At 35.3% G+C, this 115,343-nt stretch carries 101 protein-coding genes and 2 tRNA genes (2 of these 103 cut by a window edge); 55 read left to right on the top strand and 48 right to left on the bottom strand.

Features of this window, described 5'->3' with window-relative positions:
* Positions 1-39, top strand: partial view of a response regulator transcription factor gene (locus AC23L6_RS00760; RefSeq protein WP_487560380.1) — the final stretch only. 648 nt of this gene lie to the left of the window's left edge; only the last 39 of its 687 coding nucleotides appear in the window; its start codon lies off the left edge, out of view; it ends in the stop codon at positions 37-39.
* Positions 40-1,083, top strand: a complete 1,044-nt coding sequence (locus tag AC23L6_RS00755; RefSeq protein ID WP_487560379.1) for a sensor histidine kinase — start codon at positions 40-42, stop codon at positions 1,081-1,083.
* Here AC23L6_RS00755 and AC23L6_RS00750 read toward each other — a convergent pair.
* Complete coding sequence (locus AC23L6_RS00750) at positions 1,048-2,121, bottom strand: glycosyltransferase (RefSeq protein ID WP_487560378.1); 1,074 nt, start codon at positions 2,119-2,121, stop codon at positions 1,048-1,050. The two genes, AC23L6_RS00755 and AC23L6_RS00750, sit on opposite strands and share 36 nt — an antisense overlap.
* Positions 2,122-2,210: 89 nt before the next feature.
* On the opposite strand from AC23L6_RS00750, the gene trmB reads away from it, so the two are divergent.
* From trmB to AC23L6_RS00720, 6 genes are all read left to right on the top strand, one after another.
* A complete protein-coding gene (gene trmB / locus AC23L6_RS00745; protein WP_487560377.1) occupies positions 2,211-2,885 on the top strand; it encodes a tRNA (guanosine(46)-N7)-methyltransferase TrmB in 675 nt (224 codons plus the stop codon).
* Between the two features lie 3 nt (positions 2,886-2,888).
* Entirely contained in the window at positions 2,889-3,521 is a 633-nt protein-coding gene (locus tag AC23L6_RS00740; RefSeq protein WP_487560376.1) for a LysE family transporter, read from the top strand.
* A gap of 1 nt (position 3,522) precedes the next feature.
* Positions 3,523-3,858 (top strand): MGMT family protein, encoded by a 336-nt coding sequence (locus tag AC23L6_RS00735; protein WP_487560375.1) that lies wholly within the window; start codon positions 3,523-3,525, stop codon positions 3,856-3,858.
* An 88-nt stretch (positions 3,859-3,946) separates the two neighbouring features.
* Entirely contained in the window at positions 3,947-5,083 is a 1,137-nt protein-coding gene (locus tag AC23L6_RS00730) for an Mrp/NBP35 family ATP-binding protein (RefSeq protein WP_487560374.1), read from the top strand.
* A gap of 73 nt (positions 5,084-5,156) precedes the next feature.
* On the top strand, positions 5,157-5,396 hold the full coding sequence (locus AC23L6_RS00725; protein WP_487560373.1) for a NifU family protein: 240 nt from the start codon (positions 5,157-5,159) through the stop codon (positions 5,394-5,396).
* 116 nt (positions 5,397-5,512) lie between these two features.
* Complete coding sequence (locus AC23L6_RS00720; RefSeq protein ID WP_487560372.1) at positions 5,513-5,836, top strand: 2Fe-2S iron-sulfur cluster-binding family protein; 324 nt, start codon at positions 5,513-5,515, stop codon at positions 5,834-5,836.
* Positions 5,837-5,941: 105 nt separating this feature from the next.
* Here the strand turns inward: AC23L6_RS00720 and AC23L6_RS00715 are convergent, their stop codons facing one another.
* From AC23L6_RS00715 to serS, 8 genes are all read right to left on the bottom strand, one after another.
* A complete protein-coding gene (locus AC23L6_RS00715; RefSeq protein ID WP_487560371.1) occupies positions 5,942-12,697 on the bottom strand; it encodes a starch-binding protein in 6,756 nt (2,251 codons plus the stop codon).
* Between the two features lie 533 nt (positions 12,698-13,230).
* A complete protein-coding gene (locus tag AC23L6_RS00710) occupies positions 13,231-14,184 on the bottom strand; it encodes a 2-hydroxyacid dehydrogenase (protein WP_487560370.1) in 954 nt (317 codons plus the stop codon).
* 3 nt (positions 14,185-14,187) lie between these two features.
* Complete coding sequence (gene proC, locus AC23L6_RS00705; protein WP_487560369.1) at positions 14,188-14,964, bottom strand: pyrroline-5-carboxylate reductase; 777 nt, start codon at positions 14,962-14,964, stop codon at positions 14,188-14,190.
* 11 nt (positions 14,965-14,975) lie between these two features.
* Positions 14,976-16,325, bottom strand: coding sequence for a magnesium transporter (gene mgtE, locus AC23L6_RS00700; RefSeq protein WP_487560368.1), 1,350 nt, complete (start codon positions 16,323-16,325; stop codon positions 14,976-14,978).
* Entirely contained in the window at positions 16,315-17,094 is a 780-nt protein-coding gene (gene rsmA / locus AC23L6_RS00695; RefSeq protein ID WP_487560367.1) for a 16S rRNA (adenine(1518)-N(6)/adenine(1519)-N(6))-dimethyltransferase RsmA, read from the bottom strand. The genes mgtE and rsmA overlap by 11 nt, the downstream gene beginning before the upstream one ends.
* 64 nt (positions 17,095-17,158) lie before the next feature.
* A complete protein-coding gene (locus AC23L6_RS00690; RefSeq protein ID WP_487560366.1) occupies positions 17,159-17,491 on the bottom strand; it encodes a DUF4286 family protein in 333 nt (110 codons plus the stop codon).
* Between the two features lie 42 nt (positions 17,492-17,533).
* Positions 17,534-19,342, bottom strand: a complete 1,809-nt coding sequence (locus AC23L6_RS00685; RefSeq protein WP_487560365.1) for a tetratricopeptide repeat protein — start codon at positions 19,340-19,342, stop codon at positions 17,534-17,536.
* Between the two features lie 80 nt (positions 19,343-19,422).
* Entirely contained in the window at positions 19,423-20,694 is a 1,272-nt protein-coding gene (gene serS / locus AC23L6_RS00680; protein WP_487560364.1) for a serine--tRNA ligase, read from the bottom strand.
* Positions 20,695-20,867: 173 nt separating this feature from the next.
* Here serS and AC23L6_RS00675 point away from each other — a divergent pair, with 173 nt between their 5' ends.
* On the top strand, positions 20,868-22,787 hold the full coding sequence (locus AC23L6_RS00675) for a M1 family aminopeptidase (RefSeq protein ID WP_487560363.1): 1,920 nt from the start codon (positions 20,868-20,870) through the stop codon (positions 22,785-22,787).
* 19 nt (positions 22,788-22,806) lie between these two features.
* Here the strand turns inward: AC23L6_RS00675 and AC23L6_RS00670 are convergent, their stop codons facing one another.
* The 3 genes from AC23L6_RS00670 to AC23L6_RS00660 all read right to left on the bottom strand — a co-directional run bounded on the left by AC23L6_RS00670 (position 22,807) and on the right by AC23L6_RS00660 (position 26,221).
* Positions 22,807-24,018, bottom strand: a complete 1,212-nt coding sequence (locus AC23L6_RS00670; RefSeq protein WP_487560362.1) for an MFS transporter — start codon at positions 24,016-24,018, stop codon at positions 22,807-22,809.
* A gap of 91 nt (positions 24,019-24,109) precedes the next feature.
* Positions 24,110-25,150 carry a Gfo/Idh/MocA family oxidoreductase gene (locus AC23L6_RS00665; protein ID WP_487560361.1) on the bottom strand — a complete coding sequence of 347 codons (1,041 nt, stop codon included), beginning with the start codon at positions 25,148-25,150 and terminating at the stop codon, positions 24,110-24,112.
* 6 nt (positions 25,151-25,156) lie between these two features.
* Positions 25,157-26,221, bottom strand: coding sequence for an NADH:flavin oxidoreductase/NADH oxidase (locus AC23L6_RS00660; RefSeq protein WP_487560360.1), 1,065 nt, complete (start codon positions 26,219-26,221; stop codon positions 25,157-25,159).
* A gap of 174 nt (positions 26,222-26,395) precedes the next feature.
* On the opposite strand from AC23L6_RS00660, the gene rseP reads away from it, so the two are divergent.
* From rseP to AC23L6_RS00580, 16 genes are all read left to right on the top strand, one after another.
* Complete coding sequence (rseP, locus tag AC23L6_RS00655) at positions 26,396-27,742, top strand: RIP metalloprotease RseP (protein ID WP_487560359.1); 1,347 nt, start codon at positions 26,396-26,398, stop codon at positions 27,740-27,742.
* 82 nt (positions 27,743-27,824) lie between these two features.
* A tRNA-Asn gene (locus tag AC23L6_RS00650) sits at positions 27,825-27,898 on the top strand.
* A gap of 46 nt (positions 27,899-27,944) precedes the next feature.
* Positions 27,945-28,016: transfer RNA gene (locus AC23L6_RS00645), tRNA-Arg, on the top strand.
* A gap of 108 nt (positions 28,017-28,124) precedes the next feature.
* Positions 28,125-28,367, top strand: coding sequence for a hypothetical protein (locus AC23L6_RS00640; protein ID WP_487560358.1), 243 nt, complete (start codon positions 28,125-28,127; stop codon positions 28,365-28,367).
* A 660-nt stretch (positions 28,368-29,027) separates the two neighbouring features.
* Entirely contained in the window at positions 29,028-29,621 is a 594-nt protein-coding gene (locus tag AC23L6_RS00635; protein WP_487560357.1) for a heavy metal-binding domain-containing protein, read from the top strand.
* A gap of 484 nt (positions 29,622-30,105) precedes the next feature.
* The gene (gene ureA, locus AC23L6_RS00630) at positions 30,106-30,408 is read left to right on the top strand and encodes an urease subunit gamma (protein ID WP_487560356.1); all 303 of its coding nucleotides are present in this window, start codon (positions 30,106-30,108) and stop codon (positions 30,406-30,408) included.
* Entirely contained in the window at positions 30,405-30,764 is a 360-nt protein-coding gene (ureB, locus tag AC23L6_RS00625; RefSeq protein ID WP_487560355.1) for an urease subunit beta, read from the top strand. The genes ureA and ureB overlap by 4 nt, the downstream gene beginning before the upstream one ends.
* A 3-nt stretch (positions 30,765-30,767) precedes the next feature.
* On the top strand, positions 30,768-32,489 hold the full coding sequence (gene ureC / locus AC23L6_RS00620; RefSeq protein WP_487560354.1) for an urease subunit alpha: 1,722 nt from the start codon (positions 30,768-30,770) through the stop codon (positions 32,487-32,489).
* Positions 32,489-32,977, top strand: coding sequence for an urease accessory protein UreE (locus tag AC23L6_RS00615; RefSeq protein WP_487560353.1), 489 nt, complete (start codon positions 32,489-32,491; stop codon positions 32,975-32,977). The genes ureC and AC23L6_RS00615 overlap by 1 nt, the downstream gene beginning before the upstream one ends.
* A complete protein-coding gene (locus AC23L6_RS00610) occupies positions 32,974-33,657 on the top strand; it encodes an urease accessory protein UreF (protein ID WP_487560352.1) in 684 nt (227 codons plus the stop codon). The genes AC23L6_RS00615 and AC23L6_RS00610 overlap by 4 nt, the downstream gene beginning before the upstream one ends.
* 109 nt (positions 33,658-33,766) lie before the next feature.
* Positions 33,767-34,402: an urease accessory protein UreG gene (gene ureG, locus AC23L6_RS00605; RefSeq protein WP_487560351.1), complete on the top strand. Its 636-nt coding sequence runs from the start codon at positions 33,767-33,769 to the stop codon at positions 34,400-34,402.
* A complete protein-coding gene (locus AC23L6_RS00600; RefSeq protein ID WP_487560350.1) occupies positions 34,399-35,193 on the top strand; it encodes an urease accessory protein UreD in 795 nt (264 codons plus the stop codon). Before ureG ends, AC23L6_RS00600 begins: the two co-directional genes overlap by 4 nt.
* A gap of 29 nt (positions 35,194-35,222) precedes the next feature.
* Positions 35,223-35,921, top strand: coding sequence for a hypothetical protein (locus tag AC23L6_RS00595; RefSeq protein WP_487560348.1), 699 nt, complete (start codon positions 35,223-35,225; stop codon positions 35,919-35,921).
* A gap of 389 nt (positions 35,922-36,310) precedes the next feature.
* A complete protein-coding gene (locus tag AC23L6_RS00590; protein WP_487560347.1) occupies positions 36,311-37,735 on the top strand; it encodes a circularly permuted type 2 ATP-grasp protein in 1,425 nt (474 codons plus the stop codon).
* Between the two features lie 30 nt (positions 37,736-37,765).
* On the top strand, positions 37,766-38,719 hold the full coding sequence (locus AC23L6_RS00585) for an alpha-E domain-containing protein (RefSeq protein WP_487560346.1): 954 nt from the start codon (positions 37,766-37,768) through the stop codon (positions 38,717-38,719).
* A gap of 3 nt (positions 38,720-38,722) precedes the next feature.
* Complete coding sequence (locus AC23L6_RS00580; RefSeq protein ID WP_487560345.1) at positions 38,723-39,670, top strand: transglutaminase family protein; 948 nt, start codon at positions 38,723-38,725, stop codon at positions 39,668-39,670.
* 416 nt (positions 39,671-40,086) lie between these two features.
* On the opposite strand, the gene AC23L6_RS00575 is transcribed toward AC23L6_RS00580, so the two are convergent.
* The 7 genes from AC23L6_RS00575 to AC23L6_RS00545 all read right to left on the bottom strand — a co-directional run bounded on the left by AC23L6_RS00575 (position 40,087) and on the right by AC23L6_RS00545 (position 48,424).
* Positions 40,087-41,322 carry a M20 family metallo-hydrolase gene (locus AC23L6_RS00575; RefSeq protein WP_487560344.1) on the bottom strand — a complete coding sequence of 412 codons (1,236 nt, stop codon included), beginning with the start codon at positions 41,320-41,322 and terminating at the stop codon, positions 40,087-40,089.
* Positions 41,323-41,414: 92 nt separating this feature from the next.
* Positions 41,415-42,683, bottom strand: coding sequence for an NAD-dependent dihydropyrimidine dehydrogenase subunit PreA (gene preA / locus AC23L6_RS00570; RefSeq protein WP_487560343.1), 1,269 nt, complete (start codon positions 42,681-42,683; stop codon positions 41,415-41,417).
* Positions 42,684-42,695: 12 nt separating this feature from the next.
* On the bottom strand, positions 42,696-44,081 hold the full coding sequence (locus tag AC23L6_RS00565; RefSeq protein ID WP_487560342.1) for an NAD(P)-dependent oxidoreductase: 1,386 nt from the start codon (positions 44,079-44,081) through the stop codon (positions 42,696-42,698).
* A 47-nt stretch (positions 44,082-44,128) separates the two neighbouring features.
* Positions 44,129-44,995 carry a nitrilase-related carbon-nitrogen hydrolase gene (locus AC23L6_RS00560; protein ID WP_487560341.1) on the bottom strand — a complete coding sequence of 289 codons (867 nt, stop codon included), beginning with the start codon at positions 44,993-44,995 and terminating at the stop codon, positions 44,129-44,131.
* A 77-nt stretch (positions 44,996-45,072) separates the two neighbouring features.
* A complete protein-coding gene (gene hydA / locus AC23L6_RS00555) occupies positions 45,073-46,455 on the bottom strand; it encodes a dihydropyrimidinase (protein WP_487560340.1) in 1,383 nt (460 codons plus the stop codon).
* Between the two features lie 320 nt (positions 46,456-46,775).
* On the bottom strand, positions 46,776-48,230 hold the full coding sequence (locus AC23L6_RS00550; RefSeq protein ID WP_487560339.1) for an NCS1 family nucleobase:cation symporter-1: 1,455 nt from the start codon (positions 48,228-48,230) through the stop codon (positions 46,776-46,778).
* 14 nt (positions 48,231-48,244) lie between these two features.
* Positions 48,245-48,424 carry a hypothetical protein gene (locus AC23L6_RS00545; protein ID WP_487565515.1) on the bottom strand — a complete coding sequence of 60 codons (180 nt, stop codon included), beginning with the start codon at positions 48,422-48,424 and terminating at the stop codon, positions 48,245-48,247.
* Positions 48,425-49,106: 682 nt separating this feature from the next.
* Here AC23L6_RS00545 and AC23L6_RS00540 point away from each other — a divergent pair.
* Complete coding sequence (locus AC23L6_RS00540) at positions 49,107-50,501, top strand: CotH kinase family protein (protein WP_487560338.1); 1,395 nt, start codon at positions 49,107-49,109, stop codon at positions 50,499-50,501.
* Between the two features lie 29 nt (positions 50,502-50,530).
* Positions 50,531-51,301 (top strand): HNH endonuclease, encoded by a 771-nt coding sequence (locus AC23L6_RS00535; protein ID WP_487560337.1) that lies wholly within the window; start codon positions 50,531-50,533, stop codon positions 51,299-51,301.
* Positions 51,302-51,619: 318 nt separating this feature from the next.
* Here AC23L6_RS00535 and AC23L6_RS00530 read toward each other — a convergent pair whose 3' ends face one another.
* Positions 51,620-53,218 (bottom strand): L,D-transpeptidase family protein, encoded by a 1,599-nt coding sequence (locus AC23L6_RS00530; RefSeq protein ID WP_487560336.1) that lies wholly within the window; start codon positions 53,216-53,218, stop codon positions 51,620-51,622.
* A 164-nt stretch (positions 53,219-53,382) separates the two neighbouring features.
* Between AC23L6_RS00530 and AC23L6_RS00525 the strand changes: the two genes are divergently transcribed.
* Positions 53,383-53,892, top strand: a complete 510-nt coding sequence (locus AC23L6_RS00525; protein WP_487560335.1) for a nuclear transport factor 2 family protein — start codon at positions 53,383-53,385, stop codon at positions 53,890-53,892.
* Here AC23L6_RS00525 and AC23L6_RS00520 read toward each other — a convergent pair.
* Positions 53,885-54,841 (bottom strand): L-threonine 3-dehydrogenase, encoded by a 957-nt coding sequence (locus AC23L6_RS00520; RefSeq protein ID WP_487560334.1) that lies wholly within the window; start codon positions 54,839-54,841, stop codon positions 53,885-53,887. The two genes, AC23L6_RS00525 and AC23L6_RS00520, sit on opposite strands and share 8 nt — an antisense overlap.
* 160 nt (positions 54,842-55,001) lie before the next feature.
* Between AC23L6_RS00520 and AC23L6_RS00515 the strand changes: the two genes are divergently transcribed.
* Together AC23L6_RS00515 and mfd are read left to right on the top strand one after the other, a co-directional pair.
* Positions 55,002-55,598, top strand: coding sequence for a hypothetical protein (locus AC23L6_RS00515; RefSeq protein WP_487560333.1), 597 nt, complete (start codon positions 55,002-55,004; stop codon positions 55,596-55,598).
* Between the two features lie 41 nt (positions 55,599-55,639).
* Complete coding sequence (gene mfd / locus AC23L6_RS00510; RefSeq protein ID WP_487560877.1) at positions 55,640-58,954, top strand: transcription-repair coupling factor; 3,315 nt, start codon at positions 55,640-55,642, stop codon at positions 58,952-58,954.
* Between the two features lie 60 nt (positions 58,955-59,014).
* Here the strand turns inward: mfd and AC23L6_RS00505 are convergent, their stop codons facing one another.
* The 5 genes from AC23L6_RS00505 to AC23L6_RS00485 all read right to left on the bottom strand — a co-directional run bounded on the left by AC23L6_RS00505 (position 59,015) and on the right by AC23L6_RS00485 (position 64,076).
* Complete coding sequence (locus AC23L6_RS00505; RefSeq protein ID WP_487560332.1) at positions 59,015-59,623, bottom strand: transposase; 609 nt, start codon at positions 59,621-59,623, stop codon at positions 59,015-59,017.
* 79 nt (positions 59,624-59,702) lie between these two features.
* Positions 59,703-61,883 carry a M12 family metallo-peptidase gene (locus AC23L6_RS00500; RefSeq protein WP_487560331.1) on the bottom strand — a complete coding sequence of 727 codons (2,181 nt, stop codon included), beginning with the start codon at positions 61,881-61,883 and terminating at the stop codon, positions 59,703-59,705.
* A 99-nt stretch (positions 61,884-61,982) separates the two neighbouring features.
* Entirely contained in the window at positions 61,983-62,642 is a 660-nt protein-coding gene (locus tag AC23L6_RS00495) for an aspartate kinase (protein WP_487560330.1), read from the bottom strand.
* A 64-nt stretch (positions 62,643-62,706) separates the two neighbouring features.
* Entirely contained in the window at positions 62,707-63,096 is a 390-nt protein-coding gene (locus AC23L6_RS00490; RefSeq protein ID WP_487560329.1) for a YraN family protein, read from the bottom strand.
* 8 nt (positions 63,097-63,104) lie between these two features.
* Positions 63,105-64,076, bottom strand: a complete 972-nt coding sequence (locus AC23L6_RS00485; protein WP_487560328.1) for a S66 peptidase family protein — start codon at positions 64,074-64,076, stop codon at positions 63,105-63,107.
* A gap of 120 nt (positions 64,077-64,196) precedes the next feature.
* Here AC23L6_RS00485 and metG point away from each other — a divergent pair, with 120 nt between their 5' ends.
* Positions 64,197-66,269, top strand: coding sequence for a methionine--tRNA ligase (gene metG, locus AC23L6_RS00480; protein WP_487560327.1), 2,073 nt, complete (start codon positions 64,197-64,199; stop codon positions 66,267-66,269).
* Between the two features lie 9 nt (positions 66,270-66,278).
* A complete protein-coding gene (locus AC23L6_RS00475; protein ID WP_487560326.1) occupies positions 66,279-66,965 on the top strand; it encodes an HAD family hydrolase in 687 nt (228 codons plus the stop codon).
* Between the two features lie 3 nt (positions 66,966-66,968).
* Here the strand turns inward: AC23L6_RS00475 and AC23L6_RS00470 are convergent, their stop codons facing one another.
* Positions 66,969-67,355 carry a hypothetical protein gene (locus tag AC23L6_RS00470; protein WP_487560325.1) on the bottom strand — a complete coding sequence of 129 codons (387 nt, stop codon included), beginning with the start codon at positions 67,353-67,355 and terminating at the stop codon, positions 66,969-66,971.
* Positions 67,356-67,746: 391 nt separating this feature from the next.
* Positions 67,747-68,079 (bottom strand): single-stranded DNA-binding protein, encoded by a 333-nt coding sequence (locus AC23L6_RS00465; protein ID WP_487560324.1) that lies wholly within the window; start codon positions 68,077-68,079, stop codon positions 67,747-67,749.
* A gap of 205 nt (positions 68,080-68,284) precedes the next feature.
* On the opposite strand from AC23L6_RS00465, the gene AC23L6_RS00460 reads away from it, so the two are divergent.
* The 9 genes from AC23L6_RS00460 to AC23L6_RS00420 all read left to right on the top strand — a co-directional run bounded on the left by AC23L6_RS00460 (position 68,285) and on the right by AC23L6_RS00420 (position 78,467).
* Entirely contained in the window at positions 68,285-68,635 is a 351-nt protein-coding gene (locus AC23L6_RS00460) for a hypothetical protein (protein WP_487560323.1), read from the top strand.
* 16 nt (positions 68,636-68,651) lie between these two features.
* Entirely contained in the window at positions 68,652-71,057 is a 2,406-nt protein-coding gene (locus AC23L6_RS00455; RefSeq protein ID WP_487560322.1) for a M28 family peptidase, read from the top strand.
* Positions 71,044-71,847, top strand: coding sequence for an NAD(P)H-binding protein (locus tag AC23L6_RS00450; RefSeq protein WP_487560321.1), 804 nt, complete (start codon positions 71,044-71,046; stop codon positions 71,845-71,847). Before AC23L6_RS00455 ends, AC23L6_RS00450 begins: the two co-directional genes overlap by 14 nt.
* On the top strand, positions 71,847-72,770 hold the full coding sequence (locus AC23L6_RS00445) for a DMT family transporter (RefSeq protein ID WP_487560320.1): 924 nt from the start codon (positions 71,847-71,849) through the stop codon (positions 72,768-72,770). The genes AC23L6_RS00450 and AC23L6_RS00445 overlap by 1 nt, the downstream gene beginning before the upstream one ends.
* A gap of 92 nt (positions 72,771-72,862) precedes the next feature.
* Positions 72,863-73,537 (top strand): SCO family protein, encoded by a 675-nt coding sequence (locus AC23L6_RS00440; RefSeq protein ID WP_487560319.1) that lies wholly within the window; start codon positions 72,863-72,865, stop codon positions 73,535-73,537.
* A gap of 75 nt (positions 73,538-73,612) precedes the next feature.
* Positions 73,613-73,846 (top strand): FeoA family protein, encoded by a 234-nt coding sequence (locus AC23L6_RS00435; protein WP_487560318.1) that lies wholly within the window; start codon positions 73,613-73,615, stop codon positions 73,844-73,846.
* An 11-nt stretch (positions 73,847-73,857) separates the two neighbouring features.
* Positions 73,858-75,954, top strand: coding sequence for a ferrous iron transport protein B (gene feoB, locus AC23L6_RS00430; protein WP_487560317.1), 2,097 nt, complete (start codon positions 73,858-73,860; stop codon positions 75,952-75,954).
* A 107-nt stretch (positions 75,955-76,061) separates the two neighbouring features.
* Positions 76,062-78,293, top strand: coding sequence for a TonB-dependent receptor family protein (locus tag AC23L6_RS00425; protein WP_487560316.1), 2,232 nt, complete (start codon positions 76,062-76,064; stop codon positions 78,291-78,293).
* A gap of 45 nt (positions 78,294-78,338) precedes the next feature.
* On the top strand, positions 78,339-78,467 hold the full coding sequence (locus AC23L6_RS00420; RefSeq protein ID WP_487560315.1) for a FeoB-associated Cys-rich membrane protein: 129 nt from the start codon (positions 78,339-78,341) through the stop codon (positions 78,465-78,467).
* On the opposite strand, the gene AC23L6_RS00415 is transcribed toward AC23L6_RS00420, so the two are convergent.
* Positions 78,464-79,117, bottom strand: coding sequence for a metal-dependent transcriptional regulator (locus tag AC23L6_RS00415; RefSeq protein WP_487560313.1), 654 nt, complete (start codon positions 79,115-79,117; stop codon positions 78,464-78,466). The two genes, AC23L6_RS00420 and AC23L6_RS00415, sit on opposite strands and share 4 nt — an antisense overlap.
* Positions 79,118-79,141: 24 nt before the next feature.
* A complete protein-coding gene (locus AC23L6_RS00410) occupies positions 79,142-81,013 on the bottom strand; it encodes an Nramp family divalent metal transporter (RefSeq protein ID WP_487560312.1) in 1,872 nt (623 codons plus the stop codon).
* A gap of 85 nt (positions 81,014-81,098) precedes the next feature.
* On the opposite strand from AC23L6_RS00410, the gene AC23L6_RS00405 reads away from it, so the two are divergent.
* Together AC23L6_RS00405 and AC23L6_RS00400 are read left to right on the top strand one after the other, a co-directional pair.
* Complete coding sequence (locus tag AC23L6_RS00405) at positions 81,099-81,842, top strand: transporter (protein WP_487560311.1); 744 nt, start codon at positions 81,099-81,101, stop codon at positions 81,840-81,842.
* A gap of 1 nt (position 81,843) precedes the next feature.
* The gene (locus AC23L6_RS00400) at positions 81,844-83,013 is read left to right on the top strand and encodes a lycopene cyclase family protein (protein WP_487560310.1); all 1,170 of its coding nucleotides are present in this window, start codon (positions 81,844-81,846) and stop codon (positions 83,011-83,013) included.
* Here the strand turns inward: AC23L6_RS00400 and AC23L6_RS00395 are convergent.
* Entirely contained in the window at positions 82,960-83,328 is a 369-nt protein-coding gene (locus tag AC23L6_RS00395; protein ID WP_487560309.1) for a hypothetical protein, read from the bottom strand. The two genes, AC23L6_RS00400 and AC23L6_RS00395, sit on opposite strands and share 54 nt — an antisense overlap.
* A gap of 131 nt (positions 83,329-83,459) precedes the next feature.
* Between AC23L6_RS00395 and AC23L6_RS00390 the strand changes: the two genes are divergently transcribed.
* From AC23L6_RS00390 to AC23L6_RS00360, 7 genes are all read left to right on the top strand, one after another.
* Positions 83,460-83,870 (top strand): BrxA/BrxB family bacilliredoxin, encoded by a 411-nt coding sequence (locus AC23L6_RS00390; RefSeq protein ID WP_487560308.1) that lies wholly within the window; start codon positions 83,460-83,462, stop codon positions 83,868-83,870.
* Between the two features lie 163 nt (positions 83,871-84,033).
* Entirely contained in the window at positions 84,034-85,392 is a 1,359-nt protein-coding gene (trhO, locus tag AC23L6_RS00385; protein WP_487560307.1) for an oxygen-dependent tRNA uridine(34) hydroxylase TrhO, read from the top strand.
* Positions 85,393-85,552: 160 nt separating this feature from the next.
* Positions 85,553-86,806: a PSP1 domain-containing protein gene (locus AC23L6_RS00380; protein ID WP_487560306.1), complete on the top strand. Its 1,254-nt coding sequence runs from the start codon at positions 85,553-85,555 to the stop codon at positions 86,804-86,806.
* Complete coding sequence (locus tag AC23L6_RS00375; RefSeq protein ID WP_487560305.1) at positions 86,790-87,299, top strand: gliding motility lipoprotein GldH; 510 nt, start codon at positions 86,790-86,792, stop codon at positions 87,297-87,299. The genes AC23L6_RS00380 and AC23L6_RS00375 overlap by 17 nt, the downstream gene beginning before the upstream one ends.
* A 7-nt stretch (positions 87,300-87,306) precedes the next feature.
* The gene (locus tag AC23L6_RS00370; protein WP_487560304.1) at positions 87,307-89,601 is read left to right on the top strand and encodes a penicillin-binding protein 1A; all 2,295 of its coding nucleotides are present in this window, start codon (positions 87,307-87,309) and stop codon (positions 89,599-89,601) included.
* A gap of 24 nt (positions 89,602-89,625) precedes the next feature.
* Entirely contained in the window at positions 89,626-90,327 is a 702-nt protein-coding gene (locus AC23L6_RS00365; RefSeq protein WP_487560303.1) for a CoA transferase subunit A, read from the top strand.
* A gap of 2 nt (positions 90,328-90,329) precedes the next feature.
* Positions 90,330-90,989, top strand: a complete 660-nt coding sequence (locus AC23L6_RS00360; protein WP_487560302.1) for a CoA transferase subunit B — start codon at positions 90,330-90,332, stop codon at positions 90,987-90,989.
* A gap of 99 nt (positions 90,990-91,088) precedes the next feature.
* On the opposite strand, the gene AC23L6_RS00355 is transcribed toward AC23L6_RS00360, so the two are convergent.
* From AC23L6_RS00355 to hemA, 14 genes are all read right to left on the bottom strand, one after another.
* Entirely contained in the window at positions 91,089-91,484 is a 396-nt protein-coding gene (locus AC23L6_RS00355; protein WP_487560301.1) for a hypothetical protein, read from the bottom strand.
* A gap of 95 nt (positions 91,485-91,579) precedes the next feature.
* Positions 91,580-93,181 (bottom strand): fumarate hydratase, encoded by a 1,602-nt coding sequence (locus tag AC23L6_RS00350; protein ID WP_487560299.1) that lies wholly within the window; start codon positions 93,179-93,181, stop codon positions 91,580-91,582.
* Between the two features lie 87 nt (positions 93,182-93,268).
* Positions 93,269-94,708: a nucleoside recognition domain-containing protein gene (locus tag AC23L6_RS00345; protein ID WP_487560298.1), complete on the bottom strand. Its 1,440-nt coding sequence runs from the start codon at positions 94,706-94,708 to the stop codon at positions 93,269-93,271.
* A 54-nt stretch (positions 94,709-94,762) separates the two neighbouring features.
* The gene (locus AC23L6_RS00340) at positions 94,763-95,137 is read right to left on the bottom strand and encodes a four helix bundle protein (RefSeq protein WP_487560297.1); all 375 of its coding nucleotides are present in this window, start codon (positions 95,135-95,137) and stop codon (positions 94,763-94,765) included.
* Between the two features lie 57 nt (positions 95,138-95,194).
* On the bottom strand, positions 95,195-95,908 hold the full coding sequence (locus tag AC23L6_RS00335; RefSeq protein ID WP_487560296.1) for a 3'-5' exonuclease: 714 nt from the start codon (positions 95,906-95,908) through the stop codon (positions 95,195-95,197).
* A 12-nt stretch (positions 95,909-95,920) separates the two neighbouring features.
* Positions 95,921-96,391, bottom strand: a complete 471-nt coding sequence (locus AC23L6_RS00330; RefSeq protein ID WP_487560295.1) for a methylated-DNA--[protein]-cysteine S-methyltransferase — start codon at positions 96,389-96,391, stop codon at positions 95,921-95,923.
* 97 nt (positions 96,392-96,488) lie between these two features.
* Positions 96,489-96,899: a c-type cytochrome gene (locus tag AC23L6_RS00325; RefSeq protein ID WP_487560294.1), complete on the bottom strand. Its 411-nt coding sequence runs from the start codon at positions 96,897-96,899 to the stop codon at positions 96,489-96,491.
* Positions 96,900-96,901: 2 nt separating this feature from the next.
* Positions 96,902-97,918 (bottom strand): porphobilinogen synthase, encoded by a 1,017-nt coding sequence (gene hemB, locus AC23L6_RS00320; RefSeq protein ID WP_487560293.1) that lies wholly within the window; start codon positions 97,916-97,918, stop codon positions 96,902-96,904.
* Between the two features lie 56 nt (positions 97,919-97,974).
* Entirely contained in the window at positions 97,975-98,877 is a 903-nt protein-coding gene (gene hemF, locus AC23L6_RS00315; protein WP_487560292.1) for an oxygen-dependent coproporphyrinogen oxidase, read from the bottom strand.
* Positions 98,867-99,289, bottom strand: coding sequence for a hypothetical protein (locus AC23L6_RS00310; protein WP_487560291.1), 423 nt, complete (start codon positions 99,287-99,289; stop codon positions 98,867-98,869). Before AC23L6_RS00310 ends, hemF begins: the two co-directional genes overlap by 11 nt.
* Entirely contained in the window at positions 99,289-100,314 is a 1,026-nt protein-coding gene (gene hemE, locus AC23L6_RS00305) for a uroporphyrinogen decarboxylase (protein WP_487560290.1), read from the bottom strand. Before hemE ends, AC23L6_RS00310 begins: the two co-directional genes overlap by 1 nt.
* A 72-nt stretch (positions 100,315-100,386) precedes the next feature.
* On the bottom strand, positions 100,387-101,070 hold the full coding sequence (locus AC23L6_RS00300) for a uroporphyrinogen-III synthase (RefSeq protein ID WP_487560288.1): 684 nt from the start codon (positions 101,068-101,070) through the stop codon (positions 100,387-100,389).
* Between the two features lie 58 nt (positions 101,071-101,128).
* Positions 101,129-102,094, bottom strand: coding sequence for a hydroxymethylbilane synthase (hemC, locus tag AC23L6_RS00295; RefSeq protein WP_487560287.1), 966 nt, complete (start codon positions 102,092-102,094; stop codon positions 101,129-101,131).
* Between the two features lies 1 nt (position 102,095).
* A complete protein-coding gene (hemA, locus tag AC23L6_RS00290; RefSeq protein WP_487560286.1) occupies positions 102,096-103,352 on the bottom strand; it encodes a glutamyl-tRNA reductase in 1,257 nt (418 codons plus the stop codon).
* 224 nt (positions 103,353-103,576) lie between these two features.
* Between hemA and AC23L6_RS00285 the strand changes: the two genes are divergently transcribed.
* The 5 genes from AC23L6_RS00285 to AC23L6_RS00265 all read left to right on the top strand — a co-directional run bounded on the left by AC23L6_RS00285 (position 103,577) and on the right by AC23L6_RS00265 (position 108,424).
* Complete coding sequence (locus AC23L6_RS00285; protein WP_487560285.1) at positions 103,577-104,449, top strand: helix-turn-helix domain-containing protein; 873 nt, start codon at positions 103,577-103,579, stop codon at positions 104,447-104,449.
* 109 nt (positions 104,450-104,558) lie between these two features.
* On the top strand, positions 104,559-105,578 hold the full coding sequence (gene hemH / locus AC23L6_RS00280) for a ferrochelatase (RefSeq protein WP_487560284.1): 1,020 nt from the start codon (positions 104,559-104,561) through the stop codon (positions 105,576-105,578).
* Between the two features lie 29 nt (positions 105,579-105,607).
* Positions 105,608-106,156: a CopD family protein gene (locus tag AC23L6_RS00275; RefSeq protein ID WP_487560283.1), complete on the top strand. Its 549-nt coding sequence runs from the start codon at positions 105,608-105,610 to the stop codon at positions 106,154-106,156.
* A 59-nt stretch (positions 106,157-106,215) separates the two neighbouring features.
* Entirely contained in the window at positions 106,216-107,631 is a 1,416-nt protein-coding gene (locus AC23L6_RS00270; RefSeq protein ID WP_487560876.1) for an ATP-binding protein, read from the top strand.
* Positions 107,632-107,641: 10 nt separating this feature from the next.
* Positions 107,642-108,424 (top strand): enoyl-CoA hydratase/isomerase family protein, encoded by a 783-nt coding sequence (locus AC23L6_RS00265; RefSeq protein ID WP_487560282.1) that lies wholly within the window; start codon positions 107,642-107,644, stop codon positions 108,422-108,424.
* Between the two features lie 32 nt (positions 108,425-108,456).
* On the opposite strand, the gene AC23L6_RS00260 is transcribed toward AC23L6_RS00265, so the two are convergent.
* The 3 genes from AC23L6_RS00260 to AC23L6_RS00250 all read right to left on the bottom strand — a co-directional run.
* Complete coding sequence (locus tag AC23L6_RS00260) at positions 108,457-109,110, bottom strand: HD domain-containing protein (protein WP_487560875.1); 654 nt, start codon at positions 109,108-109,110, stop codon at positions 108,457-108,459.
* An 87-nt stretch (positions 109,111-109,197) separates the two neighbouring features.
* Positions 109,198-114,411 (bottom strand): T9SS type A sorting domain-containing protein, encoded by a 5,214-nt coding sequence (locus tag AC23L6_RS00255; RefSeq protein ID WP_487560280.1) that lies wholly within the window; start codon positions 114,409-114,411, stop codon positions 109,198-109,200.
* A 483-nt stretch (positions 114,412-114,894) separates the two neighbouring features.
* Positions 114,895-115,343, bottom strand: the 3' portion of a protein-coding gene (locus AC23L6_RS00250) for an acyl-ACP desaturase (RefSeq protein WP_487560279.1). 541 nt of this gene lie beyond the right edge of the window; only the last 449 of its 990 coding nucleotides appear in the window; its start codon lies beyond the right edge, outside the window; its stop codon occupies positions 114,895-114,897.

The raw sequence follows: 115,343 nt of genomic DNA, 5'->3' as shown, positions 1-115,343 counted from the left end.
AAAACAATTAAAGGCGTTGGTTACAAGTTTGAAGTATAAATGACATTACGTTTTAAAAAAACATACAAATTTGCTGTAATATCAGCTCTTTATATTGCTTTTTTTTCTACTGGAATAGTGGGGATTTTGACGTATGTCTTTTTTGAGTTTTCACTAAAATTTTGCCTTCTTTTTTCAATTAGCATCGCTGCATTTTCCTTTTTCATGTTACAATACAGAGTAGAGCGCTTTATTTACAGAAGAGTAAAAAAAATATATGATGATGTTTCCCTTCTTGAATCTACAAGTTTTAGAAATCAACCCATAACTACCGATATGGCTACTCTTACTAGAGAAGTGAAAAAGTTTGCTACTGACAAAAAACTAGAAATCGAAATGCTAAAAGTTCGCGAAGAATACCGAAAAGAATTTTTAGGAAATGTTTCTCACGAGCTTAAAACTCCTCTTTTTACAGTTCAAGGCTATATTTCTACACTACTTGATGGAGCCATGAATGATAAAAAAATTCGTAAAAAATATCTTGAACGTGCCGAAAAAGGAGTGGAACGGTTAATTTATATTGTCCAGGATTTAGACATGATTGCTAAACTAGAAATGGGAGATTTGAATATCGAAATTGTCTCTTTTGATATTGTAAACCTTGTTCAAAATGTTTTCGACTTACTCGAAATGGAGGCTTCAAAAAAAGATATTTTGTTACTTTTCGATATGAAATACAACAAACCTATCATGGTTCTTGGTGATAGAGAGAAAATCGAACAAGTTGTTATAAACTTAATTGTAAACTCTATAAAATACGGAAAAGAGAAAGGGTCAACAGAGGTAAGTATCGAAAACCTAACAGATGACAAAATTATCGTTCGTATCAATGATAACGGAGAAGGAATTGAGAAAAAAAACATTCCGAGACTGTTTGAAAGATTTTTTAGAGTAGACAAAAGTGGCGCAAGAAGTGAGGGTGGTTCTGGTCTTGGACTCGCTATTGTAAAACACATTATTGAAGTACACGAAGAAAAAATTTATGTTGAAAGCGAATTTGGTGTAGGGTCAGAATTCTCTTTTACTCTCAAAAAGGCAAAATAAGTTCTTCCAGTGCACCATTTGATGATGCATGTGCAGCCCTTTGTAGTTCTTTACTTCTTCTAAGTCTTCCAACTGAAAATCTTCTTGTTTAGCAAACGAAACCAAACCTAATTTTTTTAATCTTTTAGCTAAATACTCTTGCTCGTATTGTCCGGGAGTAGGAATAAAAAAAGCTTTTTTCTCCAATTTTGCTATATCCATGACGGTGGTATATCCTGATCGACATAGAATGACTCTACTTTCATTAAAAGCCTGTTCTAGTTCTTGAGTAGTCATAAAATTATAATAGGTAATATGTTGAATTTGCTCCTTCTTCTGTTTTGCTTCTACCTTTCCTTTTACGAAAATAATTTTTCCTTCAAATTTCAATAATTTCTCTGATAACACTATCTCTAGCATTCCTCTTTGAGGCTCTGGACCTGAAAGAATAACCATTAAATCATATTTTATAGTTAAATTCTCTTTCTCCAATCGGCTCAATGGCCCAATGTATTTTAAATTAAAATGTGATTTTTTCAAATGACCTAATTTACCTGTCAAATTAGGCTTTTCCTCAAAATCAGGTATCCAACATTCATCAAATTTTTTTATAATTTGTTGATGCAATTTGCTACTAATCCATGAGGTATTTCCTGACAATACATTCAATTGATGTGTAATAAATATGGATTGCACTTTCTTGCTGTAAACCCCCAATCGATTATCGGAAATGATTCCTTGAAGATGAAATTCCTTGACCCATTTTTTTACAACTTTTTTTTCTTCTAAAATGGCTTCAATCATTTTTGGAGTGTTTTTCAACATTTTCCATTTAAAATCTGCACCATTCTTTGCATATTCAATTTTGTAAGACGGTAATTTTAACGTTAAAAGATGAGGAAATTCTTTTTGTAACAATTGCAATGCATCACCATCTGAGGCAATTATTGGCGTATACTGATTTTTTTCTAAGGCTTTTATAATAGGAATACACCTTGTAGCATGTCCTAAACCCCAATTTAATGGCGCCACCAATATATTTTTGTTATCTGTATGCATCAAATGGTTTCTGTTTTAAATAACTGCAAGATAAAAACAATTCTGTTCTTATATATTTCCTTAATTTTGCCAAAACATTAAATTAAATCGTGGGAAGTAAAAATAAGTTAAAAAGATTCAAAGAAAACGAAACATTTGAAAACGTTTTTCAACCAACACGAGAAGAAGTAGTCTCGGGTGCTTTTGCTCTTAAGGGAAAATGGAATTCCGATTTTTTTAAAAATAACAATCCTATAGTTCTAGAATTAGGATGTGGAAAAGGAGAATACTCTGTGGGATTAGCAGCATTATATCCTGATAAGAATTTCATTGGAATTGATATTAAAGGAGCTCGTTTTTGGAGAGGTGCTAAAACTGCTGTTGAAAATGGTCTAAACAATGTAGCCTTTATCCGAACTCAAATAGAGTTGATTGATAATCTTTTTGCCGAAAATGAAGTAGATGAAATTTGGATTACCTTTCCTGATCCTCAAATCAAATACAAGAGAACGAAACACCGAATGACTAATTCAGAGTTTCTTCAATTGTATAAAAAAATCCTCAAACCAGACGGAATTATGAATCTCAAAACAGATAGTGAGTTCATGCACGGCTACACCTTGGGATTGCTTCACGGTGAAGGTCATGAGGTATTGTATGCTAATCATAATGTCTATTTGAACGAAGGTGCTCCAAAAGAAGTTACCACCATACAAACTTTTTACGAGAATCAATATTTACAAATCAATAAGGCAATTACCTATATTCGATTTAAAATTAAATAAAAAATGAGAAGCATTTTGCCACTTTTCTTTGGTTTTTTTTCGGCAACTATTGGGATTGCACTGCCGGGATTAATCAATATGACTGCGGCAAAAATTAGCATTCGTGAAGGTCGTGAGCGAGCATTGCTCTTTACAACTGGTGCGCTAATAATTATATTTTTTCAAACATTATCTGCCATAATTTTTGCCCGTTTTTTAGACTCGCATCCAAATGTAGTTGTTGTTCTTAGAGAAGTAGGTTTGGTAATATTCATTTTGCTGACAGTCTATTTTTTGTTTTTAGCTAAAAAGTCAAAATCAAAAAAAGAAGATATGAAGATTCGCAGTAAAACCAATCGCTTTTTTCTCGGAATGTTGCTTTCTGCCTTAAATTTTTTTCCTGTTCCTTACTACGTTTTTGTTACTATTCTTTTGGCATCCAATCGTCTCTTCACATTTGAAATGATGCCTGAATTTCTATTTTTAACGGGTGTTGTTTTAGGTTCTTTTGCGGTGTTTTACTACTACATTTGCTTTTTTAAACGTATTGAATCAAAAACCGATTTTTTCTTTAAAAACATGAATACAATCATTGGTTCAATCACTGGAATTATCGCCTTAATTACCCTGATAAACATTATAAGATACTACTGCTAAAGTGGAAACAAATTTTTTTGAAAGAGTATATAGTATAGTCCGACAAATTCCTTACGGTAAAGTCACTTCATATGGAGCCATTGCTAAAGCACTCGGAACAGCACGTTCTGCCAGAATGGTAGGCTGGGCAATGAACGCTAGCCACAATCTAGAAGATGTTCCCGCACATCGCGTGGTAAACAGAAAAGGATTATTGACTGGCAAGCACCATTTTGAAGGCACCACTTTGATGCAACAACTGTTGGAAAACGAAGGAATAAAAGTAGTTGACAATCAGATTGTGGATTTTGAAAACCATTTTTGGCAACCCAAGATACATCGCTTGAGTGATAATTAAATATTGTCACGCATTAACTTTGCCACATTGTAACTTCTTCACTATCTTTGCAATCTAAAATAAGTCTTAATTAAGATAAGAATTCGATATGAAATTAGACAGAAAAGAAATTTTAAAAGCCTTAGAAACAATTACTATTGCTGGCGAAGGGAAAAACATGGTGGAAAGTGGTGCTGTTACAAATGTAGTTACTTTTGGTGATGAAGCAATTGTTGATTTGGTTCTCACTACCCCAGCGATGCACATTAAAAAACGAGCAGAAGACGATATTAGAAAAACCATCCATGATTTAGTTTCAAAAGAAGCTAAAGTAAAAGTAAATATAAAAGTAGACGTTCCGTCTAAAGAAAATCCTAATCAAATTAAAGGAAAAGCAATTCCTGGTATTAAAAATATTATTGCTGTTGCCTCAGGAAAGGGCGGAGTAGGAAAATCAACTGTTACCGCTAATTTGGCAGTAACCTTAGCTAAAATGGGATTTTCGGTAGGGATTTTAGACGCTGATATTTATGGTCCTTCTATGCCAATTATGTTTGACGTTGAAAATGAAAAACCACTTTCTATAACTGTTGACGGAAAGTCCAAAATGAAACCGATTGAAAGCTATGGTATTAAAATTCTTTCTATAGGCTTTTTTACCTCACCAAGTCAAGCTGTTATTTGGCGTGGACCTATGGCTTCAAAAGCGTTAAACCAAATGATATTTGACGCAGATTGGGGCGAATTGGATTTTATGTTATTGGATTTACCACCAGGAACAGGTGATATTCACTTATCGATAGTACAGTCTTTACCTATAACTGGTGTAGTTGTCGTAAGTACGCCACAAGCAGTGGCTTTAGCCGATGCCAAAAAAGGAGTATCAATGTTTATGTCAGAATCAATAAATGTTCCTGTATTAGGAATTATAGAAAACATGGCCTACTTCACACCCGAAGAGTTGCCAAATAACAAATACTACATTTTTGGAAAAGAAGGAGCAAAAAACTTATCAGAAGATTTACAAGTCCCTTTCTTAGGCGAAGTCCCTATTGTTCAATCAATAAGAGAAGCAGGAGATTATGGCCGACCAGCAGCAATGCAAACAGGTTCAATAATTGAAACTGTTTTTGAAGATATCACTAAAGAAGTGGTGAGCCAAGTGGTGAGTAGAAATGAAAACTTACCGCCTACCGAAGCTGTAAAAATTACAACAATGGCAGGATGTTCAGCCGTAAAAAAATAGAGTATTGATATATTGTTTAGGAGATCGTATCATCTTCAATTAATTATCAAATAGTCTCAAATAATTTAAAAAAATGACAACAGAAGAAATTACAAACAACGTTTTAAAAGCACTTGAGGAAATTAGACCTTTTTTAAATTCTGATGGAGGTGATATCAAACTAATTTCAATCGAAGACAATAAACATGTAAAAGTTCGTCTTGAAGGTGCATGTACAAGTTGTAGCGTAAACCAAATGACGCTTAGAGCTGGAGTGGAAACAACAATTAAAAAGTTTGCTCCAGAAATCGAAACTGTAGTCAATATCCAATAATTATATTCTTTAAAATTATATATTTTGTCTCCAAAGATTAGAAATCTCTTTTGCAGACACTATGTAGTTTTAGAAGCAAATCCAAATTAAAACAAACAACTAATTTCCAAATTACAATGGATGTATCAATAAAAATAAAAGACAGAGAAGGTGTTGTTCACGAAGTTCAAGCTCCAACGGATATGAACATGAATATTATGGAACTCGTTCGTGTCTACGAATTAGCTCCAGAAGGAACTATTGGAGTTTGTGGAGGAATGGCCATGTGTGCATCTTGCCAATGTTACATATTGAATGATTTTGAATTACCAGAAAAAAGTGATGATGAAGAAGCCATGTTATCTGAAGCCTTTAACGTTAAAAACAACAGTAGATTAGGCTGTCAAATCCACATCACTGAAGCCTTAGAAGGATTAGAGCTAGAACTAGCTCCTGAATGAAGCATAAAATAATTACTTATTTAGATTATTTTTTATAATCTCCTTAAACCTCATAAATAAAAAACGCCTCAATTGAGGCGTTTTTTGTTAAAATATAAATGATTATTATCGTTTAATCATTCGAACCGATCTCACTTTATCTCCTTGGCTTACAATCACGTTGTATACACCAGAAGGATAGTTCGTTCCAATCTCTTTAGTACTCAACTCAGATACAGTAGCTTTTTGAACCTCAAGTTCTCTTCCTAACATATCGTATACTTGTACTTGAACCAAATCATCACTTGAACTTTGAATGTCTAAGCTAAAGTGTCTTGCAAATGGATTCGGGAACGCTTTCACCTCAAATACATTACTGTTAATATCCTGAGCGGCCATTCTTGTGATTGGTGCTGGTGTGCTTACATTACATGCAGGACCATAAGATTGCCAAGTACCATTATTTATTGCTACTCGTATTGAATAAGTAGTACTTGATTCTCCTCCCCCAGGACTTAATTGTGACAAGGTGAAGTATCGGTATGGAGAATCAAAAGTTCGAACTCCAAACGACCCACCAGTAACTTCAAAACGATATTGGGTAGCCCCTACAACTGAATTAGCATATATAGTGGTATTTAGAGTAGGTAAAGTTGTACCACATCGATTCAACATAATTTGAGTAGTGTTAACAACAACCAATGCTGGGGTGTTAATTGTACATGGAGTGCCATAAGCCAACCACTGTCCTCCATAGAAAAGTGACACACTAACAGAATATGATTTACTATACTCAGCTACTCCTGGGATTTGTGTTAGTTTAAATGCTCTAATATTTAATATATCATTGTCATAGAAATAGTCAACTCCATTTTTAGTAACTTTAAAACGATAATCTGTAGCTCCTGTAATACCATTACAATAGATCGGCGTATCTAAAGTAGCTATTGTTGAACCACATTGATTTGGCATTACAGTTGTACATAACCCAATGGTTACACTTGCTGTTCCTGATTGAGCCTGAGAACAACCTGTATTGAAATCTTCCACTCGAACTAAAGTATAAACAGCTGTTCGAACCGTATTTGTCGGCACAGAAACCGTAGCTGTACTACTGCCTGTCGCAGAGATTACTGACAATTCCGTTGGATTACTATCAATAGTATAATAAAATTTATACTTTACGATCCCTGTTCCACTAGCTCCCGTAAAAGTGATAAGTGGTGATGATGTACTTAAACATGTTGTTGTAGTGCCTGATACGGAACCAGTTGGCAATGGATTAACTAATAAAGTTCCATCTACATAAGTAATGTCATAATTAGCTATACCTGTACCCACCGCATTTGACCCTACAATTGCATAGCTATTAGCAGCTGCTCCAGAACTAGATCCTGCACTTGTTAAAGTAATAGAATCAACACTATCACCTGCTACAATAGAACCACGTGTGTATTCTGATCCATCAAAACTAAACACACTTCCTTGGCATTTTACTTGATCATTAACTGTAATGGTTAAAGCCCTCTTATCGATTGTGAATAGATATGGACTAGAGCTATTTGCACTATAATTATTACTTTCAGTAACACTTGCTACAACCTGATAGTTTCCTGCATTTGTAGGAGCAGTGCTTGATGAATATGCTGTTCCTCCAACATTAGTATATAATAATGACCTGTCTCCATCTGAAGCTGTTGTTATAGATGCAGGTCCCTGAGGGAAACTATTATAAGTAAAATTCTGAGTTCCTGAAACAGATATTGTTGGAGTTATTGGCGAAGCAAAAACCAAAGTACTTGTTAGTGATGGAGAAATTCCGTCAGGAGCTATTACTTGATTTGTTCCTGTTGTAACTGTACCTGGATAAGACCACGAAGAACCATTATAAACGGCTGTTCGCAAAGTTGAAACGGTTGGCGTACCTAATAAATCGCCTGCAACATAAGTAAATGTCCCTGTATAAGTTGAGGCAAATGTACTTCCTGATGGTTTAGTAACCGACCAAGCTCTTGCTATAGCTTTTGTTGTATCTAAATTTAAAGTAGAATATGGTGAGTTACTAAAATCACTAATAGCCGAAGTAGAAACTAACACATCTCCCGCCGCAAAATCTGTAGCTGAAACATTTAATGAAGCTGGAGCATAATTAGTATCATCTCCTACTTCAAAAACTTTTGTTCCGCTTGTTGTTATATTTTTTTGCAAGTTTCCGTTTATCCACCCATTGGTTCTTGTAACTGAGCCTGTTGATGGTATGATTGCTTTATTAGTTCCTGTAACTAACAATCCTTTTGTTAAAGAAAGGGTATTGTTAAAAGTGGCATTATTAGACAAAACAACATTTCCACTTGTTGCCTTATCCACAATCATGTAATCAAACGTCTCTCCTCCTGATTTAACAATTGTTTGATCTCCTGTCTCAGCATTAAAAAATACTGCTCTCCCATTAGGTGTAAACAATCCTGTTGTGTGAGTCCAATTACCTTTGATGTGTATGTCTCCACCTGTACCATCTCCTAAGGAAAGGTCTCCAGCTATACTAATATCTCTACCAACTGTCACCGCACCACTAGACATACCAAGCCCAAAATCCATATAAAATTTAGATCCAGCACCAATAGTTAAATCACGAGCTAATGACAAGTTAGTTGTATTATCCCCAGCATTATTAGGATAATCCAGCGTTGTGCTATTGCTTAAAGTTATGTCATTAGGATAACCCGCACCAGAATTAGCACTCCATTCTATCGATCTATTATAAGTAGCTCCAGAATTATATAAAAGCAATGAAGAACTACCATAAGTAGGAGCAACCGCATTTGTAGCTGCACTTACAAAACCTCCTGCATTTAACTTTAATGTTCCATTTACTGTAAATGTTCCAAACATAACTTCTAAACCTCGCGTTAAGGTTAAAGTAGCTCCTGTATTTGGTAATGAAACATTTAAAAATCGGCATACACTTCCTGCTCCTGATACAGTTAATGTTCCTGTTGTATTGCTATAAGTCAAATTAATATCATTCCCAGCACCAACATTAGTTCCTGTAATAGATTCCCCAACAGAAAGCGTAGGAGTAGCTCCTGTCATAGTAATTGTTTTAGCAACTCCAGAAGCATTTTGAACATTCCCCGAAGTAACTGTAAAATTACCTGCAATATTAATATCATTTGCAGGTTGTAATAATGATGATGCTGTTTTTGCTACTGTTAAATCTCCAAAGGATTCTCCTCCAGATTTTGTTATGGTTTGTGTTCCAGAACCATTAAAAGTTACTGTACGATTATTGTGTGTAAAGGTTCCTGAATTAGTCCAGTTTCCTCCTACAGTAATATTTCCGCCAGTGCTTGCGCCTAATGTAAGTGTTCCGCTATTCAAAACATTACCACTAACTGTTAAGGTATTTGCCGAAGGCGTATTAACCGTTGAACCACTATCTATAGTAAGATCCCCTTTTACCGTATAATTGGAACTATTAGGTATCGTTAAGGTTGTATTATTACTAATCTGAACACTAGCAGGTAAACCCAAACCAGGCCCTCCAGTTCCAGTTACCCATGGTCCTGACATACTCGTAACAGTAGTTCCCGTGTTAAATAATAGTTTAGAACCTGGTCCGTAAGTCACAACGTTATTACCAAATACTCCGTTAGTATTTAGCTGAACTGTTCCATTAACAGTATATCCTCCACTTCCATTTCTATAGAGGTTATTAGTATTTTGAATCAATAATGTTCCGTTAATAGTTCGTGCTAAGTTATCATTTAATTGTAATCCTCCATTATTGGTAGTGGCAGCTATTAGAGAAACATTGAATGGACTATTAGTTGCTGGCCAACATAACTCTCCATTACCTGAATTAAAATTATAAGTGCCTGTCGATCTAAATTCTAATGTAGAGGCAGCTCCATACGTCCAAGTACCACTACCTGTTACTGTAGCATTTCCTCCTCCTCCGTTAAGACTTCCTCCAATGGTAAATGTACCATTTATAGCTACTGCCGCATTGGTAACAAATTTTGAAGTCGCTATTAATTGTCCTCCTGCATCTACGGTTATAGCACCTGTTTGTGTAAAGTTTGAGCTTATAGTAATTACTGCTCCACTTACAATCTGAACAATATCTGATGTTGTTGGAGCAACATTTCCTACCCAACTATTCCCATCAGTCCAAGGCCCTGTTACAGCCTTAGATACTTTTAGAGTACTCGTTGTACCAGTTACTGTTATGTTTTGAGTGGTAGCCCCTGTTGAAGCTAATGATACTGATTTTGCAACAGCCGTTTCTGACCCTGTAGGCACATAGCGCACATATAAATTAGCACTTACACTACCGCTTGAAGGAGTATAAGATACTGAACCTCCTGTTGTACTCCATGAAGAGTTATCTTTACTTACCTGATAGTAAGCAGGTGCTGTAACAACAATATCTGCTGTTAAATTTGTTCCTGTAACTGCAAATGTTTGCGATGCAGAAGTTCCACCCACGGTCGTGCTGAAAGCCGCCGTTGCTGGAGTTACTCCTATAGCAGGCCCTACTGACGGACAAGTTGCTAAAGTAACTCCATAATTAGTTCCTGTTCCTGTAAGAGTATAGCATCTATCACTATTAACTCCTGTTATGTTAACTGTCTGTTTGCCATTACCATTACCGTTATTAAATACTATAGTTACATCTGAATTAGTATAGGTAAATGTATAAGTCCACCAACCACCTCCTGCATTGGTCATTATAAGACCTGGCCAACCAGACCCTATACCAGATGGCGTAAGCGTACCTCCATTGAAAGCATATAAATACCCAGAACCTGACCAATCTGCTGGTTGTTGAAATTGAACCGTAATTGAATTTGCAGCTGTTCCAGTAGCAGTGTAATTTACAGTTGTAGCACCAGAAGAAGCTAAACTTATAGTTTTACCAACCGCATTTTCTCCTGCAGTTGGCTTGTATCTAATTGACAAGGTGCCACTAACACTACCACCAGACTGTACAAATGTAGCTGTCGATCCCCAAGTTGTTCCGTCTGAGCTTACTTCATAATAAGCAGGAGCAGTAGCTGTGATGTTTCCATTCAGGTTTGAACCTGTTACTGTAGCGGTTTGCACGCCAGAGGTAGCGCCTACATTAGCACTATAAGTACCTGATGAAGTACCTAATGTTATCAATGGCTGAACCGCAGTTCCCGTTACCGTAATATTTTGAGTATTAGAATTTGTCGAAGTTAACGCTACCGTTTTATTCGCACTTGTCTCAGCCCCAGTAGGTACGTAGCGCACATATAGCGTTGCGTTTACGCTACCACTTGAAGGAGTGAAGGTAACATTTCCTCCTGTTGCGCTCCAAGATGAATTGTCTGTACTTACCTGATAATAAGCAGGAGCCGTAGCTGTAATATTGGCAGTTAAATAACTACCTGTTACAGTAAACGACTGAGATGCAGATGTTCCTCCTACAGTAGTACTGTATGTTGCAGTTGTAGGAGTTGCCGAAATTACAGCAGGAGCTGTTCCTGTTGCGACATAATTTACAGTTGTTGCTCCTGTAGAAGCTAAAGTTATATTTTTAGCAACAGCATTCTCGCTTGCAGTAGGTTTGTATCTAATAGACAAAGTACCACTAACATTACCTCCTGATTGTACAAATGTTGCTGTGCTACCCCAAGTTGAACCATCTGAACTTACTTCATAATAGGTTGGAGCTGTAGCAACAATATTAGCCGTTAAATTAGACCCCGTAACTGAAGAGGTTTGCACTCCAGAAGTTCCGTTAACTGCAACATTATAAGTCCCTGAAGAAGTTCCAAGTGTTATTATAGGAGAACTACCTGTGACTGTAATTGTAAAGGAAGTACCTTTCAAAAACACCAATCTGTCCGTCATAACAGGAATAATAGTATGAACTCCCTCAGATAAAGCAGAGGTATTATATGCCGTAACTGTAGAAGTTGTTGCCTTTGCAGAAGTAAGTGTTGGAGTTGTTGCTCCATCTACATAATACTGTATATACATATTTCTTCCGTAAGAAGTAGTAGCACTACTAGTAACCGCAGTAAGATTTACCGAAGCTGTTCCAAAAGGAATAGAACTACTACTTGGAGTTACTGATGTGAACGTTGTAGCATTTGTTTTAGAATTTGACCCTCCCGTAACATACCTAGCTCCCGCAGCGTTTGTTGCCGTTTGACTGGTAAATCCGCCTGTTCCTGCCCAACCTCCACAATTATTACTAACAGAAAGGGTTCCTGGCACATTTGTTCCTAACATACTTAAATAAACATCCGTAGTACTCATAGCTGTCTTGGCCGTTGTTGCAATACACGTAGTAGAAGAATTATTAGTCACACCCAATGTTCCAGCATAAGACTGATTAATATAAAACATTATATCTGTTCCGCTAAGAACTGCAGACGGAACATTTAAATTAGCCTTCCATTCGCCAGCTATTGAAGTACCCGAAGAACTATACGGTATAAAATAAAAATTACTAGGTAATGAAGTAACATTATTCGTTTTCCCTGTTATAGGTGTAGGTAATGATCCTGCTGCCGTGGACACATTGTAACTACTAGAGCCCGCCAAAACTGTTGCGCCACCACTACCATTTCCAAAATAAAAAGCAGTAGCCCCAGTCCACTGAGGAGTAACAGTAAAAGACCATATGTCATTCCCAACCGAAGTCATTACATAAGAACGCAAATAACTAGCTGTCCCTATAAATATGTGGGGGGTTGACCACGACGTCTGACTGTTGTCGAAATAGTAGGTTGTATTATTTGGAATATCAAATGCAAAGGCATCTGAAGCAAATCCAAAAACTCCTACACAAACAAACATTAAAACCCGTAAGCGGTTTTTAAAATGAAGTAAAGTGTTCATCATAATTTTGGTTTAAAAAATTTATAAAATTGGTTTGGTATTTTTGTATTCTTCTTTTAAAATTTAGGTTCAGTTTTTTATCCAAAAACAAACCCAAATATGATATAAAATGCCTTTTAGCGCTATCGATTTTTCTCCATGAAATGCAAATAAAATCGCCCAAATACACTATTGTTCCTAAGAACACCTACAAACAACATAAGTATTTTCTGACACCTAAAGTTATCAACATTCTAAGTTAACAAAAAATACAATTCATACAACAGCGTAAAAACAAACAGCTAACACTACAACGTTTTCGTGTTGATAAATTGTTATTTTTTTGTAAATAAATTACTTAGAACGAAAAAAAATCAGAGAAAAATTATTGATTTCAAAATGGAAAATGAAGAAAAATAAGAGGCTTTTTACTTTCCTTATACACAAGAATTACGTAGTACTAATTTTGAGAATAGAAAATCATGATTTGAATGCAAATCATTGTAAATAATCTCACTCTGGTTTTATTTAAAGTAGCTTGAAATCGGGAAGGGATTTTAAATAGAATAGATCTTTTTTATCTTATCGACAATAACCTGAGCCAATTGTTCGTGGCTTTCAAAAGTCCAACCTGCTATATGAGGTGTAAGTAAGACATTATCAGCATCTAATAAATATTGAAAAGCTTCAGGAATCGTCGTGTCTTGGAAAAGACTTTCAAAAGACAACTTCTCATATTCCAAAACATCGAGACCAGCCCCGAGTATTTTACCAGATTGCAAAGCAGCTACTAAATCGGAAGTGACGATATTTTTCCCTCTGGAAGTATTAATAAACCATAATGGTTTAGCAAACCGATTGATAAAAGTAGCATTGACCATCTTATCCGTTTCTGCTGTCCATGGAAGATGCAAACTTACAACATCTGCTCTCTGTTGTAATTCTACCAAAGAAACTTGTTGCGCATTTTCATCTGCTTGATTTGGTAAAATGTCATGAAACAGAACTTTTACATCAAACCCTCGTAGTTTTTTGGCAAAGGCTTTTCCCATATTTCCATAACCAATTATACCAACAGTCTTTCCATCCAACTCATGTCCACGATTACTTTCTCTATTCCATTGACCTGATTTAATTTCGGAATTGGCTTTATTGAGATTGTTCATTAGTGATAATAACATAGCCAATGTATGTTCGCCCACAGCATTTCGATTTCCTTCTGGAGCGGCAATAAGATGAATTCCTTTACTCAAGGCATAATCACAATCGATACTTTCCAAACCAGCTCCAACTCGTGCTATAAATTGCAATTGAGTGGCTTTATCTAAAAAATGACGGTCAATTTTAAATCTGCTACGAATGACAATGCCCTGATAATCCTGAATTTTAGCTTCAATTTCTTCCTTAGAAGAACTAAAATCATTGTGATTAACAAAGCCTGATTCTTGCAATTGCTCCCAAAGCAAAGGGTGATTGCTATCAATATGTAGAATTTTGACAGGAGTTTTCAAGAGTTATCCCTTAATCTGTTTCAAAGACGTTTTAATACCTACTATTAATGATGAGCTGAATCCGAGATGCTCCATTTCGTTCAATCCTGCAATGGTACATCCTTGTGGTGTGGTCACTCGATCTATCAATTGCTCAGGATGCACTTTTTCTTCAAGCAACATTCGAGCAGCTCCTTTTACAGTTTGCGCCGATATAGCTAATGCCGTTTGTGAATCAAAACCAATTTCTATACCTGCTTGCATTGAAGCTCTAATGTATCGCAATGCAAATGCAGTTCCACTAGCTCCAAGAACAGTAGCTGCATCCATTAATTTTTCATCAATTATAGGAGCAGTACCTAAATCCTGAAATAGAGTAATGACTTTTTGAGCGGCTTCTTTATCTTTTTCTTGAAACGATATGCAAGTGGCTGACTCCGCAAATTGAGCAGCAATGTTGGGCATAATTTTTACTATAGAATGCAATTGATTGGTTTTCTTTTCTAGACTTTCAATAGTTACACCGCTCACAGCAGAAGCAATAGTTTTATTGGAAATTACTGGAAGAATTTCTTTCAACACCGTATCCACCTGATAGGGTTTTATGGTCAAAATGATACAATCTGATTCTTGAATTTGATGCGTATTATCACTTGAAACTGTAACTCCTAATTTTTCAAGATGTAAAATTGGGGCAGTATTTCTTCTGGTTATGGTTACTTCATTTCCTTTAGTATACTTTGCTATTCCAACCGCAATAGCTACTCCTAAATTTCCACCTCCTATAATATGTATTTTCATCCGTTTACAATTTAAAATCCTAATATTAATCTCGCTATTCCAAAATATAATATAATCCCAAAAACATCATTTGTAGTCGTAATAAAAGGACCTGTAGCAATTGCTGGATCAATCTTGTTTTTGTGTAAAAACAAAGGTACTAGGGTTCCCAAAGTCGCTGCAAAAAGAATCACAACAATAATAGAAATAGAAATCGCTAATCCTACTTGATACTGTTGGTACATAATGGAATGATAGAGCAATAAAAACAAAGAAATTATGGTTCCCGAAATCATAGCAACGGTCAACTCTTTACTAAAATATTGCTTACTGAATTCTTTTAAGGTTCCATTCGCCAAACCTTGAACTACAATTGCAGAAGCTTGTACCCCAATATTTCCAGCGGTAGCCGAAAGTAATGGCACAAATATGATTAAAGTGGAATATCTTTGAAATGCTAGTTCGTTACTTTTCAATGCAAAGGAAGCTATGATTTCTATTACCATTCCTATTAACAACCAAGGTAAACGTGCTTTGGTTAACTCTAAAACACTGTCATTAGCCTCAACATCCTGAGTAATACCCGCTGCTAATTGGTAATCTTTATCGGCTTCATCTTTAATTACATCGACAATATCATCAATAGTGATACGACCTACTAATCGTCCCAATTCATCAATCACTGGAATAGCCTCTAAATCGTACTTCTGCATGATACGTGCTACCTCAACATCTTCAGTATCTACCTGAACCCAATTTAATTTTCGAATATAGACTTCGCTAATAGGTGTTTTTGTAGAAGTGGTCAATAAATCTTTCAATGACAACCGCCCTTTCAATCGGTTTTCATCATCGACTACATATATAGAATGAACTCTTGATATATTTTCGGCCTGAATACGCATTTCTTTGACGCAGGTAAGCACGTTCCAATTTTCGTTGACTTTCACCAACTCCTTGTGCATAATTCCTCCCGCAGTATGCTCATTATAGCGAAGTAAATCAACAATATCCTTGGCATGCTCTACGTCCTGAAGCTCAGAAATTACTTCTTCTTTTCTGCCTTTAGAAAGTTCGGCAATAATATCAGCAGCGTCGTTGGTTTCGAGTTCATCCAACTCTTCAGCTATCTCTTTTGGTGAAAGGCGATTAAGAATGTTTTCTCTTAAATCATCTTCCAATTCCAGAAGAATCTCAGCTGTTTTCTCGCTATCTAAAACTTTGAAAATATAGGTTGCTTCGTCAAAATCAAGCTCATCCAAAATTTCGGCTATATCAGCATGGTGCAAATCATTCAATAGGACTTCCAATTGGTTGTCGTCTTTGTTTTGAATCAATTGCTCTAATTGTTGAATTAGTTCTTTGCTGATTTTAAACTCCATCGGCGGCTATTTTTTGCGTTAATGCTACAAATTGTTCAACAGATAATTGCTCTGGTCTGAGGTCAAAGATAGTATCTTCTCTTAAATTATCCGACAAATTTAAAGTTTTTAAACTGTTTCTCAATGTTTTTCTTCGCTGTTGAAAAGCAGTTTTTACAATGCTAAAAAATAATTTTTCATTACATGGTAAACTGTAATTTTCTTTTCTTCGCAATCGCAAAACCCCCGATTTTACTTTTGGTGGCGGTATAAAAACAGTTTCATCAACTGTAAATAGATATTCGGCATCATAGAATGCTTGAGCTAAAACCGATAAAATCCCATAGGCTTTACTTCCTTTTTTCTCACATATCCTCTCAGCTACTTCCTTTTGAAACATTCCAGCAAATTCAGGAATTTGATTTCGATATTCCAAGGCTTTAAAAACAATTTGTGTAGAAATATTGTATGGGAAATTTCCAATTATAGCAAACTGCTTTCCATCAAAAACTTCATTGATGTTGTATTTTAAAAAATCCTTAGCAATGATTTTCCCTTTAAGTTTTGGAAAATTCTCTTCGAGATACACCACCGACTCAGAGTCGATTTCTATAACGTATGTATTTATAGGTTTGTCTAATAAATATTTGGTGAGTACTCCCATCCCGGGACCTATTTCTAGAACCTCATTGTATCCCCCAAAATTCAAAGTATCTGCAATTCTTTGTGCTATACTTTCGTCTTTCAAGAAGTGTTGTCCAAGATGTTTTTTAGCTTTTACTTTTTCCATAGTTTCGTTTCGAGAAGTTGAAAAGTAGGAAGCCAATCAATCTCTTTTTAATTATGATTTAAAATTACTGAGCACTTGCCATAGAGTAATGCTCGCTAATATGTTCTAACTCTGTTCTGAATGAAAATAGTTTATCTGCAAACAATCGAATAGCCTCGTTTCTCAATCTCGGTGCGTCTTCCTTGTAATATTTTTCCAACTTTTCCTTGCTATCTGTAGTGTACTGAACAGCATAGGTAATCTCATCATTTTCGTTCTCCACAAGAACTCTAACCAATCGTGCCGAAGTAAATTTTCCTGTAGCTAAAACATCTGGAATATGTTGTTCTTGTATCCAAGTCAACCATTGTTCATGGATGCTTTCACTAACTGTTGTGGTTACGTTATAAATTATCATGAGAATAGCGTTGTTATGTGGTTCAAATTACAAATTTCCGAATTATAAATTAGTATCTCCTCGCAATTGCCGGTATTTTTTTCTGGCATCGGTAAAATAAATGCTGTCTTCATGATGAAAAATAATTTGTTCGTAGAGCGATTTTGCTTTTTGTTTGGCTTGTTCTCCTCCTGAACTTTGATTTACATCTAGAGACAATTTGTTATAAATTTCAGCCGAAAAATAATAGGCTTCGTCAATATAAATACTCTCCTTGTGGTGATCGATAATTTCCTGATAATAACTTATTGCAGCTAAATAATCTCCCGTTTTTTCATATAATTTACCCAATCTCAAAAAAGTAACAGCTTCAATCTCCTGACCTTTAAAGCTTTTTAAAATAGCTTGATAGAGTGCTGCCGCTTCTTTATTTTTATTTTGGTACAATAAATAATCTGCATGAGCAAATTGTTTCAACGCCGTCTGGGTAGAATCAGCAACAGTATTGTCGTTAATTAAAAGAAAATATTCTAAGGCATCGTTAGCAATTAATTGCGTGGAAGCCGACTTGAGCTCTTTGAACTGCTTTTGTGCCCATTCAAAATCTCCTTTGAAATAGCTGGTTTTGGCAGCTTTTAAACTGGCCTCATGCCCTATAACATCATTTTTTAAATCTTCCTCAATTTGAGAATAATAAATCAATGCCTGATTGAATTTTTCTTCAAACAACAAAATATCGGCCAATTCCATTTTGACATCTGCTTTTTGATACTCGTTCAATGGTAATTCTAATGCTGCATTTAAAATCTTTTTGCCTTGTTCAGGGTTTTTTAAATAAAAAGTCGAAAAATGCGCTTGCATAATTTGTAACGAAAGCGAATACGGACTGATGCCAAACTCTTTCAACAACACATCTAAATCGGATTCTATAGATTTAAAATCTTTTTCTTGAGCAGTATCTATTCGCATTTGAAGCAAAAAACTATGCGCTTGAATGAGTAATTCTAAATCTTTGGTGTTATCCAAAACAAAAGTCAGAATTTCTTTAGCGGTTTCCTGTTCTTGTTCTTCGACAGCTAATTGTGCTAAGTTAACTATATTAGAAAAGGTTTCTGGATTGCGTTTGTAAATGGCTTTTTCCTGAATAAAGGCCTTACCGTATTCTTTTTGTTGTACATAAAACCAACTCAAATATTCATTCCAAAATACGTCTTGATTTTTTTGAGCTCTAACTAATAAGGCTTTTCGCAACGTTTCGTTAAACATTTCATTAGCATCTTCTGTCATGAATCGCGACAACTGATTTTGAATCATGATGGAGCTTTGCGGATTGGTATAGGCTTCATTCAGAAATTTTTCAATCATCATGTTGGTATTTCCCAACTGACCGTATAGAATTGCCATTTGATAATTGAAATTGAAAAGTGGTTCTTGAGCTACCGCTATTTCATAAGATTGTAAAGCATAATCAATCAACACCTTTCTCTCAAAAGTTCCCGCAATACCGTAGACTTCATTTGGATTTTTTTTGATTTTATCAATGGCTTGGTCGTAATATTCTTTGGCTTTTGCTGTATTTTTTTGCAATTGATAATTGTATCCCAATTCAACCAATAGACTTGATTGCTTGTACCTATCCAATCGCTCTCGAATGACTTTCTCTGCAATATCGTATTGTTGTAACTGTTGGTAACAATCGATTACTTTTTGAAAATAATAGCCATTGCCAGGTTGATATTTTAGCAACTCTTCAAAACTGATTTTTGCCTTTTCAAAATCGCCTTTATCAAAATAATTCTGTGCTAATTGTTCGTTTTGAGAAAAAGCAATTAGTGTAAAAAAGAAAGTTAAGCAAAGCAGGAATTTTTTCATTTAGTTCCAATAAAAACGACAATGTACTAAAGTAACACATTTGTCCTAAAGTACTACATTGTTTTAAAAAGATTAACTTTTTAATCAATGATATCAAATCCGCAATACGGACGCAAAACCTCAGGAATTACAATACCTTCAGCTGTTTGATAATTCTCTAAAATTCCAGCTAAAACTCTCGGTAAAGCTAGCGAACTTCCATTTAAAGTATGTGCTAGTTGATTTTTTCCGTCTTTGTCCTTGAAGCGCAATTTCAAACGATTCGCTTGAAAGGTTTCAAAATTAGAAACTGAGCTGATTTCCAACCAACGCTCCTGAGCCGTTGAATACACCTCAAAATCATAGGTTAATGCCGATGTGAAACCCATATCTCCACCACACAAACGCAAAATGCGATAGGGCAATTTTAATTCTTGAAGAATTCCTTTTACGTGCTCTACCATTCCTTCTAAAGCTTCATAGGATTTTTCTGGATGCTCTATTCGAACAATTTCTACTTTATCAAATTGATGCAAACGATTCAATCCGCGAACATGTGCTCCGTATGAACCCGCTTCTCTTCTAAAACAGGGCGTATAGGCTGTACACAAAACAGGCAATTCATTTTCGTTTAAAATAACATCGCGAAATAAATTAGTTACAGGCACTTCAGCCGTTGGAATCAAATACAAATCATCTACTGTTGCATGATACATTTGCCCTTCTTTATCCGGTAACTGTCCAGTTCCATATCCTGATACTTCATTAACTAAATGAGGTACTTGAACTTCTTTATATCCAGCAGCCGTGTTTTTGTCTAAGAAATAATTAATCAAAGCGCGTTGTAATTTGGCCCCCTTTCCCTTATACACTGGAAATCCTGCACCCGTGATTTTTACACCCAACTCAAAATCGATAATATCATATTTTTTTACCAATTCCCAATGCGGTTGTGCTCCTTCGTGCAGAACTGGAATAACTCCTTCTTGAAGAACCGTAACATTATCCTCAGCCGCTTTCCCATTAGGGACAATATCAGCGGGAAGGTTCGGTATGGTGTATAATTTTTGAGCCAAATCTTGAGCTAAAACATCTAGTTTTTCAGCTAATTCTTTGGTTTTTTCTTTTAGCTGAACCGTTTTTTCTTTTAGAGCAGTTGCTTTTTCTTTTTTACCGCTTTTCATCAGTTCGCCAATGGATGCCGACAATTTATTAGATTCTGATAAAGTGTTGTCCAATTCCACCTGAGTAGCACGACGTTTTTCGTCCAATTGTACCACTTCTTCCACAAGACCCTTAGCATCTAAATTTCTTTTCGCTAAAGCTTTAATTACTTTTTCTTGGTTGTCTCTAATAAATGCGATCTGTAACATGTTTGGATTTTTAATGTCCGCAAATTTAAGGAATTACTTTTTATTTGAACTGACAAAAGAAAAAAGTTGAAGACTCAATCTTTACTATGAATTAGTAATTCAATACCCTTTCTATTTATATTAACATTTACCTATTTATTATTTCGCTAAATTCGCAAAAACATCAATAAATAATGAAAAAATTAGGAGTGCTTTTCTTTCTATTTTCTATTGCAGTAATAGGTCAAAATTCTGAAAAGGAACTGGAAGCCATTGTAAAAGCAGAAAAAAAATCAGCTTCTAAAAAGATGGCCTTGATGACCAATCCCAACACCTACAATTATGATATTGTATACCACAGATTGCGATGTAAGGTAGACCCCGCTATTCAATTTATTGATGGTGAAGTCACTACAAAATACATCGCTAAGGAAAATATTAATTCTGTTACTTTTGACTTGTCAAATGATTTGGAAGTGAGCACTGTAAAGCAAAGAGGAAATGATTTAACTTTTTCAAGAAGTGCCAATAATGAACTAATCATAAATCTTCCAGTGACTCAAAACACCAATGTGCTTGACTCGCTAACAATCACCTATTCAGGAATTCCTCCCACAAGTGGATTTGGTTCTTTTATCACATCGGAACACAATGCTACTCCGGTGCTATGGACTTTATCAGAACCTTTTGGCGCTATGGAATGGTGGCCTTGTAAACAAGATTTAAATGACAAAGTAGATAGTATTGATGTTTTTATTACAGCACCAACTGCCTATGTTGCTGTTTCTAATGGTCTAGAAGTTACACAAAAAGACAATAATGACGGAACCAAAACTACTCATTTTCATCATGGGTATCCCATACCCGCCTATCTAATTGCCATAGCCGTTACCAATTACAGCATTTATAATCAACAAGCAGGAACAAGTCCTAATCAGTTTCCAATTATAAATTATATCTATCCAGAAAATCTAGATACCAATTTAACCAATTTAGAGCAAACACCCTTAATCATGGATTTCTACGAAGCTGCATTTACACCATACCCATTCAGGAGTGAAAAGTACGGTCATGCACAATTTGGTTGGGGTGGCGGAATGGAGCATACTACTGTCTCATTCATGGGAGGTTTTAGTCGTGGATTGATTGCTCATGAATTAGCCCATCAATGGTTTGGAGATAAGGTAACCTGTGGCTCATGGAATGACATTTGGCTCAATGAAGGATTTGCAACCTATTTGGCCTCCTTAGTTATTGAACATTTTGATGGAGAAACAGCCTTTATCAATGATAAGACAAACATGGTCAACTTTGTTACCTCGTCAACAGATGGTGCTGTTTATTTGACAGATGAGGAAGCAACCAATGTTAATCGAATTTTCAGTAGTCGTTTGAGCTACAATAAAGGGGCTATGGTTTTAAATATGCTTCGTTTCAAATTAGGCAATGCCGCTTTCTTTCAAGGGTTGAAAAATTATTTAAATGATACTGCTTTGGCTTACAATTATGCCAAAACTCCCGATTTACAGATGCATCTAGAGGCCGTTTCAGGAATGAATTTAACTGAATTTTTCAATGATTGGATATACAATCAAGGGTATCCCACCTATACTATCACAGCCCACAACAGCGCTCCAGGTCAAGTTCAAATAAGCATTAATCAAACCCAATCACACTCTTCAGTATCGTTCTTCGAAATGCCTGTTCCTATCCGATTGATTGGCGAGAGCGGACAACAAAAAGACGTCGTTTTAGATAATAGTTTCAACGGACAAATTTTTCAAGTAGACGTTCCTTTTGTAGTAAGTGATGTGGTTTTTGATCCGAAAAAAGACATAATTTCTAAAAACAACTCTACTTCATTAAATGTGGGGAATTTTGATTTCAAAAACCAAATAAAAGTATATCCTAACCCTGCAACTAATAAACTAAACGTAAACTTACCCAAAGGATTGATGATTGAAAAAACTATTTTTTATAACTCTTTGGGACAAAAAATAAAAGAATCAACTTCTGAAAATTCTTGGGACATTACCAATTGGTCAAAAGGAATTTACTACATGAAAATAAAAACCAGCCTAGGAACAAAACAAATGAGTTTTATTAAAAATTAAAAACAAATTCCAAAAACTTTTACCCTATAGCCTTAACTCTAGAAACCATAAAGGATATTAAAACTCCAAAAATTCCAATAAATGCGAAAGAATACCGCAAATTAAATAATTCAGCTATATAGCCAATAACTGGTGGCCCCATTAAAAACCCAAAAAAACTTACACTTGAAACTATGGTTAAGGCTTCTCCTGGCGGAACAGATGGGTTTTTTCCAGCAACACTATAAAGTGTGGGAACAACAGTGGAAACACCTAATCCTACCATCATAAACGAAAGTGTACAAGGAATGATATATGGAAACAATACCGCCACAAACAATCCTGTTGAAATCATAAGACCGCTAATTTGCAATACAGGTTTTGCTCCAAATTTATGAATCAAGCCATCTCCTAAAAAACGTCCGCCGGCCATCATAATCATATAAGACGCATAACCCAAAACAACCCAAGCTCCTGGGGCTTTTACTATTTCTTTAAAATAGACGCCACTCCAGTCAAACATCACTCCTTCACTTGCCATACAACAAAAGCCAATAATTCCTAACCAAATAAGTGTACTGTCGGGTTTAGAAAAGAACGCTTTCTTTTCGGAAATAATTTTATCTTTAGTAACAATCAAAAATTTATAATTAAAAGCCATTAATAGGACTACAAGTACAACTACTATCAAAAAATGAATATATGGCGACAAACCAAGAGCTACCATGCCTATTCCTAATAGTGCCCCTGAAAACCCAGCAAAACTCCATGATCCATGAAAAGAACCCATAATAGTTCTTTTGAAAAGTTCCTCAGTGTAAACTCCCTGAGTGTTTATAGCGATATTACATAGATTGCTAGTGACACCAAAAGCCAGCAATCCTAGAGCTAGATGCCATGCTTTTGTCGCAAGACCGAGATTGGTCAAACTAATAGCATATAATATAAGTGAAAAAATTAAAACATGATAACTGCCAAACCGAGTAACCAATTTCCCTGAAAAAGGCATAACTATTAATTGACCAATGGGTAAAGCAAACAAAATAGTTCCTAAATCCCCTTCACTTAAATGAAGCGTTGTTTTAATATCAGGAATTCTACTGGCCCATGAAGCAAAGGTCAATCCCATGGCGCAATAAAAAGACGTAACAGCCCATCGAACCCTATTGAGATAGGAAGTTTTTAAATGTTTAAAGCTTTTTCTGTCTTGGGCTTTCGTCTGAAAACGAGTAATAAAATTTATATCTATCAAATCAACTCGGTTTTTAAATATGGATGCCTCAAAAATACGAAAAGTAGAACTAAATAAAGAACGCCTTGAAAATTCAAGTCTTAAATACAGTTCACAGAGGAATTACTTTATTTTCAATACTACTTTGGATAGCAGCTTCTATAATTCGCATCACTTTTACCCCTTCTTCAGCAGTCACTGGCTCTTCATGATTCTTGATAATGGAATCATACAAACCATCAAAAAAATCATAATAATTTCCCGCCATTGTTGGAACTTTACTGTAGACTATTTTTCCGTCAATTTCGGTATGCAAAACGCCCTCTTTCTCTGATGATTCTTTTCCCCAATCTAATACATTGGGCTTCTTTCCCGCTTTTAATTCATCTTCTTGAACATCGCCACGAGTCTTGAGAAAAGAACCTTTTTTACCATGAATTACATACGACGGAATAGCTTCTCGCACAAAAAAACCTGCTTTCAACCGAACTCGAAAAGTAGCATAATACAACAAAATATCGATACAATCATCAACTACGGAGTGGTCACGAGAAATTCGAATGTCAGCAAAAACAGCATTAGGAAACCCAAACAAATACAATGCTTGGTCAATAAGATGTGGTCCTAAATCTTTTAAAATTCCCGCTCCTGCAGTAGGCGTTTCTTTGTGTTGTTTCGGACTTAAATTGGGATTATACCTATCAAAATGAAACTCTGCTTCAACGACATCTCCTAGAATTCCTTCAGTAAAAATGGCTTTAACGGTTTTAAAATCACTGTCCCATCTTCTGTTTTGGAAAACGGCTAATTTTAACCCTTTTTCTTTGGCTAAAGCATTTAATTCCTCTGCTTCGGCAACAGTTGTGGTAAATGCTTTTTCAACCACAACATGCTTTCCTGCTTGTAATGCTTTTTTAGCATATTCGAAATGTGTAGCCACTGGCGTGTTGACCACTACCAAATCAATAGCGTCTTCTAACAACGCTTCAAGAGAGGAATAACTTTTGGCATGAGGATAATCTTCCTGAATTTTTTTTTGACTTCTTTCCCAAGAGCCTATTAATTCAAATCCCGAATGGAGCGTTAAAAAAGGCGCATGAAAAACTTTGCCTGACATGCCATAGGATAATAATGCTGTTTTTATTTTCTGCATATTAGGTTATTTTGCTCTTTCATATTGTTTTGGCCATTCTACATCAACTCCCAATTCCTTGGCAAAATCTAACGCCAAATAAGGATTGCGTAAGGATTCTCTGGCAAACAAAACAAGGTCTGCCTCACCCGAATTTACAATAGATTCCGCTTGAGTCGCAGTGGTGATTAAACCTACTGCTCCTGTTAAAATTCCAACTTCATTTTTGATTCTTTCAGAAAATGGAACCTGATATTTTGGTCCTAACGGAATCTTTTGATGTGACACCAATCCACCAGATGATACATCAATTAAATCGACACCTTTTTCTTTTAAAATCATTGACAACTTAACAGATTCGTCAATATCCCAACCGCCATCTGCCCAATCGGTTGCAGAGATTCTTACAAATAAAGGTAAATCTGAAGGCCATTCGGATTGCACTGCTTCCAAAATTTCTAAAACCAAACGAATCCTGTTTTCAAAACTTCCGCCATAAGAATCAGTTCTGAAATTGGATAAAGGAGAGAGAAACTCATGTAACAAATAACCGTGGGCGGCGTGTATTTCTAAAACTTTATAACCAGCTTGCAAGGCTCTTTTAGTCGCTGCTTTAAAATCGGATATTACTTTTTGTATCCCTGCTAAATCTAATGCAATAGGTGGTTTCTCGTTATCGTGATAACCAACAGAACTTGGCGCAACGGTATTCCATCCGCCTTGACTTTCGTCTAATTTTTTATTGCCATTCCATGGTGCAGAAACACTTGCTTTTCTTCCTGCATGTGCTAATTGGATTCCTGGAATCGCATTTTGAGATTCGATAAAATTGTTAATACGTTGCAATTTTTCAACATGCTCGTCTTTCCAAAGACCTAAATCCTCTGGTGAAATTCTACCTTCAGGCGAAACAGCAGTTGCTTCCTGTATAATTAATGCTGCGCCTCCTGTGGCTCTACTTCCAAGATGGACCAAATGCCAATCGTTAGCAAAACCGTCCTCAGAAGAATACTGACACATTGGAGAAATCACAATTCTATTTTTAAGAGTACTATTTTTTATTTGAAGCGATGAGAATAATTTTGACAACATAAAAGAATCTTTAAGTGATATAAATAAAAAGTAAATTTACGAGACATTGTTTACAGTTAAAATTCAAATTCCCATATTTAACAAACATTTAAATCCCTACCGATAATAATATACTGCAATAAATAAATAGAAAACCTTACTTTTGTGCGTTATTTAGAAACTGAAAATTAAAAAATGGAAATCGTTATCAAGTTGTCTCAATTTTTATTGAGTTTATCCTTACTAATCATACTGCACGAATTAGGGCATTTTATACCTGCTAAATTATTTAAAACTAGAGTCGAAAAATTCTACTTATTCTTTGATATAAAATACTCTTTACTAAAAAAGAAAATTGGCGATACGGAATACGGAATCGGTTGGTTACCATTAGGTGGATACGTAAAAATATCAGGAATGATAGACGAAAGTATGGACAAAGAACAAATGGCTTTGCCTCCACAGCCTTGGGAATTTCGTTCAAAACCAGCTTGGCAACGTTTAATTATTATGTTAGGTGGTGTTACAGTAAACTTTATTTTGGCTTTTATCATTTACATCGGAATGACTTTTACGTATGGTGATTTGTATATTAAAAATGCTGAAGTAAAGGATGGTGTTTGGGTTGCTAATCCTGTTGTTGAAAAAGTTGGAATTAAAACAGGTGATAAAATCCTCGCTGTTGATGGCAACAAAATCAACAAATTTGACGAAATCAACGAAAAGATTCTTCTCGGAAAAGAAGTTACTATTGAACGCAATGGAACAGAACAAAAAGTCGCTTTGCCGGTAGATTTTATTGACAAATTGATGAAAGGAGGGAAAATTTCTATTGTAGAGTTAAGAGTGCCTTTTGTTGTGACTGGTGCCGAAGAAAGTTCTCCAAATAAAACTGCTATTCAACCCAAAGATATTATCATTAATTTTAACGGAACACCTATCAAATACGCAGATGAATTATTTGATTTAATTAAAGAGGTTAAGGGTAAAAAAGTTCCCGTAATTGTAAAACGTGATGACAAAGAAGTGGTGCTAACATTGTCAGTAAACGATAGTGCAAAAATGGGAATAGGCTATGCTGGCAGACTTCCTTATGACAACTTACAAAAATTAGGATTATATCCTATTAGCGAACAAGACTATGGCTTTTTTGAATCTTTCCCGATAGGAATTGAAAAAGGGAAGAACCAATTAATTGGCTATGGTAAGCAATTACAACTTATTTTTAATCCTAGCACTGGCGCCTATAAAGGTGTGGGTGGTTTCGCCGCTATTTTTAATATTTTCCCTAACACTTGGAGCTGGGAAGCTTTTTGGAGCATTACCGCCCTACTTTCCATTATGCTTGGAGTGATGAATTTACTGCCAATCCCAGCCCTTGACGGAGGTCATGTTATGTTTTTATTGTACGAAATGATAAGTGGTAAAAAACCAAGTGACAAGTTCATGGAAAATGCCCAAATGGTTGGTTTTGTTCTGCTTATTAGCTTACTGGTATTTGCCAATGGCAATGATATCTACAAAGCGATTGTTGGGAAATAATTTTTTTTAAAATTTTATTGCATTTTATTTGTGAAAACTAATTTTACACTTATATTTGCAACCGCTTAAAAGATATACATCTTCCTCCTTAGCTCAGTTGGTTAGAGCATCTGACTGTTAATCAGAGGGTCCTTGGTTCGAGCCCAAGAGGGGGAGCAACAAGAAAAAGCCTTTACAGAGATGTAGAGGCTTTTTTAGTTTTGGCCGCGTAGTTCAACGGATAGAATAGAAGTTTCCTAAACTTTAGATTCGGGTTCGATTCCCGACGAGGCTACTAAAATGAATGCTCTCAAAAATATTGAGGCTTTATCCCATTTCATAGAAATTGGAGTTCACCTGTAACATTTTATCCAAATTTGCTACTAGTACAACAAAAAACGCTATGAAAACACCATTTAATAAGTACTTGTATATCGGGTTTTTAGTATTGGGCTTGTATCAAGCTTTTTTTACAAACGATTACATGCAATCAGCCACTTCTCTTGGGATTGGGCTAGCATTCGACCCCTTTGATACAGAACAAAAATGGAAGGATAGACCCATTTGGCAAAAGATAATTCTATTCGTACATTTGGGATTGGTCGCAGCTATGTTTGGCTTTAGGATGGGTTTAAATGACAAATAATCTCGTAAATCATTTATAGAAGCATTAAAAAATCTTCGTTTAAAACGATAAAAAGTAGTTACAGGCAATTGTATCTGAAGATGTAACGGAATGCCTGAATTAATTGAAAGGTTATAATTGGCAATAAAAAAATCCCCTATTATATTTTAACATAACGTTAATGCTACTCCTGTTCCGTTTTTCTTATCTTTGAGTAGATTCTTGTAGAGATGAAAAAAATTGATATCATACTATTTATTTTTTTTAATTTCTTGCTCTTGCCAAATTTTACTTTTGCATGTGGGACTACTACTGCCTATAAAAGCGAAAAAAACAATTGTAACACACAAACCAGCGCTCTGACAAGAAAAGCATACTGCTGCAACATTCATTCCAAAGACAAAAATCACGAAGGCTGTGATAGGAAGTGTGGTCATTCAAAATGCGGGTGTTCATCTACTTGTAACACACTTGTTTCAATTAACGGAATAATTTCAAATAACACTTCTTTTAATTTTTCTCCAGAAAAACAACGGTTTTACGATTTAAATACTTTTATTTCTTCTAGTTATTACTTTCTTTGGTTCATCCCAAAAATAAGCTAAATATAATTTCTGATAGCCAAAAGTGTGTCAAATTCAGAAATTTGACAAAGTAATTACCTATTTAAAAAATCTAAAAATGAAAAATATAATAATCGTACTAAGCGTATTCTTAGCAGTTAGTTTAGGAGCGTCTGCTCAAAAAGATGAGTCCAAAAAAACAACTTATGTATGCCCAATGCACCATGATCAAATGAGTTTAAAATCTGGAAAATGTCCCGAATGTGGAATGATGATGGTCAAAACTTCCGAGAAAATGGACACTCACGCCACCAAAGGAAGTCAGCCTAAAAGTAAAATAGTAACAAAGTATGTTTGCTCTATGGATGGAACAACTTCCGATAAAGCTGGAAAATGCTCTAAATGTGGAATGATGATGACGAAAACCACCGAAAAAATGGACACTCACGCCACCAAAGGAAGTCAGCCTAGAACTAAAACAGTTGCAAAATACGTTTGTTCTATGGATGGGACAACTTCTGATAAAGCGGGTAAATGCTCTAAATGTGGAATGATGATGACAAAAACCACTGAAAAAATGGACACTCACGCTACCAAAGGAAGTCAGCCTAGAACTAAAACAATTACAAAATACGTTTGTTCTATGGATGGAACAACCTCTAATGAACCAGGAAAATGTCCTAAGTGTGGCATGAAAATGAAAGAAAAATAGAAAAATAGTTCTTTTTGTCAAAAAGTAAGCCTATTTAATCATTATGATTAAATAGGCTTACTTTGTATATTATAGATATGATACCATTTATGAATATAAGCTAGGTTGATTTTTTTAACCATTAAGAAAGTTAAGTTTGCTTTGCCCGTTCCTCTCCAAAGCATTAGCTATAAGATAATTAAGACTTAATTTTCTTAAATCTCTTAATGGTTTAAAATTTTTAATGTTTGCTTTTATTAAACTTATAATAACCATAAATGTCATAACATCTTTAAATTACATCATTTACAAAATATTTAATTCTACTTATCAAAATCAATATTTTTTAACAAAATAATTACTACTCCTGTTAAAATGATAAAAAATAAGCTGAAATAGGACTTTTTTAAAATAATACCCCTAATTTTACGTGGGATTAAGACATAAAACAAAAGCAAATTATATTTCCATTCCTATTCCCAAAAATTTTTAATACGATTAAGAAATGCATCTAACTCCCAAAGAAATAGAAAAACTACTGCTACATACCGCAGGAGAATTGGCTCAGAAAAGAAGAAAAAGAGGTCTAAAATTAAATTACCCCGAAACCATTGCATTAATCAGTTCCGAATTGTTAGAAGCCATTCGCGATGGAAAAAGCGTTGCCGAATTAATGCACTATGGCACAACAATTCTGACACGAGATGAAGTGATGGAAGGTGTTCCCGAAATGATTCACGATATTCAAATAGAAGGCACTTTCCCTGATGGAACTAAATTAGTAACCGTTCATAATCCTATCAAATGATACCAGGCGAATACATTTTAAAAAGCGAGGCTATTGAAGCCAATTGTGATAAAAAGACACTACTCCTAGACGTTATCAATACTGGCGATAGACCCGTTCAAATTGGTTCCCACTTCCATTTTTTTGAAGTGAATAAGAAAATGAATTTTGACAGAATGAAGACGCTCGGAATGCGATTAAATATAGCTGCTGGAACAGCTGTTCGTTTTGAGCCTGGTGAAGAAAAGCAAGTAGAATTAGTCGAAATAGGAGGCACAAAAACCGTAGTGGGTTTCAACAATTTGGTAGACGGAACAATTGATGCTGCTAATTTGAATGCTATTGAGAAAAAAATGAATGAATTTTTGAAAGGGTAAATCATGAGTACACACATTAATAGAATAAAATATGCCAACATGTTCGGACCTACCATAGGCGACAAAGTCCGTTTAGGCGACACCGAATTATTCATAGAAATAGAAAAAGATTTTGCCGTTTATGGTGAAGAAGCCAAATTTGGTGGTGGAAAAACCATTCGTGATGGCATGGCACAATCCGCAAGAGCAACCCGTAATGAAGGGGTTTTGGATTTTGTAATTACAAACGTAATGATCATTGATCATTGGGGAATTGTTAAAGGTGATATCGGAATCAAGGACGGTAAAATTGTCGGCATTGGAAAAGCAGGAAATCCCGATACCATGGATGGAGTTTCCCCTAGTATGATTATTGGTGCTTCAACTGAAGTTCATGGTGGAGCAGGACTAATCGCTACCGCTGGTGGAATTGATACTCACATTCATTTCATTTGTCCGCAGCAAATCGACCACGCTTTATACAGTGGGGTAACAACAATGATAGGTGGTGGAACGGGTCCTGCCGATGGAACCAACGCTACCACCGTTACACCTGGGGCTTGGAACATTCAAAAGATGTTAGAATCTGCAGAAGCATTCCCAATGAACTTAGGATTTTTTGGTAAAGGAAATTGTTCAACAGTTGAACCACTAGTGGAGCAAATAGAAGCAGGCGCTTTAGGAATAAAAATCCACGAAGATTGGGGAGCGACTCCTGCAACCATAGATGCTTCTTTAAAAGTAGCGGATCAACTAGACATACAAGTGGCAATTCATACCGACACTTTAAATGAAAGTGGTTTTTTAGAAGATACCATCAACGCTATAAATGGTCGAGTAATTCACACCTTTCACACTGAAGGTGCCGGAGGAGGTCATGCACCAGATATTATAAAATCGGCCATGTATCCCAATGTGTTACCTTCCAGTACCAACCCAACAAGACCGTATACGATTAATACCATCGATGAACATCTCGACATGTTAATGGTGTGTCATCATTTGGATAAATCGGTTCCTGAAGATGTTTCTTTTGCCGATTCTAGAATTCGTCCAGAAACCATAGCTGCCGAAGATATTCTGCAAGACATGGGGGTTTTTAGCATGATGAGTAGCGATTCTCAAGCCATGGGAAGAGTTTCAGAGGTAATCACTAGAACTTGGCAAACGGCCCACAAAATGAAAGTACAACGTGGATTTTTAGAAGAAGACAAATCCAACAACAATGATAATTTTAGAGTAAAAAGATATATTGCTAAATATACCATCAACCCCGCCATTTCGCATGGAATTTCCAAGCATGTAGGTTCGCTGGAAAAAGGTAAATTTGCCGATATTATTCTTTGGAAACCTGCCCTATTTGGTGTGAAACCCGAGTTAATTATCAAAGGAGGCATGATAATAGCTGGAAGAATGGGCGACCCAAATGCTTCAATTCCAACGCCTCAACCAGTCATTTACAGACCTATGTTTGGAGCCTACGGAAAAGCCTTGCACAAAACCTGCATTACCTTTGTTTCTAAAATTTCCATTGAAAACAAAACTATTGAGAGTTACGAATTAAATAAAATTGTTTTACCTGTAGAAAACTGCCGTAATATTGGCAAGAAGGATTTAATTCACAACGATAAAACGCCAAACATCGAAGTCAATCCAGAAACCTATGAGGTAAAAGTAGATGGTGAGAAAATCACTTGCGAACCCGCAAAAGAATTGCCATTAACCCAACGCTATTTTTTATTTTAATGCTGATTACTCATAAGCCTCAACCCATTTTAAACCCTAATTCCGAGACGATTTGGATTGACTTGGAATGGTTTGAAACCAACAAACGCATTCAACACAAAACCGCTCGTGACGGAAAGGCTTTCCGATTCAAATTTTTACAGGAAAATCCAAATTTACAACAAGGGGAAATTATTCATCAAGAACAAGGAAAAGACTACACTATACAAATTCTTCCTTGTGAATGCCTAGTGATAAAACCCAAAAATAATTTTGAAACCGCTTCCATTTGTTATGAAATTGGAAACAAACACCTACCCTTGTTTTACGAATCGGAAGAGTTGCTCGTGCCTTTTGAAAAACCGCTTTTTCGACAACTTACTGCTATGGGATTTGAAGTATATCAAGAAAAAAGAGCCTTGTTAAATCCTTTAAAAACAAGTGTTGTTCCTCACGGTGAAAGCGGAACTCTATTCTCTAAGATTATGAATTTAACACAAAAAGAATGAGTTCCCAATTACACCTTTTGCATTTGTGCGACCCTACCTTGCCCATTGGCGGATTTTCACATTCCTCTGGACTAGAAACTTACACCCAAAAGGAAATTGTCAATTCACCAGAAACGATGAACGTATTTTTGACTCAAATTCTTTCTCATTCTATTTTGAACAACGAAGCGGCTTTTGTGAGCTTAGTGTATGAAGCTTGTTCGAATCAAAATTGGGATAGAATACTCGAATTAGATACTCTTTGTCAGGCATCAAAATTGACTAAAGAAATTCGTAATGCCAGCCAAAAACTAGGAACGCGTTTAATGAAAATATTCAATCCTACGATACAATCGCCCATTACTTTTCAAATTGAAGAGGCAGTAAAGAACAAAGAAATGTTTGGGCATTATTGCATCTTATTCGGAATCTATGCACACGAACTAAAAATTTCAAAGAAAGAAGCCTTGGAAGGATTTTTTTATAACACAGCCATTGGCTACATTACTAATGCGGTGAAATTAATTCCCCTAAGTCAAGATTCAGGTCAAAAATTGTTATTTGAAATACTTCCTTTATTGGAAGAATTGACAGAAAAAGCATTAGCTCCCAACGAAGCGCTGTTAGGAAAAAGTTCAGTAGGCTTTGATATCCGTTCGATGCAGCATGAAAATTTATATTCTCGATTGTACATGTCATAAGTAAGATAGAAGTTAGAAATGAGAAGTTAGAAGTGAACCGTCAGTTCGAGTTTTTTTGTGAAGTAAAGCGGAACAAAAAAGTATCGAGAACCAAATTAAAAAAATAAAAATGAACAGAAAATACATAAAAATAGGAATTGCAGGGCCAGTAGGTTCAGGCAAAACGGCTTTAATCGAAAAGTTAACCCGAGAATTGGCCGATACCTACTCCATCGGTGTGATTACCAATGATATTTATACCCAAGAAGATGCCGATTTTTTAACCAAAAAAAGCTTACTCCCTTCCGATAGAATCATTGGAGTGGAAACAGGAGGTTGCCCCCACACTGCTATTCGCGAAGATGCTAGTATGAATTTGGAGGCTGTTGAAGAATTAGCGGAACGATTCCCTGAAATGGAATTGGTATTTATAGAAAGTGGCGGCGACAATCTTTCGGCAACTTTTAGTCCTGACTTGGCCGACCTGACCATATTTGTAATTGACGTGGCCGAAGGCGATAAAATTCCTCGAAAAGGTGGTCCAGGCATTACTCGTAGTGACTTGTTAATGATTAATAAAATTGACCTAGCGCCTTATGTGAATGCCGATTTAGGAGTTATGGAACGAGATGCAAGAAAAATGCGCAACGGCAAACCATTTGTATTTACAAACCTGATGAAGAAAGAAGGACTTTTTGATGTTATAGGTTGGATTAAAAAATACGCCTTGATGGAAGAAGTCGAAGAACCTAAACTCTGGAGATGATTGCAACCGTAAAAATTGATACTTATTTACGCAACGAAATCACTCATCTAAAATCAGCCTATCATACAACACCTTTCAAAGTAGCTGAAATTCGAGAGGATAAAAATTCGCCTGTTTTGGAGCTAATGCTTATGAGTTCTTCACCGGGAATCTTAGATGGCGACTGCTATGATTTTGAGATAAGTGTTCAAGAAAATTGCCAATTAGAATTCTCCACCCAATCCTATCAACGCATATTCACCATGCAAGGAAGTGCGTCACAAAAGATGAAAGTCGACGTTAAAAAAAACGGTTTTTTGCACTACATTCCTCATCCAATGGTGCCTCACAAAGAGTCGAATTACAAAGCAGAAAACACCATCTATTTGGAAGAAAATGCTAACTTGATTTGGGGAGAAATCCTTACTTGTGGACGAAAATTAAACGGTGAAGAATTTGAATTTACCGAATTTCAAAATACAACAGCAATCTATAAAAAGGGGAAATTAGTCGTTTTTGAGAATCTTTACATGAATCCATCCGAAATGAATCCACTATCAATTGGTCAATTAGAAGGGCACACCCATCAAGCCAGCCTGATCTATTTTAATGAACAAACCGATATAAAAAATAGAAAAAATCGTTGCGATGAGTTTCTTTCTGAAAAAAAAGACATCCTTTTTGGGACCTCAGAAACAAGTGGAAATGGACTGATTATTAAAATTCTGAGTCAAAACTCTGAAAAATTATTTTTGTTGTTGAAAGAGTTAAGCCAAAAATATTTTCTTGAAGTACAAACTGAAAACTTCTAATTTCCCACTTCTAATCTCTAACTTCCATAATGTCTGAATTTCAACTTTTAATCCTCACTGTTTTATCTATAAGTGCTGTTCACACCTTCAGTGGTCCTGATCATTACCTGCCTTTTATTGTGCTATCTCGTTCAAAAAGGTGGAGCCTTAACAAAACCATAGCGTGGACTGCATTATGTGGGATTGCTCACGTGTTGAGTTCTGTTCTGCTAGGAGCAATTGGAATATTTTTAGGTTGGTCTATTAAGCAAACCTTTCATATTGAAGAAATACGTGGGGGATTTGCTGCCTGGATGCTGCTTGGTTTCGGAGTCCTATATTTACTATATGCTCTATACAATCTCAATAAAAATAAAATACACAAGCATTTTGACGCCTCAGAAGAAGGCGAAATCTATGTCTTTGAACACCAACACGGAGAAAATATCCAACCTAATAAAAAATACAAAGTAACACCTTGGGTCATGTTCTTTATATTTGCTTCTGGACCTAGCGAACCCATGATTCCACTTATCATTTACCCTTCAATACATTATTCTTTAGACGAGGTAGGAATATTGATACTGTTGTATACTTTTTCAACGGTTCTTACCATGCTACTAATGGTTCTTATTGGCTATTTTGGAGCCCATTTGTTCAACTTTAAAAACTACGAAAAATACCTTGAAACCATCAGTGCTAGTATTATCTTAATTTGTGGAATTGGTATGGTATTTTTAGAATGGTAATCTTCTTCCCTACACCTCAAAATCTACTGTTTTTTTTAACATCTTTCTGATTTTATATTTTACATCACTCATTATAAAAACACACTTTTTAATAGCATACCCCTATTTTTATAGCGCTATTTAGTAAATTTTAGTATTTAAAAAAACTACACCTTATATAAAACAATCGATTCTATTTTTTGTTAAATAATAGAATGAAAAAAATGAGCACTAAAAAAACGAATTCATTAAAAAATAAATAGCAAAAAAATGAATTATACATAAATTATAGAATTTACAACGAAATACCCTTTTTTAAAAATTTAAATTATTATTTTAGCTAAAAACGATTAGTTTTTTAGTTAAAATTGATTAAACAATGAATTTTTAATAAAAAATAAATGGAGTTGATGCCAAAAATTAATCCTAATGGTTGGGATGAGATGTTTTCTAGTAAAGGGGTTCGCAATTCCTACAGACAGGTGTTGCAAACGTTACAAAGTCTAAGTAAAGATAGGCTTGAAGTAAAACAAAAACAAGCTGCCGAATTTTTTATGTCTCAAGGGATAACGTTTACGGTCTATTCTGATGACAATCAAGGTATTGAAAGAATTTTCCCTTTTGATATTATACCAAGAATCATCACTCAAGAAGATTGGAATGAAGTTGAAGTGGGTATCAAGCAACGACTAAAAGCCCTAAATTTATTCTTAGAAGACATTTATAACGAACAACATATTGTAAAAGACGGAATCATCCCTGCTTCTTTAATTGCATCATGTCCGCATTATATTCAAGAAGTTCACGGCATTAAGGTACCGCATAATATCCATGTGCACATAGCTGGAATAGACCTTATTCGAGGTGCAAAAGGTGAATTTTATGTTCTGGAAGACAACTTAAGATGCCCCAGTGGAGTGAGTTATATGCTCGAAAATAGAGAAATTAGCAAACGTATTTTCCCTAAAATGCTTACATCAAATCATGTGAGCATGGTGAGCAACTACCCTATGATTTTGCATAATATTCTGGTTTCTTTATCTCCTAGAAGCATCTCAAATCCTAACGTTGTGCTGTTAACTCCCGGAATTTACAATTCTGCTTATTACGAACATACCTTTTTGGCAAGACAAATGGGAATTCCGCTAGTGGAAGGAAGAGATTTGGTGGTGAACAACTGTAAAGTATACATGAAAACCACCTCTGGACTGCATCAAGTAGATGTAATTTACAGACGCTTGGACGACGAATATTTAGACCCTTTGGTTTTTAAACCCGACAGCACATTAGGAGTACCTGGATTGATAAGCGCTTATAAAAAAGGAAATGTAGCTCTAGTAAACGCAGTAGGAAACGGTGTTGCCGATGATAAAGCGGTATATGCCTATGTGCCAAAAATGATTAAGTACTACCTCAACGAAGAACCAATTCTAAAAAACGTTCCTACCTATCAAATGGAAAATTCCGAAGAACGAGAAATCGTTTTTGCAGACATGGCAAATATGGTAATCAAAGAAACCAATCAAAGTGGCGGTTACGGAATGATAATGGGTAATAAAGCTACTGAACAAGAATTGAAAAAAGCTAAGGTTGCTATTCTCAACAATCCTAGAAACTTTATAGCACAACCCATCATTCAACTCAGCACGGTGCCTTGCTTGATTGATGGTGAACTCAAATTGCGTCACGTCGATTTGAGACCCTATGCGCTTTGTGGACCTAATGGAGTTGAAATTGTACCCGGTGGATTAACCCGAGTTGCCTTAAAAGAAGGCTCTTTAGTGGTAAATTCCTCTCAAGGCGGTGGTAGTAAAGACACTTGGATTATAAAATAAAATGAAGTTACTCTTTAAAAAAATCAAAAAATGAAAGTAAATATGCTTAGTAGAGTAGCAGACGGAATGTTTTGGCTCAACAGATACATGGAAAGAACCGACGGGATGTTGTTAACATTAAACACCTTGTATATTTTATCTTTTGACAAAGAAATGAACGACTCACAGGGATACAAGCCGCTATTAGAATACTATACCGATTTATCCCGTCAGCAAATAATTCAGGCACAGTACAACACTAATTTTGTTTTAAAATACATCATCTGCGACAATTTGAATCAGAACTCTGTTAAAAACTTGGTAATCAAAGCACGAGAGAATGCGAGAGGTTCACAAGACAAGATAACCAAAGAACTTTGGGAACACATCAATTCGCTGTATCATTTTATGAATGACCCTGAGTTACCGAAAAAACTAGAAACCTATGATGCGTTAAGTATTATTACCAAACTCAACAAAGATTTACTGCTTTACAACGGTATTCTTCATGTTACCATGCCCAGAGGTTTAGGATGGTGTTTCTCAAGTATTGGAAAACATATTGAAAGATGCCTACAAACCATTTCCTTAACCCAAGCCTATTATAACCCTATTGGTTACGACTTAGACGGAGAAGAAGATTTATTGTATTGGCGAAGACTTCTTTTGTCGCTTTCTGGCTATGAGTTGTACCTAAAAAGCTACAGCAATATTCCTCACAATCGCAAAGTAGTACAACAAGTAGTTTTCAATAGAGAATTTGCCCATTCTGTAATTTATACGTTAGAATTAATAGATACCTACCTAGATTTTCTTTTCAAAGACAATACATTATCTGAGGCCAGAACCTTACAAAACCAATTTGGACGACTTAAAAGCTATATCGAATTTACAGATTATCACTATTTAACAAATAAAGAGCTTGAAAATTTACTCAAAAATACCAAAGAGCAATTGACGCAGTTCTCAACCGATTTTTCAAAATTATTTTTCTCATACACATAAAAAATGGCGATTTTCAAAATAGTTCACATCACAAAGTACCAATACAATTGGCCAATAAAAGAAAGCATAAACGAAATACGATTGTTTCCTCACAATTTCGAAAACCAAGATGTGCTTCAATACGAACTCCTCATCACTAACAATCCTGATGTAGAAATTTCAAAAGATTACTATGGCAATAGAGTGGGTAATTTCAATAATTTAGAAGCACATTCCGAAATGACCATTGAATCGAGAATGTCGGTTCGAGTGAATCATTCCTTGAAAATCCCAGAAATCGACTTGACAACCGTAGCCGATTTAGAAATAGAGAAACAAAAAAGTGTGCTATTGTTACGCCTTAGTTATCCCGAAACAATCCAAAAACAAAACAAGATTAATGCTATCCTGAAGAAAATTGATTGCGAAAACAAACCTGTTATTGAAATTGCTCGGCGATGCAATCAATACATCTATGAGAATTTTACCTATACCAAAGGAATAACAAATGTAGAAACCACTGTAGATGAAATACTAGCCATGAAGAAAGGAGTTTGCCAAGATTTCGCACATGTATTGTTGCAACTCTTACGAACAGTAGGAATTCCCTCAAGGTATGTCAGCGGTTACATTTGCCCTAACGAAAGCGGTCTTAGAGGAGAAGGAGCTACTCACGCTTGGGTTGAAATTTACACCCCAACTCAAGGATGGCTAGGACTAGACCCTACCAACAATATTTGGACAATGGACAACCACATCCGACTTTCTGTAGGTAAAAATTTTTACGATTGTACTCCTGTTAAAGGTACCTTTAAAGGATTGGCACGACAAACATTATCGGTAAGTGTTTCTGTAGGCTATGAAGATGGGAGACACTTTGAGGAAATAAATAATGTCCTTCTGGAAGAAGCAACCATAGAAGAAAAAAAGCAACTGGATCACATCGAGTTACTGCACCAACAGCAGCAGTAAGTCCATTCTTATAAAATTTTGTTTATGTGTTTATTGGTTGGTTAACTCGAATAATCCTCAATTAAATAGGATTATTCGAGTAACTTTTAAACCTTATTCCTTCAAAACTACCTACTTACATTAGAAAACAAATCATAACGTTTGTAAAGTAGATAGCTACTAACTCAGACTACTCAGATATGTACACCGTTTATTTGATAGCGTAGTTTCGCAAATTGTGATATACTATATTTCTCATAAAGCCTTTAAGTTGAAAAGAAAACTCTCAAAAGATTGCGCCTTTGCGCCTTTGTGGGAATAGTGAATATAATTCTGACACGAAAGCGAAATTTTATTTTTGAAGCTAAAAACAAAAAGACCTTCATTTCTGACGGTCCTCTATTTGGTATAATACTATTCAATAAAAAAATTAATCTTTATTTCTTCAAAATTTCAACTACTGTCCCCAACATCACATTGGCACCAAGAGCTAAATCTTCATACGAAGAATACTCTAACGGATTATGACTAATACCATCTTTACAACGCACGAAAATCATTCCATAGTCGCAAGCATAGGATAAAGCCAAAGCATCGTGAAAAGGACCGCTCATCAATTCAGGAGCATCTAGTTCTAATGCCTTACATTCGTTATGAATAATTTCTTTAATCCAATCGGCACAATAGCGTGGGTCGCTTCTAGTATCTTCAGAGATAGAATAGCTAAGCTGATGCTTTTTAGTGATAGACTCTATACGCTCTAACAATTGTTTTTCGTAGCGATTTCTTCTTTCTAAATCAATATCTCTCAAATCGATAGTAAACACCACCTCTTCAGGGATAATATTTCTAGAAGCTGGAAAAACATTGATGGTTCCAACAGAACCAACAGTAGGAGCACCCGGTATTTGATTGGCTATTTCATTAACCGCAACAATAATTTCAGCTGCGCCAACCAAAGCATCTTTCCGAATAGGCATTGGTACAGAACCTGTGTGTCCAGCCATTCCTTTCAATTTTACAGTCCACCATATGGGTCCTGAAATCCCTGAAACTACTCCAATGGGTTTGTGAGCCAAATCCAAAACAGGTCCTTGCTCAATATGCAATTCTAAGAAGCAAAAAATACTTCCCGGCTGATATTCGGATGCTTTAAATTGGGTAATATCACAACCAAAAGCCGTTAAGGCTTGTCCTCTTGTAATCCCGTCTTTATCCGCACGCTCTAATTCTCCTTCTTCTAATTTACCTAGAATTCCTCGAGAACCGAATAAGCCTTTGTTAAAACGCCATCCTTCTTCATCAGCAAAGGAAATGACTTCAATACTTCTTTCTGGTACAATACCATTTTCATGTAGTGTTGTCACTACTTCAATGGCACATAAAACACCTGCTACTCCATCAAAACGACCTCCATAAGGCTGAGAGTCCAAATGAGAACCCATCATTAAAACAGGTAATTTAGGATTTTTACCTTCCAGTCTTCCTATTAAATTTCCGAAATTATCAATACGAGTAGTCATTCCTGCAGCCTTCATCCAAGAGGCTGCTAATTCAAATCCTTTTTTTTCTAATTCAGTATGAGCGGGACGACAGGTTCCCGTTTCTTCAATTTTTCCAATTAAGCTCATCGCTTCAAAATGCTGCTGTAGTCTTTGAGAATTTATCTTCATATATTTTTTAGAGTAAAGAGCATAGAATATAGAACAAAGAGTTATCACTAACTCTTTACTCTGTATTCTATTCTCTATTTTCTTTCTTCTTTTTAATGATCATTCAACGGACGCCCTTCTCTTTGCCAATCTTTCCAATTCACATACTCTGGAGCCACACGATGTTCTTCCATAGTAATACAATTATCTACTGGGCAAACTAGTTTACACAAATTACAACCCACACACTCTTCTTCTTTAACAGTATAGTTGTTATAAGGAGTACCTCTTTCTACATTAATAGATTGATGCGAAGTATCTTCACAAGCAATATAACATAAGCCACAGTGAATGCATTTATCTTGGTTGATTTTTGCAATGTGATGGTAATTGATATCCAAATCTTCCCAATGCGTAATTTTCTCTACGGATTTACCAATAAAATCTGTAGTTTTTTGATAGCCCTTTTCATCCATCCAGTTGCTCAATCCTTCGCACATATCCTCTACAATTCGGAAACCATGATTCATCGCAGCAGTACACACCTGCACTGAAGTAGCTCCTAAAAGCATGAATTCAACTGCATCTTTCCATGTACTAACCCCTCCAATTCCAGAAATAGGCACTTTAGAAGCTAAAGCATCTTGAGAAACTGTAGTTAACATTTTCAAAGCGATTGGTTTTACTGCTGGACCACAATAACCACCAAAAACACTTTTCCCTGCCACATAAGGATTCGGCACAAGCGTATCCAAATCAACTCCTGTTACACTCTGAATGGTGTTGATTAAACTCAAGGCGTTAGTTCCTCCTTCTACGGCTGCTCTTGCTGTTGGTACCACAGAGTGTACGTTAGGCGTTAGCTTTGTAATAACAGGAATTGTTGCTTTTTCCATTACCCATTCTACCACCATTTTGGCGATTTCTGGGTCTTGACCTACAGCTGCTCCCATCCCTCTTTCAGTCATTCCATGAGGACAACCAAAGTTCAATTCGAATCCCATTGCTCCTGCATCTTCGCATTTTTTAATAAGTTCGTGCCAAGATTTTCTATCATTGTCCGCCATAAGCGAAACAATCATCGCTCTGTCAGGGAACATTTTAACTACTTCCGTAATTTCACGAAGGTTAATTTCTAATGGTCGGTCGCTGATTAATTCAATATTATTGAAACCCATCATACGTTTTCCACCGTAATTTACTGAGGAATAACGAGAGGAAACATTTTTTACTTGTGACCCAAGGGTTTTCCATACGACACCACCCCATCCGGCTTCAAAAGCACGAACGACGTTGATTAATTTATCGGTAGGAGGTGCACTTGCTAACCAAAATGGATTGGGTGATTTTATGCCTAAAAAATCTGTTGATATATCTGCCATAACTTTTGACTATTAATTGTTGAAGGTTGGTTTTAATTCGGACTCAAGGATGTAATCTGGTCCAATGATGTATTTTACTATCGCTGCGGCTCCATCTTTTCCAGCTTGAACTGCATCAACGACTTCGCGTCCACCATTGACACAATCTCCACCTGCAAAAACGCCTTTTAAATTGGTTGCAGATTTATTTTCTACCGTAATTTTACCTTTATTGTTTGCAATAGCATTATTGGAAACCAAACTTTCAAATGGCATTTGACCTGCTGCTTTAATAACCATATCCACTTCTAAAGTAAACGTTTCTCCTGAAGCAATTGGACTTCTTCTGCCACTAGCATCAGGGGCTCCCAAATGCATTTTATCACAAACCAAATGAGTTACTTTTCCATCTTTTCCTAGCACCTCTTTTGGAGCTGCCAACCAAATAATGTTGCAACCGTCTAATTTCGCGATATTCAATTCATGTTCTGTACAAGGCATTTCCTCTTGTGTTCTTCGGTACACCAAAGTCACTTCAGAAGCTCCCAAACGTTTAGCTTGAGTAGCAGCATCAATGGCAGTCATACCCATTCCAATTACGGCTACTTTATCTCCAACAGCAATTTTAGAATAATCATTAGAACGCAATTCATAAATGAAAGAAATCGCATCTTCTACGCCTTCTAAATGTTCGCCAGGAATTTCCAATTGACGAGCTAGACCTACACCAAAAGCCATGTAGACTGCATCATAATTGCTTTGCAACTCTTCTACAGTGATATTTTTTCCTAATTCTTGATTGTATTTGATGTCTATTCCACCTATCGATGTGATGTAATTCACCTCATCTTCACAGAATTCAGGAGTAACTTTATAGGCTGCAATTCCGTAGGTCATCAATCCACCACCTTTGCTTTCTTTTTCATAAATAGTAACGTCAATTCCTTCTCTGCTTAGCGTGTGAGCACAACTCAAACCTGCAGGACCAGCACCAACAATCGCTACTTTTTTCCCTATGGATGGTTTGCGTTCAAACAATTGCCATTTATTTTCTAGAGCTTTTTCAGTAGAATAGCGCTGTAATTTAGCAATGTGTATCGGCGTTTCATGCATCAAATTATATACACAAGCTCCCTCACATAATTTTTCAACTGGGCATACCTTACTACAACCCGCTCCCATAATATTAGAAGAAAAAATAGTGTGGGCAGAACCTTTGATGTTTTCTGTAGCAATTTGTTTGATAAACTTAGGAACGTTGATTGAGGTCGGACACGACTTCATACAAGGGGGATCGTAGCAAAACAAACAACGGTTGGCTTCTACCAAGGCTGCATCTGGAGTTTCAAACGGTGGATGAATATCAGAAAAGTTTTCTTGATATTCAGCAGTGGTTAATCGATTGTTTTTTATACTCATAGTATTTCGTTTTATTCTTTGGTTTAATTTTTAATAGTTTTTTTGTGTTACGGTGCCGTGATTTCACGATACGTCTCTGGTCTTCTATCTCTATAAAATTGCCACTTCCCTCGAATTTGTTCAATCAAATCCAAATCAAATTCAGCGACCAGTAGTTCGTCTTTATCTTCAGAAGCACACGCAATAATCTGCCCTAACGGATTTACAAAATAAGAAGTGCCATAAAAGCGTCCTAAATTCCATGGTTTTTCTTCTCCTACACGGTTGATGCATCCCATAAAATAGCCATTTGCCACAGCGTGAGCGGGTTGCTCTAATTTCCATAAATATTGAGATTGCCCAACGGTTGTAGCAGATGGATTGTACACAATTTCAGCACCATTCAAGCCCAAGCATCGAGCTCCATCAGGAAAATGACGGTCGTAACAGATGTAGACCCCCACCTTGGCATATTTCGTTTGAAAAACAGGATAGCCTAAATTACCCGGTTTAAAAAAGAATTTCTCCCAAAAACCTCCCGTTTGCGGAATATGATTTTTACGATATTTGCCTAAATAAGTACCATCAGCATCAATAACAGCAGCAGTGTTATAATAGACTCCCGCCTGTTCTTTTTCATACACAGGAACAATTATTACCATGTTATATTTCTTAGCATACACCTGCATTCTTTCTGTTGTAGGTCCTGGTACTGTTTCTGCCGAGGCATACCAAGCGCTATCTTGTCCAGGACAAAAATAGGGTGTATTGAAAATTTCCTGAAAACAAAGAATTTGAACTCCTTGTCTTCCTGCCTCCTCAATATAAGGAATATGTTTTTGCAACATGGCTTCCATTATCTCTGGAATGGTTCCTTCTCCCTCTGTTTTGGCCAAACTCAACTGAATTAAACCTGATTTTACAATTCTTGCCATAATTTATAGTTTGTCGTTTAAGGTTTGTGGTTTGTGGTTATAACTATAAACAACAAACCAAAAACTATAAACTCATTTTAGATTTTTCCTTGTACTTTATTTCTTCTCACAAACTGACCATAGCCCTTTTGCACCTTACACTCATTATTGTCAATCACTACCTTTCCTCTCAACAAAACGGTCTTCACTTTTCCGGTCAATTCCCATCCTTCATAACCACTGTAATCTACATTCATATGATGCGTTTTGGCAGACAAAGTATGTTTTTCATTAGGGTCTAAAAGAATAATATCGGCATCACTACCTATGGCAATAGTTCCTTTTTTAGGAAACATTCCAAAGATTTTAGCCGCATTGGTACTCGCTACTTCTACGTATTTATTTAAGGTGATTTTTCCTTTGCTTACTCCTTCGCTAAAAAGCAATTCCATACGGTTTTCAATAGCGGGGTGTCCGTTGGGAATTTTAGAAAAATCATCCTTACCCATCAACTTTTGCTCCCACATAAACGGGCAATGATCTGTTGCCACAACGTTAACCAATCCTTGATTCAATCCAGCCCATAGCGTTTCCTGATCTTTCTTCTCACGAAGTGGCGGACTCATAACCCATTTGGCTCCTTCAAAATTTTGTTCATACAAACTAGCATCTAATATCAAATATTGGATACAGGTTTCTACAAATACGTGTTGATTTCTTCTGGTGGCAAAACGAACGGCATTCAAAGCCCCTTCACAAGTTAAATGCACAATATATCCTGAACAGCCTGTATAATCAGCCATATCAGCAAAACGACTACTAGCCTCTGCTTCGGTAACTTCGGGTTGAGACAAATAATGATACAAGGGAGCCAATTTACCTTCGGACTTATGTTTGGCTATCAAATAATCAATCATATCGCCATTGGTAGCATGAACATTAATCATTCCGCCATGTTTTTTAACTTCTTGCATCAAACCAATCATCTGTCGGTCGTCAATCATCAAAGCCCCTTTATAAGCCATAAAGGTTTTGAAAGAAGTAATGCCTTCAACTTCAATAAAATGTTGAATCTCCTTTTTGGTGTCTTCATTAAAATCAGTCACGGCCATGTGAAAACTGTAATCGCCTACTGCATTGTTATCACTTCTACCTTTCCATTCGTTCAATGCCGATTGCAGACTTTTTCCTTGCGTTTGAAGAATAAAATCGATTACAGTAGTTGTGCCACCAAACAAAGCAGCACGAGTTCCCGTTTCATAGGTATCACTACTAAAGGTTCCCATAAAAGGCATTTCTAAATGCACATGAGGATCAATCCCTCCTGGCATCACTAATTTTCCAGTAGCATCAATTACCTCATCGGCTTTGATGTCTAAATTAGTTCCTATCGCTTGAACGGTTTCTCCTTCTATATAAATATCAGCTACATAATCGTCTGTGGCTGTGATAATTCTTCCGTTTTTAATCAGTATTGACATAATTTTATTTTTTAATCTTTTAATTTATTTTTTGAACCATTTAAAATTAGTACAAAAAAGCTTTACTTCCCAGAGATGCCCTACCTGTGTGAAAAAATTAATTTTTCTATCTCTTTCTTTCTTCACAAAAAGCATTCTATGTCTCTGCCTGTCGGCAGACAGGTCTATGTGTTTCAAAACCTTCAACCATTCAACCTCCAATTTATACCTGCATCTAATCACCACCAACCCTATGCGAAAAAATTAATTTTTCTATCCCTTTCTTCTAATCAAAATGCAATCTATGTTTCTATGTGTTTAAAAAATCTATCCATAAAGCCCTACTTCCGCTTCATCAACAACCAATACACCACTCCACTAATCCCAAATCCCACAAACCAAGCATAGCTGTACAAATGCGAAATCCAAGCAGGAAATGCAATTTCGTCTACGACTTTAATTGTAGTTAAAAACCCGGGTACATTGGGCACGATTCCAATCAACAAAGCAAGAATAGCGGCACGATTGAATCCATTTGAGAAACTATATACTCCTTTAGCATCATACAAATCGTTTAGAATCAACTGTTGTTTTCGAATAAAATAGTAATCAACAATCATAATACCTCCAACAGGACCTAGCAAACTAGAATATCCCACCAACCATGTGAAAATATAACCCGATGGGTCGGCAATTAGCTTCCATGGAAATATTAAAATTCCTATAACTCCAGTAATATAACCTCCTTTTCTAAAATCAATTTTAGAAGGAGCAAAATGAGCAAAATCATTCGCTGGACTCACAATATTCGCTGCAATATTTGTCGCTAGTGTAGAAATCGCCACCGCTATCATGGCAATACTCACCAACAACTTACTATCAAATTTTCCTGCCAAAACTACCGGATCCCAAATCGTCGTTCCAAAAAAAATGGTCGTTGCCGAGGTGACCACCACACCCACAAAAGCAAATAAGGTCATAGAAGTAGGCAAACCATAAATCTGTCCATTGATTTGCGCTTTTTGTGAGGTAGCATATCGTGTAAAATCAGGGATATTAAGTGACAAGGTCGCCCAAAAACCAACCATGCCCGTCAACGCTGGAAAAAAGAAATGAAAGAAATCCGTTGTTGTAGCAAACTTTGAAGGTGTATCTAAAATAGGCCCCAAACCATGTGCTGCATTTAACGCCCAAAACAATAAAGCCAAGGCGGCTAAGGGCAAAAAGAAAGCCTTAAACACTAATAATTTACGAATACTATCCACTCCTAAATACACAACAAACATATTGAGCAACCAAAACAAGAAAAAACAAATAGCCGGTCCTGTTTGCAATCCCCACGAATCAGGGAAAATTGGAGTTAAAGTATCCAATGAAGGAATCCACAAACGCGCCATTTGAAAAATCGCAAATCCACCGATCCACGTTTGAATTCCAAACCAACCACAAGCCACAATAGCTCGTAACAATGCAGGAATATTAGCGCCTTTAGTTCCGAAACTGGCTCTAGCAAAAACAGGAAAGGAAATACCATACTTCGCTCCAGCGTGACCATTCAAAATCATAGGAATCAACACAATCGTATTCCCTAAAAAGATAGTTAATATCGCCTGCCACCAGTTCATACCGCCTTCAATCAAGGAACTCGATAACATATAGGTAGGAATACAAAGGCTCATACTAATCCATAGTGCGGCATAGTTCCAAGTAGTCCATGTTCTTCGTCCCTCCACGATGGGAGCCAAGTCCTTATTATATAACGAAGAATTCGTAGTATTTAATTGGGTGTCTGTCAAAAGTAAAATGAATTTTAATGAATTAATGTCGGAATTCTGTTCTTAAAATGAAAGGAATTCGAAATGACCCTCTTGGGAGTCTTGGGAATAAAACACAACGGAGGCAACACATCCAAAGAAAAAATAGCATCGGGCAATGCTCTTTCTTTGAAAGTCTCTAGTAAATATAAATTTTGATTTGCTAGAAATTCCATCTATTCGGTAATTATTCCTTAAAAAATTGGAATAAAAATAATAAGAATTTCGGTATAAACAAGTATTATCAACAAATAATTCAAAAATAGTTTAAAATCAACTTGTTATAAAATTGCATTTTTACAAAAAAAAGGCTTCGAAAAATAACAAATTCGCTATAAACCAACCTCTAAATTAATGAATAAATAATTCGTCTCCGATTCTGATATTCGCTAACACAATCGAGACAAGCGTACAATTTGTCCAAAAAATAGCTTCCAATTTGTACCAATCTACGCAATCAGCAAAAAAAAAACACACAAACAATTCTACCCAAAACAATCTGTGCTAATTTGTGCAATTTGTGGCATGAGAAAAGTAACACTTATAAAAATCCGCGAATCTGTGGCAAAAAAAGAATCCAAATAATACCAATTATGAATATAAAACAGGTTGATTTTTTTGAACCATTTAGAAAGTAAGTTTGCTTCGCCTTTTCGTCTCGAAAGCTTTCGAAACTCGGGTCGTTAAGACTTAATTTTCTTAAATATCTTAATTGTTTAAAATTTTTAATGGTTACTTTTATTAGACTTATTAATAAACATAAATGATATAAGTAACCTCTATCCAACTTAATCTGTGCTAATTTGTGAAATTTGTGTTCAAAAAAACAAAATCGCTATCTTTGATAAAATTTACCCCATGAAAAAAATCCTTCTTCTCTTTTCTCTCCTACTGTTCTTGCAATGCGGCAGTATTGAAAACTATACCACGCCCGACAACAAGCCCGCTCTATTCAATCTCAACGACATTCCTGCTATAACTCTAGAATTTGAGCTCAAAGATTGGAACAAACTACTTACTAATTACGACCTCAATCCCAGCAACGAGAAAAAAGTAGTGTCGCGTTTCACCTTTGATGTCAACGGAAGTACCATTGCCCTAGACAGTATCGGACTTCGTCTGCGAGGCAATACCAGCCGACGCAGACCCGAAGGCAACCCGGGCGATTTGCACAATGCCTCCAACCCCGATTGGCATCATGTACACTTTGCCCTCGATTTTTCTAAAAACAGAGACGCACAACGTTTCAAAGGACTCAACAAACTCAACCTGAAATGGTTCAAAGACGACCCTAACTACTGCCGCGAAATCTACAGCTACGACCTTTTTGCGCGTTACGGCTGTTGGAATGCGCCCAGAGCCTCCTATTGCAAACTAACCGTTAAAGTAAAAGGCGATGCCAAACCCGCCTATTATGGCGTATATGCCATGATAGAAAATATAGACGAAGACTTCTTAACCAAGAATCAAGACAAATGGGGCTCAGGAATTGGCTTCCTTTGGAAAGGCGGCTGGGCAGGTGGAACTAACGCTACCTTTACCACAAACTCTGCACAAAGCATTGGTGTAGAAGACGTTAACATCGACCCTGCACTCTCGGTCTATTATGCCTATGACCTCAAAACACGCAAAGACGAACTCCCAGCAGCTCAAGCAGAATTGGTACAGTTCATTACCGACCTCAACACCAAAACAGGCACCGCCTTTCAAACTTGGATTGCCCAAAAAATGGATGTGCCGCTCTTCCTTAGAACCATGGCTACACACGTCATGTTGGGCATGTGGGACGATTATTGGGTCAATGGCAACAACTTTTATTTCTATTTTGCGCCAAACGGCAAAGCCTATTTCATCCCTTACGATTACGACAACACACTTGGAACTTCACAAATAATTGAAAATGCCGGCACCCAAGACCCACTCAAATGGGGAAATATGACTAAGAGACCGTTGATTACCAAAATTCTAGAAATTCCGCAGTACCAAGCGCTCTACAAAAGCTACGTCAAGGAATTGATAAACCCCAACAACGACCTCTTTACAGCTACCAGAAGCATGGAACGCATCCAAGTGTGGCAAAACCGTATTGCCAATTCCGTTCCTAACGATACTGGTGAGGATATGAGCATAGACGACAATCCCGCCTCCTGGGGCAACCAACCCAATTACCGCCTAAAATCAGGCAACAACATGGGGGGTAGCAACGGCCCTGCTAATTATTTCTTGAGCCGAGCGGCAAGTATTACTTGGTAATCAAAATATTTAAAAAATAATAAAATAAAATGCCTAAAAACCTCTGGACAAAAGAAGAATTAATCCTTGCTTTTAATTTGTACCTAAAAATACCATTTGGAAAAATGCATAGTACAAATAAAGATATTATTCATCTAGCCAATTTAATTGGTCGAACACCAAATTCTATAGCATTAAGGTTAGTCAATTTTGCTAGTGTTGACCCTGTTTTAAAAGCTCGTGGAATCAAAGGAATGGATGGAGGAACTAAAATAGTGCAGCCTATTTGGGATGAATTCTTTAACAACCAAGAAGAATTAGTTTTTCTAAGTGAGCAAATCCTCGCACAAAAAGAAAATACTTCCATAGAAAACAAATACGAAGAATTACTATTTGACATCAAAAATTTAAAAGGCGAAATGGTTACTCGTGAAGTAAAAACCAGAGTAAATCAATCAGTGTTTAGACAGATGGTTTTAAGTAACTATAACACAAAATGCGCTATAAGTGGTATTGATATTCCTAAATTACTGTTGGCAAGTCACATTATTCCATGGTCAAAAAACGAAAAGGAAAGATTAAACCCAGAAAACGGCATTTGCTTATCCGCATTATATGACAAAGCATTTGATAAAGGATTAATTGGAATCAACCTAAACTATGAAATCATTTTATCCAAAGATTTAAAACCAAAGAAGGATACTTATTTTTACCAACAACATTTTGCACCTATTGAAAATAGAAAAATAACAGAAGCTATTACTTATTTTCCCAGAAAAGATTTTTTACAATACCATCTAGATACTGTTTTTGAAAAATAAAACCTCACTACATCTCAAACAATATCATTAATTTAAGGAAATTTATCGCTGTTTCATTATTCCTCATTAATCGAAATAATATAAAAACAACTCCTCACAAACAAAAATCTGTGAATCTGCGGTAATAAAAAAACAACACGAAGAATCAATTCACGAAGAATCGAATTTGTGAAAATGTGTGGCAAAAAAACCAACCCAAACTACAAAGAATAAATCAGTGACTCGAGACCAAAGGTCGAACAGGCGAAGCAAAATCGGTCTAATCCGCGTCCAAAACAACAAGCGTAGCTTCAAAAAACAAATCTATATTTCTACGAACTATTGCTCAAAAATCAACGAAGCCAATCGCTCGTCTCGACCGTACACATCATCATAGAAATGAACAGCTCCCTCACTATCAACCCAAGCGGTAAAATAGCCAATATAAACAGGGATTTTATTTTTTAAAGTGTACCAACTTTCCTTTCCGCTATTCATTGCGGCATCAATTTTAGCAGGAGTCCAATTGCTATCGTCCTTCAAAATAAGGTTCGCCAACTCCACTGGTTTTGCCACGCGAATACAACCATGGCTAAACGCCCTTTTTTCCTCATCAAACAAACTTTTAGAAGGTGTATCGTGTAAATAAATAGAATTAGAATTAGGGAACAAAAACTTCACCAGCCCTAAAGAGTTTTTAGGCCCGGGTTTCTGCCTAATATTGCCTCCATTCCATTCCATATTGTGCTGTGCCAAGTAATTCTTATTCTTGGCCATCGCAGGGGCAATCTCTTTTTTAATAATACTTTTAGGCACATTCCAGTAAGGACTAAACACAATATACTGCATCATCCCACTGAAAATCACCGTTTGATTCATGGCTTTCCCAACAACCACCTTAGAAATCAAAACGGGCTTATTGTCTTTAAAATAAGTAAGTCGAAACGAAGGAATATTAATGACGATAAACTCTTTCCCTTTGGTAATATCACTAGGAATCCATCGGCACCGTTCCATATTTACCATAAGGGTTTTGATGCGGGCGGCAACAGGCACATTCATATCCGCAATATGTTTGGGAATAAGAATGGCATCAGGAGCAAAACCATTGCGGGTTTTATAATTCAAAACAGCTTCTTTCAGCGCCTCATCGTACACCTTACTTCCAGAATCTGTGGCTATATCTCCCGAAACAAAGAGCCGTTTCCTAACCTGAGCAATGGTTGTAGAGCTATCACCAGGACTAAAAAATCTAAATGAATCATCCCAATCAATAGGGTTCCAACCGCCTTTTTTTTCTATAGCTCGGTACTCTTGTAACACTTTTTTCAAACGATAGTACTGCCCGAGAACCTCCTTTTCATCCTTATTCATCAAAGAGGGGTTTACCAAAAGCGAGTCCAAATAATTGACATAGGACTGTTTTTTACGAGGCAAATACCAACCCAATCCCTCACTTTTTTCAGCATCCAATCCTTGAAAAACTTTCTTAGCATAGAAAAAATACAAGGCCGAAAGCAGCAACTCCGTTTCGGTCTGAGGCTTTTTCAGGCTGCTGGTATTCTGAAAAACAGCGTCCAACTGCGCACGATAAGGAACCGTTGAAGACACTCCTTCTGAAGCAATAGAGAGAATCTTGTTGTACAACAAACCTCCCACTTCTATAATTCCCTTGCTGTCAAACCAAATATAATGATATCGATGTTTTTGATACAGTGCTTCTACATCAGCCTGAAAGTCTTTAAGCTGTGGATGTCTTTCAAAAAAGGGAGCTACCTGTGTGCTGTCAAAATAAATCTCTTTGGTATTAGGAAGTACCTCGGTCGGCACCTCAGTCAGAACCGATAAGGTTTTTGCTTCGCTGGAAGTATTTTTACAAGAACCCGCAATGAAAAAGGCCAGAGCAACTGTGAGTAACTGTAAAATTAACTTTCTCATATACAAAACCTTATTAATAAAGCTGTCATAAAAATACAAAAAAAATAAAGCAAAAACACACAACTACTAGTGTATAATTTCTTGATGAAAAAAAGTATATTTAGAGCATCGGATGAAGTCCTTAGCAGAAGGAATTCAAGCCAATCATTTAAATAGTTTACAGTATGAAAAAAATACTTTTAGCCATATTAAGCCTCGTCTGTTTTCCCTCTTTTTCTCAGAATCCACTTCAAGAATCAAAAGAAAAAGAACAAATACACCTCCTACTCGATGGTTGGCATCTAGCGGCAGCTAAAGCAGATTTCAATACCTACTTTAACGCCATGACCGATACTAGCATGTTCATTGGCACTGATGCAACAGAGAATTGGGACAAAACAGCATTCAAAGCATTTGCAAAACCCTACTTTGATAAAGGGCAAGTATGGAATTTCAAACCTTTAGAACGACACATCTACTTTAGCAACGATAAAACAATAGCTTGGTTTGATGAATTGTTGGATACTTGGATGAAACTATGCAGAGGCTCTGGCCTACTGGTAAAAGTAGGAAACCAATGGAAAATACAACACTATGTCTTATCTACAACCATCCCCAACGAAAGTATTGACGAGGTGGTAAAAATAAAAACCCCTTTAGAAAGCCTACTAATTCAAAAACTACAAACTAAATAAAATCAGGATGGTTCTTTAAGTTATCCAACATGGCAACTGTCGTTTTAGCCAAATCATAGTGGTGTTGCCAGCCCCAATCTCTTCTGGCTTCGCTATCATCAATGCTGGCAGGCCAACTATCTGCTATCTGTTGTCGAGAATCAGGAACATACGTTATCGTAAAATCAGGTAGCTGCTTGCGGATTTCTGCCGCAAGCGCAGCAGGGGTAAAACTCATAGCCGCCAAATTATAAGAAGACCGAATAGAAAGCGCATCACCGTCGGCTTGCATAATTTGTATCGTAGCCTGAATAGCATCTTCCATATACATCATTGGCATTTTTGTATCAGAAGAAAGAAAACATTCATAAGTGCCTTGTGATAACGCTTTATGAAAAATATCAACAGCATAATCGGTTGTTCCTCCCCCAGGTGGCGATGACCAACTAATAAGACCGGGATAGCGAACACTGCGAACGTCAACTCCATATACATGATGGTAATACTCACACCAGCGCTCACCAGATTGCTTACTAATGCCATAAACCGTTGTAGGTTCCATGATGGTATATTGTGGTGTATTTTCTTTGGGAGTTGTAGGTCCAAAAACAGCGATACTCGAAGGCCAAAATACCTTTTGTATCTTTTTGGCTCTAGCCAAATTCAACACATGAAAAAGGGAATTCATATTCAAATCCCAAGCAAAAGCAGGGTTTTTCTCTGCAGTAGCCGAAAGTAATGCCGCCATCAAATACACATCGGTAATTTCATGAACCTCCACCAAATGCTGAATTTGATTGTAATCTAAGGCATTAACCACTTCAAAAGGTCCCGAATTGACCACATCGGTATTCATCTTTCGAATGTCAGAAGCAATGACATTTTCTATTCCGTAAATCGAGCGCAACTTTTGTGTAAGCTCAGTTCCTATCTGACCACAAGCACCTATAATTAGAATTTTTGGTGTCATATTTTCTCTACTTTAGCTACACAAATATACGCTTTTTGAACCTTTACTATGATACATCCATCGTTTGTATTTCCTCATTTAACAAAATTATAATTATCAAAGGGCGGTGTGTTTTAACTTTCGTTTTACCTTTGTAACTTTGTCAACTAAATCATCCTACATGAAAAGGTTTCGTTTCTTACTTCTTTTTTTATGCTGCCTTTCAGCTGCATTTATTTCTTGTAATGATAATGATGAAAAACGCGAGGCGGCAACTCTAAAAGATGCTCAAAAACAAGAAGCCATTTTCAATACTATCAGCAAAGGATGGAACTTTTCTAACCCTATTTTAACGCCAAGCTCACAAACCATCGTCAACAATTGGAACGAATGGCGTTTGTTTTTAGACGAACTGGGGGTAAAACCTAAAAGTAGTATCGGTGCCTTTCAGAAAAAAGCCAAAGCCCTATCCAAAAGAGCTTTTGATTTGAACGCAAATATCCCAAATACGTTCAACAAGCCCGAAGTAAAGAGTAGAATCGCCGTATTGGTAACCAAAATCAACGCCATCAATCTCTTTATCAATTTGGATGATATTCCAGCACAGAAAGTAGTCAGCCTTGTGGCAGATGTGAATGAAGAAATGGGTTCATTGACGCGTCAAATGGATGAGATTATCAGAAAAAATGCCATCCCTAAAGAAGAAGGTGAATCCGATATGTTACAAATGTTAGACACCACGAGAGCCATACCCAATAAAATTGTACCACAACCTTGAGTAAAACCAACCTACTTAACACCTACGACAATTCGCCTAAAATCAAGCAAATTGTAGATAGTATACAAATCCCTGAGCAAAAGATTCATCTCAATGGATTAGTGGGTTCGTCTATTTCATTTGTTTTACAAGCTCTTTTTAAAAAAACAGAAAGCCCTTTTTTAGTTCTACTAAACGATAAGGAAGAAGCTGCCTATTACTTGAACGATTTGGAGCAACTCATAGGTGACCAAGATGTGTTATTTTATCCCGGGTCATACCGACGCCCTTATCAAATTGAAGAAACTGACAATGCCAATGTATTGCTTCGTGCCGAAGTATTGAACCGCATTAATTCGCGCAAAAAACCTGCTGTAATTGTCTCGTATCCAGAAGCACTATTTGAGAAAGTGGTGACCAAAAAAGAGTTGGACAAAAACACTTTAAAAGTAGCCGTTGGCGATAAAATATCCATTGAATTCATCAATGAAGTTTTGTTTGAATACGAATTCAAAAGAGTAGATTTCATTACCGAACCCGGAGAATTCTCGGTTCGCGGTGGAATTATAGACGTGTTTTCTTTCTCTAATGATAATCCGTATCGAATAGAATTTTTTGGAAACGAAGTGGACAGCATTCGAACCTTTGATGTAGAAACTCAACTCTCCATAGAAAGACAAAAAAAGATTGCCATTATCCCTAATGTTGAAAACAAATTTTTTCAAGAAAACAGAGAAAGCTTCCTAGAATATATCGACAGTAAGACGATTATTTTTATTCAAAATACAGAGGCATTGTTGTCGAAACTAGACTCTCTTTTTGACAAAGCAGGTGCTATTTTTACCAATTTAAATGCAACGGTAAAACACCTAGAACCTGAAAAACTATTTTTAAACCAAGCTGAATTCCTTAAAAAGAGTTTGGATTTTTCTATTGTTGAATTGAGTTCCAAACCCATTTACAAAACTCAAAAAACAGTTCATTTTCATACGCTACCTCAACCTTCTTTCAATAAACAATTTGATTTATTGTTAAACAACCTGAATGACAATCATTTTAACGGCTACAAAAACTATTTGTTTTGTTCCAATGATGCCCAAGCCAAAAGATTTCACGACATATTCGAATCCTTGGATGAAGCCAATCACGAAAGTATTCGCAAGCAATACCACACCATAACAGTACCGATATACCAAGGATTTATTGACGAAGAACATCAGATAGCCTGTTATACCGACCATCAAATTTTTGAACGCTACCATAAGTTTAGCATCAAAAATGGGTATTCTAAAAAACAAACCATCACGCTCAAAGAATTGACTACCCTTTCTGTTGGAGATTATGTAACACATATTGACCACGGAATTGGAAAATTTGGTGGTTTGCAAAAAATTCAAGTAGAAGGGAAAACCCAAGAAGCCATAAAATTGGTATATGCAGATAATGATATTGTATATGTGAGCATTCACTCCTTGCACAAAATTTCGAAATACAATGGCAAAGATGGTGCTCCTCCCAAAATTTACAAATTGGGCTCAAATGCTTGGAAAGTTTTAAAACAAAAAACGAAAGCCCGAGTCAAGCATATTGCATTCAATTTAATTCAATTGTACGCCAAACGAAGACTCGAAAAAGGATTCCGATATGCTCCAGACAGTTATTTGCAGGCAGAATTAGAAAGCTCGTTTATTTATGAAGACACTCCCGATCAAATCAAATCGACCCAAGAAGTCAAAGCCGATATGGAAAGCGATCGCCCAATGGACAGACTCGTTTGTGGCGACGTCGGATTTGGAAAAACCGAGGTGGCTATTCGTGCCGCTTTTAAAGCGGTAGACAACGGAAAACAAGTTGCGGTTTTAGTACCTACAACTATTTTGGCTTATCAACATTATAGAACATTTAGTGAGCGCTTAAAAGAAATGCCAGTTTCTGTAGGATACCTCAACCGTTTTAGAACCGCAAAACAAAAAGCAGAAACACTAAAAGATTTGGCAGACGGCAAACTCGACATTGTTATTGGAACCCATCAATTGGTCAACAAAAATGTAGCCTTTAAAGACTTAGGATTGTTGATTGTAGATGAGGAACAAAAGTTTGGTGTAAATGTCAAAGACAAACTCAAAACTATTGCTGCTAATGTCGACACCCTGACATTAACAGCAACTCCCATACCTAGAACCTTACAGTTTTCATTGATGGCAGCAAGAGATTTATCCGTGATAACTACACCTCCACCCAATCGCTACCCAATAGAAAGTAATGTTGTTTCTTTTAGTGAAGAGTTGATTCGGGATGCCATTTCGTATGAAATGCAACGCAACGGTCAGGTTTTCTTTATCAACAATCGAATTGAAAACATCAAAGAAATAGCTGGGATGATTCAGCGATTGGTTCCAGACGCCAAAGTGGGCATTGGTCACGGACAAATGGACGGAAGTAAATTAGAAGAATTGATGCTGGCTTTTATGAATGGAGAATTCGATGTTTTGGTAGCCACTACAATCATTGAAAGCGGACTAGATGTTCCCAATGCAAATACCATTTTTATCAATAATGCCAACAACTTTGGTCTATCTGATTTGCATCAAATGCGTGGTCGTGTAGGTCGAAGCAACAAGAAAGCCTTTTGTTATTTTATTTGTCCACCTTATTCTATGATGACTGATGATGCTAGAAAACGTATTCAAGCTCTAGAACAATTTTCAGAATTGGGAAGCGGATTTAATATTGCCATGAAAGATTTGGAGATTCGAGGCGCAGGTGATTTATTAGGCGGAGAACAAAGTGGTTTTATTAATGAAATTGGTTTTGATACCTATCAAAAAATCATGAATGAAGCCATCGAAGAACTCAAAGAAAATGAATTCAAAGAGTTATACGCAGATGAAGGAAAAACAGAAAAAGAATATGTAAAAGACCTTCAAATAGACACTGATTTTGAATTATTATTTTCGGATGAATACATCAACAACATTTCCGAAAGACTGAATTTATATAATGAATTGAGCCTTATTAAAGATGAAGATACATTACTAGCCTACGAACAAAAACTCATTGACCGCTTTGGTCCACTACCAAAACAAGCAACTTCATTGCTCAATAGTATAAAGATAAAATGGATTGCCACACGATTTGGTATTGAAAAACTGGTGATGAAACAAGGCAAAATGATTTGTTATTTTGTTTCCGACCAACAAAGCGATTATTACACCTCACCTCAATTTCACAAAGTATTGCAGTTTGTACAAAAGCAATCTCAATTGTGCAAAATGAAAGAAAAACAAACCCCAAATGGTTTGCGTTTGCTTTTGACTTTTGAACATGTAAAATCAATTCGGAAAGCTTTGGAATTGATGGAGTTGATGGAAGGTTAAAATTAAACAAAGCTTCCAGCCTTTTGAAGGCTGGAAGCTTTGTTCAAATAAATGTTATAATTAGTCTATTAAAAGTTCTTCAATCTCCTCCAAATTTTGACTTGTAGAATGATAATATCTAAAATTTTCTATATCTCCAAACATCTCTAGTACTCTTTCCCGTTTTAATTTTGAAGGTTTTTCTGAAAGAATTGTTCCGTAGGATGTCCACGGGTATTCAATAATGCTATCCGTAAAATGATGATGAACTGGATTATTATGAATATAGAAAATAAGTTTTTTGAAATAATTTTCATTGGTTACTATTTTTCTCTTGAAATTCTTTTCAAATAAACTCCCTGTTCGTTTGTATCTTTTATTAATAGCCAATGTGTAGGCATTGAATAAATTAGAAAATTGTTTTGAAGCACTTATCGCTTTTGGCTTATCTGTAGAAGAATATTCTAATTTGCTTGGGTCTATCTCCGAAAACTCTTTGATATAAACTAAAATGTGGAAATGATTTTTCATCAAACACCAAGCATAGGTTTCGGCAATTGGATTAATATACTTTTCGTACAGTCTCAGAAAATGTAGGTAATTTTCAGTATCAAAAAACAAATCAATACTATTATTTCCTCTATTATAAATATGATAAAAGTTACCCTCTTCAATAGGAATTTGTCTCATTCTCTATAAAAATTAATCTCTACTAAATATTACCCCCTAAGCTTCCAGCCTTTGAAAGGCTGGAAGCTTTATGTTAAAATTACATCTTCACTATTTTAAAGTTGGCTTCTTTTTCGTTAAACTTCAATTTAAAGAAATACGTTCCTGAAGCAAATGATGCCAAATCCACCTTAGTTTCCAATCCATTGAGTTGCTTTTGGTACAACAATCGCCCTTCTAAATTATAAACAAAAATTTCTTTGAGTTCTGTTTTAGAAGTTATAGAAACTATTCCGTTGCTTGGATTTGGAGAATAGGTAAAATCAATATTTGGCGTAAATTGGTTGGTTCCTAAATTGGATACACAATCGATATAAGCAACATAACCGGCACCAACTTCATAGGTGTCTGAGAAGAATTTCATGGTCAAAGACCCATCTACAGCAGTTGATTCAAAGGGACCAGGTAATGTTGTGCCTGTATATCCCGAACCTAGCTCAGTTGCAGCAGTTGAATTTCCGTCGTAAACGTATAAATAATCATAATCTTGTTCCAAATCAAAACTTGAAAAAGTCATTCTAATCTTTTGATTGGAATTACTTGGAATAATGGTTCTAACATAGGTTTCAAGATTAGAATAGTTATCGGTAACACCTCCTGTGTCTGTAATTGTTACACCATTACAATAATTTGTTGCAGTCACAAGAACAGTTTGTCTATATACTGGAGTTAAACCAGAACCGCATGATGGTCGAACTCTTACTAAATAATACGTATTAGGAGCTAATCCAGATACAGAATAATTGGTAACCGAAAGTGGCGATGACCATGTTATTGATGACGAGGCAAAAGGAGTTACAGAAACTTCCCAAGAAGAAGTGTCACCTATATCCGTCCAAGAGAAAGTAGCCGCTGTAGAAGCAACCGTGTCGATATTAATTTCTGAAACTGTATTGATACAGGTAGTAATACAATCTGTACTCAAACAACTACTATTATTTACTATCGAAAGTATTCGTGCTGCTGGTTGTGGTCCAAATCCGTTATTAAAATTGATTCCAGCACTCGGAATTAAATGACAATAACTCATTATCGTTCCTCCAGTACCCGTTGGAAGCGGTCCAACTGAGCAATCTCCTTCATTGTACTTGCTGTCTGAAGTTGGTCCACAACCATCAATAGCCGTATTGTTGCCATTCCAAACGCAAGCATGTGTATGCGGAGAACCCAACAAATGTCCTATTTCGTGAGTTACTACAAGCACCGTCCAAGAATAGGTGGGAACCGAATTATAACTTAAAAAAACATCGGAATAACTGTAGTTATTTGTAGTACATAATCCATCAATAGTTATCGCTAATCCTCCAAGATTTCCAGTATCTATTCCTACTAACTGACCTATATCACCATCAAAAACAGGTCTTACTTGGTTGAATTTAAGTAAATAATCAGATGAATCTACACCAACCCCTTCATAAGGATCTTGAGTTGTCCAAATGTATAATGACTTTAACGAAATGTTAATCCCATCATTTGCATACAAAGTTTGAACATTATTAAACACCGATGTCATCCAGTTTGAAGTGGTGGTGGTATTGCTGCCATTTTCTAGAAACAAATTATTGTCTATTTCAAAATATAGAGTTACACATCTATCGCTTTGTTTTTGAGTCGTCCTTTGAGCATTAAAGTACGGTTGTTGTTCTCCTTCTTTGGTGTGACATTGAATGTTGTTTATGGCATTCAAATCGGCATCGGAATAAATTACATAATCGGTTTGATTGTCTTTTTTATGTAGTTTTCCAATCACTAAATTATTCAACCGCTGGCTAGATATGATTCCGTTGAGTTCATTTTTAAAGAAATTAAAAGAGACTGTTGAGTTCAAATCGCCTTTGATGATTCCTCTGTAATACAAACCTTGTTCGTAGGGTATTGATTTTGCTTTATCTGTATCAACATGAAAACCTTCTGCTAAAATATTCACTTTGTACAATTGTACCGTAATTACTTCCCCTTGGTAAGGAATTGAAACTTCAATGGTTTCTTGTTTATCGAGAACCAAACGAGTTAAAGACTGAAAATTAATTTTGGCTACTGTTGCTTTTTTCAAAGCTTTATTCAAAGACAAGTCGGTAGCTTTATTTGAAACTGTTAAGACAGAATACGCCTTAAAAGTAGCATTACTAGCTGTTAATGCGCTTACTTTTTTAGCAACTTCTTTTTGACCAAAAGCGCAAAGACAAAACAATAAAACTACAACTGTAAATTTTTTTTTCATTTTCATTACTATATACGGATACCTTTTCAAAAGTAATCAATATTTTATTTAGAAAGATGAATTACTGTTAAAGTATGGTGCGACTATAGTAAAATGATTTTACAAGGATTTTAAATCTTTTATGACTCTGAAAGCAACATCAACAACTTCTTCACTCACTAAAATAGTAAACTCATTTGAAGTAGAAATGACCTCATTGATAATAATACCTTCCCATGCTAAACGCTGAAAAATAAAATAGTAAATCCCTGGAATCACCACGTTATCATTAGGTAATTTTACGGTTATTGAAGCTAGGTTTTCTAATTTTTGAACCAGTTTTTCATTAGCAAAATGTTTGTCTACGATATGACCTACACTTTCGCTAATAATAATATTCGTCTCACTAACTCCTCTTGACGAAGTATAAAAAATATCTGAATAATTATGAATTTCAGAAATCAATTCTGCCTGATTATTCAAAATACTATCGGAAACAGCAAAAGCATAATCTGTTAAAGAAGAACGTACGGTTATCTCTCCCAAGTTTTTTAATACTTTAACGATTTTATGATTTAATCTAAAATCTAAGTCAACCGACAACCTTTTGAGTGCCATAACAATAGCACCTTGTTTTACTTCTTTTCCAAATTCACTCTCTAACTCCACCATCATATTTCTAGATAATGACGTTAGATTGATGATTCCTTGAGATAAAGCACTCAATAAAAAAGGTTTGGTTTTAATGTAGTTCTCTACAATGGAAGAAACAGTTTTCATATACACTTGTTTTAAATCTTTTACAAAGATATAAATAAAAACATTTTGTTACAAATACAACAAATTAAAAATAATAAAATGCATCTTCTAAATGTTCCATATCGAAATTTTTCTCCGTTTTATGACCCGAAACCGAAGGTTGAACGGACGCAGTAATGGCAATAATATCAAAACGCACTTCAACATCAAGATTATTTGAGGATACATATTCATTTATCGCTTTCACTAAAAGTTGAATTTTTTTGGGTTTTACAAAATCTTGTGGCAAACCAAAATCAATACTCGAGCGAGTTTTTACTTCTACTACAGCCAAAACAGTATCTTTTTGAGCAATAATATCAATCTCTGCTTTTTGAAAAGTCCAGTTGGTTTCTAGAATGGTGTAGCCTTCTTTTTGCAGAAATTCCACAGCCAACTCTTCTCCAAGTTTTCCTAATTCATTATGACTGGCCATGGCATCATTTATTGAAATTTCAAAATGGAATACTTGTCATTCACATCGAGAGAAGCCTTTTTTCCAAAAAGTAAGGTATTATTATTGTGAATATGTCCCGCTGGAAAATTATACACTATAGGGAAATCATAATTTTTAGTAATATCAGCAATAATTTGGTAGGCCGTTTTTCCCCAGGGAATTTCGTTATCATGCATTTTGGTAAAACTTCCCACAACCATACCTTTCAATCCATCAAAACAACCACAGCGTTTTAAACTCAACATCATTCGGTCAATGTGGTACAAATATTCGTCTAAATCTTCCAGAAAAAGTATCTTGCCTTTACAGTCTATTTGCGATTGCGAACCCATTAAACTGTACAGAATAGACAAATTTCCTCCTACCAATTCACCTTCTACATTGCCGTATTTATTCTCGTTTTCGCAAGGAACAGTATAACCCAACGGTTCGCCAAATAAGGCTTTTCGCAAGGTTTCCTCCACTTCTGGAGAGGCTTTCTCCACATTTACAGGCATAATCCCATGTATGGTAGCAAAACCCAGCTTATTCAAATGACTGTGTAAAACTGTCACATCACTAAAACCAACAATCCATTTTGGGTCGTGTTGAAACTTTGAAAAGTCAACCAAATCTATCATTCTTGCTGTTCCATAGCCGCCGCGAACACACCAAATCGCTTTGATATTTGGATTGTCTATCATGTTTTGAAAATCAGCAGCACGTTGTTCATCTGTTCCTGCCAATTGATTGTTGTCTAATCCTATTGACTTGCCTATGACCACTTCCAAACCCCAACTTTTGGCCAAGCTAATAGCGGGTTTCAAATTATCATCTATGTTTTTTCTGGCTGTGGCTACAATGGCTATAGTATCGCCTTTTTTTAGATAGGATGGTGTAATCATATTGTTTTTTGCTTGACTGTTTGATACCCAAAAAATCAGTAAAACGAGAATGCCAATTGTTTTTTTGGTTTTCATATTTTTTTCAAAAATCATGTAGACAAATATATAAAAACTAGGCGGAAAATTGCTCCAAATAAAAACGTCAAAACTCTCAATTCTATTGCTTATTTTTGCAGAAAATATTTTTATAACACGATGTTAGAAAATCCAAAACGATATACCATTACAGCAGCATTACCCTACACGAATGGCCCCATTCACATTGGTCATTTGGCAGGCGTTTATGTGCCCGCAGATATTTATTCTCGTTATTTACGATTGCAAGGAAAAGACGTTCTTTTTGTTTGCGGTAGCGATGAACATGGGGTAGCGATTTCTATGAAAGCCAAAAAAGAAGGGAGTACTCCGCAAGAAGTAATTGATAAATATGATGGTATCATCCGGAAATCATTCTCTGATTTTGGAATTGCATTTGACAATTATTCCAGAACCTCAGCCAAAATTCATCACGATACTGCTCAAGAGTTTTTTAAAAAATTATATGATAACGGCGATTTTATTGAAGAAGTTACCGAACAATTGTATGATGCCAAAGCCAATCAGTTTTTGGCAGACCGCTTTGTGATTGGAACTTGTCCAAAATGTGACAATCCAGAAGCCTATGGCGACCAATGCGAACGATGTGGTTCTACGTTGAACGCAACAGATTTAATCAATCCCAAATCGACAATTACGGGTGAAACTCCTGTTTTACAATCCACCAAACACTGGTTTTTGCCTTTAGACCGTTACCAAGATTTTTTAACCCAATGGATTTTAGTAGACCATGCTAAAGATTGGAAAACTAACGTCTTAGGTCAAGTAAAATCCTGGTTGGACGACGGATTAAAACCTCGTGCTGTGACACGCGACTTAGACTGGGGAATTGATGTTCCTGTAGAAGGCGCCGAAGGGAAAAAACTATATGTATGGTTTGATGCGCCTATTGGTTACATTTCATCCACCAAAGAATGGGCGGCTCGTGAAGGAAAAGATTGGGAACCCTATTGGAAAGATGCTGGTACAAAATTGGTTCATTTTATTGGGAAAGACAATATCGTTTTCCACTGCATCATTTTCCCAGCGATGCTCAAAGCAGAAGGAAGCTATATTTTGCCAGACAATGTGCCTGCGAATGAATTTTTGAATTTAGAAGGTAACAAATTATCGACTTCTAAAAACTGGGCGGTTTGGTTGCACGAATATTTAGAAGATTTTCCAAACAAGCAAGATGTGTTGCGTTATGCTTTGACAGCCAATGCTCCAGAAACGAAAGACAATGATTTTACTTGGAAAGATTTTCAGGCGAGAAACAATAATGAATTGGCAGCAGTTTTCGGGAATTTCATCAATCGTGTGGTGGTCTTGACCAACAAATATTACAACGGAATTGTTCCAACTCCAAACGAAATTTCAGAAGTTGACGAACAAACATTAGCCGAATTAAAAGCCTATCCAGCGGTAATTTCGAGTTCCATTGAGCGCTACCGTTTTAGAGAAGCTCAAGGAGAATTGATGAATGTGGCTCGTTTAGGAAATAAATATTTAGCTGACGAGGAGCCCTGGAAAATGGTAAAAACCAATCCAGAACGTGTACAAACACAAATGTATGTGGCTTTACAAATTGCGGCAGCTTTACGCATTTTATGTGAACCTTTTTTACCGTTCACAGCGTGTAAATTATCTGGAATATTAAAAACAGATGTAAACTTAAATTGGAATTCTATTTCAGAAACATCTGATTTACTTCCTACTGGTCATCAAATTGGAGAAGCTGAAATTCTATTTGCCCAAATAGAAGATGATGAAATTCAAAAACAAATAGACAAATTGGAAGCTACAAAAAAAGCAAATACAGACGAAGCGACTTCGTCTCTAGCAATACTAGAACCACAGAAACCAACAGCAACTTTTGAGGATTTTTCCAAACTGGATTTGCGTGTAGGAACCATCCTTGAAGCCGAAAAAATGCCAAAAGCCAACAAACTTTTAGTGTTAAAAGTAGATACTGGTTTGGATGTTAGAACCATAGTTTCTGGAATAACCGAACATTTTTCACCAGAAGAAGTAATAGGAAAGCGAGTAACCGTTTTACTTAACTTAGCACCAAGAGCCTTGCGTGGTGTGGAAAGCGAAGGAATGATTTTGATGACCAACAATGTGGAAGGGAAATTAGTTTTTGTTAATCCTGATGGAGATGGGGTAAATAATGGAGCTATAATTAGTTAATTGTATTGTATGAACCTAAAAGTAATTGCTTTCGACGCTGACGACACACTATTTGTGAACGAACCTTATTTTCAAGAAACAGAGCAAAAATTTTGTGCTTTGATGAGTGATTATTTATCGCATCAAGGATTGTCTCAAGAATTGTTTCGGACGGAAATTGCCAATTTAGATTTATACGGCTATGGCATTAAGGGCTATACCCTTTCTATGATTGAAGCTGCCATGAAAATTTCTAACAATACCATTTCAATGGAAATCATTGAAAAAATTATTGCTTTAGGAAAAGAATTGCTTCAAAAGCCTATCGAATTATTAGACGGCGTTGAGGATACTCTTCAAGCTTTACACGGAAAATACAAATTGGTCGTTGCCACAAAAGGAGATTTAAAAGACCAACGTCGCAAATTACACGACTCGGGCCTTGGTAAATATTTTCACCACATAGAAGTGATGTCTGACAAACAAGAAAAAGATTATACCGATTTATTAAACCGTTTGGAAATCAACCCTAAAGCCTTTTTTATGATTGGGAATTCTTTAAAATCAGATGTGCTTCCCGTTTTAGCAATTGGTGGTCATGCCGTTCACATTCCTTATCACACGACTTGGGAACACGAAAAAATAAGTCATAAAGTAGAACATCCCAATTTTAAAACATTGGAAAAAATATCTGATGTTTTAGAAATATTGCTTTAATTTTTAATCAAAATAAGTCCAGTTTGCCCCATCGCTTATGATGATAATTGATTTTCCAGCTGAGTTTGGTGGAAGATAGATTGGTGCCCCAATAGCAGAACCAACGTTGGAACTTTTATGAAAAAATCGTTTGCCTCCTGCTGTGTATAATTCTGCAGTATCAAAATCAGTGATATTTCTCAAAATATAAACTCCATCGTCAATTAATGTTGCTCCTCCCGAAGGCCCTCCAAGCAAAGGTGTGGTAATACCAATTGTCTTTACTGACAAATTCCCATTTAGATCCAAAGTACTTATTGGAGTGGTGGTATTAATACCTACTTGACAAAATCCCTTGTAGCTACTAATAAACAAAAGAATACCAGAAAGTATTTTTATAAATCGTATCATTTTTGAGAATAAATATTAACCCGTTGGGTGTAATTATTAAAAACGTCAGTTCGAGTGTTTTTTGTGCAGTAAAACGGAACAAAAAATGTATCGAGAATCGTTTTTAATGAAATTTTTCTTGTTCTCGATACAATTTTCTATCAAAATCACTCGAACTGACGAAAAATTTTCACAAAAACTAATTACACCCAACGTGTTAAATATTGATATAAAATTATCTCATTTTGATACTATTATTACAATGAACGAAAAAATTTAATACCAAAAAAAGAATTTTTTGTTGATAACCTTCTGATTTTCAACTATATAAAATTAAAAGCGACAAACTTACATTTGCCGCTTTCCAAATTGATTGTACTAACTAATTTTTTATTTAAAAATAGTTTTCCAATTATTTCCCTAACAAAAGAATATCATTTGCAACCACCTCAGTAATATAGCGCTTATTACCGTCTTTATCGTCATAACTCCTGTGAGTTAATTTTCCTTCTATAGCAATTTCTTTACCTTTAGTTACGTATTTTTCAATAATTTCAGCAGTGCGACCCCAAGCGGTTATCTTGTGCCATTCTGTTTGTTCTACTTTTTCTCCTTTGTCATTTTTGTAACTTTCGTTTGTAGCGATAGTTAGGTTGGCTAATTTTTTCCCTCCATCAAAATTTTTAATTTCAGGATCATTACCTACGTTTCCGATTAACTGTACTCTGTTTTTCATTGCATTCATGGCGTGTAAAATTTAATTGTTTATAAACTATTTTTTTGTGTTCGTGTCGGTATTTGTTTCATTTCGACAGGGCAAAGATGCGACGGTTCACAAATTATATTCGGTTACTAACTATTTACTTTCGGTTGTAATTGTTTGTAAACGTTTGTAAATGGATTTTTTTATTTATATTTGATTGATTTTAAGTTTTTTAAAACCAAATCCTATGACAAAAACCTGCCTAGAATGTGGCGAAAAAATTATTGGTCGCGAAGATAAAAAGTTCTGTAGCGACGGCTGCCGTAACACCTACAACAACAAAATCAATAAGGATAGCACTAATTTTATGCGCAACATTAACAACAAGTTACGCAAAAACTATCGCATTCTTTCTGAAATTAATACCGAAGGAAAATCCAAAACTACCAGGGCTAAATTACTAAGTAAAGGTTTTGATTTTGAGTTTTTTACCAATATCCTAGAAACCAAAACCGGAAACACTTACTTTTTTGTTTATGATCAAGGGTATCGTGCTTTAGAAGATGATTTTTATATGCTAGTCAAAAAAGAAATTTAGCCACCAACTCTATCCTATGAAAAAAAATAATTTTTCTATTCTTGCTGTGCCGTTTATCCTTTTTATACTCGGGCTATTGTACTATAGTATGATGCCTCGGTGGGTTTCAAATGACGAATCTTTATCGGAATTCTCGACCAAAAGAGCCCTGACGCACGTTCAAAACATTGCTAAAAAACCTCATTTTGTAGGTTCTGAAAATCACGAAGTAGTTGCAAACTATTTGGAAAAAGAATTACAAAAACTGGGATTAGAAACCAAAGTCCAAGAAGGAACCACGCTTTCTGATTGGGGAAATCTCGTAAAATCTAAAAATATTTTAGCCCGAATAAAAGGTTCTAATTCTACCAAAGCGCTGTTGTTGCTTTCTCATTATGATAGTGCTCCACACTCTTTTTCTAAGGGTGCAAGTGATGATGCTTCAGGTGTTGCAACAATTTTAGAAGGATTACGTGCTTTTTTACATACTAAAACTGCCCATAAAAATGACATTATTATTCTGTTTTCAGATGCGGAAGAATTGGGTTTAAACGGTGCAGCTCTTTTTGTTACTAGAAGTAATTGGGTAAAAGATATTGGCTTAGCCCTAAATTTTGAAGCCCGTGGAACGAGTGGTCCAAGTTTTATGCTAATGGAAGTAAATAAGGGAAATGCTGCTTTAATAAAAGGCTTTTCTGAGGCAAATCCGAAATATCCTGTTTCAAATTCGTTGATGTATAGCATTTATAAGATGCTCCCTAATGATACTGATTTGACCATTTTTAGAGAACATGGAAAAATTCAAGGTTTCAATTTTGCTTTCATTGACAGTCATTTTAACTATCACACAGCTCAAGATGATTACGCACATATCGACCCAAAATCAGTAGCACATCAGGGGACTTATGTAATGCCTCTATTACACTATTTCTCGAATACTGATTTGTCTAACATGAATAGTACTGAAGATTATGTGTATTTCAATACGCCATTTTGCTTTGTGAGCTATCCATTTAGTTGGATTTTACCCATTTGGATTGGCACATTAGCTGTTTTCTTATTTTTAGTACTGATTGGCATTGGAAAACGAATTTTGATTCCTTCAGAAATTGGAAAAGGCTTTTTACTATTTTTTGGAGCAACATTGGTTTCTGGATTGACGACTTATTTTGGATGGAAAATCACACTCGCATCCTATCCTCGGTACAATGATATTTTACAAGGATTTACCTATAACGGACACAGTTATAGTGCCGCATTTATTTGTTTGAGTTTAGCTATATCCTTTTTATTTTATTCCAAATTAAAAACCGATTTGGTAATCATCAATCATACTATTGCTCCTTTATTGATTTGGATTCTTATTAATCTAGGAATTACTTTTTATTTGCCTGGAGCTGGATTTTTTATCATTCCTGTTTTATTTGGATTGTTAATGTTGTTGTATTTTGTACTAACTCAAAAGTCTGACAATCTCTTAAATTTATTTTTAAGCATTCCTGCTTTAATACTTTATACTCCTTTTATAGTGTTACTCCCCATAGGTTTAGGATTAAAAATTTTAGTTGGAAGTAGTATTTTAACGGTCTTGGTTTTTGGATTGTTACTACCTGTTTTTGGAGCTTTTTCTAAAAAAAGAATGTGGTCGGCTCTGTTTTTTATATTCTCTATCGGTTGTTTTAGCTACGCCCATTTCAATTCTAATTATGAAAACGGTAAAGCCAAACCCAACAGTTTAGTATATGTTCTCGATAAAGATTCTAATAAAGCTTTCTGGAAAACCTATGACACAAATTTAGACGAATGGACAAAAATATATTTAAGTGAAAATCCTAAAAGTGCCAATAATCAAAATTTGAATCCTTTATTTAGCAAATATAATTCTCAGTTTACTTTTTCTTCGAATGCTCCAATAAAGAAACTCGCGAGTCCAACTGTCGAATTTGTCAATGATTCTATTATTGGGACACAACGCCATTTGAAAATTAGAATCACACCCAATAGACCCGTAAATCGTTATGATATTTTTGCAAATGAAACTATTATTTTCTCAAATTTTATAGCTAATGGAGCAAAAGCCTTAGGACAAAAAACATCCAAATACGAACGCAAAGACAGGAAAATTTTAAGTTATTATGTGGTGAATAATGAACCTTTAGAAATGCAGTTTTCCATTCCAAAAGACACTGTTTTAGACATGAGTTTATTAGAAAGTTCATTCGATTTAATGACCAATCCTTTATTTTCAATGACAAAACGGGCTTCATGGATGATGCCAACGCCATTTGTATTGAATGATGCAATTGCTATTCAACAAAAAATTAAACAGAGTTTAAAAACTATTCCTAAAATACCTTCAAAAAACATCCCTAAATTTGCAAAAGAAAAAGACAGTTTAACAATTGTTCAAGATTCTCTAAAAATGCAAAATGACACAAATTAGTATTCTTGGTTGTGGTTGGTTAGGATTGCCTCTGGCAAAAACACTTTTAGAAAATGGATTTTCTATAAAGGGATCAACTACGTCTAAAGATAAAATTCCTGTTCTAGAGCAATTGGGAATTGAGCCCTTTTTACTTGATCTAAATTCTGAAAATAGTCAAGGAGACATCGAATCTTTTTTAAAAAATTCTGAAATCCTAGTCCTAAATATCCCCCCAAAGTTGAGGCAAAATAGTAAAGAAAATTTTGTTGGTAAAATAAAAACACTCATTCCCTTCATTGAAAAATCTTCCATAGATAAGGTGATTTTTGTTAGCTCAACTTCCGTTTATGCTGATGAAAATGTTTTGGTAACAGAAGCAACAGTACCTCAACCTGAAACAGAAAATGGTCGACAATTGTTGCAATCGGAATTGCTTTTGCAAAATAATTCACATTTTAAAACTACAATTGTTCGATTTGGTGGTTTAATTGGCGAAGACCGACATCCTATCCGATTTTTATCTGGAAGAGAAAATATAGAAAATCCAGATGCGCCTATTAATTTGATTTATTTAGAAGATTGCATTGGAATTCTTAAACAAATTATCTGTCACAATTCATGGAATGAAACCTACAATGCTGTTGCTCCTTTTCATCCTTCACGAGAAACATATTATGTAAAGAAAGCGCTTGATTTGAACTTGGATTTACCAAAATTCAATCACTCCAATCCGTCCGTTGGAAAAACCATTTTGAGCGACAAAGTGGAAACTGTTTTACACTATGAATTTATTAGAAAGATTCTTTAATGCTATTTAAAATAAAAACCGCTTTTTTTGCGAAGATACATGCTATTGGATTACCTATCATAGCTTTGTGCTGGGTTAGTTTTTTTTGGGGAACCACATGGATTGCTTCAAAAGAAGGGGTAAAACACATGCCTGCATTGCAACTCGTTGCTATACGACAATTTATTGGCGGATTACTTTATATTTCTTTTTTTCTGTTCAAAAAAGCGCCTTGGCCGAAAGGAAAACAATGGAAGACAATTCTTATTCTGAGTGTGTTGAATTTTGTATTGAGCAATGCATTAAGCACTTGGGGTGTAAAATACATTAGCAGTGGTTTAGGTGCTATTATTGGTGCTATAGTACCATTATGGATTGTAATTATTGGCTTTTTTAAGGGAGAACGGTTATCTAAATTAACTGTTGTGGGTTTGATTATTAGTTTTTGTGGCATCTGCGTCATTTTTTATGATCATTTGAAAGATTTTTTGAAACCCGATTTTAGATTTGGAATCTTTTTATCTATAACCGCTACGATAACATGGGCATTTGGAACCTTATATACCAAGAAAAAAGCAGCAAGTTTTAATCCTTATTTTAGTTTAGGATTACAAATGTTCATTTCTAGTATTTTCGTTTTTGCTGTTACTGGTGCAACAGGAACTTCAATTAGTTTGAGTGCTATTCCCGCTGCTTCTTGGTGGGCTATTGGATACCTTGTTGTTTTTGGAGCGGTTCTTACTTTTATTGCTTTTATCTATGCATTACAACATTTGCCCGCAGAAGTTAGCAGCATATATGCTTATATCAATCCTATTGTAGCCGTTATTTTAGGGGCATTTATCTTTGGAGAAACACTAAACCTTGCAATCGCAATTGGAGGAACTGTAACCCTATTTGGACTCTATTTGGTGAACTATGCTCTACGAAAAGCTAGAAAATAATTAAGCATTTTTTCCTCACACGATAGTAATAAAAACAATAGCCGTACCTTCTTTAGCAATTGCTTTTTGTATTTTTGCATCAAATTATTTTTATGAAATCGCTGTTGTATAAATACCGAAAGTTTTTCGGATTCTTTTTAGTTTTTTCTGCCATTACTATATATTTATTTTATTCTGCGCTGAAGCCTGCAAAATCATTACCTGTTTTCAACCCTGCTGATGTCAATCCAGAATTAGTCGACAGTACGATTCAGTACAAAAGCAAATACCACACTATTGCCAATTTTTCATTTGTGAACCAAAATGGAAAAATCATAACTCAAAAAGACTATGAAGGAAAAATTTATGTAGCCGATTTCTTTTTCACGACCTGCGGTTCGATATGCCCAAAAATGACGACCAATTTAGTTGAAGTTCAAAAAGCATTTCTCAACAATCCAAAAGTAATGATACTATCCCATTCTGTTTTGCCCGATGATGATGATGTTGCCAAACTAAAAGCGTATGCCCTAAAAAATGGTGTAAATGATGCCAAATGGAACCTAGTTACTGGCGATAAAGCAGCAATTTATCGTATGGCAAGAAAATCCTATTTAGCAGTAAAACAAGGAAAACCAAACGAGCTTTACGACATGGTACATACCGAAAATTTTGTGCTCGTTGACGACAAGAAACGCGTTCGTGGCTTTTATGATGGTACTAAAAAAGAAGAAATACAACGGTTAATTGCCGATATTAACTGGCTTTGTGAGAACAAAAAAAATTAAGCAAATCTGATAATTATCATCCAATATTCTTTTTTTATCAGTACTTTTGTAATCTTAATTCAATCTAAATAAGTTTTGCAAACTACCATAGCCAGCCTAAAGAAAGGTGAAAAAGCCATCATCACTCATTTTGATGTAGAGACTATCCCATTAAAACTTTTGGAAATGGGTTGTTTGCCTGGAAATAGTGTCGAACTGATTCAAATTGCTCCCTTTGGCGATCCATTATATTTGAATGTTAATGGTTCTCATCTTGCAATTCGGCTTGAAACTGCCCGTGAAATTGAAGTTGAGGATATTCAAAAATAGGTAAACGAGTTATGAAAAACATCAATATTGCCTTAATAGGAAATCCAAATACGGGAAAAACCTCTGTTTTCAACCAGCTTACTGGTTTGAATCAGCAAGTAGGAAATTATCCAGGTATAACTGTTGAGAAAAAAATTGGCTTTTGCAAACTGCCCAATAACATTAAGGCTAATATTCTTGATTTACCAGGTACCTATAGTTTAAATGCAAGTTCGGTTGATGAAAATGTAGTTATCGAATTGCTGTTAAATAAAAACGATAAGCTCTATCCTGATGTCATTCTGCTGGTAACAGAAATTGAAAACCTGAAACGAAATTTGCTTCTTTTTACTCAAATAAAAGATTTAGAAATTCCTACCATTTTAGTTATTAATATGGTTGACAGAATGAAACCAAAAGGTATTACGTTAGATATTCCGTATCTTGAGGACAAACTGAAAACCAAAATTGCTCTGGTAAGTTCTAGAAAAGGAACAGGTATTGAAGAATTAAAGCAATTAATTACTTCATACAAAACCATCACAACAGAACCTTGTTTGAAAGCTTCCTCCATAGACGAAGTGTATTTTAATAATCTCCGAAAAACATTCCCCAACCAGTCACTATATAAACTATGGCTGGTGATTACACAAGACGTAAATTTTGTGAACTTGAACAGAACTGTTTTAGAAAATAATTCGTTTACGAAAAGCAATTCCGAGTTAAAAAGACTGCAACAAAAAGAAACCATAAAACGCTATCAGTTTATAAATGACACTTTAAAAGTGGGTCTAAAAATAGATAGCTCAGCCGCAAGAGATTTTAGGAGCAAAATTGATACCATTCTGACTCATAGAATTTTCGGATATATTATTTTCTTTTTCATATTGTTTGGTATTTTCCAATCCATTTTTGAATGGTCGAAAATCCCTATGGATTTCATCGATACTAGTTTTGCTAATCTTAGTGTTTTTGCTTCAGATAATCTAGCTTCAGGTCCTTTTACTAATCTTATTGCTCAGGGAATTATTCCTGGAATTGGAGGTATTCTAATATTTATTCCACAAATTGCCTTTTTGTTTTTGTTTATTTCCATTCTTGAAGAAAGCGGTTATATGAGCCGTGTCGTTTTTTTAATGGACAAAATCATGCGAAAATTTGGGCTTTCGGGGAAAAGTATTGTTCCTTTAATCTCAGGTACAGCATGTGCTATTCCTGCAATAATGGCCACTCGAAACATTGAAAATTGGAAGGAACGATTAATAACCATTTTGGTAACACCATTCACCACTTGTTCCGCAAGATTACCCGTTTATGCTATCATTATTGGACTAGTAATTCCAGATAAACGTGTTTTCGGAATTGTTAATATGCAAGGACTCACCCTAATGCTTTTATACCTCATTGGTTTTGGAATGGCAATTGTTTCGTCATTTATTTTAAATAAAGTGCTAAAACTCAAATGCAAAACTTTTTTTGTTGTTGAAATGCCCAACTATAAATTACCAATGTTTAAAAATGTTGCTATCAATGTAGTTGAAAAGACAAAAACCTTCGTCTTTGGTGCTGGAAAAATTATTATAGCTATATCTGTTATTTTATGGTTCTTAGCCTCCTATGGGCCTGGTGAAAAATTCAATAATGCCGAAACAATTTTAGCTGATCAAAACAAAAACACTACTTTCTCAAAAGACGAATTAGAAGGCAAGATAGCTGCTTACAAATTAGAAAACTCCTACATAGGTGTTATGGGAAAAACCATTGAGCCTTTAATTTCTCCTTTAGGCTATGATTGGAAAATTGGCATTGCTATCATCAGTTCATTTGCGGCTAGAGAAGTTTTTGTTGGAACCCTTGCTACTATTTATAGTGTGGGCGGAAACGATAATGATAATACGATTAAAAGCAAAATGGCTGCCGAAGTAAACCCAGAAACCGGGAAAAAGATTTTTGATTTTGCAACTGGAATCTCACTGCTATTATTCTATGCTTTTGCCATGCAATGTGCCAGTACACTTGCTGTTACAAAAAAAGAAACTAATTCATGGAAATGGCCTCTTGTACAACTCTTAATAATGAGTGGCTTTGCCTATCTAACGGCGCTAATCTCCTATCAAATACTGAATTAACCTGCAATTAAAAGCTAATTTGCATTTTACTTTAAATATTATTATTTATATTTTGTCTAAATAAATATAATGTCTATTTTTGCAACGCAGAATTAATCTAGACACTAATGAAACAAATATTTTCCATTTTCTTTTTTATTACTTTTTTTTCAATAAACGCCCAGGAAAAAATTAAAACGGATAACGATAGTAGCAAAACACTTTTACCAGTAATCATCACGGCTAAAAAGCAAAGCCCTGAGAGAATGCCTGAAACAAAGGATAATATTTTATTTTCTGGTAAAAAAAACGAGGTTTTAAAACTTTCAAACATCAATGCTAATTTGACAAATAACAATGCCAGAGAAGTTTTTTCTAGAATTCCGGGAGTTACAATTTGGGAAAATGAAGGATCAGGCTTACAGATAAATGTTAGTGTTCGTGGGTTGAGTCCTAACAGAAGCTGGGAATTAAACACTCGCCAAAATGGAGTAGATATGTCTGCCGATGTTTTTGGTTATCCAGAGGCCTATTACAATCCGCCCCTAGAAGCTGTTGAAACCATACAAATGATTCGCGGTGGCGCCTCACTTCAATTTGGACCTCAATTTGGAGGAATGCTTAACTATGTTTTGAAAAGAGAGAAAAATAAATCTTTTTCGTTTGAAACTCAGAATACCGTTGGCTCATATAATCTAATTAGCTCATTTAATGCGATAGGTGGGAAATTAAAAAAATGGTCGTACTATCTTTACAATCATTCCAGAAGCGCTGATGGTTGGAGAGAAAACAACCGATTTACTTCAAGAAACACACATGCATTCATAGAATACAATTTTACAGAAACAACAAAAATTGCAGCAGAATACACAAATTCTGAATATGAAATGCAACAGCCCGGAGGATTAACTGATGCGCAATTTTCACAAAATGATAGACAATCATTCAGAGAACGAAACTGGTTTGGTGTGCCTTGGAATATATTTTCAGTCAATTTTGACACAAAAATCAATAACAATTTAGATGTTAACATTAAAACCTTTGGCCTTGTAGGGAAAAAAAATAGTGTTGGTTTTACCGCTGCCGCCAATACATTTGATGAAATAAACACCTCAACTAACCAATATGCAAATCGCAGGATAGATAATGATACCTACAAAAATTTTGGAATTGAAAACAGAAACCTATTTAAATACAAACTAGGCAAAAACACTCAAAATTTAGCTTTTGGAATTCGTCTGTATCAGGCAAAAACCAATCGATATCAAAAAGGTAAAGGAACAACCGCAAGTGATTTTGATTTGTCAATTGAAGGGAAATTTCCAACTTCGCTCAATTTTACTACAAAAAATGCAGCACTATTTGCAGAAAATCAATTTAAAATTACTGAAAAATTTAGCGTAACACCTGGTGTTCGTTATGAACATATAAATTCAACAGCACAAGGCAGAATTGACATCATCTCAGGAAATGATATCAATTTTGATAAAAAAACAATCGTGAGAAATAAACCTCTTTTCGGACTAGGTTTAGAATATAAATTGGCAAATACTAATTTTTATGGAAATATTTCACAAGCCTTTAGACCCGTTTTATTTAGTGATTTAACACCATCTGCTGTCATTGATGTGATTGACCCAAATCTGAAAGATGCTAGTGGTTACAATGCTGATTTTGGGTACCGTGGAATTTACAAAGGGTTTTTGAATTTTGATGTTAGTGTTTTCTACTTAAATTACAACAATCGTGTGGGCGGTATTAGACAATTTATTAACAACGACCCAAACCAAGGCACGTATCTGTTTAGAACTAACTTAGGAGAATCTGAAAACAAAGGTATTGAAAGTTTCATTGATGTAAATATTACCAAAATGTTTGGGATAGAGAAACCGTACGGTAATCTTGATATATTTGCTTCTATGTCATTCATTGATAGTAAATACATTGATTTTAAGAGCACCACAACATCTGGAAGCGCACCCAATGTGGTTATAACCGAAATAAATATCGCTGGTAATCGAGTAGAAAATGCTCCTAGATATATTCATAATTTTGGAATGTCATGGGGCAATAATAGTTTCTCTGCAACGATTCAATATAAAATGTCAGGAGAAATTTTTACAGATGCCAACAACACAGTTGCGCCGTCAGCAAATGCACAAACAGGCCTTCTAAAAGGCTATGAATTATTTGATTTTTCCTCTGAATATAAATTTTTAAAGAACTTCAATATCCGTGGAGGAATTAATAATCTGTTAAACAAATCTTATGCTACAAGACGCTCTGGCGGTTATCCAGGTCCTGGCATATTACCTGGAGAAGGAAGAACATTTTATATTTCTGTTGGTGCAAAATTTTAATACTTGAATAATCCCTATTACATTTAAAAAGATTATTTTTGAAGTATGAATTTACAAGAAATATTGGTTTACATAGCACTTATAGTTGCAGTTACATTTTTATTCAAAAAATTCTTCTTTAAGAAGAAAAAATCAAATAAAAATTGTGGCAACGATGATTGTGCTTGTCATTAAACAGCTCTAACAAAAAGATTAGCGGCAATTTTATTAGAAATAATCCATTCGTTATTTTCAACTCTTATTTTTAAAGACAAATCAAACTCTTCTTTAGTAATAATTTGAATTTTTGTCCCTAAAGCAATCTGATTCTTATCCAAATATTTCAAAAATTCAGTAGAAGAATCTTTAACTCCGACGCAAATCCCAATTTGATTTTGTGACAACTCCGAAAGAAGCAATTTTTCAGTTTTAATGATTTTCCCATTAGCATCTGGAATAGGATCTCCATGTGGATCTTCTGTTGGATTTCCTAGAAAATCATCCAGTTTATTAATCAATTGTTCCGATTTGATATGTTCTAATTGTTCTGCAATATCATGAACCTCATCCCACGAAAAATTAAGTTTTTCTACCAAAAAAACTTCCCATAAACGGTGTTTTCTAACTATCATCTTGGCTGACAATTTCCCTTTCTCTGTTAGCGATACTCCTTGATATTTTTTATAATTCAACAAATCTTTTTCGGCCAATTTTTTGAGCATATCCGTAACCGATGAAGCCTTAGTAGCCATCATTTCGGCAATTTCATTGGTACTAACTTCCTTGCTTGATGTACTCGTTAAATGATAAATTGTTTTTAAGTAATTTTCTTCAGAAAAGGTCATTGCGCTTTATTTTGAAACTAACATTTAAATTTTTACTACAAATAAAGGAATTTTTATTCTATGACGAACATTATCTACTGTTGTTCCAAAAAGTAAATCATTTAAACCTGTATGCCCATGAGTACCCATAACCAAAACATCATACTGTCCTTCGTTTATAATCGATGGTATCACTTTGTTTGGTTTACCAAAACCTAATTTTGTTTCAACTTTATATCCCTTACTAGTGAGCATTTCTTCATATTCTAATAGCAATTTTTCATCAATTAATGTTTCATGGTCGTCAATATTGCCCCCATAAATAATGGCTCCAACCGTTTCAACAACATGAATTAATGTGTATTTTGCTTCTATCCCTCCCAATTCAAAAGCATTGTTTAATGCCTTTTCATCTGCATTTGAAAAGTCTACGGTTATAGCAATATTCTTTTTATTGTAGTTTCCAGATTTGGTAAATTGTAGTTTTAAATTATGGGGAGAATGATTGTGAATACTGATTTTTGACTTAGCTACAAAAGGTTTAAAAACGATGTAAAGCAACAAAATCAAAAATCCTATTGCCAACGGCACGACTGTGAACCAAAGCACTAGTGGGTTTTCAGATATTTCTAACCAACCTTTTATTTCATCGAAAACTAATTTTGCATTAAGAGAGACTATAATAGTCGCTATAATCCAAGCCGCAATTTGAGTAGGCCTGCTAATCTGAAAGCCTTTCATCTTTGTTTTGTCACTCACAAAATGAATCAAAGGAATTATTGCAAACCCCAATTGTAAGCTCAAGATAACTTGACTTAAAATCAGCAGTTTCCCAGTAACTCCTTCACCAAAAACCGAAATAACAATCACAGCAGGCACAATGGCTATCAAACGCGTAATAATTCTTCTAACCCACGGCTGAATTCGTAAATTCAAATAGCCCTCCATAATTATTTGACCTGCTAATGTTCCTGTTACTGTTGAACTTTGTCCTGCGGCTATAAGGGCAACTGCAAATAATATTGGTGCCCATTGCGTGCCCAGCAAAGGTTGTAAAAATTGATGTGCGTCTTGTATTTCGGCAACTTCAAACAACCCATTTTTATAAAAAGTAGCTGCAGCCAAAATTAATATAGCAGCGTTGACAAAAAATGCCAGATTTAAAGCAATTGTAGAATCTATAAAATTATATTTAATTGCTTGTTTGATTCCCTCTGGGCTTCTATCAAATTTTCTTGTTTGCACTAACGACGAATGCAAATACAAATTATGAGGCATTACAGTCGCCCCAATAATACCTATAGCAATATATAAAGCGCCTTCACTAGGCATACTAGGAATTAAACCTTTCATAACACTGCCTATTTCTGGCTGTGCAAAAATCATTTCAAAAATGAAAGAAACTCCTATGATTAGTACCAATGTAATAATGAAGGCCTCCATCTTTCTAATCCCTTTATTTATTAAAAATAAAAGTAAAAAAGTATCTAACACTGTTATCAATACTCCTTCTAGCAATGGTATCCCAAACAATAAATTCAAACCGATGGCCATCCCTAAAACCTCTGCTAAATCACAGGCTGCTATGGCAATTTCTGCAAGAAAATAAAGAATATAATTGACGTATTTTGAGTAGGTTTCTCTCGATGCTTGCGCCAAATCACGTTGAGTAACAATCCCCAATCTAGCACTAAAACTTTGCAAGAGCAAAGCCATAATATTACTCATTAACAAAACCCAAAGTAAAGCATAACCAAATTGACTTCCGCCAGCAATATCTGTTGCCCAGTTTCCTGGATCCATATAGCCAACAGAAATTAAATACGCTGGTCCAAAAAATGCTATAATTTTTCTATAAACCGATTTTTTTCCTTGTGTAACAACCGATTGATTTACTTCTTCTAAAGATTTACTCATTATTGTTTACTTTTTAACCAACGCAAATATAATTATAAATTTGGTTTGTATAAATTATTTTTTAGTTTTGTCTAAAAATAATTTTATGAAGAGCTTCTTCCTTATTGTTTTGTCGCATATTTCCTTTTATGGTATAGCCCAAGAAATGGAACCGTTACAAGCTGATAGACCCGATCAAACCGAAACTCCTTCCATAGTTCCTAAAGGATTATTTCAAGTAGAAACAGGTTTTACCTTTCAGAAAAACGACACATCAAATAAAACAAACTCATTACCGTCAACGCTCTGGAAATATGGAGTAAATGAAAATTTCGAATTGCGATTAATCACAGAATTTGTATCTGAAACCCTAAATAATGAAACCTCTTCTGGATTAAATCCAATACTGATTGGTTGTAAAATAAAAATAGCTGAAGAAAAAGGATTTTGGCCTAAAACGTCATTCATTGGTCACATCTTAATTCCTAATATGGCTTCTTCAAATTTTAAATCTGATTATTATGTCCCTGAATTTCGATTTGTAATGCAACATACACTTTCTGATAAAATTAGCTTTAGTTATAACCTTGGGGCAGAATGGGACGGCTTCTCTCCCGAGCCAACATTTATTTATACTGTCGCTTCTGGATATTCTTTTACAAATAAGTTTGGAGGTTATATTGAACTTTTTGGATTTGCACCTCAAAACAGAATAGCCTATCATAATTTTGATGGTGGTTTTACCTATTTGATTAACAATAATTTTATGGTAGATTTGTCTTCTGGCATTGGAATTACAAAAAATGCTCCACAGCATTACGTAGCCGTTGGCTTCTCTTTTAGAATGTAACATGAAACACTACCACTACATTTTTACTGGCTCAGGTTTATCGGCTTTGATGACCGTGTATGAAATGATGCTATCAGGAAAATATGAGGATAAAAGTATTTTACTCATTGATGAAAATCCTAAAAAAACCAACGATAGAACATGGTGCTTCTGGGACGATACAAATGCATTCGACGAAATAATTACGAAAAAGTGGGGTTCGGCTCTTTTTGCAGACGAAAAAATGCGAAGAAATCTAAATCTTAATCCGTATCAATACAAAATGATACAAGGGTTGGACTTTTACAATCAGGTTTTCGATGCTATTGCTAAGAGAGATACCATCGTTTTTCTCAATCAAAAAGTTATCTCCTTTACAGATTTAGGAACCATTTGCGAAGTAAAAACCGAAACCGAAACATTTACTTGTGACAAAATAGTAAACTCTATTTTTAATCCCGAAATAGTAACGTCACAAATAAAGTATCCTTTATTGCAACAGCATTTTATCGGTTGGTTTATCAAAAGTAAAGAAGCAGTCTTCAATTCAGATTGCGCCACTTTCATGGATTTTTCAGTAGAACAAAAAGGAAACACCCGATTTATGTATGTTTTACCAACTTCAAAAACGGAAGCTTTGTTGGAATACACTTTATTTTCAAAAGAGCTATTGCCAAAAGAAGAATACGAAACCGAAATTCAAAACTACATTCAAAAACTAGGAATAACCAATTATGAAATTATTGAAAAAGAACAAGGAAATATCCCTATGACTTCCTATCCTTTTTGGAAACACAACACAAAAAGAATCATTCATATTGGTTCGGCTGGAGGTTGGACCAAAGCCAGTACGGGATATACTTTTAAAAACGCTACTAAAAAAGCCCATGAATTAATAGAGTTTTTAGAGAAAGAAACCGATATGAGGAAATTTCATAAAAAAGATAAATTCTGGCTCTACGATTTATTGTTTTTAGATGTTTTACATCGGAGAAATGATTTGGGTTGGACGGTATTTTCTGCACTATTCCAAAAAGGAAATCCTGCCTTAATTTTTAAATTTCTTGATGAAGAAACGTCCTTTTGGGAAGATGTACAAGTAATTTGGAAATGCCCAAAAACGCTTTTTATCAGAGCATTATTCGAGAGATTTATCAATCTTATACAGTTTAATAATAGGTCCAATAATTGACATTAAAAAAAGAAAATTCACGAAAACAATTTCTCTAATAGCTCTAGTTGTTTGATAAAAATCCTCATTATTTTCTTGTAAATAGTTTAGAAGTTTCGTTTTATTTTCAAGATCTGAAATATCATAAGGAAATCCATGAGATACATATGGTATCTTCGTTGAAAGTAACAAAATTGCTATTCCATAAGAATACAAACGGTAATACAATGTCAATTTCAAATCGTTTTTTCGTTGAACAATAAAATGTCCTATCAAAAAAATTACCAAAAACCCCATTTTGAGATAAAACTCGTCTATTTGCTCTAAAAATTTCATGTGATTAAGTTTTATTATTCAAACATAGCAAATCTTTATGATTTCTTTTAAATTAAAAAATAGAATTCTAATTACCTTTGCAAAAGATTTTCAAATCTAAAATCGTATTTCTAAAATCTAAAATTTAAATTATGTATCCAGAAGAAATGGTAAAACCAATGAGAGCAGAATTAACTGCCGCAGGTTTTCAAGATTTATATAGCGCAGAAGCCGTTGAAAACGCAATTAAAGCCGAAGGAACAACTCTAGTAGTCGTAAATTCAGTTTGTGGATGTGCTGCTAGAAATGCTCGTCCAGGAGCAAAAATGAGTTTAGATGGTGCAAAAAAACCAGACCACTTAGTAACTGTTTTTGCAGGAGTTGACAAAGAAGCTGTAGATGCGGCACGTCAACACATGTTCCCTTTTCCACCATCATCGCCAAGCATGGCTTTGTTTAAAGACGGAGAATTAGTACACATGCTAGAGCGTCACCACATAGAAGGGCGTCCAGCTGAATTAATTGCAGAAAACTTGAAAGACGCTTACGCAGAATTCTGCTAGTCAAACAAAAGAATAATTTAATTTAAACCATTAAGAAAATTAAGGGAATTTAAGAGAAAATCTTAACTAAACTTAATACCTTAATGGTTTATTTTTTTAATTTTGCCTGCGAATTCTTCCATTTAGAGTTCAAAAACACATTTCTCACTTAAACGTTTATAGCATGCAACTGTATAACACCTTAAGCGCAGAAGAAAGAGCCCAATTAATTGATGAAGCTGGCAAACAAAGGCTTACATTATCTTTCTATGCGTATGCCAAAATTGAAGACCCAAAACAATTTCGCGACGATTTATTTATCCAATGGAACAAGCTCGACGCCTTAGGCAGAACCTATGTTGCCAGAGAGGGAATCAATGCTCAAATGAGCGTCCCAGCAGAAAACTTTGAAGCTTTTCGTGAAACTTTAGAAGCATATGATTTTATGCAAGGCATTCGTTTGAATGTTGCCGTAGAACACGACGACCATTCGTTTTTAAAATTGACCGTAAAGGTTCGTGACAAGATTGTAGCCGATGGATTGAACGACGAAACCTTTGACGTAACCAACATTGGCGTGCATTTAAAAGCGAAAGAATTCAATCAAATATTAGAAGATCCAAACACGATTGTAGTCGATTTTAGAAATCACTACGAAAGTGAAATTGGTCATTTTAAAGGTGCCATTACTCCTGATGTGGAGACTTTTAGAGAAAGTTTGCCGATAATCAACGAACAATTAAAAGATTTTAAAGAAGATAAAAACTTAGTGATGTATTGCACTGGTGGTATTCGTTGTGAAAAAGCCTCTGCCTATTTCAAACATCAAGGTTTTAAAAATGTCTACCAATTGGAAGGCGGAATTATCAATTATGCCAAACAAATCAAAGAAGAAAATATCGAAAGTAAATTCATTGGAAAGAACTTTGTTTTCGACCATCGCTTGGGCGAAAGAATTACTGACGATATCGTTTCGCAATGCCATCAATGTGGAAAACCATGCGACAATCATACCAATTGTTTGAACGATGGTTGTCATTTGTTATTTATCCAATGTGACGAATGTAAAGAAGGAATGGAAAATTGTTGTTCGACTGAATGTTTAGAAATTACTCATCTTCCTTTGGCAGAACAAGTAAAATTAAGACGCGGAAAACAAGTAGGGAATAAAGTATTCCGAAAAGGAAAATCTGAAAAATTATTATTTAAACATTCTGGAGAACTTTCAGACAAAGCTTTGGCTACTGTAGAAAAAACTAAAGATATTCGTCAAAAAATTAAAATTAAAAAAACACTTTTGGGTAAGGCAGAGCACTATTATGTGAAAGCACAAATAGCGCTTTTCATCATCGAAAATAACGAACTAAATTTGGGTGATAAAATACTTATTTCTGGGCCAACAACAGGAAATCAAGAAATGATTTTAGAGAAAATGAAAGTCAACGGAAATGACAATTTTGTAGCTAAAATTGGTGATAAAGTAACTTTTGAAGTGCCATTTAGAATTCGTTTGTCTGACAAATTGTACAAAATCATTTCATAAACTTTCTTTTTTTTATGCATAACAAATCTCAAATTCTGAAGAAAAAAGCACTCAGAATTTGAGATTTTTTTATTGGAATTTATTTCTTTAAAATACTATCTTTACCAATTAATCGTTTTATGAACTTAAGTTGCTTTTGTGCAACATCACATATATACATATGGCTTGTCAAAGTTGTTCAACATCTGATGGCGGTGCGCCAAAAGGATGCAAAAATAATGGGACTTGCGGCACCGATAGCTGCAATAAATTAACGGTCTTCGATTGGCTTTCAAATATGAGTTTACCCAACGGCGAGGCACCTTTTGACTGTGTCGAAGTTCGTTTCAAAAATGGAAGAAAAGAGTTTTATCGCAATACCGAAAAACTAACCTTGAGCATTGGCGACATTGTTGCTACCGAAGCTTCACCAGGTCATGACATTGGAATTGTTACCTTGACTGGAGAATTAGTTCGCATTCAAATGAAGAAAAAAGGTGTCAATGTAAATAGCACCGATATTCCTAAAGTATACCGAAAAGCATCTCAAAAAGATATTGATATTTGGTCTAAAGCTCGTGATAGAGAGGAACCAATGAAAGTGAGAGCACGTGAATTGGCTATTGCTCAAAAATTAGAAATGAAAATTTCTGATATTGAATTTCAAGGAGATGGCTCTAAGGCAACTTTTTATTACACTGCCAATGACCGAGTAGATTTTCGTCTTCTAATTAAAGATTTTGCCAAAGAATTCAGCACTAGAGTTGAAATGAAACAAGTAGGACTTCGCCAAGAAGCTTCCCGTTTGGGTGGAATTGGTTCTTGTGGTAGAGAATTGTGTTGTTCTACTTGGCTCACGGATTTTAGAAGTGTCAACACCTCAGCGGCACGCTATCAGCAACTGTCATTGAATCCTCAAAAACTAGCTGGACAATGCGGGAAATTAAAGTGTTGCTTGAATTATGAGTTAGATACTTACATGGATGCTTTACAAGATTTTCCTGATTTTGACACCAAATTAGTTACCGAAAAAGGAGATGCAATTTGTCAAAAGCAAGATATTTTTAAGGGCTTAATGTGGTTTGCTTATACTGATAATTTCGCAAATTGGCATGTTCTTAAAATAGAACAGGTTCGAGAAATAGTTGCCGAGAACAAACAAAAAAACAAGGTTTCTTCTCTAGAAGATTATGCTATAGAAGTAGTTAGAGAACCTGAAAAAGATTTTAACAATGCGATGGGACAAGAGAGTTTAACTCGTTTTGATCAACCTAAGAAAAAGAAACGTCCTAATAAGAACAAGAAAACTGTTGCAGGAAATAACAGACCAACATCTGAAAAAAAACCTTTTGATAATAAATCTAAAAACAACAACAAGATTGTTCCTAATCCCAATAAAATAACACCAAATATAAAAAATGAGCCTAAAAAGTAGATTTCTATTTTTTCTTGTACAAATTAGTATCTTTTGTGTTGCGAGTTCACTTCTGCTAGTATCTTGCGATAAAAAAAGAGTATTTGACGAATATAAATCTGTTGGAAAAGGCTGGCATAAAGACAGCATAGTAAGTTTTGATTTACCCAAAGTGGACACTTCAAAGCCCTATGACTTATTTTTAAATCTGAGAAGTAACAATGATTACGCTTTTAATAATATTTTTTTAATCGTTTCTTTAGAACAACCTGATAAAAAAATTAAAGTAGATACTTTAGAATATCAAATGGCAAATCCAGATGGAACTTTACTTGGCGAAGGCTTCACTGATGTGAAAGAAAGTAAGTTGTATTACAAAGAAAGAATGAAATTTAAACCTGGAAATTATAAAATCCATATTAAACAAGCCGTCAGAAAAACGGGTAAAATTTCTGGAGTTGAAAAACTAGATGGAATTACAGACGTAGGTTTCAGAATAGAAAAATTAGATTAGACACTTTATGGCAGCAACAAAAAACAACAATCAAATTAAAGATATCGATTACTATAAAAAGAAATTTTGGAAAATCTTTTTTTATGGTTTAGGAGGACTTTTTCTTTTCTTCATTCTTGCTTCTTGGGGTTTATTTGGTGCTATGCCTTCCTTTGAAGATTTAGAAAATCCAGATTCTAATCTAGCAACCGAAATTATTTCAACCGATGGTGTAACTATTGGTAAATTTTATAATGAGAATAGAACTTCCATAAAATACTCGGATTTACCCAAACATCTTGTTGATGCTTTGATTGCAACTGAAGATGAGCGCTTTTACGAACACTCCGGGATTGACGGACGAGGCACCCTTAGAGCTGTTTTAAGTTTAGGAACTAGCGGAGGTGCAAGTACCTTAACACAACAATTGGCAAAATTGTTGTTCCACGGAGAAGGTTCTAAATTTTTTCTTTTTAGAATTGTCCAAAAAGCTAAAGAATGGATTATTGCTATACGCTTGGAGCGTCAATATACTAAAAATGAAATTATTGCAATGTATCTCAATAAGGCCGATTTTGTCAATACTGCAGTCGGAATTAGGTCGGCGGCCAAGGTATATTTTGGAAAAGAACCTCGGGATTTATCTATAGAAGAAGGAGCTATGCTCGTTGGAATGTTAAAAAATCCGTCTTTATTCAATCCTATTCGCAGAATTGAAAAAGTTAAAAATCGAAGAAATGTAGTTTTAGGTCAAATGGTTAAAAATGGTTTTCTTGATGAAGCTTCAAAGCAATCTCTAGAAAATAAACCTATTGTACTTCACTTTCATCCTGAAAGTCATATTGATGGTATTGGTACCTATTTCCGTGAATACCTTAGAGATTTCATGAAAAACTGGGTTAAAGAAAATAAAAAACCAGACGGTTCTGATTATGATATTTACAAAGATGGATTAAAAATTCATACTACTATAGACTCTAGAATGCAATTGTATGCTGAAGAAGCGGTAACCGATCACCTACAAAATCTTCAACAAGAACTCGATAATCAACATAAAGAAAGTAAAAATGCTCCTTTTGTCAATATCTCAAAAGAGGAAACCGATAAGTTATTGCTTCGAGCTATGAAAGCTTCTGAAAGATGGAGGGTTTTAAAAGAGCAAGACATGAGTGATGAAGATATTATCAAGACATTTGGCGTAAAAACCAAAATGACGGTTTTCACATGGAAAGGAGATAAAGATACCATCATGACTCCTACAGATTCTATTCGATATTACAAAGGCTTTCTTCAATCTGGTTTGATGGCAATGGAACCTCAAACAGGGCATATAAAAGCTTGGGTTGGCGGTATTAATTATAAATATTTTCAGTACGACCACGTAGGGCAAGGAGCGAGACAGGTGGGTTCAACATTTAAGCCATTTGTATATGCAACTGCTATTGAGCAATTAAATATGTCTCCATGCGATTCTATTATTGACAGCCCTTTTATGATTCACAAAGGGCGTCATCATGTTACAGAAGATTGGGAACCTAAAAATTCGGATAACAAATACCGTGGCATGGTTACCCTGAAAAAAGCACTTGCTAATTCCATTAATACTGTTTCAGCAAAATTAATTGACAAAGTAGGCCCTGAAGCCGTAGTTGAATTAACCCACAAGCTTGGAGTAAAATCTGAAATTCCTGTGCAACCATCAATCGCCTTAGGAGCAGTTGAAATTACCGTTGAAGATATGGTTGCTGCCTACAGTACATTTGCTAATGAAGGAGTGTATATCAAACCTCAATTTATCACTAGAATTGAAGACAAAAATGGAGAAGTAATTTATGAACCTGTTCCAGAATCTCATGATGTTTTGAATAAAGATATTGCGTTTGCCGTAATCAAACTGCTAGAAGGAGTTACCGAAGGAGGCTCAGGCTCTAGATTGAGAACACAAGGTGGCGGAGCAGGAGACAATCGTTGGACGGGCTATCCTTATATGTTTACCAATCCAATAGCTGGAAAAACAGGGACCACACAAAATCAATCCGATGGATGGTTTATGGGAATGGTGCCTAATCTTGCAACTGGAGTTTGGGTAGGATGTGAAGATCGTTCAGCTCGTTTCAAAGGAATTACCTACGGTCAAGGAGCAACTGCTGCCTTGCCTATTTGGGGAATTTTTATGAAAAAATGTTATGAAGATGCTAGTCTTAATGTTTCCAAAAAAGATTTTGAGAGACCTTCTAACCTTTCCATAAAAGTTGATTGTTGGGCTCCAGTGGTCAAAGACTCAACCGAAATAGAACAAGATACTGATGAATTTGCTTTGTAATTTTCTTTATTTGAAAGAATCAAAATGATCAACAAAACCGTAAATACTGTTCAAGATGCTCTTCAAGGAATTGAAAGCGGAATGACCATCATGTTTGGAGGTTTTGGATTGTGTGGCATTCCCGAAAACAGTATTTCTGAACTGGTAAAAAAACAAACTTCAAATCTTACTTGCATTTCAAATAACGCAGGAGTCGATGATTTCGGACTGGGTTTATTGTTGCAAAAAAAACAAATCAAAAAAATGATTTCTTCCTACGTGGGAGAAAACGCAGAATTTGAACGTCAGATGCTTTCGGGTGAATTGGACGTCGAATTGATTCCACAAGGAACTCTTGCTGAACGCTGTCGTGCAGCTCAAGCTGGAATTCCTGCTTTTTTCACTCCTGCCGGATATGGAACAGAAGTAGCTCAAGGTAAAGAAGTTCGAGAATTTAATGGCAAAATGCATATTATGGAACATGCTTTCAAAGCAGATTTTTCTATAATCAAAGCATGGAAAGGCGATACTGCTGGAAATCTTATTTTTAAAGGAACAGCTAGAAATTTTAATCCTTGCATGGCTGGTGCCGCCAAAATCACCATAGCCGAAGTAGAAGAATTAGTTGAAGCTGGGACACTAAACCCGAACCAAATTCATATTCCTGGAATATTTGTACAACGCATTTTTCAGGGAGAACACTATGAGAAAAGGATTGAACAACGAACCACTAGAAAACGAGCGTAATCATGGCATTGGATAAAAATGATATCGCCAAACGTATTGCTCAAGAAGTAAAACATAACTATTTTGTCAATCTAGGAATTGGTATTCCTACTTTGGTGGCTAATTATATTCCGAAAGGAATTGACGTAGAATTTCAAAGTGAAAATGGCGTCCTCGGAATGGGACCTTTCCCCTATGAAGGAGAAGAAGATGCCGATTTAATTAACGCAGGCAAACAGACCATTACAACACTAGCAGGGGCTTCCTTTTTTGATTCAGCAACCAGTTTTGGAATGATTCGAGGGCAGCACGTTGATTTAACCATTTTGGGCGCTATGGAAGTTTCTGAAAATGGCGATATTGCCAATTGGAAAATACCTGGGAAAATGGTAAAAGGAATGGGTGGTGCCATGGATTTGGTCGCCTCAGCCGAAAATATTATTGTTGCCATGATGCACGTGAATAAAGCAGGCGAATCTAAAATATTAAAAAAATGTACCCTGCCTTTAACAGGTGTTGGTTGTGTGAAAAAAGTAGTCACCGAATTAGCCGTTTTAGAAATCACACCCAAAGGATTCAAATTACTAGAACGCGCACCAGGAGTTTCTGTTGACCATATTATTGCTTCCACTGAAGCTGAATTGATTATCGCAGGAGAAATTCCAGAGATGGTTATTGATTAAATTAAGAAAAAATAAGAACCATTAAGACATTAAAGCTCATTAAGTTTAAAAAGCTTATTTTTCTTAATCCCTTAATGGTTTAAAATATAACAGTGAAAATTACTTTTCTCCTCCCATAAACGCTATTAAAATCTCATTAGCATTTCCAAAAGTATTTACTTTTTCAGTGATGCTCACCGCTCGTTTTTTATTCAGTTTATACGTCAAATCAAATTCTGTAGTGAATAATATCGCTGATAAAAATGGATTGTTAATGAATGCTAACAATCTTGGAAAAGCATCATCAATTAAGTGAATTTCAAAAATTTCTTCCTTTTGAAACTTATATTTCAATTCCAATTTTAAGACGGCTTCATCCATAATTGGTCGAACGTAAATATTCATTAAATCCGTATTGCCAATGGTTTTAGCAAGAGTTAACTTGGCAAAAGTTCCATCAGCTAAACTCGCTTTAACCTTGGTATAAAACTCGGAAAAGGTTTCTTGAAAAGGCATGTTTTGACGATTAATCCCGCAAGATTTACAAAACCTTGTAGGTATGTTTTTATAATACCTACAAGGTCAAAAAAGACCTTGCAGGAAACTAAATTTTATAAGTTAGCAAAGAAATCATTTCCTTTATCATCGGTAATAATGAAAGCAGGAAAATCTTTAACGGTAATTTTACGAACAGCTTCCATCCCTAATTCTTCAAAATCGACTACCTCAACTTTAAGTATATTTTCTTGTGCTAAAATTGCTGCTGGTCCACCAATCGAACCCAAATAGAATCCGCCGTATTTTTTACAGGCTTCCATTACTTCTTTTGTTCTGTTTCCTTTAGCCAACATAATCATACTTCCTCCAGCTTTTTGAAACTCTTCCACATACACATCCATTCGTCCCGCCGTTGTTGGTCCAAAACTACCTGATGGCATTCCTTCTGGCGTTTTTGCAGGTCCAGCATAATAAATAGGATGATTTTTGAAATATTCTGGCATTGGCTTTCCTGCGTCTAACAATTCTTTAATTTTAGCATGAGCAATATCGCGTGCAACAATCAAGGTGCCGTTTAGTTTCAAACGCGTTTTGATGGGATATTGTGACAATTTTTCTAGAATATCTACCATGGGTTGATTCAAATCTACCTCAACAGCGGGTTCTAAATGTGGCGGAGTCGCTGGTAAAAATTGTTCTGGATTGACTTCTAATTGTTCAAGAAAAATTCCATCTTTTGTGATTTTACCTTTAATATTTCTATCGGCAGAGCAGGAAACTCCCAATCCAACAGGACAAGAAGCAGCGTGACGTGGCAAGCGAATTACTTTGACATCATGAGCAAAATATTTTCCTCCAAATTGAGCGCCAATAGCACTTTCTTGACAATATTCTAATACTTTTTGTTCCCATTCTAAATCACGAAAAGCTTGACCAGCCATATTTCCCGAAGTAGGAAGATGGTCAAAATAACCTGCTGACGCTTTTTTTACTGCTGCCAAATTCGCTTCCGCAGAAGTTCCCCCAATAACCAACGCTAAGTGATAAGGTGGGCAAGCAGACGTTCCCAAATCTTTAATTTTTTCTCGAACAAATTCCTCCATTGATTTTTCGTTCAATAGTGATTTTGTTTTTTGGTATAAGAACGTTTTGTTGGCAGAACCACCTCCTTTTGTTAAAAATAAAAACTCGTAATAGTTTCCTTTTTTAGCATAAATATCAATTTGAGCAGGAAGATTCGAACCTGAATTTTTTTCTTCAAACATCGAAATGGGAACAATTTGCGAATATCGAAGATTTTTATTTTGAAACGTATTAAAAATTCCTTTAGATAACCATTCGGCGTCGTCAACTCCTGTGTAAACGTCTTCTCCTTTTTTTGCCATTACAATTGCAGTTCCAGTATCTTGACATGATGGCAATTGGCCTTCAACTGCTACTGATGCATTTTGCAATAAATTATAAGCTACAAATCGGTCGTTGTCGGTGGCTTCTGGATCTTTAAGTATGTTATTTAGTTTTTGCAAATGAGCCGTTCGCAACATAAACGAAACATCACTCATGGCTTCTTGAGCCAACAATTCTAATCCTTTAGGGTCAATTGTTAGGATTTCTCTATCACCCAGCTTCTCAAGTTTAACGTAATCGGAAGTGATTTTTTTGTATTGCGTATCGTCTTTTACAATCGGATACGGATCTTGGTATATAAAGTTCATTTTGGATAAATTTTAGAACTGTAAAGTTACGGAAAGTATGATACTCCTGCAAGGTTTTGAAAGACCTTGTAGTATTCAATCTTTATCTTAAAAAAACCATCCTGCCACTAAAATTGCAGTAATTACACAAATCACATCTACCAAAAGCATAGTGCCTAAGGCATAACGGGTATTTTTAATATTAACCGAACCAAAGTAAACTGCAATGACATAAAAAGTACTTTCTGCACTGCATTGAAAAATACTACTCAGCCTTCCCGTCATAGAATCGGCACCAAAAGTATTCATCGAATCAATCAAAAAACCTCTCGAGCCCGCAGAACTGAAAGGTCGAAGTAAGGCTACTGGCAAAGCATCTGTAATTTCTTTGCTTACGCCCATATTCGAAAAACCGAAAGCAATCCAATTGCTAATAATTTCAAACAAACCACTGTTCCTGAATAAAGAAATCGCCACTAGCATCCCCAAAACATAAGGAAAAATAGTAACTCCTGTCTTAATTCCGTTATTGGCTCCAGACACAAAAGCCTCAAAAACGGTCGTTTTAGCCTCTGCGAATTTTTTCTCCTTTATAAATGAAAATAGCAACGTAAAAGCAATAATTCCAACCAATATCAGAGCCGAAAGATTAGAAGTGAAATAGTTTTTCCCTATTAAATCCAGATGATTTACATACATCAATAACCCAACAATTCCGGCAATTAAAATCATTAAACCCAGCAGTAAAGAAGCACTTTTAAAATTTATTTTTTGTTTGATTCCCACAATTAAAAAAGCAGCAATCGTACCAATAAAAGAGGTTATAATACAAGGCAGCATCACATCGGCAGGATTTGTTGCATTGGCAGCAGCACGATAGCCAATAATTGAAGTTGCTATTAAGGTAAGTCCCGAAGCATGCAAGCACATGAACATAATTTGGGCATCGCTCGCCTTGTCTTTTTCGGGATTGATTTCCTGTAAACTTTCCATCGCTTTTAATCCAAATGGCGTAGCAGCAGAGTCCAATCCTAAAAAATTTGCCGCAAAATTTAAGGTCATGTAGGATATTGACGGATGATCTTTGGGAATACTTGGAAACACTTTTACAAACACTGGACTTAGCACTTTAGCCAACTTGCCAGATGCCCCAGAAATGATTAAGAGTTCCATTAATCCGCAGAAAAAAGCCAAATAAGCAATCAACGGAAGAATTAAATCGAGCAAGGTATTCTTGCATGTTGGTAATAAACCATCCGCTTTTTGAACGCCGCTAAATAGTTTTACCGTTTTGTTTTTATAAACATAGGTGGTATCTGCATTTAAGGTATCACGATTGACAACCATAGTTTGATCAGGAGCTTTCTCAATACTGTCTTTAATGAAAACGGGCAACTGATGAATGTATTTTTCAGAAATTAAAATGGGATCATCCTTCTTTCCGTTTAACACAAAATCAATCGTATAACTATTACTCGTAAATAAACTTACTACAATAAAAACAATTGAAGAAATAAAAATAACCAACCAAAATCTGCTTAATACCATACTGTTTCATTTATAATTAAAAGTCAATTTCAATTTCAAAAATCAATTTCAACTTTAAAGATTGCTTTTATTAATTATCATTTTGGAGGCTATCGCTATTAATTCTTCAACTTCAATTAATAGATACGTTCTAAATTCTTGATTACCTTCCTTTATGTAATTAAAAATTTTTAAAGAGTTTCTAGACTCTTTTAACTCTTTAACAACTAGGCTAAGTTTAAATAGTAAATCTTTATCCGTTGTTGAGCCTTGTGATTCCCCAAAATTTAAAGACGAACTTCCTGATGAACGGATAAGCTGATTTTTATAATATTCGTTTTCGTAACTTTTATCCAGTTTTCTTGTAAATAAAATACATTCTCCAGCAAATCGAACTAATCTATCATCAAAATTAAAAATTTTCTCATTAAAAGGATTTGGTTCAGGCATAATATAATTACTATCTATTTTGAAATTGATTCTTGAAATTGACTTTTGAAATTGTTTTTAAACATGAATTATTTCATCCTCAATCAACAAATCTTCTCGTCGTAATCGAAGAAAAATCTGAGCTACAGCAATTGTATCTTTTTCGCAATAAGTTACAATCCGGTCAATGTCTTTTTCTACATAAAAAACATGAGCCACTTGACTCCCATCGATGTCTCCTTTTGGAGACGGAATCCCAAGAATTTTCGCAAGTAATTTTAAAGACGTAAAATGTTTGTAATCACCAAATTTCCATAATTCTAAAGTGTCTAGATGCGGAATTTCCCATGGTTTTTTACCAAATAAATTCAACTTATTCGGAATGGCGATTTGATTAATAATCATGCGTCGAGCAATAAATGGAATATCAAATTCCTTAGCATTATGACCACATAAAACATGTTGTGGCTGATTGAAATGATTGTTTAGCAAATTGATAAAATCATGGAGAATTTTCTTTTCATCGCCAAAAAAAGAAGTCACTCTAAAATTTCTGACGTCCCCTTTCAAAGTAAAATATCCTACCGAAATGCATACAATTTTACCAAACTCTGCCCAAATTCCTGCTCGCTCATAAAAATCTTCGGGAGTGTATTCCTCTTTACGTTGGTATTGGGTCTTGTGTTCCCAAAGTTCCTTCATTTCGGCATCTAACTCATTATAATCAGCTGATTCTGGAACGGTTTCTATATCCAGAAATAAAATGTGGTCTAATCGAATTTTTTCAATCATAGTAATAATCTATTAAAATAAACTTTGTTGAGTCGTTGGGTTTTCATGTTCTAATAACCATTTTTTTCGCCATAATCCACCAGCATATCCTGTTAGCGAACTGTCAGTTCCTATCACTCTATGGCAAGGAATTACAATCCACAATGGATTTTTGCCATTAGCCGAAGCTACTGCCCGAATGGCTTTTACATCTCCTATTTTTTTTGAAAGTTCTAGGTAAGAAACTGTTTTTCCGTAAGGGATTTCTAATAATGCTTCCCAGACTTTCTTTTGAAAATCAGTTCCTTGTGGATTGAGTGCAAAATCAAAATCAGTTCTTTTTCCTGTAAAATAATCGTTTAATTGCGAAACTGCATTTTGCAAAACTGCAGGAATTTCATTTGAGATTTCTCCTTTATCTAAAACTGAAATTACAGAAATACCCTGAGTATCACCAATGATTTTGGTAATTCCTAATGGACTATTAATGTAGACTGTTTCCATTTTATAAATATAAATAATTTTAACATATCCATCATAAAAAAAGAAAGTCCACAAAAAGATTTGTGAACTTTATAAAATAAGCTATTCTAAGTAATGACTATTTTATACTACTATAAATATAGGCTTCCAATGCTTTTAATTCCTCATCAGACATTTCTTCAGTGATGGCAAAATTGGTTTTCATTACCTCATATTGACTTGGATCTACAATAGGTTCTGCCTCTTGTTTTAGGAAAGAAACAATATTACCGTTTTTTTCCTTATATATTTTAGCAATATCTTGTAGGCTTGGTCCAATAAGTTTTTTGTCAACTAAATGACAGCTAACACAATTTCCTCTTCCTTCAAAAATTTCTTTTCCGTGTATCTCTGGCGATTTAGAAATCTCTTCTGTCGATTTAGGTTTGCCAAAAGATTCTGTGGATTCTTTTTTACAGGAGACGATCATTAGCGAACTAGAGAAGCAAATTAAAACGAATACAAGTAATAGTGATAGCGTTTTTCTCATGTTTATTGATTTAAAAGTATCGCTGCTTCTTTAGCAAAATAAGTCGAAATTAAGCTTGCTCCTGCTCTTTTAATACACATCAACTGTTCCATCATGATTTTGTCATGGTCAAGCCAACCTCTTTCCGAAGCGGCTTTTATCATAGCGTATTCTCCCGAAACATGGAAAACCGTCACTGGAACATTGACCGCATTTTTAACTTCCCGAACAATATCCAGGTAGGCAATTCCTGGTTTCACCATAACCATATCGGCACCTTCTTCAACATCCATCAATGCTTCTTTTATGGCTTCGATACGGTTAGCATAATCCATTTGGTAGGTTTTTTTGTCTTTTGGAACAACTACATCAGCCTCTCTTGGCGCACTGTCTAATGCATCACGAAATGGTCCGTAAAATGCAGAAGCATATTTAGCAGAATAACTCATAATTCCAACATTTGGAAAGCCAGCAGCGTCTAAACCTTGACGCAAACGCAAAACGCGTCCGTCCATCATATCACTTGGTGCTACAAAATCGGCTCCAGCTTGAGCATGAGAAACCGCCATTTTTACTAAAGCTTCGTTGGTGGCATCATTCGCAATATCACCACCTTGCCTGCCGTCAGGCAGGTTTTCTATAATTCCGTCATGACCATAAATGGAATAGGGATCGAGCGCCACATCTGGCATTACAATCATTTCTGGACAAGCAGCTTTGATGGCTCTTATAGCTCTTTGCATCAATCCGTTGGGATTCCAAGCTTCTTTTCCAGTGTTGTCTTTTAAGCTCTCGTCTACTTTTACGTAGATGTTGACGGCACGAATTCCAAGAGCAAATATCTCTTTAACCTCTTCAACCGTTAAATCGATGGAACGACGAAAAATGCCCGGCATTGATGGGATTTCAGATTGGTAATTTTCACCCTCAGCAATAAACATTGGGAACATAAAATCACTTGGACTTAATGTAGTTTCACGAACTATTGAACGAATGCTTTCGTTAACGCGTAATCTTCTGCCTCTTTGTAATGGGAACATGATATATTGTTTAAAATTGTTTAAAAGTTTAAGGTTTAAAGTTGTTTCTTTTTTGCTTAAACCCAATCAATAGGATTTTCTAATACTTTTACTAACTTTTCTTCTTCGCTTCCCACTTCAGGATGATGGTCATATACCCACTGCACATGTGGTGGTAAACTCATCAAAATGCTTTCTATTCTTCCGTTAGTTTTGAGTCCGAAAAGGGTACCTTTGTCGTGAACCAAATTGAATTCTACATAACGACCACGACGTATTTCTTGCCACGTACGTTTTGCGGCTGTGTATTCTAAATTTTTTCTTCTTTCAACAATGGGAACGTAAGCTTCAAGAAAACTGTTTCCAACTTCTGAAACAAAATTGAACCAATCTTCCATTTTCATGTCTTCACTTTCCTTACAATAATCGAAAAACAATCCGCCAATTCCACGAGCTTCATTTCGGTGTGCATTCCAAAAATAGGTATCGCATTGCTTTTTATATTTAGGATAAAATTCAAGACTGTGTTTGTCACAAGCCGTTTTACAGGTTTTATGAAAATGTTTAGCATCTTCTTCAAACAAATAATACGGCGTCAAATCTTGTCCGCCACCAAACCATGAATTAATTACATTGCCGTTATCGTCATACATTTCAAAATAACGCCAATTGGCATGAACCGTTGGTACCATTGGACTTTTAGGATGAATGACCAAACTCAATCCACAAGCAAAGAAATCGGCTTCGCCTACGTTGAATAATTTTTGCATCGAATCTGGTAATTTCCCGTGAACTGCCGAAATATTGACGCCGCCTTTTTCAAAAACATTCCCGTTTTCGATTACTCGAGTTCGTCCACCACCGCCTTCTGGTCGATCCCAAATGTCTTCACGAAATTTGGCAAAACCATCCACTTCTTCTAATTTGGAAGTGATTTGGTTTTGAAGTTGAAGAATGTATTGGTAGAATTTATCTTTCATTTTTCTCTTTATACATTTTTGTTAAAATCCAAACGATAAAAGTCAGACTAATAACATTTGGCAATATGCCGATAAGCCTCTCTCCTATATTTCCATCGCCAAAAAAAACTCTTTCCCAAGCACCTTTTGTTCCGAAAAAAGAAATAAATAAAATATAACCAAGCAATCCTAGTAAGAGTAAAATCAAATTTAATTTGTTGTATCGTTTTTGTAATCCTCGTAAGACTGATAACAAACCCAAATAACCACAAATACCTAAAGAAAAACAAAATAATATTGGAATTTTATCTAATAAATTAGATAGATTTATTTCCGATAAAGTAAACCAACCAAAAAGTAAAGTTAAAAACAACAAATACGTTGCGGGAATAAGACCCAATAAAACAAATAATATGTATAATTTTTTATTCACTATTTTTTATACTCCTTTACCGCTTCCACAAAAGCCTTAGCATGATCTACAGGAATATTAGGTAAAATTCCGTGACCTAAATTTACGATGTAACTGTCTTTTCCAAATTCATCTATCATTTCATGAACCATTTTTTTGATGGTAGGAATTGGAGAAAGCAAACGACTCGGGTCGAAATTTCCTTGCAAGGTAATATTGCCACCTGATAAATAACGAGCATTTCTAGCCGAACATGTCCAATCTACACCAAGTGCTGAAGCTTTAGATTTTGCCATATCATTCAACGCAAACCAACATCCTTTCCCAAAAACTATCACTTTGGTGTCTTCAGAAAGTGCTTCTACAATTTGGTTGATGTATTGCCAAGAAAATTCTTTGTAATCCACTGGTGACAACATTCCGCCCCAAGAATCGAAAATCTGAATAGCATTGCAACCTGCTTTTACTTTTTCTTTTAAATATAAAATAGTTGTATCCGTGATTTTTTGCAACAAAGTATGTGCCGCTACTGGATTAGAGAAACAAAACCCTTTAGCAGTATCAAAACTTTTAGAGCCTTTCCCTTCTACGGCATAGCAAAAAATAGTCCAAGGTGAACCTGCAAAACCAATTAATGGAACCTCATCGTTCAGCATTTCTTTGGTCAATTTCACCGCATCCATCACATAACCCAAGGTTTCTTGAATGTTGGGAATAAAAACTTGATTTACCTGCTCCATTGTACGGATTGGGTTTGGGATAATTGGCCCCAAATTGTCTTTCAACTCCACATGAATTCCCATAGCACGTGGCACCACCAAAATATCTGAAAATAAAATAGCGGCATCGGGTTTTACAATTCGGATAGGTTGAACTGTGATTTCAGCTGCTAATTCTGGCGTTTCACATCGGGTGAAAAAATCATATTTGTCGCGCAAAGCTCTAAATTCTGGTAAATATCTCCCCGCTTGACGCATCATCCAAACGGGTGGACGCTCCACAATTTCGTTATTTAAAGCTCTTAAAAATAGGTCGTTTTTGATCATTTTTATTTTTTTGCCACGAATTTCACGAATTATCACGAATTATTTCTCGCGAAGTCGCAAAGTCGCGAAGTTTTAATTGTTGTAATATGTTATAACTTCATCAATTACATTCTCAACGGAAGGTTCCTCAGCGATTATGATGTTATGTATTTCTTTTTCTTCTAATGCTTCTGCTGTGGTTTCGCCAATGCAAAAACAAATTTCGTTCTTAATTGTATTTGATTTTAAATAACTTTCTACTGCTGATGGGCTAAAGAATAGAATTCCATCGAGCTTTGTTGTTATCTTTTTGGGTATTAATTTGGTCTCGTACACTTCAATTTCATTGAAGGTGATTCCATTTTCTTTCAACGTATTTGGCAAAATCTCTCTTCGTAAATTTCCACAGAAAAAAGTATAACTTTCTTTGTTGTAAATCAATGAAATGATTTCGGCTAAATCGGAACTGTAATCTGCATCAACGAGTACATTGAATCCATTTTCTTCTAAAATGTTTTTTGTTTTTAAGCCAACACAAAAAACATTTTTGTCCCTAAGTTTCGTTATGAACTCTTCTTTTTTTGGATTATTTAAAACACTTTTAACTGCATTTTGACTGGAAAAAATTAAATTATCATTGACTTTTGACAGTTCAAAATTTTTGCTTTTTGTTTCGATAAAGTTTTCTTCTATTACCGAAATAGTGGAATCAACCAACAATTGCTTTTGGTGGGGTAAAAGCTTTTTAGTGGATAATATGTTAATAGATTTTGTCATTTTTTATTTTAAACCATTAAGGAACTGAGGGCAAAATTAATTACTTATTAGTTTAATTTTATTTCTTTAATTGTTGCTTTATTTCTGCCATCAACTCAATTCCACCGCCATTTAAAATTTCTTGTGCAGCGTAAAAACCTAACTTTTTCCATTCAGAAATAGGAACGTTCTTAGCTATCTCAAGTTTTTGTCTCCCGTCGATGGATAGTAAAACCCCTTTGAACTCAATTGTATCGTCGTCTTCGTTATATTTTGCAAGGGCTCCAATTGGTGCTGTACATCCGCCTTCTAAGGTTTTTAGAAATTGTCTTTCTATATGAGTACAGATTTCTGTTTCAATATCGTTAAGCTGAGAAACTGCGTCAATAGTAAAATTATCATTAGCCATGGCTACCACTACCATTGCTCCTTGTGCTGGCGCTGGAATCATCCAATCTAAAGCCTCCCCAACCCCTCCAAAGGAGGGGCTTTTGATTAGAATATTATCAGAATTATTTTTTAAAAAACCCAATCTTTCTAATCCTGCTGCTGCAAAAACAGCTCCGCTCCAATCATTTTCTGCGATTTTTTGCATTCTGGTGTTTACATTTCCACGTAAATCCACCACTTTATGATTGGGATATTTATTCCACCATTGTGCTTGACGGCGCAAACTTCCTGTGGCGATAGTAGCTTGAGATTGCAGAAAATCAGTATTCCCTTTGTGAACTAAAATGTCCAAAATATTCGCTCTTTCTAAAACAGCCGCTTGAATAATCCCTTTTGGAAGTGCTGTTGGAACATCTTTCATGGAATGCACGGCAATATCCACTTGACCATTAATCATGGCAATGTCTAAGGTTTTTGTGAAGATTCCAGTAATTCCAAGCTCGTAAAGTGGCTTGTCAAGAATGATGTCACCTTGAGATTTTACGGCAATAATTTCTGTTTTATAACCTAAATCGTTTAGACGTTTTTGAACTGTATTTGCTTGCCAAAGTGCTAATTCACTATCACGTGTTCCTATTCGTATGGTCTTACTCATGCTATTTTGAAGTAGCTTCTATTTGAAACACTTTTTCAATCCATTCGATGCTTTCGTCCACCATGGTATTGCTGTCTTTCAGATGATTGGCAAAATGTGTAGTAATTTTTTGAATGATTCTAGTACTAATGATTTCCGCTTGTTCTTCGTTAAAATCGGCAATTTTTTTGCTTTGAAAATCCAATTCAGAAGCTTTAATTGCATTGAGTTTCTCTTTCAAAGCATGAATTGTAGGTGCAAATTTTCTAGCTTTAGTCCAAGTTATGAATTCTTCTTTTATTTCTTCTATTATGGCTTCGGCAGCTGGAATATGTAGCTTTCTGTTTTCTAAGGTTTCATCTGTCAATTGTGACAAATAATCCATGTGAACCAAAGTAACTCCCTCTAAATCCTGAACATTTTGGTTCACATTTTTTGGGATGGATAAATCCAGAATCAACATTGGCTTTTTCAAATTAAGAATAGCTTTGTCAATTGTTGGGTTTTGTGCGCCTGTTGCTACAATAACTACATCGGCTTTTTGTAATTCGAGATGTAATTCTGAATAATCTTTAACGATCAAATTGAGCTTGGTCGCTAATTTTTCTGCTTTATCTTTAGTACGATTGATTAGAGTAATGTGCTCGTTTTTGGTGTGTTTTACCAAATTCTCGCAGGTGTTATGACCTATTTTTCCAGTTCCAAAAAGCAAAATATTCTTTTTACCAATGTCTTCTACATTCTTAATGATATACTGAACTGAGGCAAAAGATACCGAAGTAGCCCCGGTACTAATTTCTGTCTCGTTTTTTATTTTTTTGCTGGCTTGAATTACCGCATTGATTAATCTATCTAAAAAAGTATTGATTAAACCTAACGCTCTCGACTCGGCAAAACTGGTCTTTATTTGGCTAATGATTTCAAAATCACCTAAAATTTGACTGTCTAAACCTGTTCCTACACGAAACAAATGATTAATCGCTTCCTGATTTTTATAGACAAAACCTACTTTTTGAAAAGTTTCAATCGAGCCGTTGCTATTTTCGCAGATTAACTTAATTAATTGAAAGGGATGTTCAGCAAAACCATAAATTTCTGTTCTATTGCAAGTTGAAGTAACAATTAAACTTTCTATTCCTTCTGATTTAGCCTGCTCTAGCACACGTTTCTTTGCTTGAGCATCTAAACTGAACTTGCCTCTAATTTCGGCATCTGCTTTTTTATAGCTCAAGCCGACCGAGTAGAAATAGTGATGTTTTAATCCGTTAATATGCTCCATAAATTTAGTTACCTAAAACTTTAACAAAATTATTACTATCCTTTTTATAAAAATAACGCTTCAAGGACTATTTGTGTCGTTGTGAGACTTTTTAATAAAAAATAGTTTACAAGCGTTATTTATTTTAAATTTGTACTGAAATTAAGCAGTTTGAATTTATCTATGTAGATTAATTCTAAATAAAACCCTTAATTCTATTCAATTTCATTAAAAAAAATACCGCTATGGGTTCTCAAGAGATAATAACAATTGAAGATGATTTTACCCTAATTCGTTTTCAAAATGATGAAAATGAAACCTTTCGAGCCGAAAAGCAAATACGTCAGGGATTGATTCAATTTCATTTTGGTATAAAAGGAAAAGCTAAATTTATCTTTAATCAAGGGAATTATGCCTTAGACTTAAAAGAAGAAAAAGCCTTGCTATTGTATAATCCACAAAAAGAATTGCCGTTGAATTTGGAATTAGCTCCAAACTCTTGGGTCATCTCGGTAATAGTTTCTATAAAAAAATTCCACGCTCTGTTTTCTGCTCAAGCCGATTATATTCCGTTTTTGAGCATGGAAAATAAAGACAAAAAATATTATAACGAAAGTGATATCAGTCCTTCGATGTCCATCGTGTTGAGTCAATTATTTCATTACAATTTACATCCTTCTATAAAAAATCTGTATTATAAAGGTAAAGGTTATGAACTGTTGAGTTTGTATTTCAACCGAACCGAAGACCCAAATGCAGAGCAATGTCCGTTTTTAATTGACGAAGAAAATGTCATGAAAATTCGTAAAGCAAAAGAAATTATCATTTCGAATATGGCTGAACCGCCAGGACTACAAGAACTTGCCGACCAAGTGGGGTTGAATCTAAAAAAACTAAAAATGGGTTTCAAACAAATCTATGGCGATACGGTGTATGGTTTTTTGTTTGATTACAAAATGGATTATGCCCGAAAATTATTGGATAGTGGTTCCTATAATGTGAATGAAGTAGGCTTGAAAATTGGTTACAGTACAGGAAGTCACTTTATTGCTGCTTTTAAAAAGAAATTTGCCACCACACCAAAAAAATATTTGATGGCTATAAATCCAAATTCATAAACTGTTGATTCGTTAAATTTAGAGAACAATAAATAGAGTAAGTTTAATTACTTTTACAGAGATTCCTCATTCTTCGGAATGACAATAATGAAAAAAAATATCATACATAATGAAAGGAGTATTATTAGTAAATCTGGGTTCGCCAGAAAGTCCAACGCCAAAAGATGTAAAACCGTACTTAGATGAATTTTTAATGGATAAATACGTCATTGACGTTCCTTTTTTGTTGCGCGCTTTGTTAGTTCGAGGAATTATTTTACAAACGAGACCAAAAAAATCAGCTGAAGCCTATGCCAGAATTTGGACAGATGAAGGTTCGCCTTTGATTGTGATTTCTAAAAAAATGCATCAAAAAGTTCAAAAATTAGTTGATATTCCTGTCGCTCTAGCGATGCGCTATGGCACCATGACTATCCAAAGAAGCTTGCAAGAACTTAAAGATAAAGGCGTAACCGAAGTAATGCTTTTACCGCTATATCCGCAACATGCTATGGCTTCCACAACGACAATTGTAGTTTTGGCCGAAGAATTACGTCAGAAGTATTTTCCAGAGATGACTTTTACTAATGTACCTGCATTTTACAACAAACCCGATTACATTCAGGCATTAGCCAATTCGATAAAAAAGCATTTAACTGGATTTGACTATGATCATTTGTTATTCTCCTATCATGGAATTCCAAAACGTCATATTCGCAAAACTGACATCACTAAATCGCACTGTAAAATAGATGGTTCTTGCTGTAATACCCCTTCTCCAGCACACGAATTTTGCTACCGCCATCAATGTTATGAAACGACAAAACAAGTTGTAAAATTATTGGGGATTCCCGAGGGAAAATACAGTCAGACTTTTCAGTCGCGATTGGCGGGTGACAAATGGTTGACTCCTTACACCGATGTCGAAATCAACAAAATGCCAGAACAAGGAATTAAGAAATTAGCGGTAGTTACGCCAGCATTCGTGGCCGATTGTTTAGAAACCTTAGAAGAAATTGCTATGGAAGCCAATCACCAATTCAAAGAACATGGTGGTGAAGAATTCTTGGCTGTTCCATGTATGAATGACGAGGACGAATGGTGTGGCATTGTGGCGAATTGGATTGAAGATTTTAAACGAAGTAATTAGTAAATAGTGATTAGTAAATAGTTTTTTATATGTATGAATATTTAAAATCACTTCACCTCATCTTTGTTATCACCTGGTTTGCTGGGTTATTTTACATTGTTCGTTTGTTTGTATATCAAATTGAAGCTTCAGAAAAATCATCGCCTGAAAGAGAAATTTTGCAAAAACAATACAAAATTATGACCTATCGCCTGTGGTATATTATTACTTGGCCATCGGCAATATTAGCCAGTTTTTTTGCTTTTTGGATGTTGTTTTTCACCGATTTAGGAAAGGCTTGGTTACTTATGCCTTGGATGCACGTAAAGTTAGGATTTGTTTTCCTATTGTATTTGTATCATTGGAAATGCCATCAAATGTATTTGCAATTACAGAAAGACGAAATAAAGCACTCTTCCAATTTTATGCGTTTGTGGAACGAAGGCGCAACAATTATTTTGTTTGCCGTTGTGTTTTTAGTTATCTTAAAAAATGCCATCAACTGGATTTATGGAGTAGTTGGAATCATTTTATTTTCGGTTTTGATAATGCTTGGGTTTAAATTCTATAAAAGAATTCGCGAGAATAATAAATCATAATTATGCTAAAAGGATTCAAAATGTCAATGCTTTCCCTTCGAATTAGGATTTTCCTATCGATGATTGTGTTGATTTTGATTGCCTCTTTATTAATGGCTTCTATTTCTATTATACAGTTTAAAAACGAAGCCAAAGAATACCATCAAGAACGACTAGAACGAAAAGAAACAGCTATTAAAGAGCATATTAATTATGTGCTTTCTACTACAACCTATCCTTTGACTTCGAATAATTTACCTTTTATCTTCAAAGATAAAATTCATGAATTGGCGCAAATTCACAATTTAGAAATCAATATTTATAGCCTGAACGGAAAGTTACTAAAATCATCCAAAGCTTCGTTTTCTATTGATAGTGTCTCGCCTCCAATTCCGAAATATATTCTCAAACTGGTTCAATCTTCTATCGAAAAAAGGTATGTGGACATCAAAAATATTGACGGCGTAAAAAATCGTTCCTCTTACAGCCAAATTAAAGATGAAAAATTCAAACCTCTAGGAATTTTGAATTTACCTTATGTGGAAGATGATGGTTTTTATGACAAAGAATTACAAAGTTTCCTGATTCGATTGGGGCAAGTGTATTCGTTTATGTTGGTGATTGCTTTTGCTCTAGCCTATTTTCTTTCGACCTATATTACCCAATCCTTAAAAACGATTTCTGATAAATTAAGTGAAACGAGCTTGGAACAGAAAAACGAAAAAATTGTTTTGGAAGCCAATAGCAAAGAAATTAACTTACTAATTAAAGCCTACAACAGCATGGTGGATGAACTCGAACTAAGTGCAACGAAATTAGCGCAGAGTGAACGAGAAGAAGCGTGGCGAGAAATGGCAAAACAAGTGGCGCATGAAATTAAAAATCCGCTAACACCTATGCGATTAACGGTGCAAAGTTTCCAAAGAAAATTTGATGCTAATGACCCTGAATTGAAACAAAAACTAAAAGATTACTCCGAAACATTAATTCAACAAATTGATACAATGAGCTCTGTTGCATCAGCGTTTTCCAACTTTGCTTCGATGCCTGCCCAACAGAATGAGACCTTAAATGTGGTGGAAGTAGTCGAGTTGGCTTTGGATATTTTTAATGAAGATTACATTGTTTTTGAAAGTATGGAAGAAGAAATTATTTCCAAAATGGATCGAACACAATTGATTCGAATTATTACTAATTTAGTAAAAAATGCCATTCAGGCAATTCCACAAGAACAAAAAGAAAAATCGATTTTAGTGACTGTAAAAAGAGATGGAAACAATGTGCTCATTTCTGTTAAAGATAATGGTATCGGTATAGAAGAACAAAATGTTACACACATATTTGAGCCAAAATTCACCACAAAAAACAGTGGAATGGGACTTGGTCTAGGAATCATCAAAAACATTATAGAAAATTATAAAGGAACAATTACCTTTGAAACTGAATTTGGAAAAGGAACAGCATTCACGGTTTCACTTCCTATAATTAACTCCTAAATCAAGAAAAATGGACTACTCGACTCTTTTAATTACGTCAGAAAACTTTATCGCTACTATAACTATCAATCGCCCTGAAAAATTAAATGCTTTAAACAAAAAAACCATTGAAGAGTTGCGTCAGGTTATAGAGGCACTTGAAAAAGACACCGCTATAAAAGTAATTATAATTACAGGCTCTGGTGAAAAAGCATTTGTTGCTGGAGCAGATATTGCAGAATTTGCTAATTTTTCTACTTCAGAAGGAGCCAAATTGGCCCAACAAGGTCAAGAACTTCTCTTTGATTATATCGAGAATTTGACAAAACCTGTTATAGCTGCTGTAAACGGATTTGCACTTGGTGGAGGACTAGAGTTGGCCATGGCTTGTCATTTTAGAGTAGCTTCTGATAATGCAAAAATGGGATTGCCAGAAGTTTCATTAGGATTAATCCCAGGCTATGGCGGAACACAACGTCTACCCCAACTTATAGGAAAAGGACGTGCTATGGAAATGATTATGACTGCTGGAATGATTCCTGCTGATGAAGCCTTTAGAGCGGGTTTAGTAAATCATGTTGTTCCTCAAAATGAACTATTGGATTTTTGTAAGGGAATTGCCCAAAGAATTTGTAAGAACTCCCCCATTGCCATTGGTCAAGCGATAAAAGCTGTAAATGCCAATTATAAAGATGGTATAAATGGCTATACTACTGAAATAGAATTATTTGGAAACTGTTTTGGTACGGAAGATTTTAGAGAAGGTACCACGGCATTTTTAGAAAAAAGAAAGGCTGTTTTTATTGGAAAATAACTACTTATAACAACCTTAAACACAAATTATTCTTATCTCTCTCCTTCCCACTCCGCATAAAACTGAGACAGGAAAACTTCCATAAAATGATGTCTGTCTTTGGCAATTTGCTTTGCTGTTTCAGTATTCATTTTATCCTTCAAAAGTAACAACTTTTCATAAAAATGATTAAGTGTTGGTGCTTCTGAATTTTTATATTCCTCTTTAGTCATCCTAAGATTTGGAGCAATTGCTGGATTGTAAAGCGGTCTATTTTTGAATCCGCCATAATTGAACGTTCTAGCAATTCCAATAGCTCCAATAGCATCTAACCTATCTGCATCTTGAACAATATCTAATTCTTTTGAATGATATGTTTTAGAAAAATTTCCTCCTTTATAAGAAATATTTTCTATGATTGCGACAACTTGAGTGATTACCTCGTCAGGTACATTTTCAGCTTCTAAAAATTCACGAGCTAATCGTGGCCCGATAGTTTCATCACCATTATGAAATTTACTATCCGCAATATCGTGAAGTAGAGCACCAAGTTGAACCACTAATTTATCACATGTTTCACTCTTAGAAATCAGCAAGGCATTTTTATATACTCTTTCAATATGAAACCAATCGTGACCTCCCTCTGAATCTTTCAATTGTTGTTTTACAAAAAGTATTGTTTTAGATAGTAAATCGGTAGTACTCATAGCTATTATTCTTGACACAAAAATAGGATTAAAAAAACAAAATCCGCATTGCTGCGGATTTTGAAAATAATTGATTAAAATAATTTACTAATTCATTATTTTTTGTGAAACTACTTTTCCGTTTTCTAAAACGATTTTAGCTATATAAACCCCTTTAGAATAATTAAAATCTGAGGTAAATGCTTTTTCTAATTTAGTGTTGATATCAATTACGACTCTGCCAGAAACATCATAAACTGTAACCTTTTTTAAACCATCATTTGCTGCAATATTTAGTTTTTGATCTTTAATATAAGCTGTAGCACTTGTTTTTTCAAAATCGTTTGTCTCCAACATTCTATTGGTATTTTGCTCGTATAGAATTGTAAATCTATTGTTTTCTTCATGAGGTGACATACTAAATGTGTAAGGTCCTGATTGAAGATTATGATAATAGTCTTGTTTTTTATCATACAAATAAATTGGTGTTCCACTTGCAAATATTCCTTCTTTCTTTGTCATAGTTAATGTTAAAACTTGTGGCCCATTGACAGATTTCTTAACTCCAAGTGAAATTTCGTCTGATGAATCAAATGGGGCTCTTCCGTTAATTGTTAATCTATCCTTCTTATTTAAAGAATACAATTCGATTGTTGTTTCTCCCATTTTTCGGGCATCATACATTCTGTCCATATCATTGGTTGCTCCTTCAAGATGTCCTATTAAAATCTGGCTACTTTGACTGACTCCATCGGTTAGGTCAATCCAATAGCGATCTACAGCGGCTTTTCTAAAAAACATCGTGTTTCGATCTGTTGAACGCATATAATCTTTGAAAACTGCTGTTCCATTAGTCATCACCCTAACAAAGAAGCCTTGCCCTGAAGGTATTGTACCATCAGAAGGTGTTTGCCCATTTGCGGTAATTGTCGAACCCGTTAGATTCCACACTGCATAATCAGGATCCCGATAGGCTCCTGTTCCAGGGTATTGCGTAGCAGATGTCCAAAAGAATAAGGACCCTTCAAGATTTAAATTGCTTGGATCTTCTAAGAACTTTTTACCATCAACTGCGCAGGGATATGGATTAGCTAACAAAGCTCCATTGTTATAATTAGTTGGATTTGTGGAATAATTCTCCTGTGTTACAGGAATTGAGAAAATTCCATTATTAGCCGTTCCATTAATCTGCCATTCTGTAGGGTAGCCTGGAGTACCATCGTTCCATGGAGCGACATTACCTACTCGCAATATAAATCCTTTTCCAACTTGCATATCTCCCGCTGTTAAGGCTCTCCATCCTCCACCAGGTCCAGATTGTCTCCAATATCCAATATCGAATGGAGACGGTTTAGAACTTAACATGTTTTGAACAATAGGAGTTCCCCAATAAACGTAGTCCCACTTTCTTTTATTCCCTGTTGTTTTCTTATGTTCTATATAGGCTGTAGATGGTTTTTCGTCACATCTTTGTACTAAGTTTCCTGTATTTCTAACTATAATTTTACCCGTTCCTAATGTGGTTACCGTATTCAACGCTTCTATATAACCATTTTCTTCAATAGTAACAACTACATCTGTATTAACAGTCATATCATTACATTGAATATTTCCACCACCTCCAGTTGTAGAATAATTAGTATCCATCAAAACATCATTCTTAAAAGTTGGAGGAGTACTGTTAACCCAAATTGGATTTACAAATTTTTGCCAAGTAGTTCCATTCCATCGTTTTAATCCATCAGAAGCTCCAATGGTCACCCTAGACACATAAAATAAATTAGTTCCTGGCAAGCTATTCTTAAATGCGCTACCTGTTACTGAAGATGGCGCATCATTGTGTGCTGGGTTGAGAACCACTAAGTCATCAGATACTTTATTTTTATTAATGTCTCTGTGATAAATAAAACTAGAAGGATCATTGCAGTTTCCTGTAGTACTTACCCATGCTAACATTGCAATTGCTACTTTATAGGGTCCCGAGCATGTTGGACATAAAACACCTTGTACTGGAGTATTAATACCAGTAACAACACCAGAAGAATCAGTGTAATCTTTATATTTTGTAACGTTTGTTCCCAAACTTCCATTATAAGTTCCACTAGAAGTAGATCCTGAAGCATTTACTAATGGGGCCGGGAAATAAGAAACATTAAAAGGTTGATTTCCATTGATATTTAATGAGGAATTAAGTAACACAAACTTTCCATTGGTTGTCGCTGTAAAGAGTGATCCTGGTGTCGGTAAAGGAAAATCTGATTCAACAGGATTAGAAACTGTGGTAGAGTTATATACATAGTTCCAACTGCTACATCCACACACTTTATGAGTTCCTTTTGTAAAAACTTTGACCTCTGTTCCTACGTTAAAACTCAATCCTGGATCTTGAATGCCAAAATCAAAATTGGTGCTATTTGTACTTCCTAATGCTCCATCCATATTAAATACTCTGTTTAATCCAGCGATGGGATTATTGTTAACATCTTTTACCAAAACACCCATATAGGATTCGAAAATACCGCTGGTATTAACATTATTTGGAGTATAATTACCATCATTAGGATCTCTCTCGCCAACAGGTGTACTTCCCACTACAATTGTAAACGTTGCTTTGTAATTATTCCCAGAATTATTTCTAGTGATAACTGTCCCATCATTTAATTTTGCAGTATAATACAATTCAATAGTATAGGAACCACCGACACTAGTTGTTGTCCAAAGAGTAGCTAGGGTAGCTTGCTCAAATTTAGACACGCTTGTATCCCCACAAATTGTTCCGCTTACTTCAGATAAATTCATTGTTGTAAAACTTGGCACTACTCCACCGTTTTTATATATTCTATAATTTAAATATGTATCAGTTGCTGACACTGGACTTGCTGGACTTACTCCGTCAATAGAAAGTACCATTCCTCCTATTTTTAAAACCTGACCTGCAGTATAATTGCCTAAATATTTTCCATCCCAAGAACCACTCTGAACGGTCAATGCTGCACTACACGAATCATAACCCCCAGCCGTATAATTTGCAGGTGCAATGCCATTATCATAATATATCACATCCGAAAAAATATCTTGAGCCCTGATATCTATGTTTGCTTTATAATTTACACCACAATTATTCAAATATACTGTACCTCCAGCTTGCAACAAGTCTTTATCTCTTTCATAGTAAACCTCTATAGTATAATTACCTGGCAATGATGGAACTGTCATATTAAACAACGGTTTATTCCAAACTTTATCATTATTACTTGTATTGACTATTACCCCATCGGCATTGCAATCGGACAGCCAATTCATTGTAACTTGTGTAAAAGGAGTAGCGCCTGGACCCACACTAGTTAGATATACTCTATAATTCATTTTAGGATTAGTTCCATTTTGTACCCCTTTAGTAATTAAATAACCTCCTAATTGTAATGTTGCTCCAGGGCTAGTACTGCCCAAATATCTTCCATTCCATGTTCCTGTGCCAGCTGATTCCAAAGCACATGACATTGGAATCGAATTGTCTTCTAAGTAATATTTCTCCATTGCATTTGTCCCATTTTTGAAATAAATGCGATCGGAATAAAAATTAGTACTTGAAGTACTTGTACTTGTGGTAAAAGATACATTTGAACCATAGGCAATACCAGCTCCGTCAATAGCATAGGCTCTTACATTATAGGTTGTTCCTTGAGTTAAACCTGATAATGCTGCATTGTAACTTCCTGTTGTACCTGTAACAATTATTTTAGTGTTTGATATGGTTGGGTTAGCAGATGTGCTATGTACAAAACCTCTTTCAGTTATGGTACCACTACCCCCTGATGTTACGCTACCTCCAAGAGTAACATCATGACAAGCTAATCCAGATACTGCCGAAGTAGTTACTGTGGGCAGTGTTAAGGAAGAAGGAAATGCACTTGTAGTCGCTGAGTTAGAATAATACGTCCAACCCTCTGAATAAAAAGCATAATAATAAATTGTATCGGATGTTAGTCCAGTATCTGTAAAAGAAGAACCATTACTGTTGTAAATTACTAAATCTCCACCTATTGTTGAACTTACTGCATATCCAACACCATTTGTTGGCTGAGTAAACGTGGCATCTGTAGAACGAACAACCATTACATTATAGGTTGTGGCAACCCCAGATCTATCTCCAGTCCAACGCGTCCAATTTAAATCAATCGATGTAGAACCAGATGAAATTGCTGTTGGAGTTGGAGGTAATAAAGTAGTAAAAGTAGTTTGAGTACCATAGGAAGTTCCTATGGCATTAGTAGCATATGCTCTAACGTAGTAAAAAGTTCCAGGTGTTAAACCCGTCATATTAGCTGTATAAGATCCTGTGGTTCCAACAACCGACACTTTTGAATCTAAAATCGTTGGATTTGAAACAGTGCTATACACTAATCCTCTTTCAGTTATTGCTGAGCCTCCATCAGAAGTTACATTCCCTCCTGATTGAGCAACTGTAGCTCCTATAAAATCGACTGTTGTTGTAGCTGCTAAAGTAGGTGCAATAATTGCTACCGGAACAAAATAAGAGTAATTTGCTCCTGCATTATTATTAATATTTATAGTATAAAAATCAGCATTAGAACCATCGGCGGCTACATTCGCTGTGCCTGAAGTAAAAACGTAATATTTAACCGTCGCACCGGAAGTATTTATTGTATTTGGGATTATACCCGAATAACTAGTTCCTGAACCTGTTAATTTTACTACTGAAGAAGTTGAAAAATTATTATTAGTATATCTTAGATAGACATCTTGTCCTACAGGTAAACTTGCAGAAAGTGTTGCGGTAATGGTGCTATTGGTTCCAGCAGTCGCTCCTGGATTCGAAACTGCTGTGACCGTTATCGGTGTTCCTTGTATTTCAAAAACCAATAGTTGCTTTGACGTAGCTCCATTTGATTTAAAAACATAGCGATAAGTGGCAGGAGTATTAACATATGTTTTATATGCTTTCCCATTTCCTGAGTTCCAATCTTCTAATGTATAAGGAGTATTGCTAGGGGCTAATGAAATATCATTCGTTCCAGCTGGTCCATAACGGTTTGTTCCCGCTCCATTTGATACCCTATAATACCTATCTGCATTAAATGAATTTGCTAATACAATTACATACTTCCCAGTACCTGCAGGCATTTCAGTCATAGGCGTATAATTATTCCAACCAGCGGTTCCCCAACTATCTCCACTTTCAAAATGCGTTTGCCCATAAGAAGTATTAATTCCAACCAATAAAAATAGCACTGCAATAAAAACATATTGCACACTACAGAATTGTGTAATTAAAAAAGGTTTTAAAGTAAAATTTCTCATACTGCTCTATTTTTAATGATAAAAATCCATTTGTAAATAATCTTGAAAAAAAGAGACACAATCAAAGTATTGAACCATGCATCTTCTTTAGATAAAAACTATCTTTTTTCTTTTTATCTAAAAAAAGACTTGTTTTTTTATACTATTAATGATTTGGGGATTATAAATTTAAACTAAAAACATTTATAGTTTAACATAAAATACTTTAGTTTTCTAGCGAAAACGTTTTCGTGTTGATAAATTTCTGTAAATCAAAGGTTATTCGTACCGCTTTGGTAATAATTTACTTAAGATATTGATTTTTAAACTCTTGATTTAGAAATTTATCAAGGATATTTTTTAAATAATAGCTACTAAACTTTCTATTACAACACTGTTGTTATTCTTATTGAAAAAGTAGTTTCAACTTACTAAAGGCTGGTTATTTTATAAAACAAAAATCCCCTTCTCAACGAAGGGGATTTTTGTTTAGGCTTTTGAATGTTATTTAATAACTGCTGGCTCTACCCATTTAAAGATGTAAGACTCCTCAGGTATAACCAATCTCTCCGAAACTTTAGCCATTCGTGCGGGTAATTTCATGAGATAATCTCGCGCTTTTTCGGCTTCATCTGTCAACCCACCGATTTTATCAACCTCCCATTTATCAATAAGTTTTTGCATAATTTCAACATAATCATTTGCTGTGTACACGCCAATACGCTGAGCAGAGTCTGAAAATTGTTCGAAAGCAGAACTTATTTTTTGTCCTGACTCTCTTAAAAAATGAGCTGGCATAACAATTTTTTGTTTCATCATATAATTGAACGCTAACATCATCTCACTTGGATCGACTTTAAAAATTTGATTCACAAATTCGCTATACGCCAAATGATGTCTCATTTCGTCTCCAGCAATCATTTTACACATTTTAGACAATTTAGTATCGCCAT

The sequence above is a fragment of the Flavobacterium sp. R1_16 genome (genome assembly GCF_057652095.1).
Note: the sequence above shows the minus strand (reverse complement) of the source record. Positions and strands in the feature narration are given on the sequence as shown.

Excerpts from the sequence above, each read along its gene's own strand:
- AC23L6_RS00755 (WP_487560379.1), top strand. The coding sequence starts at position 40 with ATGACATTACGTTTTAAAAAAACATACAAATTTGCTGTAATATCAGCT.
- AC23L6_RS00750 (WP_487560378.1), bottom strand. The coding sequence starts at position 2,121 with ATGCATACAGATAACAAAAATATATTGGTGGCGCCATTAAATTGGGGT.
- AC23L6_RS00740 (WP_487560376.1), top strand. The coding sequence starts at position 2,889 with ATGAGAAGCATTTTGCCACTTTTCTTTGGTTTTTTTTCGGCAACTATT.
- AC23L6_RS00730 (WP_487560374.1), top strand. The coding sequence starts at position 3,947 with ATGAAATTAGACAGAAAAGAAATTTTAAAAGCCTTAGAAACAATTACT.
- AC23L6_RS00725 (WP_487560373.1), top strand. The coding sequence starts at position 5,157 with ATGACAACAGAAGAAATTACAAACAACGTTTTAAAAGCACTTGAGGAA.
- AC23L6_RS00720 (WP_487560372.1), top strand. The coding sequence starts at position 5,513 with ATGGATGTATCAATAAAAATAAAAGACAGAGAAGGTGTTGTTCACGAA.
- AC23L6_RS00715 (WP_487560371.1), bottom strand. The coding sequence starts at position 12,697 with ATGATGAACACTTTACTTCATTTTAAAAACCGCTTACGGGTTTTAATG.
- proC (WP_487560369.1), bottom strand. The coding sequence starts at position 14,964 with ATGAAAATACATATTATAGGAGGTGGAAATTTAGGAGTAGCTATTGCG.
- mgtE (WP_487560368.1), bottom strand. The coding sequence starts at position 16,325 with ATGGAGTTTAAAATCAGCAAAGAACTAATTCAACAATTAGAGCAATTG.
- rsmA (WP_487560367.1), bottom strand. The coding sequence starts at position 17,094 with ATGGAAAAAGTAAAAGCTAAAAAACATCTTGGACAACACTTCTTGAAA.
- AC23L6_RS00690 (WP_487560366.1), bottom strand. The coding sequence starts at position 17,491 with ATGATAATTTATAACGTAACCACAACAGTTAGTGAAAGCATCCATGAA.
- AC23L6_RS00685 (WP_487560365.1), bottom strand. The coding sequence starts at position 19,342 with ATGAAAAAATTCCTGCTTTGCTTAACTTTCTTTTTTACACTAATTGCT.
- serS (WP_487560364.1), bottom strand. The coding sequence starts at position 20,694 with ATGTTACAGATCGCATTTATTAGAGACAACCAAGAAAAAGTAATTAAA.
- AC23L6_RS00675 (WP_487560363.1), top strand. The coding sequence starts at position 20,868 with ATGAAAAAATTAGGAGTGCTTTTCTTTCTATTTTCTATTGCAGTAATA.
- AC23L6_RS00665 (WP_487560361.1), bottom strand. The coding sequence starts at position 25,150 with ATGCAGAAAATAAAAACAGCATTATTATCCTATGGCATGTCAGGCAAA.
- AC23L6_RS00660 (WP_487560360.1), bottom strand. The coding sequence starts at position 26,221 with ATGTTGTCAAAATTATTCTCATCGCTTCAAATAAAAAATAGTACTCTT.
- rseP (WP_487560359.1), top strand. The coding sequence starts at position 26,396 with ATGGAAATCGTTATCAAGTTGTCTCAATTTTTATTGAGTTTATCCTTA.
- AC23L6_RS00640 (WP_487560358.1), top strand. The coding sequence starts at position 28,125 with ATGAAAACACCATTTAATAAGTACTTGTATATCGGGTTTTTAGTATTG.
- AC23L6_RS00635 (WP_487560357.1), top strand. The coding sequence starts at position 29,028 with ATGAAAAATATAATAATCGTACTAAGCGTATTCTTAGCAGTTAGTTTA.
- ureA (WP_487560356.1), top strand. The coding sequence starts at position 30,106 with ATGCATCTAACTCCCAAAGAAATAGAAAAACTACTGCTACATACCGCA.
- ureB (WP_487560355.1), top strand. The coding sequence starts at position 30,405 with ATGATACCAGGCGAATACATTTTAAAAAGCGAGGCTATTGAAGCCAAT.
- ureC (WP_487560354.1), top strand. The coding sequence starts at position 30,768 with ATGAGTACACACATTAATAGAATAAAATATGCCAACATGTTCGGACCT.
- AC23L6_RS00615 (WP_487560353.1), top strand. The coding sequence starts at position 32,489 with ATGCTGATTACTCATAAGCCTCAACCCATTTTAAACCCTAATTCCGAG.
- AC23L6_RS00610 (WP_487560352.1), top strand. The coding sequence starts at position 32,974 with ATGAGTTCCCAATTACACCTTTTGCATTTGTGCGACCCTACCTTGCCC.
- ureG (WP_487560351.1), top strand. The coding sequence starts at position 33,767 with ATGAACAGAAAATACATAAAAATAGGAATTGCAGGGCCAGTAGGTTCA.
- AC23L6_RS00600 (WP_487560350.1), top strand. The coding sequence starts at position 34,399 with ATGATTGCAACCGTAAAAATTGATACTTATTTACGCAACGAAATCACT.
- AC23L6_RS00595 (WP_487560348.1), top strand. The coding sequence starts at position 35,223 with ATGTCTGAATTTCAACTTTTAATCCTCACTGTTTTATCTATAAGTGCT.
- AC23L6_RS00590 (WP_487560347.1), top strand. The coding sequence starts at position 36,311 with ATGCCAAAAATTAATCCTAATGGTTGGGATGAGATGTTTTCTAGTAAA.
- AC23L6_RS00585 (WP_487560346.1), top strand. The coding sequence starts at position 37,766 with ATGAAAGTAAATATGCTTAGTAGAGTAGCAGACGGAATGTTTTGGCTC.
- AC23L6_RS00580 (WP_487560345.1), top strand. The coding sequence starts at position 38,723 with ATGGCGATTTTCAAAATAGTTCACATCACAAAGTACCAATACAATTGG.
- AC23L6_RS00575 (WP_487560344.1), bottom strand. The coding sequence starts at position 41,322 with ATGAAGATAAATTCTCAAAGACTACAGCAGCATTTTGAAGCGATGAGC.
- preA (WP_487560343.1), bottom strand. The coding sequence starts at position 42,683 with ATGGCAGATATATCAACAGATTTTTTAGGCATAAAATCACCCAATCCA.
- AC23L6_RS00565 (WP_487560342.1), bottom strand. The coding sequence starts at position 44,081 with ATGAGTATAAAAAACAATCGATTAACCACTGCTGAATATCAAGAAAAC.
- AC23L6_RS00560 (WP_487560341.1), bottom strand. The coding sequence starts at position 44,995 with ATGGCAAGAATTGTAAAATCAGGTTTAATTCAGTTGAGTTTGGCCAAA.
- hydA (WP_487560340.1), bottom strand. The coding sequence starts at position 46,455 with ATGTCAATACTGATTAAAAACGGAAGAATTATCACAGCCACAGACGAT.
- AC23L6_RS00545 (WP_487565515.1), bottom strand. The coding sequence starts at position 48,424 with ATGGAATTTCTAGCAAATCAAAATTTATATTTACTAGAGACTTTCAAA.
- AC23L6_RS00540 (WP_487560338.1), top strand. The coding sequence starts at position 49,107 with ATGAAAAAAATCCTTCTTCTCTTTTCTCTCCTACTGTTCTTGCAATGC.
- AC23L6_RS00535 (WP_487560337.1), top strand. The coding sequence starts at position 50,531 with ATGCCTAAAAACCTCTGGACAAAAGAAGAATTAATCCTTGCTTTTAAT.
- AC23L6_RS00530 (WP_487560336.1), bottom strand. The coding sequence starts at position 53,218 with ATGAGAAAGTTAATTTTACAGTTACTCACAGTTGCTCTGGCCTTTTTC.
- AC23L6_RS00525 (WP_487560335.1), top strand. The coding sequence starts at position 53,383 with ATGAAAAAAATACTTTTAGCCATATTAAGCCTCGTCTGTTTTCCCTCT.
- AC23L6_RS00520 (WP_487560334.1), bottom strand. The coding sequence starts at position 54,841 with ATGACACCAAAAATTCTAATTATAGGTGCTTGTGGTCAGATAGGAACT.
- AC23L6_RS00515 (WP_487560333.1), top strand. The coding sequence starts at position 55,002 with ATGAAAAGGTTTCGTTTCTTACTTCTTTTTTTATGCTGCCTTTCAGCT.
- AC23L6_RS00505 (WP_487560332.1), bottom strand. The coding sequence starts at position 59,623 with ATGAGACAAATTCCTATTGAAGAGGGTAACTTTTATCATATTTATAAT.
- AC23L6_RS00500 (WP_487560331.1), bottom strand. The coding sequence starts at position 61,883 with ATGAAAAAAAAATTTACAGTTGTAGTTTTATTGTTTTGTCTTTGCGCT.
- AC23L6_RS00495 (WP_487560330.1), bottom strand. The coding sequence starts at position 62,642 with ATGAAAACTGTTTCTTCCATTGTAGAGAACTACATTAAAACCAAACCT.
- AC23L6_RS00490 (WP_487560329.1), bottom strand. The coding sequence starts at position 63,096 with ATGGCCAGTCATAATGAATTAGGAAAACTTGGAGAAGAGTTGGCTGTG.
- AC23L6_RS00485 (WP_487560328.1), bottom strand. The coding sequence starts at position 64,076 with ATGAAAACCAAAAAAACAATTGGCATTCTCGTTTTACTGATTTTTTGG.
- metG (WP_487560327.1), top strand. The coding sequence starts at position 64,197 with ATGTTAGAAAATCCAAAACGATATACCATTACAGCAGCATTACCCTAC.
- AC23L6_RS00475 (WP_487560326.1), top strand. The coding sequence starts at position 66,279 with ATGAACCTAAAAGTAATTGCTTTCGACGCTGACGACACACTATTTGTG.
- AC23L6_RS00470 (WP_487560325.1), bottom strand. The coding sequence starts at position 67,355 with ATGATACGATTTATAAAAATACTTTCTGGTATTCTTTTGTTTATTAGT.
- AC23L6_RS00465 (WP_487560324.1), bottom strand. The coding sequence starts at position 68,079 with ATGAATGCAATGAAAAACAGAGTACAGTTAATCGGAAACGTAGGTAAT.
- AC23L6_RS00460 (WP_487560323.1), top strand. The coding sequence starts at position 68,285 with ATGACAAAAACCTGCCTAGAATGTGGCGAAAAAATTATTGGTCGCGAA.
- AC23L6_RS00455 (WP_487560322.1), top strand. The coding sequence starts at position 68,652 with ATGAAAAAAAATAATTTTTCTATTCTTGCTGTGCCGTTTATCCTTTTT.
- AC23L6_RS00450 (WP_487560321.1), top strand. The coding sequence starts at position 71,044 with ATGACACAAATTAGTATTCTTGGTTGTGGTTGGTTAGGATTGCCTCTG.
- AC23L6_RS00445 (WP_487560320.1), top strand. The coding sequence starts at position 71,847 with ATGCTATTTAAAATAAAAACCGCTTTTTTTGCGAAGATACATGCTATT.
- AC23L6_RS00440 (WP_487560319.1), top strand. The coding sequence starts at position 72,863 with ATGAAATCGCTGTTGTATAAATACCGAAAGTTTTTCGGATTCTTTTTA.
- feoB (WP_487560317.1), top strand. The coding sequence starts at position 73,858 with ATGAAAAACATCAATATTGCCTTAATAGGAAATCCAAATACGGGAAAA.
- AC23L6_RS00425 (WP_487560316.1), top strand. The coding sequence starts at position 76,062 with ATGAAACAAATATTTTCCATTTTCTTTTTTATTACTTTTTTTTCAATA.
- AC23L6_RS00420 (WP_487560315.1), top strand. The coding sequence starts at position 78,339 with ATGAATTTACAAGAAATATTGGTTTACATAGCACTTATAGTTGCAGTT.
- AC23L6_RS00415 (WP_487560313.1), bottom strand. The coding sequence starts at position 79,117 with ATGACCTTTTCTGAAGAAAATTACTTAAAAACAATTTATCATTTAACG.
- AC23L6_RS00410 (WP_487560312.1), bottom strand. The coding sequence starts at position 81,013 with ATGAGTAAATCTTTAGAAGAAGTAAATCAATCGGTTGTTACACAAGGA.
- AC23L6_RS00405 (WP_487560311.1), top strand. The coding sequence starts at position 81,099 with ATGAAGAGCTTCTTCCTTATTGTTTTGTCGCATATTTCCTTTTATGGT.
- AC23L6_RS00400 (WP_487560310.1), top strand. The coding sequence starts at position 81,844 with ATGAAACACTACCACTACATTTTTACTGGCTCAGGTTTATCGGCTTTG.
- AC23L6_RS00395 (WP_487560309.1), bottom strand. The coding sequence starts at position 83,328 with ATGAAATTTTTAGAGCAAATAGACGAGTTTTATCTCAAAATGGGGTTT.
- AC23L6_RS00390 (WP_487560308.1), top strand. The coding sequence starts at position 83,460 with ATGTATCCAGAAGAAATGGTAAAACCAATGAGAGCAGAATTAACTGCC.
- trhO (WP_487560307.1), top strand. The coding sequence starts at position 84,034 with ATGCAACTGTATAACACCTTAAGCGCAGAAGAAAGAGCCCAATTAATT.
- AC23L6_RS00380 (WP_487560306.1), top strand. The coding sequence starts at position 85,553 with ATGGCTTGTCAAAGTTGTTCAACATCTGATGGCGGTGCGCCAAAAGGA.
- AC23L6_RS00375 (WP_487560305.1), top strand. The coding sequence starts at position 86,790 with ATGAGCCTAAAAAGTAGATTTCTATTTTTTCTTGTACAAATTAGTATC.
- AC23L6_RS00370 (WP_487560304.1), top strand. The coding sequence starts at position 87,307 with ATGGCAGCAACAAAAAACAACAATCAAATTAAAGATATCGATTACTAT.
- AC23L6_RS00365 (WP_487560303.1), top strand. The coding sequence starts at position 89,626 with ATGATCAACAAAACCGTAAATACTGTTCAAGATGCTCTTCAAGGAATT.
- AC23L6_RS00360 (WP_487560302.1), top strand. The coding sequence starts at position 90,330 with ATGGCATTGGATAAAAATGATATCGCCAAACGTATTGCTCAAGAAGTA.
- AC23L6_RS00355 (WP_487560301.1), bottom strand. The coding sequence starts at position 91,484 with ATGCCTTTTCAAGAAACCTTTTCCGAGTTTTATACCAAGGTTAAAGCG.
- AC23L6_RS00350 (WP_487560299.1), bottom strand. The coding sequence starts at position 93,181 with ATGAACTTTATATACCAAGATCCGTATCCGATTGTAAAAGACGATACG.
- AC23L6_RS00345 (WP_487560298.1), bottom strand. The coding sequence starts at position 94,708 with ATGGTATTAAGCAGATTTTGGTTGGTTATTTTTATTTCTTCAATTGTT.
- AC23L6_RS00340 (WP_487560297.1), bottom strand. The coding sequence starts at position 95,137 with ATGCCTGAACCAAATCCTTTTAATGAGAAAATTTTTAATTTTGATGAT.
- AC23L6_RS00335 (WP_487560296.1), bottom strand. The coding sequence starts at position 95,908 with ATGATTGAAAAAATTCGATTAGACCACATTTTATTTCTGGATATAGAA.
- AC23L6_RS00330 (WP_487560295.1), bottom strand. The coding sequence starts at position 96,391 with ATGGAAACAGTCTACATTAATAGTCCATTAGGAATTACCAAAATCATT.
- AC23L6_RS00325 (WP_487560294.1), bottom strand. The coding sequence starts at position 96,899 with ATGAGAAAAACGCTATCACTATTACTTGTATTCGTTTTAATTTGCTTC.
- hemB (WP_487560293.1), bottom strand. The coding sequence starts at position 97,918 with ATGTTCCCATTACAAAGAGGCAGAAGATTACGCGTTAACGAAAGCATT.
- hemF (WP_487560292.1), bottom strand. The coding sequence starts at position 98,877 with ATGAAAGATAAATTCTACCAATACATTCTTCAACTTCAAAACCAAATC.
- hemE (WP_487560290.1), bottom strand. The coding sequence starts at position 100,314 with ATGATCAAAAACGACCTATTTTTAAGAGCTTTAAATAACGAAATTGTG.
- AC23L6_RS00300 (WP_487560288.1), bottom strand. The coding sequence starts at position 101,070 with ATGACAAAATCTATTAACATATTATCCACTAAAAAGCTTTTACCCCAC.
- hemC (WP_487560287.1), bottom strand. The coding sequence starts at position 102,094 with ATGAGTAAGACCATACGAATAGGAACACGTGATAGTGAATTAGCACTT.
- hemA (WP_487560286.1), bottom strand. The coding sequence starts at position 103,352 with ATGGAGCATATTAACGGATTAAAACATCACTATTTCTACTCGGTCGGC.
- AC23L6_RS00285 (WP_487560285.1), top strand. The coding sequence starts at position 103,577 with ATGGGTTCTCAAGAGATAATAACAATTGAAGATGATTTTACCCTAATT.
- hemH (WP_487560284.1), top strand. The coding sequence starts at position 104,559 with ATGAAAGGAGTATTATTAGTAAATCTGGGTTCGCCAGAAAGTCCAACG.
- AC23L6_RS00275 (WP_487560283.1), top strand. The coding sequence starts at position 105,608 with ATGTATGAATATTTAAAATCACTTCACCTCATCTTTGTTATCACCTGG.
- AC23L6_RS00270 (WP_487560876.1), top strand. The coding sequence starts at position 106,216 with ATGATTGTGTTGATTTTGATTGCCTCTTTATTAATGGCTTCTATTTCT.
- AC23L6_RS00265 (WP_487560282.1), top strand. The coding sequence starts at position 107,642 with ATGGACTACTCGACTCTTTTAATTACGTCAGAAAACTTTATCGCTACT.
- AC23L6_RS00260 (WP_487560875.1), bottom strand. The coding sequence starts at position 109,110 with ATGAGTACTACCGATTTACTATCTAAAACAATACTTTTTGTAAAACAA.
- AC23L6_RS00255 (WP_487560280.1), bottom strand. The coding sequence starts at position 114,411 with ATGAGAAATTTTACTTTAAAACCTTTTTTAATTACACAATTCTGTAGT.